The 115,343-nt window shown below is 58.3% G+C and carries 89 protein-coding genes, 5 pseudogenes and 1 riboswitch (2 of these 95 running past the window's edge); of the genes and pseudogenes, 35 read left to right on the plus strand and 59 right to left on the minus strand.

The annotated features are described in order from the left end of the window. From AOC04_RS08215 to AOC04_RS08255, 11 genes and pseudogenes are all read right to left on the minus strand, one after another. Positions 1-1,778: the 5' portion of an RHS repeat domain-containing protein gene (locus AOC04_RS08215; RefSeq protein WP_060692294.1), read on the minus strand. It extends 3,286 nt beyond the left edge of the window; 1,778 of the gene's 5,064 nt are visible here — the first part of the coding sequence; the start codon lies at positions 1,776-1,778; its stop codon lies beyond the left edge, outside the window. A 390-nt stretch (positions 1,779-2,168) separates the two neighbouring features. Continuing rightward, positions 2,169-7,232, minus strand: coding sequence for an RHS repeat domain-containing protein (locus AOC04_RS08220; protein ID WP_060692296.1), 5,064 nt, complete (start codon positions 7,230-7,232; stop codon positions 2,169-2,171). 305 nt (positions 7,233-7,537) lie between these two features. Beyond that, entirely contained in the window at positions 7,538-8,791 is a 1,254-nt protein-coding gene (locus AOC04_RS08225; protein ID WP_073509364.1) for a trans-sulfuration enzyme family protein, read from the minus strand. A 103-nt stretch (positions 8,792-8,894) separates the two neighbouring features. Beyond that, positions 8,895-10,112, minus strand: a complete 1,218-nt coding sequence (locus AOC04_RS08230) for a YcaO-like family protein (RefSeq protein ID WP_060692299.1) — start codon at positions 10,110-10,112, stop codon at positions 8,895-8,897. 63 nt (positions 10,113-10,175) lie between these two features. Beyond that, a complete protein-coding gene (locus AOC04_RS23765) occupies positions 10,176-10,337 on the minus strand; it encodes a hypothetical protein (RefSeq protein ID WP_157883476.1) in 162 nt (53 codons plus the stop codon). Positions 10,338-10,807: 470 nt separating this feature from the next. Next, positions 10,808-11,791 carry a hypothetical protein gene (locus AOC04_RS08235; RefSeq protein WP_060692300.1) on the minus strand — a complete coding sequence of 328 codons (984 nt, stop codon included), beginning with the start codon at positions 11,789-11,791 and terminating at the stop codon, positions 10,808-10,810. A gap of 163 nt (positions 11,792-11,954) precedes the next feature. Then, positions 11,955-13,238 carry a hypothetical protein gene (locus AOC04_RS08240; protein ID WP_073514894.1) on the minus strand — a complete coding sequence of 428 codons (1,284 nt, stop codon included), beginning with the start codon at positions 13,236-13,238 and terminating at the stop codon, positions 11,955-11,957. A gap of 420 nt (positions 13,239-13,658) precedes the next feature. Further along, a pseudogene (locus AOC04_RS08245) lies at positions 13,659-14,167 on the minus strand (helix-turn-helix domain-containing protein); the annotation flags it as partial. A gap of 1 nt (position 14,168) precedes the next feature. After that, positions 14,169-14,360, minus strand: a pseudogene (locus AOC04_RS23400) (GntR family transcriptional regulator); the annotation flags it as partial. Then, positions 14,357-14,776 carry a hypothetical protein gene (locus AOC04_RS08250; RefSeq protein ID WP_060692302.1) on the minus strand — a complete coding sequence of 140 codons (420 nt, stop codon included), beginning with the start codon at positions 14,774-14,776 and terminating at the stop codon, positions 14,357-14,359. The pseudogene AOC04_RS23400 and the gene AOC04_RS08250, both read right to left, overlap by 4 nt. Positions 14,777-15,015: 239 nt before the next feature. Further along, on the minus strand, positions 15,016-16,221 hold the full coding sequence (locus tag AOC04_RS08255; RefSeq protein WP_171970576.1) for an MFS transporter: 1,206 nt from the start codon (positions 16,219-16,221) through the stop codon (positions 15,016-15,018). Positions 16,222-16,397: 176 nt separating this feature from the next. On the opposite strand from AOC04_RS08255, the gene AOC04_RS08260 reads away from it, so the two are divergent. Further along, a complete protein-coding gene (locus AOC04_RS08260) occupies positions 16,398-16,844 on the plus strand; it encodes a winged helix-turn-helix transcriptional regulator (RefSeq protein ID WP_060692306.1) in 447 nt (148 codons plus the stop codon). 33 nt (positions 16,845-16,877) lie between these two features. Here the strand turns inward: AOC04_RS08260 and AOC04_RS08265 are convergent, their stop codons facing one another. Continuing rightward, entirely contained in the window at positions 16,878-17,378 is a 501-nt protein-coding gene (locus tag AOC04_RS08265; RefSeq protein WP_010656597.1) for a GNAT family N-acetyltransferase, read from the minus strand. Between the two features lie 94 nt (positions 17,379-17,472). Next, positions 17,473-18,114, minus strand: a complete 642-nt coding sequence (locus tag AOC04_RS08270) for a TetR/AcrR family transcriptional regulator (RefSeq protein WP_060692307.1) — start codon at positions 18,112-18,114, stop codon at positions 17,473-17,475. Between the two features lie 190 nt (positions 18,115-18,304). Between AOC04_RS08270 and AOC04_RS08275 the strand changes: the two genes are divergently transcribed. From AOC04_RS08275 to AOC04_RS08305, 7 genes are all read left to right on the plus strand, one after another. Beyond that, positions 18,305-20,092, plus strand: coding sequence for an ABC transporter ATP-binding protein (locus AOC04_RS08275; protein ID WP_060692309.1), 1,788 nt, complete (start codon positions 18,305-18,307; stop codon positions 20,090-20,092). Next, on the plus strand, positions 20,086-21,852 hold the full coding sequence (locus AOC04_RS08280; protein ID WP_060692311.1) for an ABC transporter ATP-binding protein: 1,767 nt from the start codon (positions 20,086-20,088) through the stop codon (positions 21,850-21,852). The genes AOC04_RS08275 and AOC04_RS08280 overlap by 7 nt, the downstream gene beginning before the upstream one ends. Continuing rightward, a complete protein-coding gene (locus AOC04_RS08285; protein ID WP_060692313.1) occupies positions 21,852-22,793 on the plus strand; it encodes an ABC transporter permease in 942 nt (313 codons plus the stop codon). Before AOC04_RS08280 ends, AOC04_RS08285 begins: the two co-directional genes overlap by 1 nt. Next, the gene (locus AOC04_RS08290; protein WP_082363756.1) at positions 22,793-23,740 is read left to right on the plus strand and encodes an iron chelate uptake ABC transporter family permease subunit; all 948 of its coding nucleotides are present in this window, start codon (positions 22,793-22,795) and stop codon (positions 23,738-23,740) included. Before AOC04_RS08285 ends, AOC04_RS08290 begins: the two co-directional genes overlap by 1 nt. Further along, entirely contained in the window at positions 23,737-24,498 is a 762-nt protein-coding gene (locus AOC04_RS08295) for an iron ABC transporter ATP-binding protein (protein ID WP_060692317.1), read from the plus strand. The genes AOC04_RS08290 and AOC04_RS08295 overlap by 4 nt, the downstream gene beginning before the upstream one ends. 11 nt (positions 24,499-24,509) lie before the next feature. After that, complete coding sequence (locus AOC04_RS08300) at positions 24,510-25,493, plus strand: siderophore ABC transporter substrate-binding protein (protein WP_060692318.1); 984 nt, start codon at positions 24,510-24,512, stop codon at positions 25,491-25,493. Positions 25,494-25,608: 115 nt separating this feature from the next. After that, positions 25,609-27,825 (plus strand): TonB-dependent receptor, encoded by a 2,217-nt coding sequence (locus AOC04_RS08305; protein ID WP_060692320.1) that lies wholly within the window; start codon positions 25,609-25,611, stop codon positions 27,823-27,825. 108 nt (positions 27,826-27,933) lie between these two features. On the opposite strand, the gene AOC04_RS08310 is transcribed toward AOC04_RS08305, so the two are convergent. Beyond that, the gene (locus AOC04_RS08310) at positions 27,934-28,812 is read right to left on the minus strand and encodes a LysR family transcriptional regulator (RefSeq protein WP_003445252.1); all 879 of its coding nucleotides are present in this window, start codon (positions 28,810-28,812) and stop codon (positions 27,934-27,936) included. Positions 28,813-28,941: 129 nt separating this feature from the next. Between AOC04_RS08310 and AOC04_RS08315 the strand changes: the two genes are divergently transcribed. The 9 genes from AOC04_RS08315 to AOC04_RS08355 all read left to right on the plus strand — a co-directional run bounded on the left by AOC04_RS08315 (position 28,942) and on the right by AOC04_RS08355 (position 40,706). Beyond that, on the plus strand, positions 28,942-29,808 hold the full coding sequence (locus AOC04_RS08315) for a hydrolase (RefSeq protein ID WP_060692323.1): 867 nt from the start codon (positions 28,942-28,944) through the stop codon (positions 29,806-29,808). Positions 29,809-29,934: 126 nt separating this feature from the next. Continuing rightward, a complete protein-coding gene (locus AOC04_RS08320) occupies positions 29,935-31,503 on the plus strand; it encodes an ABC transporter substrate-binding protein (RefSeq protein ID WP_060692324.1) in 1,569 nt (522 codons plus the stop codon). Positions 31,504-31,514: 11 nt separating this feature from the next. After that, on the plus strand, positions 31,515-32,456 hold the full coding sequence (locus AOC04_RS08325) for an ABC transporter permease (protein WP_060692326.1): 942 nt from the start codon (positions 31,515-31,517) through the stop codon (positions 32,454-32,456). Beyond that, positions 32,453-33,322, plus strand: coding sequence for an ABC transporter permease (locus tag AOC04_RS08330; protein ID WP_060692328.1), 870 nt, complete (start codon positions 32,453-32,455; stop codon positions 33,320-33,322). The genes AOC04_RS08325 and AOC04_RS08330 overlap by 4 nt, the downstream gene beginning before the upstream one ends. Before the next feature lie 2 nt (positions 33,323-33,324). Then, on the plus strand, positions 33,325-34,956 hold the full coding sequence (locus tag AOC04_RS08335; RefSeq protein ID WP_060692330.1) for an ABC transporter ATP-binding protein: 1,632 nt from the start codon (positions 33,325-33,327) through the stop codon (positions 34,954-34,956). Positions 34,957-35,086: 130 nt separating this feature from the next. Next, the gene (locus AOC04_RS08340) at positions 35,087-36,367 is read left to right on the plus strand and encodes an OprD family porin (RefSeq protein ID WP_060692332.1); all 1,281 of its coding nucleotides are present in this window, start codon (positions 35,087-35,089) and stop codon (positions 36,365-36,367) included. 66 nt (positions 36,368-36,433) lie between these two features. Next, entirely contained in the window at positions 36,434-37,951 is a 1,518-nt protein-coding gene (locus tag AOC04_RS08345; protein ID WP_060692334.1) for a serine hydrolase domain-containing protein, read from the plus strand. Continuing rightward, a complete protein-coding gene (gene aptA, locus AOC04_RS08350; protein WP_060692336.1) occupies positions 37,948-39,273 on the plus strand; it encodes an omega-aminotransferase AptA in 1,326 nt (441 codons plus the stop codon). The genes AOC04_RS08345 and aptA overlap by 4 nt, the downstream gene beginning before the upstream one ends. 14 nt (positions 39,274-39,287) lie before the next feature. Further along, entirely contained in the window at positions 39,288-40,706 is a 1,419-nt protein-coding gene (locus tag AOC04_RS08355) for an aldehyde dehydrogenase family protein (protein ID WP_060692338.1), read from the plus strand. Positions 40,707-40,718: 12 nt separating this feature from the next. Here the strand turns inward: AOC04_RS08355 and AOC04_RS08360 are convergent, their stop codons facing one another. The 3 genes from AOC04_RS08360 to AOC04_RS08370 all read right to left on the minus strand — a co-directional run bounded on the left by AOC04_RS08360 (position 40,719) and on the right by AOC04_RS08370 (position 44,332). After that, positions 40,719-41,903: an MFS transporter gene (locus AOC04_RS08360; RefSeq protein WP_060692340.1), complete on the minus strand. Its 1,185-nt coding sequence runs from the start codon at positions 41,901-41,903 to the stop codon at positions 40,719-40,721. 459 nt (positions 41,904-42,362) lie between these two features. Then, complete coding sequence (locus AOC04_RS08365; RefSeq protein ID WP_237178898.1) at positions 42,363-43,097, minus strand: LysR family substrate-binding domain-containing protein; 735 nt, start codon at positions 43,095-43,097, stop codon at positions 42,363-42,365. A 320-nt stretch (positions 43,098-43,417) separates the two neighbouring features. Continuing rightward, entirely contained in the window at positions 43,418-44,332 is a 915-nt protein-coding gene (locus AOC04_RS08370) for a LysR family transcriptional regulator (protein WP_003445313.1), read from the minus strand. Positions 44,333-44,574: 242 nt separating this feature from the next. Here AOC04_RS08370 and AOC04_RS08375 point away from each other — a divergent pair, with 242 nt between their 5' ends. The 5 genes from AOC04_RS08375 to AOC04_RS08395 all read left to right on the plus strand — a co-directional run bounded on the left by AOC04_RS08375 (position 44,575) and on the right by AOC04_RS08395 (position 51,481). Continuing rightward, complete coding sequence (locus AOC04_RS08375) at positions 44,575-45,597, plus strand: zinc-dependent alcohol dehydrogenase family protein (protein ID WP_060692342.1); 1,023 nt, start codon at positions 44,575-44,577, stop codon at positions 45,595-45,597. Between the two features lie 254 nt (positions 45,598-45,851). Beyond that, entirely contained in the window at positions 45,852-47,501 is a 1,650-nt protein-coding gene (locus tag AOC04_RS08380) for a VRR-NUC domain-containing protein (RefSeq protein ID WP_060692344.1), read from the plus strand. After that, positions 47,498-49,750, plus strand: coding sequence for an ATP-dependent DNA helicase (locus AOC04_RS08385; RefSeq protein WP_060692346.1), 2,253 nt, complete (start codon positions 47,498-47,500; stop codon positions 49,748-49,750). Before AOC04_RS08380 ends, AOC04_RS08385 begins: the two co-directional genes overlap by 4 nt. Positions 49,751-49,822: 72 nt before the next feature. After that, positions 49,823-50,212, plus strand: a complete 390-nt coding sequence (locus AOC04_RS08390) for a RidA family protein (protein WP_060692348.1) — start codon at positions 49,823-49,825, stop codon at positions 50,210-50,212. Positions 50,213-50,269: 57 nt separating this feature from the next. Then, entirely contained in the window at positions 50,270-51,481 is a 1,212-nt protein-coding gene (locus tag AOC04_RS08395) for an amino acid deaminase (RefSeq protein WP_060692351.1), read from the plus strand. Positions 51,482-51,584: 103 nt separating this feature from the next. Here AOC04_RS08395 and AOC04_RS08400 read toward each other — a convergent pair whose 3' ends face one another. Together AOC04_RS08400 and AOC04_RS08405 are read right to left on the minus strand one after the other, a co-directional pair. After that, positions 51,585-51,860, minus strand: coding sequence for a peptidylprolyl isomerase (locus tag AOC04_RS08400; protein WP_003445327.1), 276 nt, complete (start codon positions 51,858-51,860; stop codon positions 51,585-51,587). Between the two features lie 69 nt (positions 51,861-51,929). After that, positions 51,930-53,228, minus strand: a pseudogene (locus tag AOC04_RS08405) (ATP-binding protein); the annotation flags it as partial. Between the two features lie 242 nt (positions 53,229-53,470). Between AOC04_RS08405 and AOC04_RS08410 the strand changes: the two are divergent. Then, positions 53,471-54,772, plus strand: a complete 1,302-nt coding sequence (locus tag AOC04_RS08410) for an OprD family porin (protein WP_060692356.1) — start codon at positions 53,471-53,473, stop codon at positions 54,770-54,772. An 80-nt stretch (positions 54,773-54,852) separates the two neighbouring features. Here AOC04_RS08410 and AOC04_RS08415 read toward each other — a convergent pair whose 3' ends face one another. The 8 genes from AOC04_RS08415 to AOC04_RS08450 form a co-directional block, all read right to left on the minus strand. Further along, positions 54,853-55,791: a carbohydrate kinase family protein gene (locus AOC04_RS08415; protein ID WP_060692359.1), complete on the minus strand. Its 939-nt coding sequence runs from the start codon at positions 55,789-55,791 to the stop codon at positions 54,853-54,855. A 6-nt stretch (positions 55,792-55,797) separates the two neighbouring features. Continuing rightward, a complete protein-coding gene (gene xylB, locus AOC04_RS08420; RefSeq protein ID WP_060692362.1) occupies positions 55,798-57,279 on the minus strand; it encodes a xylulokinase in 1,482 nt (493 codons plus the stop codon). 197 nt (positions 57,280-57,476) lie between these two features. Then, positions 57,477-58,952, minus strand: a complete 1,476-nt coding sequence (locus AOC04_RS08425; protein WP_060692364.1) for a mannitol dehydrogenase family protein — start codon at positions 58,950-58,952, stop codon at positions 57,477-57,479. Between the two features lie 19 nt (positions 58,953-58,971). After that, positions 58,972-60,075, minus strand: a complete 1,104-nt coding sequence (locus tag AOC04_RS08430; protein WP_060692366.1) for an ABC transporter ATP-binding protein — start codon at positions 60,073-60,075, stop codon at positions 58,972-58,974. A gap of 22 nt (positions 60,076-60,097) precedes the next feature. After that, positions 60,098-60,931: a carbohydrate ABC transporter permease gene (locus AOC04_RS08435; RefSeq protein ID WP_060692369.1), complete on the minus strand. Its 834-nt coding sequence runs from the start codon at positions 60,929-60,931 to the stop codon at positions 60,098-60,100. A 7-nt stretch (positions 60,932-60,938) separates the two neighbouring features. Next, positions 60,939-61,865 carry a carbohydrate ABC transporter permease gene (locus AOC04_RS08440; RefSeq protein WP_060692370.1) on the minus strand — a complete coding sequence of 309 codons (927 nt, stop codon included), beginning with the start codon at positions 61,863-61,865 and terminating at the stop codon, positions 60,939-60,941. A 130-nt stretch (positions 61,866-61,995) separates the two neighbouring features. Further along, complete coding sequence (locus AOC04_RS08445; RefSeq protein WP_060692372.1) at positions 61,996-63,306, minus strand: ABC transporter substrate-binding protein; 1,311 nt, start codon at positions 63,304-63,306, stop codon at positions 61,996-61,998. Between the two features lie 140 nt (positions 63,307-63,446). Beyond that, the gene (locus AOC04_RS08450) at positions 63,447-64,382 is read right to left on the minus strand and encodes an AraC family transcriptional regulator (RefSeq protein ID WP_060692375.1); all 936 of its coding nucleotides are present in this window, start codon (positions 64,380-64,382) and stop codon (positions 63,447-63,449) included. Between the two features lie 103 nt (positions 64,383-64,485). On the opposite strand from AOC04_RS08450, the gene cobF reads away from it, so the two are divergent. Next, the gene (gene cobF / locus AOC04_RS08455) at positions 64,486-65,244 is read left to right on the plus strand and encodes a precorrin-6A synthase (deacetylating) (protein WP_060692377.1); all 759 of its coding nucleotides are present in this window, start codon (positions 64,486-64,488) and stop codon (positions 65,242-65,244) included. Between the two features lie 44 nt (positions 65,245-65,288). Here cobF and AOC04_RS08460 read toward each other — a convergent pair whose 3' ends face one another. Continuing rightward, positions 65,289-66,581, minus strand: a complete 1,293-nt coding sequence (locus AOC04_RS08460; protein WP_060692379.1) for a glycosyltransferase — start codon at positions 66,579-66,581, stop codon at positions 65,289-65,291. A gap of 184 nt (positions 66,582-66,765) precedes the next feature. Next, a riboswitch (cobalamin riboswitch) is annotated at positions 66,766-66,963 on the plus strand. A gap of 93 nt (positions 66,964-67,056) precedes the next feature. On the opposite strand from AOC04_RS08460, the gene cobW reads away from it, so the two are divergent. From cobW to AOC04_RS08480, 4 genes are all read left to right on the plus strand, one after another. Beyond that, positions 67,057-68,127: a cobalamin biosynthesis protein CobW gene (gene cobW / locus AOC04_RS08465; protein WP_060692381.1), complete on the plus strand. Its 1,071-nt coding sequence runs from the start codon at positions 67,057-67,059 to the stop codon at positions 68,125-68,127. A gap of 3 nt (positions 68,128-68,130) precedes the next feature. After that, positions 68,131-71,901 (plus strand): cobaltochelatase subunit CobN, encoded by a 3,771-nt coding sequence (gene cobN / locus AOC04_RS08470; RefSeq protein ID WP_060692383.1) that lies wholly within the window; start codon positions 68,131-68,133, stop codon positions 71,899-71,901. A 92-nt stretch (positions 71,902-71,993) separates the two neighbouring features. Then, positions 71,994-73,001: a magnesium chelatase ATPase subunit I gene (locus AOC04_RS08475; RefSeq protein WP_060692385.1), complete on the plus strand. Its 1,008-nt coding sequence runs from the start codon at positions 71,994-71,996 to the stop codon at positions 72,999-73,001. 110 nt (positions 73,002-73,111) lie between these two features. After that, positions 73,112-73,666, plus strand: a complete 555-nt coding sequence (locus tag AOC04_RS08480) for a vWA domain-containing protein (RefSeq protein ID WP_060692387.1) — start codon at positions 73,112-73,114, stop codon at positions 73,664-73,666. Between the two features lie 43 nt (positions 73,667-73,709). Here the strand turns inward: AOC04_RS08480 and AOC04_RS08485 are convergent, their stop codons facing one another. After that, on the minus strand, positions 73,710-73,976 hold the full coding sequence (locus AOC04_RS08485) for a hypothetical protein (protein WP_003445381.1): 267 nt from the start codon (positions 73,974-73,976) through the stop codon (positions 73,710-73,712). 349 nt (positions 73,977-74,325) lie between these two features. On the opposite strand from AOC04_RS08485, the gene AOC04_RS08490 reads away from it, so the two are divergent. Beyond that, entirely contained in the window at positions 74,326-75,651 is a 1,326-nt protein-coding gene (locus AOC04_RS08490; RefSeq protein ID WP_060692388.1) for a sigma-54 dependent transcriptional regulator, read from the plus strand. 74 nt (positions 75,652-75,725) lie between these two features. Here the strand turns inward: AOC04_RS08490 and AOC04_RS08495 are convergent, their stop codons facing one another. From AOC04_RS08495 to AOC04_RS08600, 22 genes and pseudogenes are all read right to left on the minus strand, one after another. Then, a complete protein-coding gene (locus tag AOC04_RS08495) occupies positions 75,726-77,015 on the minus strand; it encodes a transporter (RefSeq protein ID WP_060692390.1) in 1,290 nt (429 codons plus the stop codon). Positions 77,016-77,063: 48 nt separating this feature from the next. Further along, complete coding sequence (locus AOC04_RS08500; protein WP_060692392.1) at positions 77,064-77,807, minus strand: hypothetical protein; 744 nt, start codon at positions 77,805-77,807, stop codon at positions 77,064-77,066. A gap of 45 nt (positions 77,808-77,852) precedes the next feature. Continuing rightward, positions 77,853-78,533, minus strand: a complete 681-nt coding sequence (locus AOC04_RS08505) for a C39 family peptidase (RefSeq protein ID WP_060692394.1) — start codon at positions 78,531-78,533, stop codon at positions 77,853-77,855. Between the two features lie 61 nt (positions 78,534-78,594). After that, positions 78,595-79,605 (minus strand): hypothetical protein, encoded by a 1,011-nt coding sequence (locus AOC04_RS08510; RefSeq protein ID WP_060692397.1) that lies wholly within the window; start codon positions 79,603-79,605, stop codon positions 78,595-78,597. Positions 79,606-79,674: 69 nt separating this feature from the next. Next, a complete protein-coding gene (locus AOC04_RS08515) occupies positions 79,675-80,247 on the minus strand; it encodes a hypothetical protein (protein WP_060692399.1) in 573 nt (190 codons plus the stop codon). A 4-nt stretch (positions 80,248-80,251) separates the two neighbouring features. Then, positions 80,252-80,692 carry a hypothetical protein gene (locus AOC04_RS08520; protein ID WP_060692401.1) on the minus strand — a complete coding sequence of 147 codons (441 nt, stop codon included), beginning with the start codon at positions 80,690-80,692 and terminating at the stop codon, positions 80,252-80,254. Between the two features lie 597 nt (positions 80,693-81,289). Continuing rightward, entirely contained in the window at positions 81,290-81,748 is a 459-nt protein-coding gene (locus tag AOC04_RS08525; protein ID WP_060692403.1) for a tail fiber domain-containing protein, read from the minus strand. A 125-nt stretch (positions 81,749-81,873) separates the two neighbouring features. Beyond that, on the minus strand, positions 81,874-82,395 hold the full coding sequence (locus AOC04_RS08530) for an AAA family ATPase (RefSeq protein WP_060692406.1): 522 nt from the start codon (positions 82,393-82,395) through the stop codon (positions 81,874-81,876). After that, positions 82,392-82,955: a nicotinamide riboside transporter PnuC gene (gene pnuC / locus AOC04_RS08535; RefSeq protein WP_060692409.1), complete on the minus strand. Its 564-nt coding sequence runs from the start codon at positions 82,953-82,955 to the stop codon at positions 82,392-82,394. Before pnuC ends, AOC04_RS08530 begins: the two co-directional genes overlap by 4 nt. 177 nt (positions 82,956-83,132) lie before the next feature. Continuing rightward, positions 83,133-84,740 (minus strand): ArnT family glycosyltransferase, encoded by a 1,608-nt coding sequence (locus tag AOC04_RS08540; protein WP_060692410.1) that lies wholly within the window; start codon positions 84,738-84,740, stop codon positions 83,133-83,135. A 73-nt stretch (positions 84,741-84,813) separates the two neighbouring features. Next, positions 84,814-86,178 (minus strand): UDP-glucose dehydrogenase family protein, encoded by a 1,365-nt coding sequence (locus tag AOC04_RS08545; RefSeq protein WP_060692413.1) that lies wholly within the window; start codon positions 86,176-86,178, stop codon positions 84,814-84,816. Further along, positions 86,175-86,582 carry a 4-amino-4-deoxy-L-arabinose-phosphoundecaprenol flippase subunit ArnF gene (arnF, locus tag AOC04_RS08550; RefSeq protein WP_060692414.1) on the minus strand — a complete coding sequence of 136 codons (408 nt, stop codon included), beginning with the start codon at positions 86,580-86,582 and terminating at the stop codon, positions 86,175-86,177. The genes AOC04_RS08545 and arnF overlap by 4 nt, the downstream gene beginning before the upstream one ends. Next, positions 86,579-86,923 carry a 4-amino-4-deoxy-L-arabinose-phosphoundecaprenol flippase subunit ArnE gene (gene arnE, locus AOC04_RS08555; RefSeq protein WP_060692415.1) on the minus strand — a complete coding sequence of 115 codons (345 nt, stop codon included), beginning with the start codon at positions 86,921-86,923 and terminating at the stop codon, positions 86,579-86,581. The genes arnF and arnE overlap by 4 nt, the downstream gene beginning before the upstream one ends. Further along, positions 86,920-88,569: a lipid IV(A) 4-amino-4-deoxy-L-arabinosyltransferase gene (gene arnT, locus AOC04_RS08560; protein WP_060692416.1), complete on the minus strand. Its 1,650-nt coding sequence runs from the start codon at positions 88,567-88,569 to the stop codon at positions 86,920-86,922. Before arnT ends, arnE begins: the two co-directional genes overlap by 4 nt. Further along, on the minus strand, positions 88,566-89,450 hold the full coding sequence (gene arnD, locus AOC04_RS08565) for a 4-deoxy-4-formamido-L-arabinose-phosphoundecaprenol deformylase (RefSeq protein WP_060692418.1): 885 nt from the start codon (positions 89,448-89,450) through the stop codon (positions 88,566-88,568). Before arnD ends, arnT begins: the two co-directional genes overlap by 4 nt. After that, positions 89,450-91,441, minus strand: coding sequence for a bifunctional UDP-4-amino-4-deoxy-L-arabinose formyltransferase/UDP-glucuronic acid oxidase ArnA (arnA, locus tag AOC04_RS08570; RefSeq protein WP_060692421.1), 1,992 nt, complete (start codon positions 91,439-91,441; stop codon positions 89,450-89,452). The genes arnD and arnA overlap by 1 nt, the downstream gene beginning before the upstream one ends. Further along, positions 91,438-92,451 carry an undecaprenyl-phosphate 4-deoxy-4-formamido-L-arabinose transferase gene (gene arnC, locus AOC04_RS08575; protein WP_060692423.1) on the minus strand — a complete coding sequence of 338 codons (1,014 nt, stop codon included), beginning with the start codon at positions 92,449-92,451 and terminating at the stop codon, positions 91,438-91,440. The genes arnA and arnC overlap by 4 nt, the downstream gene beginning before the upstream one ends. Positions 92,452-92,914: 463 nt before the next feature. After that, positions 92,915-93,739 carry an iron uptake system protein EfeO gene (gene efeO, locus AOC04_RS08580; protein WP_060692425.1) on the minus strand — a complete coding sequence of 275 codons (825 nt, stop codon included), beginning with the start codon at positions 93,737-93,739 and terminating at the stop codon, positions 92,915-92,917. Positions 93,740-93,767: 28 nt separating this feature from the next. After that, positions 93,768-95,087, minus strand: a complete 1,320-nt coding sequence (gene efeB, locus AOC04_RS08585; protein WP_060696906.1) for an iron uptake transporter deferrochelatase/peroxidase subunit — start codon at positions 95,085-95,087, stop codon at positions 93,768-93,770. A 17-nt stretch (positions 95,088-95,104) separates the two neighbouring features. Continuing rightward, positions 95,105-96,296, minus strand: a pseudogene (gene efeO, locus AOC04_RS08590) (iron uptake system protein EfeO). An 8-nt stretch (positions 96,297-96,304) separates the two neighbouring features. Then, positions 96,305-97,147, minus strand: coding sequence for an iron uptake transporter permease EfeU (efeU, locus tag AOC04_RS08595; protein ID WP_060692427.1), 843 nt, complete (start codon positions 97,145-97,147; stop codon positions 96,305-96,307). A 213-nt stretch (positions 97,148-97,360) separates the two neighbouring features. Next, a complete protein-coding gene (locus AOC04_RS08600; RefSeq protein ID WP_060692429.1) occupies positions 97,361-98,365 on the minus strand; it encodes a DNA-binding protein in 1,005 nt (334 codons plus the stop codon). Positions 98,366-98,543: 178 nt separating this feature from the next. On the opposite strand from AOC04_RS08600, the gene AOC04_RS08605 reads away from it, so the two are divergent. From AOC04_RS08605 to ahpF, 3 genes are all read left to right on the plus strand, one after another. Beyond that, positions 98,544-99,482 carry a site-specific integrase gene (locus AOC04_RS08605; RefSeq protein WP_060692431.1) on the plus strand — a complete coding sequence of 313 codons (939 nt, stop codon included), beginning with the start codon at positions 98,544-98,546 and terminating at the stop codon, positions 99,480-99,482. A 167-nt stretch (positions 99,483-99,649) separates the two neighbouring features. Next, entirely contained in the window at positions 99,650-100,213 is a 564-nt protein-coding gene (ahpC, locus tag AOC04_RS08610) for an alkyl hydroperoxide reductase subunit C (RefSeq protein WP_003445433.1), read from the plus strand. A 128-nt stretch (positions 100,214-100,341) separates the two neighbouring features. Next, positions 100,342-101,895, plus strand: coding sequence for an alkyl hydroperoxide reductase subunit F (gene ahpF, locus AOC04_RS08615; RefSeq protein WP_060692433.1), 1,554 nt, complete (start codon positions 100,342-100,344; stop codon positions 101,893-101,895). Between the two features lie 54 nt (positions 101,896-101,949). Here the strand turns inward: ahpF and gloA are convergent, their stop codons facing one another. The 3 genes from gloA to AOC04_RS08630 all read right to left on the minus strand — a co-directional run bounded on the left by gloA (position 101,950) and on the right by AOC04_RS08630 (position 105,040). Continuing rightward, the gene (gloA, locus tag AOC04_RS08620; RefSeq protein WP_060692435.1) at positions 101,950-102,471 is read right to left on the minus strand and encodes a lactoylglutathione lyase; all 522 of its coding nucleotides are present in this window, start codon (positions 102,469-102,471) and stop codon (positions 101,950-101,952) included. A gap of 414 nt (positions 102,472-102,885) precedes the next feature. Further along, a complete protein-coding gene (locus tag AOC04_RS08625; RefSeq protein ID WP_060696907.1) occupies positions 102,886-103,245 on the minus strand; it encodes a histone-like nucleoid-structuring protein, MvaT/MvaU family in 360 nt (119 codons plus the stop codon). Between the two features lie 244 nt (positions 103,246-103,489). Next, on the minus strand, positions 103,490-105,040 hold the full coding sequence (locus AOC04_RS08630) for an EAL domain-containing protein (protein WP_060692437.1): 1,551 nt from the start codon (positions 105,038-105,040) through the stop codon (positions 103,490-103,492). 314 nt (positions 105,041-105,354) lie between these two features. Between AOC04_RS08630 and hppD the strand changes: the two genes are divergently transcribed. Continuing rightward, positions 105,355-106,431 carry a 4-hydroxyphenylpyruvate dioxygenase gene (gene hppD, locus AOC04_RS08635; protein WP_060692439.1) on the plus strand — a complete coding sequence of 359 codons (1,077 nt, stop codon included), beginning with the start codon at positions 105,355-105,357 and terminating at the stop codon, positions 106,429-106,431. Positions 106,432-106,499: 68 nt separating this feature from the next. On the opposite strand, the gene AOC04_RS08640 is transcribed toward hppD, so the two are convergent. Genes AOC04_RS08640 through AOC04_RS08650 form a run of 3 tightly spaced genes read right to left on the minus strand, consistent with a single transcriptional unit; the run spans position 106,500 to position 111,454 of the window. Next, positions 106,500-107,138: a DUF1345 domain-containing protein gene (locus AOC04_RS08640; protein WP_060692441.1), complete on the minus strand. Its 639-nt coding sequence runs from the start codon at positions 107,136-107,138 to the stop codon at positions 106,500-106,502. A gap of 57 nt (positions 107,139-107,195) precedes the next feature. Beyond that, a complete protein-coding gene (locus AOC04_RS08645; protein WP_060692443.1) occupies positions 107,196-110,297 on the minus strand; it encodes an efflux RND transporter permease subunit in 3,102 nt (1,033 codons plus the stop codon). Between the two features lie 2 nt (positions 110,298-110,299). Then, the gene (locus tag AOC04_RS08650) at positions 110,300-111,454 is read right to left on the minus strand and encodes an efflux RND transporter periplasmic adaptor subunit (protein ID WP_060692445.1); all 1,155 of its coding nucleotides are present in this window, start codon (positions 111,452-111,454) and stop codon (positions 110,300-110,302) included. A 178-nt stretch (positions 111,455-111,632) separates the two neighbouring features. Here AOC04_RS08650 and AOC04_RS08655 point away from each other — a divergent pair, with 178 nt between their 5' ends. After that, entirely contained in the window at positions 111,633-112,334 is a 702-nt protein-coding gene (locus AOC04_RS08655; RefSeq protein ID WP_060692447.1) for a response regulator transcription factor, read from the plus strand. Positions 112,335-112,338: 4 nt separating this feature from the next. Continuing rightward, positions 112,339-113,623, plus strand: a pseudogene (locus tag AOC04_RS08660) (ATP-binding protein). A gap of 21 nt (positions 113,624-113,644) precedes the next feature. Here AOC04_RS08660 and rarD (AOC04_RS08665) read toward each other — a convergent pair. Then, positions 113,645-114,526, minus strand: a complete 882-nt coding sequence (gene rarD / locus AOC04_RS08665) for an EamA family transporter RarD (RefSeq protein WP_060692449.1) — start codon at positions 114,524-114,526, stop codon at positions 113,645-113,647. Between the two features lie 282 nt (positions 114,527-114,808). Continuing rightward, a protein-coding gene (gene rarD, locus AOC04_RS08670; protein ID WP_060696908.1) for an EamA family transporter RarD crosses the window boundary here: on the minus strand, positions 114,809-115,343 show its 3' portion. It continues 350 nt past the right edge of the window; 535 of the gene's 885 nt are visible here — the last part of the coding sequence; its start codon lies off the right edge, out of view — the gene reads right to left on this strand; its stop codon occupies positions 114,809-114,811.

A 115,343-nucleotide genomic window follows, 5' to 3' on the forward strand; every position in this document is an offset into this window, starting at 1 on the left:
CCGGTGACGGTGACGTTTTCCTGCAGCACTGCACGTTGAAGAGAACGGGCATCACGCGCTTGGTTGAGCTGATAACTGTAGGAACGGGTGGTGCTTTTACCCTGCACGGTCTGAATTTCACTGAGCATGCACCCGTGGTGGGGCGAGGCCGGGTCAATGATAAAGGTCTGACTGGAGCGCCCCAGCTCGGTACGTTTTTCGCCCTCCACCAACAACAGTTTCTCCTCGCTGCTCTGGACAAAGGTCGGCAGTGCAAACTCGGGCGCATCCTGACGTACAGGCAATGATTGATAGCGATACTGCGTCTGCTTGACCGGGCCTTCGGTGCCGGGCGGCGGGCTGACGGTGCGACTTTTCAGACGGGTGATTCGACCCAGCGGATCGGCCGGGCAGTTTTCAGCTTCGCCTGTCACCGGGTAATACGCGGACTCTTCAACCGCACCCAATGCATTGCGGTGCCAAATCGGATTGCCCAGCTCGTCGTAACGGGTCTCTTCTTCAGTCACCAGCTCTCGCAACACCCGCTGCCCGTCCAGTTGCGCCTTACGGGTGATGACCTTGTGCGGGAACTGAAAATACGGCAGTTGCCGGGCAATCGGCAGCCAGGGCTCGTCGTAATAGCTGGTCTGGGTTTCCTGCAGCGTCTGGCCCTGCAGCGTGCGTTCGCGGGTCAGCAGGTGGAAACGGTTAAAGGTGCGGCTGATGGTCTGCAGCGGCGTGCCCCGGGCATCCATCAGGGTCTCGGTGGAGCCATACAGAAAATCGCCGGCCCCGGTCAGGTGGTAGAGGTTGTCCTCGCGGTTGCGCCACTGGCGCACCGCCGGCCAGCCGAAATAATTGTTGCTGCTATGCAGGCCATAGTCATAACCCACCAATTGCACCGGCTGGCCGTCACCCGGGTCCTTGCGGGTCTGGATGACCACCGGCATCCGTGCGAACGGCGCTCCCGGCGGCAACGTCAGACCGTTGGCTTCGCTGTAGGTCACCTCCTCGGTGCTGCCGGTAGGCTGGGTGCATTTGCTCAGCAGCAACAGGCCCGAGGTTGAAGTGCTGTAGTCAAACTGCCAGCCATTGTCAGGCAACCCGTCCACCGTTACCCGGCGCAACTGCCCGGAGATACGCAGAAAAGTCATCACCACTTGTGAGGGCGTGCCCGGTTGCAAGGTCAGACGGGTCGGGCCTTCATAGTCCAGCGCGACAACGACTCGCCCTTGGGCATCGCTGACGTGCTGCAAATAAGCCGCGTTGCCAATCGAGCGCCAGTCAAAGTTCAGGGCGCTACCATCAGCGCCGACCAGGGTGCGGACCACCCACAGGCTCGGGTGCCCGGCCAACGGCGTCAGGCGTTCAGAGGTGCCGTCGTTGTGGCGGACCCACATCTCCTGGCGCTGCACCGTGACTGTTACCACCGGCAAGCGCACATCGGGAAAGCGCATGCCCTGGCCGACAATTTCACCGCGAAAACGCTCGCCGGAGTTCAGCTGAAGTTGCTGACTGGCACCGTCCCACGAGGTGGTGCCGAGCCCCCAGCCCAGGCCAAAACCCTGGTCTTCAGTCATCAAAGGGCTGTAACCCAGGCGCAGCTGGCTGATGGGCCCGCGCAGGTCGTTGGCGGCGCCGGTGGGCAGGCTGATCGAGGCCGAGAACGAACCGGTGCGCGGATCAACCCCGGCACTGACGCTGCTCATGAAGTTGTAGGCACCGGAATAGACGTCGCCGCTGTTGAGCAGGCTGGCGGCGGACCGGGTGTCAGGGGTGTGGTCTGAAGGTTCGATCATGATGGCGACTCCTTATCGCGCTATAAAGGAGTCGCAAAATAGAGCCGCCCAGTTGAGGCGAACAATGAGTGAGGACTGTAGGAAGCGTGGCGACAAAAAAGGGTATCAAACTTGTGGCGGGTGTGAATGTGACTGTGGTTCGGCGCTTGACTGAATGAGCGCTTGAATAGCCGCTTTTACGTTCAACCAGATGACAAGATTACCGCCCATCCCATACGCATTGTCACCCCCGCCGCCCGCGGGCTCTCTGCCTCTCACTTCAAGCATTGCACTTGTTTCATGAGTTCAGGATTAATTAAGAAGTGCACAAGTCTGATTGTGAAGGGCCACCGATTTTTTGAGTTCCAAATGGCTGGAATATCAAAAAACGGTGGCGACTTCAGCGTTACCCTATATGCGCCAACTCACGAAACTCTTAAATCTTTCGTGCCACCTAGATCTGTCAATCATCCATAACCCATCGTGGGTCATATATTGATAAGAATCACTCATGGCAGGCAAATCCCAGCGTTGCGATCTAACATATGTCATCTCTGTAAAATCGGGGGCGGTTATCTTTAAAGAGTCGACATTTATATTTAAGTCGCCCAGGATGCTTGCCGGATAGGATGGGTGTTGGTCTATCGCTATCTGCCTGACTTCATTAACATAATCGGGATTATTCTGAAAGATAGGCACTGTGACACTACCGTCCAAATTGGTAGCGGTAGCTGATGGAACATTATTCTGTCGCAAAATGACTTTAGTCGGATTGCGACTGTAAAAACGTCTAACTTCTGTAGATGTTTCCCCGCTGACCATGGCGTACCGCTCTGCAGCAGAGCGCATAATGTCACGCGCGCCTCCTGAAGGGTTCATATTGCGAGTTTCAAGCCACGTACCCCTAGGGTCGCTCTTATTGAAAGCCAAGTCCTTAAGTGATGCGGAGTTATATACCCGCCCGCCCCCCGGTAGTCCCCCCGCATGCTGCAACTTGTGCTGCCAGCCACCGACAAACTTGCCTACTTTTTTCACCCCCTTGGCAGCCGCCCCGGCGATTGACGGCGCCGCCGACGCCAGACCTGTGGCCATACCCACAAAACCCAGAATCCGACCCGCGTTTTCATTGCCCGTGGCCAGCAAGGCTATCGAGGCCACGTCTGCGGCCAGTGACACCACGCTTAAGGTCGCGGTGGTCACGGCGGTGATGTAACTGGCGGTCAACGCCGCAGCCGGAGCCGCCAGGGCACCGAATGAGGCCACCGCGCCCATCACCCCGAACGCAATCCCCACCGCTGGCAGCAACCAGTCCAGCCACGAATGGCCCGAGGGGTCGATGCGGTTGACCGGGTCGCCGGCGCAGTAGGCATAGCCATTGAGGCCGCCTTCACCGAAGGGGCTGAGGCTGTCACGGCTGTGAAAACGCATCAGCGCCGGGTTGTAGATGCGGTAGTCGCCCAAGAAATACCAGCCGGTGACGTCCTCGCGCAGGCTCCCGGCATAGCCCAGACGGCTGGTCCCGGCCACGCTTGAACCATAGGCGCCATAGACCGGGTGGTTGATCCCGTCTTGGGCTTCAGTGGTGACCGAGCCCTGGGCATCGGTGCCCAGCAGCATGACTTCACGCACTGCCGAAGCCAGTCGACTTTCAGCCACCGGCACCGCACCGGCCCGCACCCAGCGGGTTTGAGTGTCTTCACCCGTCTCGCAGCTGAGCTGGCCGCCGGTGTGGTAACGCCAGCGCGGCCCGCGAGCATCCTCGGTCTTGATGATGTTGCCACCGGGGCCGTAGTGCCAACGACGCTCGCCTGTAGGCAGGGTGACCCCGATCAGTCGGCCGAGGGCGTCGTAGTGCAGTGGATTACCTTTCTCGTCGCGTTTGAGATTGCCGAGGGCGTCGTACTCCAGGGTGACCGGTGCCGGGTAATCGCTTCGGCTGTGGCTGATGTTTATCAGCTGGGTGAGGTCAGAGGGGTTGTAGGTAAATGTGGTGACATTGTTTGCGCTGGCGTCGGCCAATACCGTTTCCAGACGGCGCACATTGTCCAGCGCATCGTATTCGAAGTGCTGCTCGCGGTAGGTTTTGCCGTGGGCGTCTTCGGGAAGCGATGGGCCTGTAAGGCGATGGGAAATCATGCGGCCACGGATGTCGTAGTCGAAGGTTTCACGACGTACCAGAACACCGTCACGGGTCAATTCGCGCTGGATCAGCTTGCCGTCCTTGCGCCACTGCTGGGTCTGGATTTCAAGGGACTGTCGGGTGGGCGTACGGGTCGCGGTTTCACGACGGGCCGGACGTCCGAGACTGTCGTAGCCCAGGGTCACGGTCATGTCCCGCGAGCCATCTTTTGCCTGGGTGCGCTGTTGGTGAATCCGCGAGGCCGCATCGTAGGTGACGCTGATGGTGACATCAGGCCCCTGCTGCACGCTCAAGCGCCCCAAGGCATCGTATTGGCAGCGCTGCTCTGCGCCGTCGGCATCGGTCAGCCGTGTGACCTTGCCCGATGGCGTGGTGGTTTGTTGTTGCGAGCGCGGTTGATCGCCTTGCCAGGCGTAATCGGCCTTCATCAATTGGCCTGACGGCGACCAATGATCTTTTTGCAGCCCCAGATTGCCTTGCGACTCCAGCAAACGGCCACTTAACGGATCGTATTTGTTGAACACGCTGATGCCGGGCGCCTGCATCGACAGCAGCGCCCCGCCCAGTTCCGGCTGGCGCTCGGTCTGCACCTGGGTGCCATCGGGCAAGGTCTGGGTATGGGCGTGGATTTGTCCTTCGGCGTATTGCCATTCAGACACACTCTGGCCGACCTTTTCCCACAGCATTCGGCCCAAGCCATCGTATTTGCGTTCGCCCAGGACGACTTCGTTACTGCCCAAAGAGGGGTGAGTGATCGAGACCGTAGCCGGTAGTTCACCGTCATGGCCTTCGGCGTAGGTGCGCTTGATCACACTGCCATCTGGCAGCGTGGTCGACACCAACCGATCGCGCACATCCCATTCTTGCAAGGTCTCGCGGCCCATGGCGTCGGACTGGCTGACACAGCGGCCCAGCCCGTCATAGGCCCAGCTCAGTTCGTGCTGCAGCACGCCGTCGGCGCAAAACACCTGTTCTTTTAAAGGCTGTCCATTAAGACCATGGGTGGTCACGGTTTTGGGCCCGGCCACGCCATTGGCGTCGGTCTGCCAGCGGGTGCCGGTCAGGGCTACCGGGTCGGCAACAGTGTGTTGGGTGACGCCGTCTGCCCCGGTTTCGGTCAGCACATTGCCCCAGTCATCAAAGGTACGTTCGGTGCTCAGGCTCAGGGCCGGAGTGTCTTCGTTACCGGGGTCGTAGCTGGTCTCCCGAAATACCCGGCCCAACACGTCATATTCGCCAGTCCAGGCGGTATAAGTCTCACCGCTGTCGGTCTGTTTTTCTCGACGAATTTCCCGGCCCATACCATCCAGCCAGACGGTTTCCTTACGCCCCGAAGCGCCTATTCGGCTCTGGCAACGCTCGCTTGCTGACAAGGAATAGGTCCAGTTGACCTCGGCCTCGAACGCCGAATCCGGGGCGGCAACTTCCTGCACCACCCGGCCCAATACATCGTGGGCAAAGGCGATGCGCATCTGTTCATCGGTCTGCTCGGTCACCATCAGGCCCGAGTAAATATCCTGCGAGGATTGGGAGCTGGATTCATGCCCGTCGTGGCCGGTGACGGTGACGTTTTCCTGCAGCACCGCATGCTCAAGCGAGCGGGCATTGCGGGCTTGGTTGAGCTGATAGCTGTAGGAACGGGTGGTGCTTTTACCCTGTACGGTCTGCATTTCACTGAGCATGCGCCCGTGATGGGGCGAGGCTGGATCGACGATAAAGGTCTGGCTGGAACGACCCAGCTCGGTACGCTTTTCACCTTCCACCTGTAGTAAACGTTCTTCACTGCTCTGAATAAAAGTCGGCAGCGCAAACGCCGGTGCATCCTGACGTACTGGCAATGATTGATAGCGATATTGAGTCTGCTTCACCGGGCCTTCGGTGCCGGGCGGTGGACTCACTGTGCGACTTTTCAGACGGGTAATCCTGCCCAACGGATCAGCCGGACAGTTATCGGTCTCACCACTGACCGGGTAGTACTCGGACACCTCAACCGCGCCCAGGGAATTGCGGTGCCAAATCGGGTTGCCCAAGTCGTCGTAACGGGTCTCTTCCTCAGTACTCAATTCACGCAAAACCCGCTGCCCGTCCAGCTGCGCCTTGCGGGTAATCACCTTGTGCGGGAACTGGAAATAAGGCAGTTGCCGGGCAATCGGCAGCCAGGGTTCGTCGTAATAGGTGGTCTCGGTTTCCTGCAGGGTTTGCCCCTGAAGGGTGCGCTCGCGGGTCAGTAAATGAAAACGGTTAAAGGTACGGCTGATGGTTTGCAGCGGCGTGCCCCGGGCATCCATCAGGGTTTCGGTAGAGCCATAAAGGAAATCGCCACCCCCTGTCAGGTGATAGAGATTGTCCTCACGGTTGCGCCACTGGCGCACCGCCGGCCAGCCGAAGTAATTGTTGGAACCATAAAGGCCATAGTCATAACGAACCAGCTGCACCGGCTGGCCATCGCCCGGGTCCTTGCGGGTCTGGCTGACCACCGGCATCCGTGCAAAGGGCGCACCTGCAGGCAGGTTCAGGCCGTTGGCCTCGCTGTAGGTCACTTCCTCGGTGCTACCGGTGGGCTGGGTGCATTTGCTCAACAGCAACAACCCCGAGCTCGCAGTGCTGTAGTCGAACTGCCAACCATTGTCGGGAAGCCCGTCCACTGTCACCCGGCGCAACTGCCCGGAGATACGCTGAAAAGTCATCACCATCTGCGAGGGGGTATCCGGCTGCAGGGTCAGATGGGTTTGCAAACCTTCGTAGGAAAGCGCCACCACAGTTCGACCCTGGGCATCGCTGATCTTTTGCAAGTAGGCGGCGTTGCCAATCGAGCGCCAGTCAAAACTCAGGGCACTGCCATCGGCCCCCACCAGGGTGCTGACCACCCACAGGCTCGGGTGCCCGGCCAACGGCGTCAGGCGTTCAGAGGTGCCTTCGTTGTGGCGGACCCACATCTCCTGGCGCTGCACCGTGACTGTTACCACCGGCAAGCGCACATCGGGAAAACGCATGCCCTGGCCGACAATTTCACCGCGAAAACGCTCGCCGGAGTTCAGCTGAAGTTGCTGACTGGCACCGTCCCACGAGGTGGTGCCGAGCCCCCAGCCCAGGCCAAAACCCTGGTCTTCAGTCATCAAAGGGCTGTAACCCAGGCGCAGCTGGCTGATGGGCCCGCGCAGGTCGTTGGCGGCGCCGGTGGGCAGGCTGATCGAGGCCGAGAACGAACCGGTGCGCGGATCAACCCCGGCACTGACGCTGCTCATGAAGTTGTAGGCACCGGAATAGACGTCGCCGCTGCTGAGCAGGCTGGCGGCGGATTGGATTGCGGGGGTGTTGCCAGAAGGCTCGATCATGATGGTGACTCCTTGGCTAGCTAGAAAGAGATCGCAAAATAGAGTCACTGACTTGAGGCTAACAATGAGTAAAAACTGTAAGAGGCGTGGCGACAAAAAACGCTGTCACAATTGTGGATGATGCGAAAGTGGCTTTTGATTATGGGAGGGGGCGTCGGTGATGCGTAAAATCACGGAGAAAGGGGCTATTGAAGAAAAATATTGAATTAAGAAAACCTCAAGGAAGATGATTGCTGGCAGGCCACCGAGTTTTGAGCTCCAGATGGCTGGAGTATCAAAAAATCAGTGGGCACTTTAGCGCCACCCTAAGGGGTTAATTCAGTTGCTGTGGACGTTGTGATTTGTGCGGTAAGGCGCAGTGCACGTCTGATGTCTGTATTAATATCTTCACTGTCTTCCAAGCCTACAGAGATTCGAACCAAACCGTACGGCACACCCATCTTTTCCAGATCTGTACTGCCTTCTCGGGTAAAACTTCCGTAGTGATAGCATAAGGACTCTATATTGCCAAACGTTGTACCTGTGCGTATCAGTTGCAAATGACGAACAAAGGTTGTGCCCGCTTGCTGAGAAGGAAACACAATGGCAATGAGGCCGGTGTGCAGGGATGAAACAATTCCGTTGGCCTGCGCACTTTTAGTCGACCATACTGCGCGCCATTCTAGCTGAGGGAACTCTTCACGTATCATTGCAATGACAGCATGTGCATTATCGGTATGCTTTTTTAACCTCAATGGCAGTGTTCTCAAGCCCCTTATGGTGAGCCATGCCGAAAACGGGTCCAATATAAGGCCTGCACTTTCCCTATGGTATTTCAACGCCTTGAATAGAGTCGGGTCATTGGTGCTGACCATGCCGCCCATTACGTCGCCATGACCATTGATGTGTTTGGTAATGGAATATAAAGTTACGGCAGCCCCCAATGACAGTGGTTTTTGGCAGACAGGCGTCAGGAAAGTATTGTCGACAACAAGAATAATATTTTTTTTAGCGCAAAGCTTTACCAGGCTCGGGATGTTGATGTCCAAAAAAGCCGGATTGGTGGGCGCTTCAATAAAAATCATTTTCGTATTCGGCCGAATGGCAGCCTCAAATGCGACGGCTGCGTATTCGTCGATAATCGATATTTCTATGCCACGTTGGCTGGCTTCATAATTGAGCTGGTCAATGACTTCATAAAATATACTGTGGGGCACAATGATATGATCGCCTGCTTTCAATAGCGCACGAAAAACCAGCAGGCAGGCTGTCATTCCGCTATTGACTGCCAAACTATAGGTGCAGTGTTCAAGGGCGCGGAATTTCGCTTCTAAAATTGAAACCGTAGGGTTGGCGTAACGCTGGTATGCAAAATTTTCCATCTCTGTATTGCCCTGCATTTCTCTGCCTTCTTCAATCGAATTCAGCAGTACTGCAGAATTGCAAACGAGGGCCGGAACTGGAAACTGACCCAGTCCAGCCTCATGTTGTCCTAAGTGGATGGCCTTGGTAGCGGCGCCTAGAGGAGAGGAAAGAAAATAATCACGATCACGTGAGCTTTTGTTTTCTGTTGGACTCATGAAGGGCCGGGTTCCGAAAAATAATGAGAGACAAGTACGTCGCCGGCAGTTCGGTCATGGCTTGTGGCAATGCTTGGCGTGATACTCATGAGTGCTGCACTGTTTATTCGTATGTGTAGCAGGGCACAACTTTGCCACCGAGCGAAACGATAGAGAATCTTTCCATTTTTGGCATGACGGCACAGGCCAGGCTGACCTGGTTAGCGCTGGTATGCAGTTCTTTTGTCCAGAGGGGGTGGCCTGCCTTAAAGCATGCAGTTTTTAAATGGAACAAGTGTTGATGCAGTGGCATTCTTTCTGGATCTTGAGGCAGGGAGCAAAGCGTCATTTTAGCGCGCTGGTGGGTGTCAAACGCCATGCGTAAACACCGTAGCAGCCTGGGCTGTTGTGCCAGATTATCCGTTGATTTTGTCCACTCTTGTGTGACGTGTTCAATACCTTCGGCTACTTTATATTGTTGCACCAATTCCTTGATCGCACGTGCTGCGGCATGGCTTGGATACAATGAGCAGCCGCCGCCAATCACATGGACATCGGCAATCGCCTTGTCCGGACAATAGGCAATAAAAACGGGATAGGGGATTTGGCTAGTGGCATTGAATACCTCAATGCTGGCACCAATGGTAACTTCTGCATCGCGCAGGGTTTGTAATAGGTGATCTGGCATTGATTCAAGAATGATTTTTCTGATGGGTTCTTTTGAGTCGTAAAAGAAATGCTGTGCGATAAAACGCCCGATGCCATGGCGTTCAATCACTTCACTGGCAGCATGTATTGCCGCTTCCGTAAACCCGAACCCTGCTGCCACACCCGTGCCGCAGGAATACCGGCGCGCCGCCCCATAGTCAGTATCATCTCCGGGAATGGGTTCATTGGCATATTGATGATTGATCAGGAATGACGGGTAGAGCAGTTCAACCCCACCTGATGCTTCATCCGCTTCAAAGTTCAGTACCGCTATCTGTGAGGCGCTTGAATGGCGAAGCAGTTGCATCGGCAGTGTGCTCTGCAAGGCCGGTTGAGTAATAACTGAGGCGAAACTTTGCAGTGCACTAAAGGTGCGCAGGCGCAGTGGCCCCATATAGTGCTCATAAGCTTCATATTTTGCGCCGACGCGCGCTTCTGCTTCATACCCTTTGCCGCAACCGACACATTCCTTGCCGGTACTGTCATAGGGGAGGTCAAGTGTCGCAACAGTGCTTGACAGCGGGCTACCGTAACGACAAAGGGTTAAATGTATTCCTTCGCTCAAAAAATGCTGATCGATCGCACTTTCTGCATCTTGCAATGACAGCGTACGTTCCGGGGCAATTGTTTTCATAGGCAAGAAGCTTCCATATAAACCAAAAAAATGAGGCGAATAATTCGCCTCATCTTATGTTTGTTACTCAGCCAGTACCGCAGCTTCTTCTGGTGTGAAGTCTTCTTCTAGCTTGACGACATCTCGCTCTTCGTCAGTGGAGGGTTCAACGTTGAATTCATTAATATACATGCAGCAAAACATACCCATGGAAATATCCTTTTCATATTGGTTTTTAGTGTGCACTTGTTTATTCAGTGCAATAAGAGATTAGTGCGGGTAGTCAGGGGTGTACCTAGGAAAATTCCTAATTCCAGGATTGCTCCTATTAGTTTGGACGCTGTTTAATTTAAGGCAGGCTCATAAAAGCCACCGGCTTAGGTCGAATAACGGTCTGGCCCGGGCACGACAGTTGGGCCGCGCTCATACCAGACATCCTTTACCGATGCTGAGAATGCCGGCAAACCTTGGGAGATGCGTGGCGGGCACTTGCTGATCGATTTGGAGCAAGGGGGCCGCAAGAGCCTGTATTTTGGCGAGCCACTCGCATTAAGGGTTAGCGCCGCAATACACGTCACCACTGCTTAGCAGGCAGAATGTGCAATGGGCCCGGGGTGCGCTCAGTTGGATCGGTCAGATAGCTATTGCTTATTCGCGAATCATGGAAAGGCGCTGAAAAGCCCCATCACTGAAAATAGGGGCTTTTCAGTGTTTCCTCAGGCCAGCGTCAACTCCAGACGCTCACGGTCCTTGGGATCAAAACGCAGTGACAAATCATGTTGATTGCCATAGACATCCACCAGGCTCATAGCGCATGGGCCACGAAAGCCGCCCTGTGCTTGCTTGAGGTCGACCCGACCACACAGCACCAGGCTACCCTTGTCCCGAATGGCGGCCGGTAGGGTCGGTAAAGGGATCACACTTTGCGGGAGCGCAGGGTTCCACTGAATCTGGGTCTTGCCCGGCTCGACATAGCCGACAAAACTGCACAATTGATCATCGGGCAGGTTGCTCTCCCACATGATCATGCCCTTGGGCATCAAACTCATGCTCTTGAGCGCAACGGTCTGGCTCACACCAGTCTGAAGCGTCAAGGTGCAGCGGCGATTAAAAATCCCTGCGTGGAGTTGCGTGGCAGGCAGATCAAAAAACTCCGAGAGGATAAAATTATCCTGTGAATAGCGGGGTGGGCGATGCACCGTAATATTGGCATCCGGTTTATCATGGCTGGTCCCTCGATCCGGGGTGCCGTCCTCGTACCAGCTCGAGCCATTGGAGCAGAAACGCCGGCCATTATCTCCCTTCACCATAAAGGCCAGACCAATAGTCTGTCCGGCTGCACCTAAAGATTCACACGCCACATAAAATTCAAAGTATTCAAAGCCGGCCTTTGGCCCGATCGAAGCCTTGAGATTAGTCGTCGGGAAATATTCATAACCCTTGTACTGATAGGAAGCAGACCAGCCGAGCGAATCAAATTCATCGAAGGGAAGGACTTGATTGGCATTGCGGTACATCACAAGCCGTAGATTATTCTTTTCGTTTTGGGTTAGGCCAACTTCAGTGCCGCGACCGTCGAGCGCCTTGACGCCCAGGGTAATCTTCACTTGTTGCAGACCATTGGCATAAATATGAGGTGTCGTGTCGGTGTGCACCTCCATGTCGTTGATGTACCAGTATGGATCTGATGCTTTAGTCATGATTTTAATTCCTGACAAGGCCCCGTATTAACGGAGCATAGTTAATAAAAACACTTGCTCTCCAGAACAGGTGTTTAAGGCTGTTGTAGTTGACTCTCTAAAGGTATGGAGCAAAGTCATGTACGTGAGGTGAGGGCTTTAAAGAAGGATGCTCCGGGCACGCTTAAACTTTGTTGAGTATCAGGTTGCTATAATCGCCACTTAACGAAAGCGTAAAATTATGCTGAGTGCCGTAGATGTCGATGACACTAAGTGGCATCGACAGTTTGGCATGAATTTGACTTCCCGGATTAGCGTTACGGTACATGTAAAAATAAACGTTTACACTGCTGGTGAAATGCCCAATGACCACCTCGCCGGCGCGAGGGTTAGCAATGCGTGTCTGATAATTTGGAAAGGCTATTGTCAGAAGATCGGAGAACGGCCAAAAACTATCTGACCAGCTATAATAGTTAGGCGGCTGAGACTGTCGCGTGTGCGTTTCACCTGGATATCCCATGTACGTATGGCTTATTCTTGATTGGCCGCTTTTACCATGGCCCCAGATAGTATTCGCCCCTAGGATTGGATGGAGCTCAATGGGGTGGACTACCGACTTAATAGGAACCTTGCGCCCGCTGGGCATACGAATATTAAGATGATTTTCAGTGGCGTGATAATTTTGCTTGTCGAACCTATTTGATGACACGGGTGTGTGTTTAAGGTAGCCGGTGCCATCAGGTTTGCGGTCACCAAAATTTTCGTTCGGCAGATGTGGAAAACTAATAGGCTCCACTTCAAACGAAGAGTTGAATTTCCCCAGCCGGTCACCTTGGCCCGTGTCGTCACCGACTTCAGGGTAATTTGTACGGAACGTTGTACCGTCACCGTTGATGATACGGGCTGCCAGACGACGCGGTGCGCGTGCACCGGTTGACACATAAAACTGTATGCACTGATAACCGTTGGGGCATTCAGCTGTGGTCTCTGTGTTATAGAGGGTCAGACTGTCAGAACCTTGACGTTCAAGTTGATCTTGAACCTGGAGAGGCAGGTTTACTTCCAATGGTTCGGCGATGTCAGCGCGGTGCTGATTGTCGCTGAACAACGCGGGCTGTTCCAGTTTCAGCGTTCTGATTGAATCAAGAAAGCCGCGATCCCAAGTATAACCTTGATGAAGCCGTGAGCTGGTCCACTCGCCGCTAAAGTTATTGGTGAAATCAATAAGAGCCGACGTGTTGTAGTCGATCAGCCGAATATTGGCGAGGTCGCTTTGAGGGATGATGGCAGGATTGCCGGATGCATCCTTGGCCGCCAGGCGAACGGTGACAAGTATCTGTTGGCGTTTGTTGTTGAGAATAGGGTAGCGGGCATTTTGCAAATGAGCATCGTTTTCAACGAAAACCCTGAAATAGGCCAACTGCTTCCAGTTGGAAGCCTGGGGCAATGTTAGATTTACTGTGTTCATGGGCGCCCTTTAATACGAGAAAAGTTGCAGAGATTAGTTTCTAATAAGCGTGCAGCGCTTTTTATCCGCACGGGTTAGAGAGTGACCAGTCCTCTCTGGGATCAGATGTTGTCTGATGCCGCTTTAACATAAGCGTCATGTGTCGAGGTAACAATGTGCAGGGAATGTAAGTCGTGTGTTTACATGTAAAAGAGCAGTGTATGCCTCGCACTAAAAGAGGGTCTGAATCCTCTCGATGAGTTGAGGCTCTGAAGGGGGGCACATGGACGGCGTTGCGTTTTTTAGCCTGAACGGGACCAACAATCGGTGAGTGAAGTTGCATGAGCGAACGTCATCGCTGCTGCAAGGCATGAAATAAATTTCGACATCGATAGATGAAAAGCCTCAGGTCAGAGTGACACCCATAGACGTCCCATGGCGTCACAGTGCGCGGCGGCTATCTCGATACTTGTTGGGCGCTAGGCTGGTCAGGGCGCGGAACTGGCGACTGAACGCGCTGTGGTCCGTATAGCCGCAACGCAAGGCAATTTCAGTGATGGGCAGGTCGGTGTGCAGCAGTAGCCGCGACGATTCTTCAAGTCGCACTTTGTGAATCATCTGCCGTGATTTGAGCTGGAACACCCGTTTGCAATTACGCTCCAGTTGCGCCACCGAAACACCGGCAATCGCAGTCAATTCAGCCAGGCTCAGGGGGCTGGATAAATGTTTACGTATATGTGCATCCACTGCCGCCAGTTTCTGAAAGGCCGGATGGCTAGATTGCGGCAATTGCAGATCACGGGATATGCCCGCCAGGCCAACAATCAGGTTCTACGTGTCGCGCAGGGCCAGCTTATGGGTCAGGCATGGTCGGTCAACTCTCGGCCACTGGCCAGCACCCGGCGGTCCTGCTCGGTGTACTGCGGCCCGAAACGCCGGGAGAAGACCATTGCGTGTGACCATCGCTCCGCGATTGCGCTGGAATATCACCAGGCCTTCGGCTTCGAGACGCTTGAGGGCTTCTCGTACCGGGATTTTGCTGACGTTGAACGGGCGGGCAATATCGTCCTGGCGAATCGGTTCATGTTCATCGAAATGCCCGGCGACGATAGCGTCGCGCAGATGCAGCATTGAGCCTTTCATTCGTCCACCGGGTACAGGGTGATTGATAGATCAATGCCCAAAACCTGCATTCGGGCCAAGGTCCGTAGGGATAGCTGATTAGAAAGCGTGCCGGGTGCAATCGCACTGCGATAACCGATGTCCAGGGTCTTTGTGGAGCATGCCTGCCACAGGGCGTGTAATGGCGGGTCAAGCTGCTCGATGGCACTGAGCAAGGCATTGATACTTTGTTCCGGGGTGTCGTAATTTCCCTCGGGGCCAAAAGCTTCAAACCTGGCGTGATAGCCAAGAGGATCCATGTCGCCCACATGCAAACAGCAGATTGACGCAGCCTTGATGTGCGAAGGGGCCAAGGCTTGTGCGAGTGAAGCCAGATCGGTCGTGGCAATGAGTTCCAGATCGGTATTGAGGTATTGCACTGGGTGTTGATTGTCCATATGCGCAGGGCTCACTGGTTGGTAAGTGACAGGCAGCAAACCGCAAGATACGCGGATTGGTCGACAGGCATCCGGCAAGAATATTTCAAGAAACAACAGTGGCATGTTGAACCGCTGATAACCCCTCGACCACTCTGGGTGGGCCTTGCAGCCATGTTTGTGCGGTGTCTGTCACACAGCCTGATCGCTGTGACCGTGATGCCGGGGGGCGTATTGGCGCAAGCGCCGGAGCTGTGGGCTCAGTGGGAGGAGGTGGCCGATTTACCCGCAACACATGCCGGCGAGTCAGGCATTTGTCGCAGTGTGCCGGCCCAGAATCCCAGGGCCAGCACACTGACTGCGGCGCCCAGCAGGCATACGCCCGACCAGCCGGACGTGGCATACACCGAGGTTGATGCGAGCGCCCCCAGTCCGCTGCCTGTTGCGTAAAACAGCATGTAGCAGCCCACTACCCGGCTATGGGAGTCGGGGTGCGCACTGAAAATCATGCTTTGATTGGTGACATGAATGGCCTGCGCACTAAGATCCAGAAGCACAACGCCGACTATCAGCCACACCATCGAGCTGCGGGTGAACCACAGTGCCAGCCAGGCCAGGATTAACAGCCCCAGTGACAGGCCGCTGGTCCACTGGCCCAGCCCTTTGTCGGCCCAGGCTCCGGCCCGCGCGGCAGCGAGTGCGCCCACCACGCCGACCAGGCCAAAGGTGCCAATAGTCGTGTGTGAATAACCGTAAGGCGGGCTGATCAGGAGAAACACCAGCGCGCTCCAGAAAATGCTCAGTACGGCAAATATCAACAAGGCGATGACGCCGCGGATCTGCAGTACCCGGTCCTGAATGAGCAGGGTAAACATCGACCGCACCAGCCCGGGGTAAGACATCGTCAGCGCCCTTGGCCGCTGCGCGGGAAGAACCCGCCACAGAATCACGCCCAGTGCCAACATTGCCAGCGATGACCCCAGGTAAACCCAGCGCCACCCGGCCAGGTCAGAGATCAGCCCGGCGGCCAGACGGGAGAGCAACAGACCGATGACAACCCCGCCCTGAACGGACCCCACCACCCGGCCCCGTTCCTGCGGCAAGCAGGCGGTGGCGGCATAGGCAATCAAACCCTGGGTCATGGCAGTGCCCAGCAAACCGATGGCCAGCATGGCGCAGAACATCACTGCCGGGGAGCGGGTAAGGCCGACGCACACCAGGCCTGCGATCAGTACCGCCAGTTGGGCCAGCATCAAGCGGCGGCGATCCAGCTGATCGCCCAGTGGCACGATCAGCAGCAATGCCAGCACGCTGCCGATTTGCGTTGCAGTGATCACGCCACCGACCCTGGCATGACTGATCGCAAAGTCGGTGGCCAGTTGATCCAGCAGCGGTTGTGCATAGTAAACATTGGCCACGCTTAGCCCGCTGGCACAGGCAAATAACCGGACCAGCGCCCCCGGCATGCGCTTGCCGGTGGTCTCGAGCGCTGCTGGATCGGGCCGGGGAACTTGATCAAGGGCCAAGAGCGGATCTCCGTTCAATGTAGTTTCAAATAAAGACTTGTTTGATTCTAGGGCAACTAGTCTTAAAATGAAACTTGTTGCACAGAGAAGACCCGAAACTGTATGGAGCAACCTATATGACCAAGCATCAGATGCGCCCGGCCCCCACGTGCCCGGTGGCCCGTTCTGTGGAGGTAATCGCAGATCGCTGGGCGTTGTTGATTGTGCGTGACGCATTTGACGGCGTGCGTCGCTTTGGTGATTTCCAGCAGGGCCTGGGGGTGGCGCGCAGCGTTTTGGCGAACCGGCTCAAGAGCCTGGTAGAGGCTGGTATTTTTCAAGTACAACCGGCTTCTGACGGCACCTCGTATCAGGAATACGTGCTTACCCCGCAAGGTCAAAGCCTGTTCCCGGTGGTGGTGGCGTTAAGGCAATGGGGCGAGCGCTACCTGTTCGGACCGCACGAAGAGCACTCGCAACTGGTGGACACGGCCACCGGGCAGCCCTTGCCTTTGATGCAGCCCCTGGCAGCAGATGGACGGGCGATCGCGCCTGAACAAGCCCGGGTCAATAAAGTTGTGTGAGTCATGGCGGCTGGCGGGTGACCTGTACCGCGCCTAGCCGATATAAGAAAAAACCGCGTACTCAAAACCGTTGAACTCGAATGAGGCGACTTTTTTCATGCCCATTTTCAAATGCGCCCGCAGCGACGGCTGGTTGTCATTGCGGATGAAAAGAATCCCCTCGCGCCCGGGTTCAAGGCGCCGCAGTTCAGCGAACATTATTTGCGCCAGGCCCTTGCCGCGTTCCTCTTCCCCGACACAGACCGGACCATATACATAGGCATCGGGCGTGCCGTGATAGGCGTTGAACATAGCCTTTACAACGGGGATGTCCGCGTTCACCTCCCGGGAGGAGGTTAACAGGAAGCCGGTGACGCGCCCGTCACGGCGGGCAACGATCAGTGGCATGTCCTGCATCATTTTTGCCAGGCGCTCCGCTGACAGACTTGCCGCCAGTGCTCCGCCCCGTGCTGTCTGATTGGCGGCCTGAAGTTCGAGAATGCCGTGCATATCGGCGATGTCGGCTCTGCTTACACCGGTGTCATGTCCGCTCATACCGATATCCCTGTGGGTTGAAGTGGCGGGGCGCTATGTAGTGTTGCGCATCAGGCTAGCAGGTAAAGAAACCGTGCAAGCCCTGGAACCCGGCCTATGACCGGGCCTGGGCGATCAGGCAATCACCGTGAGCGTCTTGCTCAAGCAAAACCAGCGCTCCGACGATGAGTGCGTGCATGCCCTGGGCCAGCTCGGCCTCCATCTCGGCTTCTTCCGCTGCACGTTCAGCCTCTTCGGCCCCCCGGCCGGTAACCGAGTACACGGTGTCGGCCACGGCAATACCGTGGAAGGCCACCGTCGCCAGCAACCAGCGCGCGTGTTGCTTTGAAATGCCATAGACCTGAGCGATATGGCTCTGATGCTCTTCGATCTTGGCGAGCATCGGTTGTGTCGCGGCCAGCCTGCGGATGACGTAAGGCGTCAGCCCGGGGTGGGCCTTGACGAACACCCGCACCGAGGTGGCAAACACAATCATGTATTCCTTCAAGCCGCTACGCCGCTCAGCGTCGGCCCGGGGGAACTGCCAGCGGGTAAAGATCTCCTCTGCGACCATGCTTTTGAGGGCTTCCAGGTTGGCAACGTGCTTGTAGAGCGCCATATGACTGACCCCCAATGCGGCAGCAACGCCGACAAAGGTAATGCTCGGCAAGCCGATCTCGATGCCTGCTTCGACAATACGTTCCCGGGTGATGGTGCGGGGACGGCCTCGGGTAGCGGGTGGTTGTGACGCTGTCATGACGGATCCTTGAACGGTGGTGACAGTCTTGTAGCTGTCTTGCCAGTATTTCGCAAATTAGTTTATAGTCATGCAACTAATTAAGTTTCTGATTCAGGAGCCCGTTTCATGTGAGCCAGCGCGCCTTGTATTGCCCCAAGGGCAGGCGCGAACCATCCCTCTCTTCTGAATTTCCGGACATCTGAATTCTATGGACACTCATGACAAGGCCTCGACCAGACCCAAGGTGCGCGGCCCGATCAGCCAGATACTGCAGCCTGTGCGTGGGCGACTGATCGTTGCCGGCCTGCTCGCGGCAGCGGGCGCGATGCTGACGCTGGTGCCGCTGGCCGGTATCGCCCATATCGGCAAAATGGCGTTGGCTGATAACGGGCTTGACCCGGCACAGGTGTGGTGGGCGCTGATGGCAGGAGTGGCCAGCCTGTGCGCCGGGATGTTGCTGATATCCGGCGCGGAGCTGCTCGCCCACCTGGCGGACAACCGCATTACCCATCACCTGCGCCGGGCGCTTGTGCAGCGACTCAGCAGCGTGCCCCTGGGCTGGTTCACCAGTCGGGCGTCGGGCGAGGTCAAGCAGGCGATGCAGGACGACATCAACACATTGCACAGCCTTACCGCGCATTTCTTCACGACATCGGGGCGTGCGCTCGGCGCAGTTCTGATCTCGCTGATCTACCTGTTCACCATGGACTGGCGCATGGCAATTGTCTCGCTCCTGCCGTTCCCCGGATTCTTCCTGTTTTTTGCCCGGGCGATGAAGGCCAGCCAGACCAACATGCAGGCGTTCACCGCCGGTATGGGGCGCATCGATAACTCGGTGGTCGAGTTCGTCAACGGCATCGCGGTGGTCAAGTCATTCAGTACCGGTACCAGGGCACACAGCAGCTACCGCGAGGCAATTGATGCCTTCGCCCTGGCCTTTATCGGATTCACCCGGCCTCTGGTGGCTCCGATGGCCAATGCTAACGCAATGATTGCCCCGGTGACGGTACTCGGCGTGGTACTGGTTTTCGGCACGTTGTTCGTGGGGCTGGGTTGGATCGCGGCGCCGGATGTGCTGCCGTTTGCCCTGGTGACTCCGGGGCTGTGCGGGCCGCTGCTGTTGCTGCACTACATCACCCATGACCTCAACCACGCCACCGGTGCTGCCCGGCGCGTTCAGGCCCTGCTGGATACCCCCGTGCTGGAGCAACCGGCGCCCGGCATGCCGCAGTCGCCTAAGGGTAACGAGATCCGCTTCGAAGGTGTTGGCTACGGCTATGACACCGGGCGCCGGGTACTCGCGGATGTCAGCTTCACGCTCAAGCCCGGTACCACCACGGCCATTGTCGGGCGCTCCGGTTCCGGTAAGTCGACCCTGGCCCGACTGCTGCTGCGCTTCTTCGACCCCACGCAAGGGCGCGTCACACTCGGAGGTGTGGATCTGCGCGAGATTGAAACCTGCAGCCTCTACCGGCATATCGGTTTTGTTTTGCAGGAGGTGCGCCTGATCCATGCCAGCGTGCGCGACAACATTGCGCTGGGCAGACCATCGGCCAGCCAGCAGCAGATCGAGGACGCAGCGCGCACCGCCAACATCCACCAGCGCATTCTGGAGTTGCCGCGCGGCTATGACTCGGTGGTCGGTGAGGATGCACAGTTCAGCGGCGGCGAGCAGCAGCGCGTGAGCATCGCCCGCGCCGTGCTGCTCGATCCGCCCGTGCTGGTGCTTGACGAAGCCACGGCGGCGGCCGATGCACAAAGCGAAGTCGCGATCCAGGATGCGTTGTCGCGCTTTGCCGCAGGCCGAACCCTGTTGGTCATTGCCCACCGGCTCGACAGCATCATGCACGCCGACCAGATCATCGTGCTCGACAACGGCATTGTTCATGAACAGGGCCGCCATGACGAACTGCTCTTGCGCAAGGGGCTCTATGCGCACCTGTGGGCGCAGGGTGGCTATTCACAATCTGCAGATCTGGCGGTGTCGTCATGCTGAAACCCCTTGTTCAACTATTGGATAAAGATGCGCCGGTCTTGCACCGCTACGTCTGGATGGCAGTGGTGTATGGCCTGTTCAGCGGCTTGACCCTCACCACCCTGGTGCCGGTGCTGGATCACTTGCTGGCCGGCGATGTGCGCGGAGCTGCGTTGTGGCTCGGTCTGATGCTGGCCGGCGTGGCCGTTTGCTGGGCGTGGCGGCGCCAGCTGGACAGGGCAGGGGTGGCAGTCGGCGTGGCCATACTGCAGGGGGCACGCCAGCGCATCGGCGAGCATGTCGCGCGCCTGCCAGTGGGCTGGTTCAGCGCGCAAAATACCAGTCGCCTCGGGCATGTGATTACCCAGGGCATGATGGCGGTGGCTCAGTTGCCGGCGCATGTGTTAACGCCCGTGATCAGTGGCGCCGTGACGCCACTGGTGGTCGTGGCCGCACTATTTTTACTGCACGGGCCGCTGGGCCTGATTGCGTTGCTCGGCCTGCCCGTTCTGTGCGTGGCATTGTGGTTGACCGCTCGCCTGGGACAACGCGCCGACCGTACGTACCAGCACCATTTTGCCGACGCCAGCCAGCGCATGGTCGAGTTTGCCCAGGCCCAGTCGGTACTGCGCGCCTTCAATGGCGAGGGCGCCAGTACGCAACTTCTGGAACAGGCCCTTGACCAGCAGCGCCGGTCCGGCATGCGCCTGATCTATCAGTCCACTCTTTCGGTGGTGCTCAACGCCTGGGTGGTGCAGGCCGTTTTCGCGGCCCTGCTGATCGCCGCATCCCTGTGGCTCAACGCGTATACGGGCGTTGCACAGCCAACCGGTCCGGTGATTGCGGTGGTTGTTGCGTTGTTATTGACCAGCCGCTTCATCGATCCGCTGCTGGAGGTGGCCAGCTATGCCGAGATCCTGCGGGGGGCGTACGGCCAGCTTGCAGAGGTGCAGAGCATTTTCGCGGTCGAGCCCTTGCCGGAGCCGGATCAGCCATTGGCCCCGGCGGACAGTTCTGTCGAGTTTCGCCAGGTGAGCCTGCGTTATGCGCATGATCAGCCGGATGTGCTGAGTGGCATCAGCCTGCGCATCGAGCCCGGCAGCATGACCGCATTGGTGGGCGCTTCGGGCTCGGGCAAGACCACCCTGGTACGTTTGATCGCGCGGTTCTTCGATGCAACCCAGGGCAGCGTACTGATCGGCGGCGTGGACGTGCGACAGATGTCCAGTACACAACTGGCCACCCGGATCAGTCAGATTTTCCAGGACACTTATCTGTTTCAGGGCAGCATTGCCGACAATATCCGCATCGGCAGACCTGCCGCCAGTGCTGGCGAAATCCTCGACACTGCACAGCAGGCCGGTCTGGGTGACCTTATCGAACGTTTGCCCCTGGGCATCGACACACCGGTCGGCGAGGGCGGTGCAAGGGTGTCGGGTGGCGAACGCCAGCGCATCACCATTGCCCGTGCGCTGATCAAGAATGCGCCCATTCTGCTGGTGGACGAGGCCACCGCCGCCCTGGATGCGCAGAATCAGTCAGTAATTGCCCGGACGCTTTGCAGTCTGCGCGGTCGACACACGGTGGTGGTGATTGCCCACCAGCTATCTACGGTGTCGATGGCAGACCAGATTGTGGTGCTCGACAAAGGCCAACTGGTTGAGCAGGGCACGCCTGCGGCATTGCGCGCCAGTGGCGGGCGTTATGCCCGCTTCCTGGAACAGCGCCGGGTTGCCGGAGGCTGGCGTATCGCCGTGCCGCCGAACGGCGAGCAAGCCTGATGCCCGCACGCTGGCTGTGCTTGTTTGCCATGTTGTGCGGGGCGTCGCTGCTGGTCGGGGCTCGTCAGCTGGAGTGGGGGCAGTTGTTGTCGTTGTCGGGCGATGTCTGGCTGACGCTCACGGCCAGTCGCCTGCCACGTCTGGCGGCGCTGGTGCTGACGGGGGTTGGCCTCTCTGTGTGCGGGGTGATCCTGCAGCACATTGTGCGTAACAAGTTCGTCGAGCCGGGGACCACGGGTGGGCTGGATGCGGCCAGGCTCGGCATCTTGGTGTCACTGGTCATTGCGCCCGGCGCCGGGGCCCAGGTCCGAATGCTGCTGGCGTTGCTGTTCTGCTTCGCTGCCGGCCTGATTTTTGTGCTGATCATAAGGCGCATCCAGTTCAAGGGCTCGGTACTGGTTCCGGTTATCGGCCTGATGTATGGCGGCGTGCTGAGCGCCATTGCCGAGTTCTATGCCTATAGCAACAACATCATGCAAAGCATGCAGGGCTGGCTGCTGGGGGACTTTTCCCGGGTCGTGCAGGGCAGTTACGAAATCATCTACCTGATCTTGCCGGTTGTCGGGTTGACCTACCTGTATGCCCGGCGTTTCACCCTGGTGGGCATGGGGGAGGGCATGGCCACGAGTCTGGGTCTCAACTATCTGGCCTGGGTGGCGCTGGGCTTGCTGCTGGTGGCCGTCACCGTATCGGCCACCGTGATCACTGTCGGTTCGATCCCCTTTGTCGGGCTGGTCATTCCCAATCTGGTGGCGCTGCGTTATGGCGACAACCTGAGGCGCACGCTGCCCATCGTTGCGCTGGGCGGCGCGTGCCTGCTACTGGCCTGCGACATCCTCGGGCGGCTGCTGATCTACCCGTTCGAGGTGCCGATCGGCCTGACCGCGGGCAGTGTGGGCGGGGTGCTGTTCCTCGCGTTGATCATCCGGAGGCACAGATGATGCGCCTGCAGCCCCGGCACGCGGTGTGGATTGTGGTTGTGATGCTCGCTCTGGTCTTCGTGTTCCTGCGCTCGGGCCTGGACTTTGACTACGTGATCCCCAAGCGGCTCGCGCGGCTGACGGCCATGCTGATCGGCGGTGGCGCTATTGCCTGGTCGTCGATCACCTTCCAGACCCTTACCGGCAACCGGATACTGACCCCGGCAATCATGGGCTATGAGGCTGTCTACTTGCTGTGGCAGGCCTTGCTGATTCTGTTTCTGGGCAGTGCCAGCGTGGTGCTGCTCGGCTTCAACGCCAACTTCCTGCTGTCTGTGCTGCTGATGCTCGGCTATTCATGGGGCATACATCGCTGGTTGTTCCGGGATGCCAAGAGCAACCTGTATTTGCTGCTGCTGGTCGGGTTGGTACTGACCCTGTTGATCAGCACCTTTACCCAGTTTGTCCAGCTCAAGGTCAGCCCTGGCGAGTTCTCGATCCTGCAGGGCTTCAGCCAGGCCTCTTTCAACCGGGCCCAACCCTTGCAGTTGCTCTTTTCGGGACTGCTGGTGGGGGCGATTTGCCTGCTGGGCCGCAATAGCCTGCCGACCCTCGATGTGCTTTCTCTGGGACGCGACCAGGCCATTTCTCTGGGGGTCGATTATCAGCGCAACGTTCGCCTGCATCTCGCGCTGATTGCGATCCTGGTCGCAGTGTCCACCAGCCTGCTCGGGCCTACGGCTTTTATGGGGGTCTTCGTGGCGAACAGCACCTACGCCCTGGCACGCACCTTCAGACACCGGGTCACGCTGCCACTGGGGTGCGCAATCGCTACCGGCATGTTCATCGCCGCCCAACTGCTGGTCGAGCATGTTTTCAACTACAAAACCACCGTCGGCATTCTGGTCAATCTGGTCTGCGGCGGCTATTTCCTGGCGCTGATGGTTCGTACCCGAGGAGCCCCATGATTTCTGTCCACGATATTCACCAGGCCTATGGCGCCAAGGCCGTACTGAAGGGCGTAGATGCCTGTTTTCCGGCCCGCAGCCTGACATCGCTGATTGGCCCCAATGGCGCGGGCAAGACCACACTGTTGATGATGATCGCGCGGCTGATGGCGCCTGGCTGTGGTGAAGTACGCATCGAGGGCCGCCCGGTTGCAGGCATTGATATCGGTGAATACGCCAGGCGGGTTGCGACCCTGCGCCAAGCGCCTGACTTCAACTTGCGCCTGACGGTGGAGGAGTTGGTCGCGTTCGGGCGTTTTCCCTACAGCCGTGGTGCGTTGACCCGCGAAGACCAGCGGGTGATCGACGAGGCCATTGCGTTCCTGTCCCTGGAACCCCTGCGCCATGCCTACCTCGACGAACTCAGCGGCGGGCAACGGCAAATGGCCTTTCTGGCGATGACCATCGCCCAGCAGACGGACTACCTGTTGCTGGATGAGCCGCTGAACAACCTTGATATCAAGCACGCCGTGCAGATCATGCGTGCGCTGCGCCGCCTGTGCGATGAGCAAGGGCGCACCGTCATCCTGGTGGTGCATGACATCAACTTTGCCGCCTGCTATTCCGACCACATCGTTGCGATGAAGGAGGGTGCGGTGTTTTGCGCCGGCAGCGTCGCCGAGGTGATTACCGAGGCGCGGCTGGGTGAACTGTACGGGCTGGCTTTTGATATCACCGATGGTCAGCGCGGGCGCCTGTGCAACTACTTCAACCCATAAAGAGACCCCCAATGACCTGTCATCAAACACACCGCAGGTGGGCGTCGGCCTTGCTGATCGCCGTGACTGCCGCACTCTGTGCATGTAATGAAAAGTCCGCCCAAACGCCATCCCCACAATCATCAGCAGCGGCTTACACCCCTGTCACAGTGCAACACCAGCTGGGTACCACCCGGATCGGACACGCGCCACAACGGGTGGTCGCACTGGACATGAACGAGGTCGATTTTCTCGACCAGCTGGGGGTGCCAGTGGCGGCCATGCCGAAGGATTTCGTCCCGCATTTTCTTGCCCGCTACAAGGATGCAGTGAGCGTCGAGGACGTGGGCTCGATCGTGCAACCCAATCTGGAGCGCGTTCATGGCGCCCGGCCCGATCTGATACTGATCACATCGCTGCAGGCCAATCACTTTAAGGAATTGAGCGAGATGGCCCCGACCCTGCATTTCGATGTTGACTATCGCGATAGCCAGGCGCGCTACATCGACGTCATCAGGGAACATCTGCTGACGCTGGGGGACGTCTTCGCCAGGCAGGCACTCGCCCGGCAGAAGGTCAGCGAACTGGACACCCGGGTCGAGGAGGTCAGGCGTATCACCGCAGGGCGTTCCGAAAAAGCGCTGGTGGTTCTGCACAACAATGGCGCCTTCAGCTCCTTCGGCGTGCAGTCGCGCTACGGCTTCATTTTCAATGCTCTGGGGGTTAAGCCGGCCGGCCCGAATGCCGAAACCGGCCTGCATGGCCAGCCGGTTTCCAGCGAATTCATCCTGCAGGCCAACCCCGACATCATCTACGTCGTCGACCGCACGGCGGTGATGGAGCGTCGGCCGGTGATGGACGCCCGGAACATGGATAACCTGCTGCTGCGCCAGACCAACGCCTGGAAAAACGGGCGGGTGATCTTTGTCGATGCCCAGGCCTGGTACGTGACCGGGGCCAGTCCGACCTCACTGAAATTGATTATCGACGACGTCGAAAAGGGCTATCAGCGCTAAAGGGTGCCAGGCCGTAGCCGCTTACGCCTTTGATAGTTATCGATTCTCATTAAAACCATTCTTTAGATTCAGATTCAACACAACAAATACCTTCTCAATTGAACGGAGTCATAGCGTGCGTAAACGCCACTTTCAAACCCGCATTGCGCCACCACGCGCAGTCTTTGCCTTGAATCGCACTGCCGCCGCCGTACAGGGTGTACTACTGGGCCTGACCCTGGCCGCAACCGGCTTGCCGGCTTATGCCCAGAGCACGACCAGCGAAGAAGAGGGTGTCTCCACGCTGCCCGCCACCCTGGTGGAGGGCGAAATGCTATTGCCTTCCGGGCTGCCGCCCACCTATGCCGGCGGGCAGGTGGCGTACGGCAGCCGTGTCGGCCTGCTGGGTAACAAGGACTTCATGGAAACGCCGTTCAGCACCGTCAGCTACACGGAGAAGTACATCGCCGACCGTCAGGCGCAAAACATTACTCAGGTGATTGCTGTCACTGATCCTTCAGTGTTCAGCAACGGCCTGACCGGCACCTTCAGTGAGAACTACTCCATCCGTGGCTTCGCCAGTGACATCAGCGACGTGACCATCGGTGGTTTGTATGGCGTCGCGCCGTACTACCGGATTTCGCCGCAAATGTACGAGCGCATCGAGGTGCTCAAAGGCCCGTCTGCACTGCTTAATGGCATGCCGCCCGGCGGCTCGGTAGGCGGCAGCGTCAACCTGGTACCCAAGCGTGCTGGCGATGAACCCTTGACGCGGCTGACCGGCACTTACATGTCGGATGCCCAGTTTGGCGGGCATCTGGATGTGGGCCGGCGGTTTGGCGAGGACCAGCAGTTCGGCATCCGTTTCAACGGTGTTTACCGTGATGGCGACGGAGCGATCAATCACCAGGAGCAGAAGGCCGAACTGACGTCGCTGGGCCTGGACTGGCGCGGCGAGCGTGCTCGCCTCTCCGCCGACCTGTATGAAAGTGAAGACCGTATTCGCGGGCAGAACCGGGGGATCAACCTGGCCTCCGGCGTGGCAGTGCCCAAACCGCCCAAGGCCGACACTCTGCTGAACCCCGACTGGGCGTATGTGCAGACCAAAGACCGGGGGGCGATAGTGCGCGGTGAGTACGACCTGACCGACAGCCTGATGGCTTATGCGGCCTACGGCGCCAGCAGGACCCGCTACACCTACAGCGGCACGATGCTGGCCACTGTGTTTAACGATGCGGGCGACTTCAGGACCAGCATGGGTCAGTTGAAAATGGAACTCGAGAAGACCTCGGGCGAGGTTGGCTTGAAGGGCCACTTCCAGACGGCGGCCATCAAGCATCAATGGTCCTTGAATGCCACGCACTACGGCGATACCCAAAAGGACTTCGGGCGCCGCTCGGTGCCGGGTGCAGACTGGGTGACCAATATCTACAACCCGGTCTGGGGCCCGGCTGCGCCCACCGATTTTCCCTACATTGCCCATAACGAAAGCCGTCTGACCAGCTACGGCGTGGCGGATACGCTGTCGGTCCTGGAGGAACAGGTGCAACTGACCCTTGGCGTGCGCCGTCAGCAAGTGCTCACCGACAGTTTCAGTGTGACTACCGGGGCGCGCACCGGCCGTTATGACGAAGAGGCCACCACGCCTGCGGCGGCGTTGCTGGTCAAACTCAGCGAGCATGTGTCTTTGTATGCCAACTACATCGAAGGCCTGAGCCAGGGGGCGACCGCACCGATGACGGCCGCGAATGCGGGAGATGTATTCGCGCCCTACAAGTCCAAGCAAAAAGAGGTTGGGCTCAAGGTCGATCTCGGTGACTTCACCCACACCCTCAGCCTGTATGAAATCAAGCGTCCCGGCAGCTATCTGGACCCGAACAGCAATATCTTTTCGTTTGGTGGCGAACAGCGTAACCGGGGTGTCGAGTGGGGATTCTTCGGCTCACCGCTGGACAATGTGCGCCTGATGGGGGGCGTGGCTCACGTGGACCCGAAAATCACCAAGACCGAGGGCGGCGTCAACCAGGGCAAGACGGCCACCGGCTTGCCCAAGCTGCAAGGCAAGCTGGGCGTGGAATGGGACACGCCGGTACTCGACGGTTTAACCCTGACCGCCAATGCGACATCAGTGTCAAAGCAGTACATCAGCGACGACAATACGCAGTCGATCCCTGGCTATACCATCTTTGACCTGGGCACACGCTATGCCACCCGCGTAGCCAGTCGCCCGCTGACGTTGCGCGCCAGTGTCACCAACCTGACCGACAAGGCCTACTGGGGCACGCCGTTGTTGTCCAGCCTGGGCCTGGGGGCGCCACGTACCTTTGAGCTCTCCGCGTCGGTGGACTTCTAACTGACAGGCGGAGCAAAACCTCTGGCGGCATCCGCCGCCAGAGTCCGCTTCAACAGCGATCGGACTCGAGCCGATACGCCTGACGCTACCGGCAAAGCTGCAAAAAGCTCACTTCGCCACCGCCTGCATCAGCAACTTGCGAATCTCCCCGGTAATCGCACTTTTGGTGCCTTGCTCCAATATCCCCACCCGGCGTACCGCCAGGTCGCCCGGCAACGGCAGCACCCGCAGGCAAGGGTCTTTGTCCCAGTCAAAGTTCTTCAGCAACGGCACTATTGCCACACCGACTTGCTGGCGAACCAGGTCAGCGATGCCAATGATCGAGTTGAGTTCCAGAATCTCCAACGGCTCGATGGATTCGCTCTTGATGATCGACTGCACTTTGCGGCCCACTGCCGTGGACCTGTCGTAGCGAATAAACGGCTGGGTTCTGAGCAGTTCCACGGCGTCGTTGATGCCGGCGGTTTGTGTAGCGTTGGCAAGCATGACGATGGGTTCGTTGTAGAGCAGGGTCCAGCTCAATCCATCGAAATTCTGCCGCGCGGTTTCGATCAGCAAGGCGGCGTCGAGCTTGGCGGCATGCACCAGGTTGACCACTTCATCGGAGCGGGCGGTCATCAGGTTGACCGATATCCGCGGGTGCAGCTTTTTCAGTTGCACCAGGCAATTGGCGAGCAGGCCCATACCGGAGGTAATGCCGCCAATGGACACTTCGCCCTCCATGGCCAGCCCGTCAGGGGCTTCGGCGATCATCTGCTCGTAGTCCTCCAGCAAGCGCTTGGCTTTGGGCAGCAGCAACACGCCATCGCGGCTCAACTTGATCTGTCGCTGGCTGCGGTCAAACAACGGCCGGCGCATCTCTTCTTCCAGAGCACGCATTTGCTGGCCAACGGCGGCGTTGGTGAGGGCCACGCGGTCGGCGGCGGCAGCGAAGCTGCCGTACTCGGCGACGGCGATAAACGTCTTGAAAAAACGCATGTTGCTCATGGGCAGACCTGTAGCGAGGCAGGGGTTGATAGTAAAGATAATGTTTACTATTGATAAAGTTAAATTAGTTTTTCTTTTTATAGCCGCCGAACAATACTCAGCTCCGAACTGATTCGGCGAACTTTCCACATGAGCAATCTTGATAACAACACCCCTGAAGCGGCCTTGCGAGCTGCCAAAAACATCTATCACCTCGGTGCGACTACGGTTTACTCGCACCAGCAGGACAGCCGCTTTGCCTACACCCTGTATGTGCCAGAGGCCATCGAAGACAGTACCCGGCCAGTTGACCTGGTGGTCTCGCTGCACGGCTCTACCCGTTCGATGGAGATTTATCGCAATGGCTTCGCGGAATTTGGCCGCTGGAACGATTGCGTTATTTTGTCTCCGCTGTTCCCGGTCGGCGTGCTGGGTGACGACAACGGCGACGGTTACAAGCAGATGGTCGAAGGTGATATTCGCTACGACAAGGTCCTGCTCGACATGATCGCCAGCGTCGGCAAACGCTACGGTCGCCGCTTTGATACCTTCGCGCTGTTCGGTTACTCCGGCGGCGGGCAATTCAGCCATCGCTTCTGCTATCTGCACCCCGAAAAACTCTGGGCGGCATCCATAGGTGCGCCGGGTTCTGTCACCTTGCTGGATGCCGACCAGGACTGGTGGGTCGGGGTGCGGGACTTCGCCGCGCGCTTCGGTAAACCGCTCAACCTGCAAGCCTTACAGCAACTGCCGGTGCACATGGTGGTGGGCGATTCCGACCTTGAAACCTGGGAGATCACCCACCGCGAAGGCGGCAAACACTACATGGCCGGCGCCAACTCCGCCGGACGTACTCGTCCGGAACGCCTGGCCGCGCTCAAGGCAAGTTTTGAAGCCGCTGGCGTGCAGGTGCACTTCGACCTGCTCCCCAATGTGGCGCACCAGGGCATCAAGGCCATGCCGGCTGCCCAGGATTTTTTCGCCAGGGTCTTGCGCCATAAACGCAGCCTTGGCTGATACAACGCTGGTAGATGCACTCAGAACAGACCGTATAACAATAACCAAGGATTCACTCATTCTGATGCCGGTCCTGCCTTGGCTCTCGCCACCGACCGGAATATTTCTTCAAGGAGTCTTTCTCCCGTGAACAGTTACGTAAAGACGGCGCTGGCCGTCGTAATGTCGGCGTGCACAGTGTCGGTGGCAGTCGCGCAAGACAAGGTCATCAGAGTTGGCCTCAATGGTGACATCCGCAGCACCGACCCGGGCGTCAACCGCGACGACAACACCGATGCGGTGATGATGCATATCGTCGAAGGGCTGGTGGCGTATCGCGAAGACACCAGCATCGCGCCACTGCTTGCCAGTGCGGTCGACATATCGCCGGACGGCCTGCGCTACACCTTTACCCTGCGTGACGGGGTGCGCTTTCAAAATGGTCAGTCATTGACGGCCAGGGATGTGCAATGGACCTGGCAACGTTACCTGGACCCCAAGACCCAGTGGCGCTGTCTGGCGGAGTTCGATGGCCGCGGGGCGGCGAAAATTGTCGATGTGACCACCCCCGACCCGAAAACCGTGGTGTTCCAGCTAGACCAGGCCAACGGCTTGTTTCTGGCTGCAATGGCCCGCCCGGATTGCGCCGGCAGCGGCATAGTGCACCCGGACTCCCTGGCCGCCGATGGCAGTTGGCGCGCACCGATTGGCACCGGGCCGTTCAGCCTGGGCAAATGGCAGAAAGGCCAGTACATCGAGCTGGATCGCTTCAAGGACTACACCCCGCGCGCCGAGGCCGAGGCGGACGGTTACACCGGCAACAAGCAGGCGTTTGTCGACAAGGTGCGGTTCGAGGTGATCCCCGATTCGGCGTCGGCCAAGGCCGCGTTACTGTCAGGTGGCGTGGACCTGCTGCCGGACGTGACGGCGATGGATGCTGCACAGCTCAAGCAGGTCAAGAACCTGCAGATACAGGTCAGCCCGATCATGACCATCAGCGGCCTGCTGTTCCAGACCACTGACCCGCTGCTCAAGGACGTGCGTATTCGCCGTGCGGTGGCGCTGTCCCTGGATTACGCGCAGATGGTGGCGGCGTTGTCCGATGGCTTGTCGGTGGTCAACAACTCGGTGATTCCTACTGCCAGTCCCTATTACGACGCCACCGCCCACCAGGGCTACACCTACAACCTCGACGAGGCCCGACGCCTGTTGAAAGAGGCGGGTTATGGCGGCGAAAAAATCCGCATGCTGGTCAACAAGCGCTACCCGCAGATGTTCGATATGGGCTTGCTCAGCCAGGCCATGGCCCAGGCGGCCGGGCTCAATATCGAGATGGAAACCCTGGAGTGGGGCACGCAACTGGAGCGCTACCAGACCGGCAGTTACCAGATGATGTCGTTTTCATATTCGGGGCGCTTTGATGCGGCGCAAAGCTATGAGTCTGTCATCGGCGACAAGCAAAAGGAGCCGCGCAAAGTCTGGGACAACCCCCAGGCCCTGGCGATATTGCGCGAGGCCCAGCGTGAGGTAGACCCCGCCAAACGCCAGCCACTGTTCGACAAGCTTCACACCCTGATGCTCACGGATGTGCCGATGGTGGTCATCTACAACGGTACAGCCATCGGCGCCATGGGCCAGCGCGTTGAAGGTTACCGCTCCTGGCCCGTTGCCAAGCCGCGCCTGTGGGGCGTGAAGCTGGCCGACACTTCCAAGTAAGGCGTACAGCTATGTTTCGATTCATATTGCACAGGCTCGGCATGGCGGTGCCGACCCTGCTGCTGATCTCGGTGATTGTATTTGCCTTGATCCGCCTGATACCCGGCGACCCGGCGTTGCTGATGCTCGGTGACATGGCCGACCCGCAAAGCCTGGCCGACATGCGCAGCAGCCTGGGGCTGGATCACTCGGTGGTGAGCCAGTACCTGATCTGGATCAAGTCGGTGCTCAGTGGCGACCTGGGGGTGTCCATCAGCAGTCGCCAGCCAGTGCTGGAGTTGCTGGTTGAGCGCTTCAGCGTCAGCGCCACGGTGGTGCTGGTTTCGGTATTGCTGGCGACCCTGCTCGCAGTGCCGGTGGGCCTGCTCGCGGCCTGGAAGCAAAACAGCGCGATGGACCTGGGCCTGGTGGCAACGGCGACCTTGCTGTTGTCGGTGCCCAGTTTCTGGCTGGGATTGTTGCTGCTGTATGTCTTCGGCATTCAGTTGGGCTGGTTGCCGGTGATTGGCTACGTCGGCTTCGCCAGCGACCCGCTGAAAGCCGTGACCTATGTGGTGCTGCCGATCATCACCCTGACCCTGGTGGAGTTCGGCGCCATTGCGCGGATGGCCCGGGCCAGCACCATTGAAGTGCTGCGCCTGGAGTACATCGCCCATGCACGGGCCAAGGGTTTGTCCGAGAGTGCGGTGTTGTGGAGGCACGCCTTGCGCAACGCCTTTGCGCCGACCTGGACGCTGATCGGTCTGATCCTCGGCAATTTGCTCGGCGGCATTGCGGTACTGGAGACCGTGTTCACCTTGCCGGGTATCGGGCGGCTGATGGTGGATGCGATCTTCTCCCGCGACTACCCGGTGCTGCAGGGCTGCCTGCTGCTGATCACCTGCATCTACGTGTTGGTCAACCTGTTGGTGGATCTGCTGTATCCGTTGTTTGATCCAAGGGTGAAGCTATGAACCTCAAGACTCTTTCCTTGCCGGCCGGGCCGGCTTGTCAGCCCCGGCGGCCCTGGCGTTACCCGCCACTCAATGCATTGATTGGCGGCACCTTGCTCGCGGCACTGGTTTCTCTGGCGCTGCTGGGCGTGGTGTGGACCCCGTACGACCCGCTGAAGCTGGATCTGTTGTCGCGCCTGCAGCCGCCGAGCGCAGCGCATTGGCTGGGCACCGACGAATTCGGCCGTGATGTGTTCAGCCGCTTGATCATTGGTGCGCGTACAAGCCTGTGGATCAGCTTGCTGTCGGTCGCTGTCGCGGTGATCTGCGGCACGGTGATCGGCATGCTCGCCGGTTATCTGCGGGGCTGGACTGACCGGGTACTGATGATGCTCAACGATGCGTTGCTGGCGTTCCCCGGCATTCTGATGGCCCTGGGCATCATGGCGATCATCGGTGCCAGCCAGTACGGCATCGTGCTTGCGCTGGGCATTGCCTACACCCCCTCCGTGGTGCGGGTGGTGCGTGGCAGCGTGCTGTCGTTGCGCGAACTGGAGTTTATCGAGGCGTCGCGGGTGATTGGCAACTCGGAGCTGTACACCATGTTCCGGCACATCACCCCCAACTGTCTGGCGCCGTTGTGTGTGCTGGCCACCAGCATGTTCGGCTGGGCCTTGCTCTCGGAGAGTGCGCTGAGCTTCCTCGGCCTCGGGGTGCCACCCCCCGCGGCCACCTGGGGCAGCATGCTGTCGGCAAGCCGCACCTATATATCCAGTGCGCCGTGGCTGGGGATCTTCCCGGGCATCTTTATCAGCCTGACGTTGTTGGCTATCAATCTGTTCGGCGATGCCTTGCGTGATCGTCTCGACCCGCGCATGAGGACATGAGCATGAGCGCTCCAGTTACGTTACTGGCTGTTGAAAATCTACAGATTCGCGTCGGTACAGAGGGTCCGCTGGCTGTCGATGACTTCAGCTTCAACATGGCCCCCGGCGAGATCGTTGCGCTGGTGGGCGAGTCGGGCAGCGGCAAGACCATGGCCGCCCGCGCTGTCATTGGCTTGCTGCCGACGCCGATGCAGGTGTGCGGCGGTCGCATCACCTTTCAGGGCAAACCGCTCAATACCGCTGATACCAAGGGCATGCGCGAGGTACGGGGGGCGCGGATCGGCATGGTATTCCAGGAGCCGATGGTGTCGCTCAACCCGGCCCTGACGATTGGTCGGCAGATGAGTGAGGCGCTCAAGCTGCACACCACGCTGGACGCCGCAACGATCCGCGAGCGTTGTATCGCAATGCTGCAGCGCATTGGCATCAAGGACGCCGAGAAATGCCTGGCGTCCTACCCGCACCAGTTCTCTGGCGGCATGCGCCAACGCATCATGCTCGCCTCGGTGATGTTGCTGCGCCCGGCACTGCTGATCGCCGACGAGCCGACCACAGCGCTCGATTGCCTGGCACAGCTGGAAGTGATCGAGCTGATGCTGGAACTGACCCGCGAGCAGGGCACCGCGATCCTGTTTATCAGCCACGACCTGTCCCTGGTGGCGCGTTATGCCCACAAGGTGGTGGTGATGCGCTCGGGCAAAGCCGTGGAGCAGGGCCGTATCGAAGATATCCTGTTGGCGCCAAAGGCTGACTACACCCGCCAACTGCTCGAGGCACTGCCACGCCGCGGGGAACTGGTGCCAGTGCCGGCCTGCGACAACGCGTTGTTGCAGGTTCAGGATGTGTGTATCGAGCATCCTGGCCCCCGCAGTTTCTGGGGGCGCAGCGTGCCAAAGCGCGTGGTGCATTCGGTGAACCTGAGCATCGCCCCGGGGGAGACCCTGGCCCTGGTCGGTGGCAGCGGTTCGGGCAAAACCACCCTGGGACGTGCGGTGGTCGGGCTGGTCACGCCATGCGCCGGGGCGATCGTGTTTCAAGGGGTGGACATCCTCAAGGCCGCCAACCGTGCGCACCGCCTGCAATGCCAGATGATTTTCCAGGACCCGTATTCATCCCTGGACCCGCGCATGACCGTCGGCCAGATCATCGCCGAACCGTTGCGCCACGAACCGGGGCTGACGCCTGCGCAAAAACGTCAGCGGGTTACCGACACCCTGCTGGACGTGGGCTTGCCAGAGCAGTTCCGCGAGCGCTTTGCCCATCAACTCTCCGGCGGTCAACGCCAGCGCGTGGCAATTGGCCGGGCGCTGGTCAGGCGGCCCAGGCTGGTGATCGCCGACGAGCCGATTTCGGCGCTGGACATGACCATCCAGAAGCAGATCCTCGAACTGTTCGAGCGCTTGCAACGCCAGTACGGGTTTGCCTGCCTGTTTATTTCCCACGACCTCTCGGCGGTGGAGCGCATCGCCCATCGTGTGGCGGTGATGAACCAGGGCGAGGTGGTTGAAATTGGCTCGCGCGACAGTATTTTCGACACCCCGCAACACCCCTATACCCGTCGGCTACTCGCGGCGGCCAGCCCCTTGGAGAAGCGTGCGGATGGCAGTTACCGGCTCCGTGCCAGCGTGATTTAGCGACTGCTGCACCCCAGGCCATGGCGTTCAAACCCCACCCTTCGCAAATCGGTGATTGGCGAAGCGGGCGAAGCCATGGCCGAAGAAAACAAAAATAACCCTACTCAACCTGTCTGCCAGGAACGTACACATGAACAACCGCATCAACAAAGTCGTCACCAGTGCCGCAGTCATGGGCGCCAGTTTCATGCCCGTGTTTGCCCAGGCCGACTTCGTCTCCGACAGCAAAGCTGCACTTGAATTGAAGAACTATTACTTCAACCGCGACTACCGCGAATCCAGCGGGCAGAACAAGCGCGAGGAGTGGGCACAGGGCTTTATCCTCAACGTTGAGTCGGGCTTCACCGAGGGGACAGTCGGATTTGGTCTCGACGTGGTCGGCATGCTGGGTCTAAAGCTCGATTCCAGCCCCGACAATTCAGGCACCGGGCTGCTGGCGCGCTCAAGCGTGGCCGAGCCGGGCGCCCCCAGCTATGCCCGCCGCGCCCATGACAACTACTCCAAGCTCGGTATCACCGGCAAGGCGCGCCTGGCCCAAAGCGAGCTGCGGGTGGGTTACATGGTGCCCGACCTGCCGACCCTGCAACCGAACCTCAGCCGTCTGTTCCCACAGAGTTTCAGTGGTACGGCGCTGACCTCCAAAGACATCGACAACCTGACGTTGAGCGTGGGGCAACTGGACCAGGTCAAGCAGCGTGACTCGACTCACTACGAGGACATGGGGCTTACCAGCCAGTACGGCGCCTACAAAAGCAGCGCCAAGAGCGATGAATTCCGCTACGCCGGCGGCGATTACAAGCTGACGCCGACCACCGTGGTCACCTACCAGTTCGCGCAACTGGAGAGCCTGTACCAACAGCATTATCTGGGGTTGAAAAACAGCTTCAAGTGGGGCCCCGGTACGTTCAAGACCGACATCCGTTACTTCAGTGCCAGCGAAGACGGCGCGGCGCTTGCCGGCAAAGTGGATAACCGTGCGTTGAGTACCCGGGTGGGCTACGGCCTCAATGGCCACAACCTGAGCGGCGGATACCAGCAACAGTACGGCGCGACACCGTTCACCTATGTCGACGGCACCAACACTTACCTGTTCACCGAGTACCAACTGGCCAACTTCTCCCAGACCAACGAACGGGTGTGGCATGCCCGCTATGACTATGACTTTGCCGTACTGGGCGTACCGGGCCTGCTGTTTTCGACGCGTTATGCCAAGGGCGATAACGCCAAGGTCATCGGCTTCAACGGGGAAGGGCGTGAATGGGAGCGTGATTTAAGCCTGGGCTATGTGGTGCAGAGCGGCACCTTCAAGAACGTGTCGCTGCGTTGGCAGAACGCCAGCGCCACCAGCAACTTTGCCCGCGACACCAATGAGAATCGAGTGATCCTGGGTTACAGCCTGGCGCTCTGGTAGTGGTAACGGCGTGCGACAGGGTGAGCCTGTCGCGCGCCCAAGCAGTGGAATGAGGGGATAGATCAGATGACGAGTTTGCCGTTGCGGCGGGCATCGCCCAGTCAACAACGCGTATCGGCGCGTGGCGTGAGTGATTTCATCGATGGGGTGAACGCTGCGGGCCTGGAATTGCACAGCTTCATGCTGTATCGCGACGGCGCGGTGGTGGCCGAAGCGTTTTGGGCACCTTACCGTGCCGACCGGCTGCACGTTCAGCACTCGGCCACCAAGAGCTGGGTATCGATGGCCATCGGGCTGCTGGTGGATGACGGCTTGCTGTCGCTAGACGCCAGGGTTGTCGGCTTTTTCGCCGCCGACTGCCCGGCACACATCAGCGAGCACATGGCGGCCATGACCGTGCGCGATTTGCTGACCATGCGCACCGGCCATCGCCAGGGGATTTCTGGCGGGGCCTGGCGTGGGCGCAGTGAAAGCTGGGTCAGATTGTTCCTCAACGAGCCGGTCGAAGACCCGCCAGGACAGCGCTTCATCTACAGCAGCGCGTCGAGTTTCATGCTCTCGGCGATCGTCAGCGTGGTCAGCGGCCAGACCGCCTTTGAACTGTGCAACGCACGCATCTTCCAGCCCATGGGCATGGGCCGCATTGACTGGGACCTGGCGCCTGGCGGCTACAACACCGGCGGTAACGGCTTGAGTTGCAGCACCGAAGATTTGCTCAAGTTCGGCGTGCTGCACTTGCAGCAAGGCAACTGGCAAGGGCAGCAACTGCTGTCCAGTGAGTGGGTGGCCGAGGCCACGCGCGGGCATGTCGAGGATGTGTGGATGGGCGCCTTCGATGGCAAGCGCTACCTGGGCCGCGACGAGTCCGGCGACGCCGGTATCACCCGCCGCGAGGGCTACGGCTACCAGTGGTGGATGACCCTGCACGGTGGCTATTACGCCTCCGGGGTGTTTGGCCAGCAGTGCATTGTGCTGCCGGAGCAGAACGCGGTGATTGCCTTTACTGCCGGGCTGCCATTGGGCGAACGGCGCTTGCACAGCCTGCTGTGGGAACACCTGTTGCCTGCGCTGGACGGGCCGGCCGACAGCGCGGCAGACCCGGGGCTGGCGGCGCTGTTGGCCCGCCAGCAGCGGCCGTCTCTGTCTGGCGCATCGACCTCATCGCGCCAGGCCGGGTTCAGCGGCACGTTCGTGATGCAGGCCAATGAAGATCAGGTCAGCCAGGTGCGTCTGGTGTTTGGTGCCGGCTTCTGCGACTTCTACCTCACCGACCCGCGAGGCACCCACTGCATCCGCGCCGGGTTCGCCGACGCCATCGAAAGCCGGACCAGCATGACCGGCCACTATCTGCATCACCAATACCAGCCGGACATGACCCCGGTAGTGGCGCAAGCGGTCTGGACCGAAGACGGGGCGCTGAGCATGAGCTGGCAATTTGTCGAAACGGCCTTTTGTGACCGCGTCATCTGCCGGCTTGAGCACGGCACCTTGTCTGTGGACCGCAGCGTCAACGTTAACGCAGGTCCGTTGCAGCGCCCGACGCTGAGCGGACATCCCGCAACCGCTTTTCAGGAGTCACCATGAACGATCTTTCCCACCCGGCAGGTACCGCGAGCAGCGCGTTCTGGGCGCCGTTTACCCCGATGCGCCAGTTCCAGCAACAACCGATGATGTTCACCAGCGCCGACGGGATGTACTACACCACCAGCGATGGCCGTCGCGTGCTGGATGCGATGGCCGGGTTGTGGTGTGTCAACGCCGGGCATGGCCAGGCAAAAATTGTCGAAGCCATTCGCGAGGCCGCGGGGCGCCTGGACTTTGTTTCGTCATTCAAGATGAGTCACCCCCAGGCCCTGGAGATGGCCGAGCGCCTGATCGAAATCAGCCCGGCGGGTATGGAGCAAGTGTTCTTCACCAATTCGGGTTCCGAAGCGGTGGACACCGCCCTGAAGATCGCCCGGGCGTATCACCAGGCCCGAGGCGACAGCCGCCGCACCAAGTTTATCGGGCGTGCCAAGGGCTACCACGGCATGGGTTTCGGTGGCCTGTCGGTGTCGGGTATCGGCCGCCAGAAGCGTGACTTTGGTCCGCTGCTGGGGGAGGTCTCACACCTGCCGCTGCCGTACGACGCGGGCATGCGTTTCAGCGCGGGGCAGCCGCAGCAGGGCGAGAGTTATGCCGATGCGTTGACGCAACTGCTGGATATCCAGGACCCGGGCACCGTGGCCGCCGTCATCGTCGAGCCGGTGACGGGCTCGGGTGGGGTGTATCCGCCGCCTCTGGGGTATTTGCAACGCTTGCGCGAGATCTGCACCCACCACGGCGTGCTGTTGATATTCGATGAAGTAATTACCGGCTTTGGCCGCGTTGGCGCCAGCTTCGCCGCCCAGGCTTTCGGCGTGACGCCGGACCTGATCACCACAGCCAAAGGCTTGACCAACGGCGCCGTACCGATGGGGGGCGTGCTGGTCAGTGGCGCGGTATACGAAGCGTTCATGGCCGGGCCGCCGAACGTCATCGAGCTCATGCACGGTTATACCTATTCGGCGCACCCGCTGGCGTGTGCGGCCGGGCTGGCGACCATCGAGGTGCACCGCGAACTGGGCATCAATGAGCACGTCAACGCGGTCAGCGGCCTCTGGCAGTCTACCGCGCTGGCACTGCAGGGCGTTGGGCCGGTACTGGATGTGCGCGCCATCGGCTTGCTCTGCGCCGTCGAACTTGAGCCGCGCCCCGGTGCTGGCGGCGCCCGTGGCAGCGAAGTGGCGCAGTGGTGCTTTGAGCATGGCGTGCTGGTACGCGGCTCGGGCGACACCATCGTGATCTCGCCGCCGCTGGTGATCAGCCCGCAGGAGATTGCCCAGGTGTTTGACACCTTGGCAGGTGCTTTGAATCAGGTGGCCTGAGGGGAGTCGACGGCATGTCCGATCTGTTTGAGTTCTATATTGACGGCGCCTGGGTCAAACCCCACGGCGAAACCGTCGAAACGGTGGTGAACCCGTCCACCGAACAGGTGGTCGCGCGCATCATCCTGGGTGACGCGCAGGATGCGGACCGTGCAGTCAGCGCGGCCCGCCAGGCTTTCCCGGCGTACGCCGGCAGTTCACTTGAGGCACGCATTGACCTGCTGCACAGCATCATCGAGGTCTACAAAGGCTACAGCGAAGCGTTGATCGAAGCGGTGCACCTGGAGATGGGCGCGCCGCTGTCCCTGGCGCGCAGCGCCCATGTACCGGCGGGCCTTGGCCACCTGGTGCAGGCGCTGGAGGTGTTGCGCGAGTACCGTTTCGAACGTCGCCTGGGCAATACGCTGGTGGTGCGTGAGCCCATTGGCGTGAGTGCCCTGATCACCCCGTGGAACTGGCCGCTCAACCAGCTCACCTGCAAGCTCGCGCCAGCCCTGGCGGTGGGCTGCACCCTGGTACTCAAGCCGAGTGAGCGTGCGCCTTTGTCGGCGCATATCCTCGCTCAGATATTGCATGAAGCCGGCGTGCCCAAAGGGGTATTCAACCTGGTCCACGGCGACGGCCCTGGGGTGGGAGCCGCACTGGCCCGTCATGCTGACGTGGATATGGTGTCCTTTACCGGCTCGACCCGGGCCGGTATCGCCGTGGCCAGGATGGCCGCCGATACGGTCAAGCGTGTATCCCAGGAGCTGGGCGGCAAATCCGCGAATATCCTGCTCGACGATGCCGACCTGCCGAGTGCGGTGCGCCACGGCGTGCTGGGCTGTATTCGCAACAGCGGCCAGTCGTGCAATGCACCGACGCGCTTGCTGGTGCCTCGTGTGCAGCAACAGGCGGTGATTGATATCGCCCGGCAAGTGCTGGACCAGGTGTGCTTCGACGACAGTGAGCCGACCTCAGCCATAGGCCCGGTGGCTAACGCCATGCAGTTCGAACGGGTACAGGCCATGATCGCGCAGGCCATTGCCGAGGGGTCGCGGTTGGTCGCCGGAGGACCGGGACGACCCCATGGGATTGAGCGTGGCTACTACGTGCAACCGACGATATTTGCCGATGTCACCCCGGACATGCTGGTGGCGCGAGAAGAAATCTTCGGCCCGGTGCTGGCGATCATGCCGTACGACAGCGAAGCCGAGGCCATCGCCATTGCCAACGACAGCCCTTACGGCTTGTCGGGGTACGTCACCTCGGCAAGCCTGGAGCGCAGCCGCCAAGTTGCACGCCAACTGCGCACCGGCATGGTCCACCTCAACGGTGCACGGGCCGACCAGGCCGCGCCGTTTGGCGGCTATAAGCAGTCGGGTAACGGGCGTGAGTGGGGTGAGTCGGGGTTTGACGAATACCTGGAGAGCAAGTCGCTGTTCGGGTATTAGCTGCACGTCAGGTCAGACCGTGTGTCCATCGGCAGTGGGAGGCCTGCTTTTCATTTGCAGGGCAAGTGCGCCGATGGCCACACCTGCTGCAGCGGCGCCTGCTATGGGGATATAGGCGAGCCCGAAATGGGTAATCACCCAGCCTGCACCTATGCCTCCCAACGCCGTTCCGAGGTTGAACGACGCAATATTAAGCCCTGAAGCCACTGCACTGGACTGCGGAGTGTAGTGGTGTGCCAGGCGCAGCATGCGCAGGGTCGACAGGGTCACTATGGCAAAGAACACCACTCCCAATAGCCCCACCAGCGTTAACGTGGCAATCATCGAATCGCCCCAGAGGTACAACCCCAACAGATTAAGCATCAATGCCGTCAACCCGCCGAGCAAACATCGATCGGCGTCGAAGGCATCCACGAGATAGCCGCCCAGCAAATTGCCGAGAATGGAGCAGATTCCGAACACCAGCATCGCCAGGCTCAGAACCTGCGGCGGGACACGGGTGATGTCCAGCAGGAACGGCGATACGAAGGTAAAGAATGAAAAAGTCGCCACGCTCACCAGCATCGCGATCGTGGCAGCCCCCAACAGTTCAGGGTGCAACAGGGCCGCGAGGCTTTGTTTCAGGTCTGTGGTGCGGGGACTCGCGCAACGGGGTTGCTGGCGCATCAGCAGCACCAGGCCCAGGGTGCTGATCAGGCCCAGGCCGCCGATGGCCAGGAACACCATGCGCCATGACCAGTAGCTGGCGAAGAAGGTGCCCAGAGGCACGCCAAAGGCGATTGAAAGGGTCAGGCCCATCCATACCAGCGATAGCGCTCGCCCTGCGCGCACCGGGTCGACCCGTTTGACCGCCGCGTTGGAGGCCACGGCCATGAATACCCCATGCGCGAGGCCGATGATGAAACGCACGCCATGCAAGGTCAGTACATCGGGCGCCAGACTGATGGCCACGCTGCCGGCGGCAAGCACGCCGAGGGTCAGCAACAAGACGGTTTTGTCGCGCCAGTTGGCCAACAGGGCGGTGATGATCGGGGCGCCGATGGCGGCGCCCAAGGCATAGGCGGCGATGGCTGAGCCAACTTGCGAGATGGACTCATGCAAGTCCATCGAGATCGCCGACACCAGGCCGGCAACAACGAATTCGGACAAGCCGAAGGTAAAAGTACAAAGCGAAAAAATGTAGATGACGGCTGGCATAAAAACTCGGTTGTGGGGGAAGGGCGCAACCCGTGCTTGCAAAGGTAGGGGGATAGTGCGGCGCCAAAAGTCAGATGAGAAATACTTTAAAAGTCTCTGTTTAATACTATTGGCGGGGCTTAGTTGTTTTTTGATGGCGCGAGTATTAATCCGCGGTGAATGGCTGGTTTAGTTGTGATGTTCGGCAGGTTGGCGTATCACGGGGCGGCACGATCCTGAATAAATAACAGGTCGATTACTCAAGTATCGGTTTTTCTCGCTGACAGCTGCAGGCGCTTGCCAATAGACGTGAAAGTAGTTTGCTTTATCGGTCGGCTCGCCAATGTTCGCTGGGGCTTTTTAACGGGGAGCAAGTGCATGTCCGTTCATAACCATTATCTGCACCGTTGATGACGGCCGGGCCGCCAGGTTATTGATCCCGCGCACTGGCGTCGCGAGCTTGAACAGCCTGCTGGCACTCTAACTGACCTGGGTGGCCAGCATCCCCTCGACACGGGGACCGGCGTTGAAGTCGAGCATTGAAATGAAGCTGTCCATCAACGGTGATTCGTTGTCGATGTTCCAGCTCATATACAGGCCGATGGCCGGGTTGGGGGAGGCGGTCACGGGGTTGATCCGGCGGAACAGGACCTTGTCGCGCATGATGGAGCCGGCAATCGACTCAGGCACCAGTGCAACGCCGAAACCGCAGGCCACCAAGCCGATCAAGGTCTGGATCTGCGCAGCCTCCTGCACCACCCTGGGGTAAAAACCGGCGGCTTCACACAAGGCGATCAACTGACTGTGATAGCCGATGCCCAGGGCTTGGGGGGTGAATACGAAGTCTTCCCCGGCGAAATCCCTCAAGTCAATCCGACCTTCCTTCGCCTTCGGGTGATCGGCGGGCAGCGCCATCACGATCTCTTCGTCCAGCAGCAGGCGTGACTGGACGTTTTGCGCCGAGATCGGCAACTTGCGCATGAAGGCAATATCCGCTTCACCCGACAGAATGGCCCTGGCCTGGCTGGAAGAGGGCATCTCCTTGATGATCAACTGGACGTTGGGGTAGGACTCGCGGAACTGGCGCAAGGTACTGAGCAGTGACTCGTAGTAGGCGATCGACAACGCAGTCACCGTGAGTTTGCCGGCAATGCCCTGGGACACCTGGCGGGCGTGAACATCGCCACGTTGTACGTTTGATCCAAAAACTTGCAAGTGCTGTGGAGCAGGCCAGTATGCCGCGGGGATGTTTGCGGATGAGCCTTGCGATAAATAATCGTCAGGGGATCATTTGGATTGAACATCAGCTTGATATGAAGCATGTATCAATTTGCGTCGCCGTTAGTATTAAACAATGTGCATATACATTGTCAGGCTGAGGCAGCACCCAAGAACAAACCGATATCTTGATTAACAACGTCGGTCGGGTCGGTTATCAAGCAACTGAAGAGGCCGACCCAACAACTGGAAGTGAATGGAGCTTCATGGTAGGTGGAAGGGCAGAAATGATCAGATAACAGCCTGTCCGACGACACCTACAGACTCTCCGGGTCACCAAAGAACATCTGAATTCTCGAGCGCAACCAGCGCTCTCCGGGGTCGTTGTCCTGGGCGCCGCGCCATGCCATGTGCAGTTCAAAGGCCGGGGTGTCCAGCGGCGGGTCTTCAGCGCGAACGCCGCCGGCGGCGGTCAGGGCTTCGGCGGTGTAGTCGGGCACGGTGGCGATGATGTCGGTCCCGGCGAGCAGGGTGCTCAGGCCATTGAACTGCGGCACGGCCAGCACCACGTGGCGCTTGCGGCCCATTTTTTCCAGCTCGGTGTCCATGAAGCCGCTCAGGTCGCCGGCAAAGGAAACCAGGGCATGGGGGCGGGCGCAGAAGTCGTCCAGGCTTAACGGGCCGGGTACGGTGTCTGCACGCAACAGCTTGGGTTTGCTGCGGCGCAATACCTTGCGCTTGGCATTGGCCGGCAGGTCGCTGGTATAGCTCACGCCCACTGAAATTTCGCCGGAAGCCAGCAGCGGCGGCATCAGGATGTAATTGACCCGGCGTACTACCAGTACGATGCCGGGCGCTTCTGCGCGCAAGCGCTTGAGCAACATGGGCAGCAGCGCAAATTCCACATCATCTGACAGGCCAATCCGGAATACCGAGGTGCTGGTGGCCGGGTTGAACTCCGAGGCGCGGCTCACGGCCGTGGAAATTGAGTCCAGGGCCGGAGACAGCAGGGCGAAAATTTCGATCGCCCGGGCCGTCGGTTCCATGCTGCGCCCGGTACGCACGAACAGCGGGTCGTCGAACAGGTTGCGCAGGCGTGAAAGTGCCGCACTGATGGCCGGCTGCCCTAGAAACAGTTTCTCGGCAGCGCGGGTCACACTGCGCTCATGCATCAGGGTTTCGAAGACGATCAGCAAATTCAGATCGACGCGACGCAAGTCGTTACGGTTCATCTGGCAGGCTTCACAGGCGGTTCAACACAGGGGTAGGTAACGGATCTTACTGGCAAAACTTGTAAATCGACACTCGGTAGATTGGCTTTCTGCGTTTTTACTGGGCGCAGTGCGGTTTGCGGACGGACAAAATGGCTGCCGATCAATGTCAGGCATGTCGACTATTAATGCTGTCTGTTAGTCTTGTGCACAAAGCCCGGATAAAGTCCGTGGCATTAGCGATTAATTAGGCGAGGTTTGTAATGTCGCGCACGATCCGTTTTCACAAGTTTGGCCCGGCCGAGGTACTCACGTGCGAAGAGCACGAGGTCGCTGCGCCTGCGGCTGGCGAAGTGCAGGTCCGTGTCCAGGCCATTGGTATCAGCTGGTATGACGTGCTCTGGCGGCAGAACCTGGCCCCGAGCCACGCCCGTTTGCCTGCGGGTATCGGCCATGAAATGGCTGGTGTGGTGACTGCGGTCGGCCCCGGTGTTACGGATTTGTCGGTAGGTGACAAGGTCGCGAGCTTTCCCGGCCAGAGTCCCAACGACTATCCCACCTATGGCGAACTGATCGTGATGCCGCGTTCGGTCCTCACGCGCTATCCGGATGTGCTGACCCCGGTTGAGGCCAGTGTGCATTACACGCCTTTGCTGATTGCCTACTTTGCCTATGTCGATCTGGCGCGGGTCAAGCCCGGGCAGACCGTGCTGATCACCGATGCCAGCCACTGTGCCGGCCCTTCGTTCGTGCAGTTGGGCAAGGCCCTGGGGGTCAAGGTCATTGCGGCGACCCGTGATGGCGCTGAGCGTGAAGGTTTGCTGGCCCTGGGTGCAGACAATGTCATTGTCACCGAGGAGCAGGACTTGCTGATGCAAATCAACAAGATCACTGACAACAAAGGTGTCGACGTGGTACTTGATGGCCTTGGCGGCCCGCAAATGTCGTTGCTTGGAGACGTGCTGGCACCCCGAGGCAGTCTGGTTCTGTATGGCCTGCAAGGTGGCAATAACACGCCGTTCCCGGCGTGTGCGGCGTTCCAGAAAAACATCCAGTTCTTTGTGCACTGTATTGGTAACTTCACTGGCAAGCCGGAACTGGGTATTGCCCAGGACGAAGAGGCGATGCAACGGGCGCTGCGTGAAATCAACCAGTTGACCGCCGACCGGGTGCTGTTGCCACTGGAGGTACGGGTATTCCCCTTTGAAGACTTCGTCGAGGCGCATCGCTACATGGACGATTGCCCTTGCCGCGGGCGGGTTGCATTACAACTGGCCAGCGACTGAAACAGCAACGGCCCTGAGTGCAAGGCTCAGGGGCGTTGATTTTGCTGGAGCAAGCTTGGCCGCGATGCTGGGTCAGACGCAACACCGCGTGGCCTGGATCGCTGGCAAGCCAGGCTCCCACAGGTCATTGCGCCAACCCCCCCCATTTTGCATTCACAACCCGAACCACTCATCCAATAGGATTTGCCAGAGCACCGGGCAAACTGCTATCTGTACGCATATCCAGTACTCAACATCAGTGGTTTGTTCTGCCCGTGATTTCCGACCCTCTTGAAGACCCGCTCTATTACCTTAAAAACTTCCAGCACGTGCTCGACTGGATCGCGAGCCGGTACAGCGATGTATTAAGTACCGAGGAGCAGCAGTTCATTGCCGGCTTTGCCTTGTTGCCCAACGCCTCCCGGGCGCTGTGGGTGCGCATGGTGATGCGAAAGGGGCAACATTTTCGCGCAAGCAAACTCGCCTATCCGGAAATCGGCGATCCCTGCCAGGCGGCAGCCCCCCTGATCGCGCTGGGCTGGGTGGATGATCAGGCGCCGCTGGCCCTGACGGATCTGTTTGACGTGCTGACCAAGCCGGAAATTCACGCCCGGTTCGGCGCCCATCTCACCCGGCCCAAGGGTAAAAAAACCGATTGGCTGGAGGACCTGGCGGGCGACTTCCCGCACATGCAGAGCCTGTGCGCATGGCACCCCACGCTGCAAGAACCGCTTTACAGCCTTGGTAACCGGGCGCTGGGCGATCGCTTGCGGCTGATGTTCTTTGGCAACCTCAGCCAGGGCTGGTCAGACCTGGTGTTGGCCGATCTGGGGCTGTTCACCTACGAAAAGGTTGATATCAGCCCCGAGTCACGGGCCTTGCGCTGCCGGGCCGATATTGACGGTTATCTGCATCTCTATGCCTGTCGCGAACAGTTTGAAAGTGCTGGCGATGTGAATGCCGTGCTGCCAGCGGTGCTGGACTACGTGGCAGACAATCCCTGGCTACAACGGCGCCGGGCCCGCTTGCTGTTCCAGTTCGGCCAGCACCACGAACGGGCAGGGGAGCTGGCGCGGGCACTGGAGGTTTACCAGCACTGCGGGCACCCCGAGGGGCGCCTGCGCATGATCCGGGTACTTGAATTGCTGGAGCAATACCCACAGGCCATGACCCTGGCAGACGCTGCGCAAGGTGCGCCGTTCAACGACGCCGAGCATCAGCAATTGCAACGCATGCTCCCGCGGCTGCGACGCAAGCTCGGCATGCCGGCGCTGGTGCGAACCAAACCCAGGCCCCCTGAACGGTTGGACCTGAGCCTGGAGCGCATTGAGGCAACCTCGGTCGAGTTCAGGGTGGTGGCACATCTGCACACGCCGCACGAGCCAGTGCATTACGTTGAAAACACCTTGATCAACGGGTTGTTCGGGCTGCTGTGCTGGCCGGCCATTTTTGCACCGCTGCCCGGGGCATTTTTTCATCCGTACCAAAGCGGCCCGGCCGATTTGCTGGAACAAGACTTCTACCTGCGCCGCGCCGCCTTGTTCGAAGCCTGTCTGGCGCAGCTCGATAACGGCCAGTACCTGAAGACTGTCCGCGATGTGTATAGCGCCAAGTTCGGCGTGCAATCACCCTTTGTGGCCTGGAACTATCTGAGCGAGGCGCTGCTGGAAGACGCACTGACGTGCCTGCCGCCCGCGCATTTGAAGGTCTGGTTCCTGCGCCTGCTGCAGGACATCAAGGCCAACCGCTCGGGCATGCCGGACTTGATCCAGTTTTGCCCGGCGCAAAAAACCTACCGCATGATCGAAGTCAAAGGCCCGGGTGACCGCTTGCAGGACAACCAGCTGCGCTGGCTGGACCTTTGCGAGCAACATCAAATGCCAGTGACCGTTTGTTACGTGCAATGGCAGGAACCGGGCACTTGAGCTATCGCGTTGCAGTCCGTGCCTTGTGCGAGTTCACGGCCAAGGCCGGCGACCTGGATTTGCGCTTCACCCCGTCGCCTACGGCCCAGCAGGGGATTGCCGGGCACCGCACCGTAGCTTCCCGGCGCAGTGCCGGGTATCAGGCCGAGTTGAGCCTGGAAGGTGAGTTCGGTGCCTTGACCGTGCGGGGCAGGGCGGACGGCTATGACCCGGCGGCCAATGTTCTGGAGGAAGTCAAAACCTATCGCGGCGATTTCACGGCGATACCGGCCAATCACCGCCACTTGCACTGGGCTCAGGCCCGGGTCTACGGCTGGCTGTTGTGTCAAAGCCTGCAGTTGCCCGAGGTCAACCTGGCGCTGGTGTATTTCGATATCGTCAGCGAGCAGGAAACCCGGCTGCAGGAAACCTGGAGCGCTGCCCGGCTGCAGGCGTTCTTCAATCAGCAATGCACGTTGTTTTTGACCTGGGCCGATCAGGAAATGGCCCATCGTCAGGCGCGGGATGCGGCTGCACGCACCATGGCGTTCCCCCACGCGCAGTTCCGTACCGGGCAAAGGGCCCTGGCCGAAGCGGTATACAAGACGGCCAGCGGCGGTCGCTGCCTGATGGCCCAGGCGCCCACCGGGATTGGTAAAACCATCGGCACCCTGTTCCCCTTGCTCAAGGCCATGCCTGCTCGGCAACTCGACAAATTGCTGTTTTTGACGGCCAAGACCCCTGGGCGAAAGTTGGCTCTGGATGCGGCCCGGGTGCTCTATCCGCAAGCAGCCAACACACCTTTGCGGGTTCTGGAACTGGTGGCCCGCGACAAGGCCTGCGAATACCCGCAGAACGCCTGCAATGGCGACTCCTGCCCGCTGGCCAAGGGCTTTTATGATCGCCTGCCCGCCGCGCGGCTGGCGGCGGTCGCACATTCGCCACTGGACCAGCAGACGTTGCGCGATGTCGCACTGGCGCATCAGGTCTGCCCTTACTACCTGAGCCAGGAGATGGCGCGTTGGGCAGACCTGGTCATTGCCGATTACAACTATTACTTCGATTTCACCGCCTTGCTGTATGGCCTGGCCCAGGCCAACCAGTGGCGGGTCGCGACGCTGGTGGATGAAGCGCACAACCTGGTGGAGCGCGCCCGCCAGATGTACAGCGCCAGCCTTGACCAGCAAACCCTCAACAGCGTGCGTCAGGACGCCCCGGCCGCGCTGGACAAGGTGTTCAAGCGCCTCAATCGGGAATGGAATGCCCTGCACAAGGAGCAGGTCGGGCCTTATCAGGTACACGGGCAATTGCCGGCCAAATGGCTCAATGCCTTGGCGGGCTGTATCACCGCCATTGGCGACTACCTCAACGATCACCCCCAGGGCCTGGCCGGCAATCTGCAAGGCTTCTACTTTGACGCACTGCAATTCAACCGCGTGGCGGAGTTGTTTGATCCGCACTTTCTGTTCGACGTCAGCCTCACTGAAAGCGGCAAAAAACGCCTGTCACAACTCAACCTGCGCAATATTGTGCCGGCCCCTTTTATCGGGCCACGACTGGCCAGCGCGCAAAGCAATGTGTTGTTTTCCGCCACCCTGAGCCCGCGCACGTATTACACCCACTTGCTGGGGTTGCCCACCGATGCTGTGTGGATCGATGTCGAGTCACCGTTCCATGCCCGGCAACTGGCGGTGCATGTGGTGAGCCGGATATCCACCCGGTTTGTGCATCGCCAGGCCTCGCTGGAACCCATAGTGGAGCTGATCGCCACACAGTTTGCGCAGCGCCCCGGCAACTATCTGGCCTTTTTCAGCAGCTTTGATTACCTGCAACAGGTGGCCGGGCTGCTTGCCGAACGCTACCCGCACCTACCGCAGTGGGCGCAGTCGCGGCGTATGGATGAAGCGGCGCGCCAGGGGTTTCTCGATCAATTCACGCTCACGGGCCAGGGCATAGGTTTTGCGGTGCTGGGCGGGGCGTTTGGTGAAGGTATCGACTTGCCCGGAGCACGGCTGATCGGCGCCTTTGTCGCGACCCTGGGGCTGGCACAGCTGAATCCGGTCAATGAGCAGATCAAACAGCGCATGGCCGCGCTGTTTGGCGCCGGCTATGACTACACCTACCTGTATCCGGGGCTGCAAAAAGTGGTTCAGGCTGCCGGGCGGGTGATTCGCACCCAGGACGATCAAGGCACGCTGTTTCTGATTGACGACCGTTTTGCAGAGGCCAAGGTGCAACAGCTGTTCCCGCGTTGGTGGCAGTTGGGTTGAGAGCACAACCTTATGGCACACTGCTGCGCCAGGGTGCATGAGGCGCCTTGTTCAAGCAGTGGAGTTTTTTCGATGAGCATCAAACGTTTCGGTACCGGCGCAGTTGGCGCAGGTGGTCAGCCTTTACCTTTCGCCCGTGCTGTTGAAGCCGATGGCTGGCTGCATGTATCTGGCCAGGTGGCCATGGAAAACGGTGAAATCATCAACGGCGGGATTGTTGAGCAAACCCACAAGACCATGCAAAACCTGATCGCGATTCTTGAAGAAGCCGGTTATGGCCTTGAAGACGTGGTGCGTGCAGGCGTGTGGTTGCAGGATCCGCGTGACTTCTGGAGTTTCAACAAGGTGTTTGCCTCGTACTTCAAAAGCGAACATGCCCCGGCCCGTGCTTGTGTCCAGGCGATGATGATGGTGGATTGCCGGGTCGAAATCGACTGCGTCGCCTACAAGGCCAAGCGCTAAGCGCTAAGCGCTAAGCAGCTCGCAATAAAAACAAAACGTGAGGAATTGAGTGTGTCGATGAAGTTGAACAAAGCCCTGGTACTCAAAGGCGCTGCCGACCCCGCCGACCATCTAGTCCGAGATGTCAGTTTGCCGGCGCTGGTGATTCACCGTGATCCCCTGGAGCACAATATTCGCTGGATGCAGGACTTCGTCTCCCGCAGCGGCGCGCAACTGGCCCCCCATGGCAAAACCAGCATGTGCCCGGCGTTGTTTCGCCGCCAGTTGGAGCAGGGCGCCTGGGGCATGACCCTGGCCAGTGCGGTGCAGACCTGCACGGCCTATGCCGGGGGCGTGCGCCGGGTGTTGATGGCCAACCAATTGGTCGGCCGCGCCAATATGGCGCTGATCGCCGATTTGCAGCAAGACGTGACCTTCGAATTTCACTGCATGGTCGACCATCCGGATAACGTGCAAGCGCTGGGCGCATTTTTTGCCGAGCGTGGTCAGCGCCTGAACGTCATGATCGAATACGGCGTGGTCGGCGGACGTTGTGGCTGTCGCACCGAGCAACAGGTACTCGACCTGGCCGCTGCGATCAGGGCACAACCGGCGCTGGCCCTGACCGGGATCGAAGGTTACGAGGGGGTGATTCACGGCGATCAGGCGGTCAGCGGCATTCGTGCGTTTGCCGCGTCCCTGGTACGCCTGGCCCTTGAGCTGCAACAGGATGGCGCGTTTGCGCTGGACAAGCCGATCATCACGGCGTCGGGTTCGGCCTGGTATGACCTGATCGCCGAAGGTTTTGAAGCCGAAGCGGCCAGCGGGCGTTTCCTGAGCATCCTGCGCCCCGGCAGTTATGTGGTGCACGACCACGGGATCTACAAGGACGCCCAGTGCTGCGTACTGGATCGACGCAGCGACTTGCATGAAGGCCTGCGCCCGGCGCTGGAAGTCTGGGCCCATGTCCAGTCGTTGCCGGAACCGGGCTTTGCCGTGATAGCGCTGGGCAAACGCGATGTGGCCTACGATGCGGGCTTGCCAATGCCGTTAAAACGTTACCGCGAAGGTGTACTGCCGGCGGTCGGTGATGATGTCAGTGCCTGCACGGTCACGGCGGTGATGGATCAGCACGCTTTCATGACCATTGCTGCGGGCACTGAACTGAAGGTAGGCGACATCATCAGTTTTGGTACCTCGCATCCTTGCCTGACGTTCGACAAATGGCGTACGGGCTGCCTTGTGGATGAGCAACTGAATGTCGTTGAGAGCCTAGAAATAGTGTTCTGAAACCTGCGCACCAGGCTTCTGTAGGAGCGAGCTTGTCTCGCGAGCTGTTAGCGGCAGAAAAGCTCGCGAGCAAGCTCGCTCCTACAGGGGGGCTAGCGGTGTTTCAGTCGCGGTAGAACACTTGCACCAGGTGATAGCCGAACTTGCTTTTGATCGGTCCGTGCACCACCCGCAACGGCTTTTTGAAGATGATCTGGTCGATAACGCCCACCATCTGCCCCGGCCGAACCTCCCCCAAATCACCCCCACGCTTGCCCGACGGGCAGGTGGAGAATTTTTTCGCCAAAACGTCAAAGGCTTCGCCCTTGGCGATGCGTTGCTTGAGCGACTCGGCTTCTTCGGCGGTTTTCACCAGGATATGGCGGGCTTGAGCTTTCATGGGGCGTATACCTTGAAACTGTGGGGCAAATTGCGCGGTCGCGGATTATGCCTGAGTTTTGCTGTCGTAGCGCGGCAGGTACAGGCGCACGCAGGTGCCGTTGTCGATTTCGCTGCTGATCGTCACATGACCGCCAGACTGGCGGGCAAAGCCGTAAATCATTGATAGCCCCAGACCGGTACCCTGACCCACAGGCTTGGTGGTGAAAAAGGGGTCAAATGCCTTGGCCAGGATGTCCGGCGACATACCGCTGCCGTTATCGCAGACCTCAAGCAACACATACTCACCGGACTTGACCGCTTCGAGGGTGCTCAGATGACTGGCATCCAGGTAGCTGTTAGCGGTTTTGACCACCAGTGTCCCACCCTCGGGCATGGCATCGCAGGCATTGATAATCAGGTTGAGCAGGGCGCTTTCAAGCTGGCCGGTATCGGTGTTGACCGCCCAGATGTCTTTGCCCAGTTCAACCTTCAGGTCGATGTGTGAACCCTTGGTACGGCTGAACAGCTCCTGCAGTGAAATCACCAGAGCATTAGGGTCCAGAGGTTTACGGTCCAGAGCCTGGCGGCGTGAAAACGCCAGCAGGCGATGGGTCAGGGCGGCTGCCCGTTGCGCTGAAGCGACGGCGGCATCGGTAAAGCGGCCTATCTCGTCACTGCGTCCGGCCGCGATATAACGCTTGGCCAGGTCCAGGCTGGCAATGATGCCGGTCAGCATGTTGTTGAAGTCGTGGGCGATACCGCCGGTCAACTGGCCAACCGCCTCCATTTTCTGCGCATGCCGGAGGGTGTCTTCAATCCTTTCGCGTTCGATCATCTCGCGCTGCAGTTGATCGTTGGCTTCGGCCAGGGCTTGGGTACGCTCCGTGACACGCTCTTCAAGGGTGTCATTAAGTTCACGCAAGGCTTGTGCGGTGCGCTTGATTGCCGTTCGGCGCCGGGATGTCTGGACCGCAATCATCAAAATACCGGCCACCTTGTCCGCTTCATCGAAAACGGGACTGAAGGTCAGGTCCAGCCACAGCTCGGTTGCCAGATGCTGGTCCGGGAGCACGTAGTACTGGTCTGTATACGAACGGTTTTCACCTGCCAGTACGGCGTCGATGATCGGCTGGCTGTATTCACGGAACTCCGGCCAGCAGCGCTGCATGGGCTGGCCAAAGACGCCCGGGTGCTTGTTGCCCGCCAGCGCTGCAAAACTGTCGTTGTAAATCTGGGTCAGTTGCTCGCCCCAAAGCAGCAACATCGGCAGCGGGGAATTGAGTACAAGCTGCGCGCTGGTGCGCAAGCTCTGAGGCCAGTTTGCGACTTCACCCAAGGGGCTGCGGGCTAATGCCCCACGTTGGCTGACAGTAAATACGGCGCTCATGGATAAGTCCCGAGGTTGAAACTGAAAATGTGCCCATTAGAGGCTGAATGAAGGCGAAAGGCTATCATTGGTGCTGAGAAGCCCGGCTTTGACAGTACGACTAAGGTCGAGTGAGGCTCAGGCTTAGCCTTTCGTACAATTGCGCCCTCTTTTTTGATCGAAGAATCCCGTTTGGGTGGTTAACCCCGAGCGCGTCTTCGATTGTTTCTGTTTTGCGCGTCATTCGCTGCTGGAGCTTGTCCATGGTTGTCCCTTTTTCATTGTTGACGCATTGCCGGGTTGCACGTGTCGGCGCACTGGCGGTGTGTACCGGTCTTGCAACACAGGCCCAGGCTGGCGGGTTCATTGAAGACAGCAGCGCCAGGCTGGAAGCGCGAACGGTGTATTTCAACCGCGACTTCCGTGATGGCAGCACTTCAAACCCCCAGGGCGCCTCCAAGCGTGATGAGACGGCTCAAGGCTTTATTCTCAATCTGCAATCGGGCTACACCGAAGGCACGGTGGGCTTCGGGCTCGATGCCTTGGGCATGTTGGGGCTGAAAATCGACTCCAGCCCCGCTGACAGCAACAGTGGATTGCTACCTTCGACCGGAAGTGATCCCCGTCGTTCCAAGGATCAGTACGCCAAATTCGGCCTGACCGCCAAAATGCGTGTCTCACACAGCGTTCTCAAGTACGGCGCGCTGTTGCCCGACCTGCCTTTGCTCAAATACAACGACGGCCGTTTGCTGCCAAACATGTTCAATGGCGCGATGCTGGTCTCTGAGGAATTCAAGGACCTGAAGTTCATGGCCTCGCGGCTTGACCGCTACACCGCGCGCGACTCCACCGACGCTCAGGACCTGCGCCTGAACTGCAAGAACAAGCGTTTTACCTGCAATGTCACCGCCGACCATTTCAATATGTATGGCCTGGACTACAAGGTTAACGAGCGGCTGACAGCGCAATACCACTATGGCGAACTGGAAGACATTTACCGCCAGCAGTTTGTCGGTGTGCTGGCCAGTCAGCCTGTCGGCCCGGGCGTGCTGTCGGCAGATGTGCGCTTGATCAAGAGTGATGACGCAGGCTCGGCCAAGGCCTCGACCATCGATAACCGGGCGCTTGGCGCTATGTTCGGCTACGCAGTGGCCGGCCATAAAATCAGCGCCGGCTGGCAGCGCATGAACGGCGACACCTCGATGCCGTACCTGGATGGCAGCAACCCGTATCTGGTCAACTATTTGCAGGTCAACGACTTCGCCAACGCCCAGGAGCGTTCGTGGCAGCTGCGTTATGACTATGACTTCAAGGCGGTAGGCATTAACGGTTTGTCGTTCCTGACCCGTTATGTCAATGGCGACCACATCAAAGTGGTGGGTCGCAGCGAAGAAGGCAAAGAGTGGGAACGCGACAGCGAACTCAAGTACATCGTGCAAGGCGGTACGTTCAAGGACGTCAGCTTGCGCTTGCGCAACGCCACGTATCGCACCAACTACGCGCAGTTCGCCCGTGATGTGGATGAGACCCGCCTGATCGTCAGCTATAACGTGTCGATCTGGTGATACCCCGCCCCTGACCTGTAGGAGCGAGCTTGTAGAAGAGCTCGCGAGGCAAGCTCGCTCCTACAGAGGGCGGGGGGTGATCAATCCAACTGGTGGCGGTAGGGCAGGTCCGGTCCGGTTTTGCTGCAGGTCAGCGCCGCCGCGCGGCTGGCGAAGTCGAGCAGGGCGCCGATCTGGGGTTTGCTCAGTTGTTGCAAGCCTTCGATCGAGTCCAGTTCATGCTCGGTCAGCCAGGCGATCACCGCCGCCTGAAAGGTATCGCCGGCACCCACGGTGTCGGCAACTTTTACCGTACTGGCAGTGACGCTGTGTTGACCGTGCTCGCGACTGAACACGCTGGCGCCTTCGGCCCCGCGGGTCAAAAACACCAGCTGGCAGCGTTGCCCCAGCCATGATTGGGCAATGTGTTGCGGGTCTTGCCCCGGGTACAGCAGTTCAAGATCTTCATCGCTGACTTTGATCAGGTCGGCATAGGGGATCAGTTGCTTGATCCGTTGGCGCCACACTTCAATATCCGGCTCAGGATTGAGCCGCACATTCGGGTCGAGACTGATCAGGCGGCGTCCGCTTTCACGCTTTACCAGGGCCAGCAGGGTGTCGGCAATCGGTTGTACCACCAGGGAAAACGACCCGACATGGACGCCGCGTACCTGCGGTCCCAATTGCGGCAGGTGGTGGACATGCAGTTGCCGGTCGGCACAGCCTTCGCCGCGAAAGCTGTAGGCGGGCGATCCATTGGCGTCCAGTGCGACCATGGCCAGCGTGGTGGGAGCGTCCATATCCAGTAAAAACTCATGGCTGACGCCTTCTTCGGTCAAGACCTGTTTTAACCGTCGCCCCAGATAATCGGTCGAAATCCCGGCAAACATGCCGGCTTCGATGCCCAGGCGACGCAGGCCTACGGCAACGTTGAACGGTGACCCTCCGGCAATCGCCTTGAAGTCCACTTTGCCTGCCTGCCCACCGCTGTCCGACCGGGCAAAAAAATCAAATAACGCTTCACCACACACCAGATACATAAACTTTTACTCGGATAAGGCCGCGACCTGTAGACGGTAGCGCACATAGGATTGTTCGTAGGCCGCAACGTTGTTGGCATCGGGCCGGGTTTCGCTGGCGTGATCAAGGCGCACGCAACGTTGACACAGTTGCTCAAGGGTACCTTCACCTGTACACCATGCTGCCTGAATGGCCGCGCCCAGTGCAGCGGCCTCGCTTTGTTCGGCGCAGATGACCCTGGTGTCCATGATATCGGCCACGATCTGGCGCCACAGCGAACTTTTTGAGCCTCCCCCCACCAACAGGATGGTGTGGCTTTGCAGGCCGTCGCGGCGCAGCAGGTCCAGACCATAACGCAAACCGAAGGTGGTGCCTTCAATGGCCGCCCGGCACAGGTTGGCCTGGTTAAAATTGGTCAGGGTCAGGCCTTGAATACTGCCAGTGGCGCCGGGCAGTGCGGGCACCCGTTCGCCGTTGAGAAACGGCAGCATGCTGATGCCTTCAGCGCCAATCGGCGCCTGGCGGGCCAATTGATTGAAATCATCCAGGGACAGACCCAGCACCTCGCGTATGGCGCCGGTGACATTGGTCAGGTTGAGGGTGCAAATCAACGGCAGCCAGCCGCCGCTGGACGAACAAAAGTTGGCAACCGCAGCGTCCGGGCGGGCCTGTGGCTGCGGGTCAAAGGCATAGACGGTGCCAGAAGAACCGAGGCTCATGGTGATGATGCCGGGTTCGATATTGCCGGTGCCAATGGCGCCGAGCATATTGTCACCGCCGCCGCTGGAGACCACCGCCTCGGGATTGAGGCCCAGCAACCGGGCAATTTCAGGCCGCAGCTTGCCTGCGGGCGCGCGGGAGTCGATCAGTTCGGGCAACGCGTGTTCCAGCCGCCCCTCGGGGTCGATATAACGCAGTATTTCGAGGTCCCACTGGCGGGTTCGTACGTTGAAATAGCCGGTACCGGAGGCATCGCCATATTCACTGCACAAGCGGCCCGTGAGCCAGTAGTTGAGATAGTCATGGGGCAGCAGGATATGCGCGATGCGTTCAAAGACCTGGCGATGGTGATGGCGGGTCCAGAGTAGCTTGGACACCGTATAACCCGGAGCGATGACCAGCCCCAGGCGTTGCAGTGAACCGGCTTCACCGCCCATCCATTCCAGCAGTTGGCGGTTTTCGGGGGCAGATTCGGTGTCGCACCAGAGTTTGGCCGGGCGCAGCACTTGACCCTGGGCATCCAGCAGTACCAGCCCGTGTTGCTGGCCGCTGACCCCGATCCCGCGGATTTGCTGACCGCTGACTCCGGCTGCCGCCAGCGCCTGTTGTGTGGCGGTCGTCAGGGCCTGCAACCATTGGGCGGCGTCCTGCTCGCGGCGACCGTGCTCACCCTGAATCAGCGTGTGCGGCGCCGAACCCTGGCCCAGTACCTGGCCGGACTGGCTGTCGAGGATCAACGCCTTGGTCCCCTGGGTGCCGCAATCGATGCCGAGAAATAAGTGATTCATGGGGCGTTAACCTAATCAGAATCCGGAGAAATACCGTAACCCCTAAAACCACTGCTATCTCAATTGCAGGAGCGAGCTTGTCTCGCGATGGCCTCGAGAGCGTCGTGTTCAACTTGTAAAAACGTGCTTTCGTTAACAATCATCGCGAGACAAGCTCGCTCCTACAGGAGGGCAGAACGGGATTGCGGCAGAACAGTTCAGTGCTGTACCAGGTGTTCCAGGGTGGCAGTTACCCCGACGTCACGCAAACTGTTGAGGCACCACTCAAATGCAGCAACAAACTCGGCAGACTGGGCAATGGCACCGCCAAATATCTCCTCCACACCCAGCAACCGCTGCACGATCAGTGCGTCATCTTTGACCAGTGCCTGACAAAATTCAGCCCTGGGGTCCGGTATTGCATAGGTCTGGCCATTCTCGTCAACGCCCTTGAGATACAGCGCCCAGGCCGCTACGACCAGCGCCGCACGTTTCAGCTCGCGGCCATCGGCAATCAAGCGGTTGAGGGTGGGTACCGTGAACTTGGGGAATTTTGACGAGCCATCGGAGCACACGCGCTCCAGTTGGTCGGCGATGGCCTGATTGGAGAACCGCTCGACCAGGGTGTCTTTGTACGCCGTGAGGTCTATGCCGGGCACCGGTGCCAGTTGCGGGGTCACGTCCAGGTCCATGTAGGCGCGCATGTAGGCCACGAACAGCGGGTCATTCATGGTCTCGTGGACGAAACGATAGCCCTTGAGAAATCCCAGGTAGGTCAGCGCCAGGTGACTGCCGTTGAGCAGCTTGATTTTCATCTCTTCGTAGGGCGTGACGTCATCGGTCATTTGCACGCCGACGGTTTCCCAGGCCGGACGGCCGTCGCTGAACTTGTCTTCAAGCACCCACTGGATGAACGGCTCGCAAACCACCGGCCAGTCATCGTCGATACCCAATTGATCATGCAGTTGCAGACGATGGGCGTTGCTGGTCATGGGGGTAATGCGGTCAACCATGGCGTTGGGAAAGCTGACATGGATGGCAATCCAGTCATGCAGGTCGGCATCGCTCAGGGCTGCATAGGCCAGCAGGGCTTTGCGCGCCACACCGCCGTTGTGCGGCAGGTTATCGCAGGACATCACGGTAAAGGCCGCGGTGCCCGCTGCCCGGCGCCGGGCGAGGGCGGCAAACAACACGCCGAATACGGTCCGCGGTTTTTTCGGGTGAGCCAGATCCTGCTGGATCTGGGGCAGGGTGGCCATGAATTCGCCGCTGCTGTCGTCTATGCAATAACCGCCTTCGGTGATGGTCAGCGAGACGATGCGGATATCCGGGCTGGCGAGCTTGTCGAGTACCGCCTCGATACTGTCCTCGGCCAGTAGCATGTCACTGATCGAGCCGATGATGCGGCTTTGGGTATCGTCGCGGTCGCCCAGTTCGAACAGGGTGTAGAGATAGTCCTGACCGGCCAGGTCATCGCGCATTTTGCGGTCCTCTGCCCGCAGGCCGATGCCGCAAATGCCCCAATCCAGGTCGCGACCCTGGTTCATCAGCGCATCGGTATAAAAGGCCTGGTGTGCGCGGTGAAATCCACCGACCCCGATATGGGCTATGCCGTGCCGTGTGTCGCTCGCAAGATAGGTCGGCTTTTCAACTTTATGGGTCAGGTTATCGAGGTTTCGGCGATTGAGTTTCATGGATGCGATCTCAAAAACGTTAGGCAGCAGCGCGCAGCGGGCGGGTGATGGCCAGCCCCTGTGCGTCGAAGAGGTGGCAGTGTTCACTGTCCAGGTGCAAGTGCAGCTGCTCGCCATACTGGCTCGCCATGTCTCCGCGAATGCGCATGGTCAGGGGCTCGCCGCAGGCAGTAATCACATGGCAATAGGTGTCGCTGCCCAGTCGCTCGCCGACATCGGCGGTAACGGTCAGGGTGCAGTCGCCGGGCTTGGCCAGATTCAGGTGTTCCGGGCGGATCCCCAGGGTGACCTCACCGCCCACGCTCAATGAGGCACCGCTCAATGGCAATTGGATGCGGGTGCCGGCGTCCAGTTCAACTTCGCAGCTTTGGGCCTCAACCCGGCTGACCTTGCCTTTGAGGAAACCCATTTTCGGGGTGCCCAGAAAACCGGCGACGAACAGGTTGACCGGCTGGTGATACAAATCCAGCGGTGAGCCGACCTGCTCGACTTTCCCGGCATTGAGTACCACCACCTTGTCGGCCAGGGTCATGGCTTCGACCTGGTCGTGGGTCACGTAAATCATGGTTGCTTGCAGCTCCTGATGCAGGCGCGCCAGTTCCAGACGCATTTGTACCCGCAGGGCCGCATCGAGGTTGGACAGGGGTTCGTCAAACAGGAATATCTTCGGGTTGCGTACGATTGCCCGGCCAATCGCCACGCGCTGGCGTTGCCCTCCGGACAAGTGCTTGGGCTTGCGTTCGAGCAACGGCGCAAGCTCAAGAATGCGCGCCGCTTCGTTGACCTTTTTCTCGACCTCGGCTTTGGGCACGCCTGCCAGGTCGAGGGCAAATGACATGTTCTTGCGCACGGTCATGTGCGGGTACAGGGCGTAGGTCTGGAACACCATGGCCAGGTCGCGCTTGGCCGGGCTGACTTCGGTGATGTCGCGACCGTCCAGCTCGATGGTGCCGTCAGTCACTTCTTCAAGACCGGCAATCAGGCGCAACAAGGTGGACTTGCCGCACCCCGACGGGCCGACAAAGACCACGAATTCACGGTCGTTCACTTCAAGATCAATGCCCTTGATGATCGAGAAACCTTCAAAGCCTTTTTGCAAATTCTTGATTTTCAGGTTGGCCATGACGGGCCTCCAATCGTGATTTTTATTTAACTGCGCCGAAGGACAAGCCGCGTACCAGCTGTTTCTGGCTGATCCAGCCAAAAATCAGGATCGGGGCACAGGCCAGGGTCGAGACGGCAGACAATTTGGCCCAGAACAAACCTTCGGGGCTGGAGTACGAAGCGATCAGTGCGGTCAGTGGTGCTGCGCTGGATGAGGTCAGGTTCAGCGACCAGAAGGCCTCGTTCCAGCACAGAATCAGCGACAGCAACAGGGTCGAGGCCAGCCCGCCCTTGCTGATGGGCAGCAGCACGCGAACCATCTCCTGCCACAGGGTGGCCCCGTCCAGGCGGGCCGCTTCAAGGATGTCCTTGGGGATGTCCTTGAAGTAGGTGTAAATCATCCAGACCACGATCGGCAGGTTGATCAGGGTGTAGATGATGATCAGCGCGGTACGGGTGTCCAGCAGGCCAAAGGATTTGGCCAGCAGGTAAATCGGCATCAGCACCCCCACCGGCGGCAGCATCTTGGTGGAGAGCATCCACAACAGCGTGCCCTTGGTGCGTTTGGTCTCGTAAAAGGCCATGGAATACGCGGCCGGGATGGCGATCAGCATGCACAGGGCGGTTGCGGTAAACGAGATCACCACCGAGTTCCAGGCAAAGTGGAAATACCCGCTGCGCTCTTCAATGTGCAGGTAGTTTTCCAGGGTCGGGGTGAAAATGAACTGTGGCGGCGTGGCAAACGCGTCGAGCTCGGTTTTGAAGCTGGTCAGCACCATCCAGAAGATCGGGAAGAAAATCAGGATGGCGATGGCCCAGGCCAGGGTGCCGAGCAACAGGCTTTGCAGGCGCCGCGATTGTTGGAGTGTCATCACTTGGCCCTCACGGCTTGTCAGTCAGGTTTTTGCCCAGCATGCGCACCAGGATGATGGCCGCGATATTGGCGATCACGACGGCGATCAGCCCGCCGGCCGAGGCCATGCCCACATCGAACTGCACCAGCGCCTGGTTGTAGATCAGGTAGGCCAGGTTGGTCGAGGCGTAGCCCGGGCCGCCATTGGTGGTGGTGAAGATTTCGGCAAATACCGAGAGCAGGAAGATGGTTTCGATCATCACCACCACGGCGATCGGGCGCGCCAGGTGCGGCAGTGTCAGGTGCCAGAAAATCGCGATGGGGCCGGCGCCATCCAGGCGTGCGGCTTCTTTCTGGTCCTGGTCGAGGGACTGCATGGCGGTCATCAGGATCAGGATCGCGAAGGGCAGCCATTGCCACGACACAATGATGATGATCGACAACAGCGGGTAGTGCGCCAGCCAGTCAATCGGCTGGGCACCAAACAGTTTCCAGACCGCGGCGAGCACCCCGGACACGGGATGGAAAATCAGGTTTTTCCAGATCAGCGCACCTACGGTGGGCATGATGAAAAACGGTGAAATCAGCAGCACCCGCACGATGCCGCGGCCCATGAATTCACTGGCCTCCAGCAGGGCACTGATCAACACCCCGAGCACCACACTGATCAGCAATACACTGCCCACCAGCAGCAGGGTATTGGTCGCCCCGGGCAAGAACCCCGAGTCGGTCAGGAAGTAGGTGAAGTTTTCCAGCCCCACAAACTGGTTTTCACCGGGATACAGCAGGTTGTAGCGAATCAGCGAGAAGTACAGGGTCATGCCCAGAGGCACGATCATCCACAGCAGCAATAACGCCACTGAAGGCGTGACCAGAAACCAGCCGGGGTTGAACAGCCGTGATTTACGCACCGGTAACGGGGCGTCAATCGCTGTCGTAACAGTCGAAGTCGTCATGGTGAATGGCACCTGTGCTTTTGTAGGCGCTGGCTTGCCTGCGATGGCATCTACTCAATCTGAAAGTCAGATCGGGTTGTTAGCATCGCTGGCAAGCCAGCTCCCACAAATTTGGGAGGCTATCCCGTTTTTATTTTGGGTAACCCGCGCGTTTCATTTCGCGCTCGGTGGTCTGTTGTGCCGCGGCCAGGGCCTGATCAACCGTCATCTGGCCAATCAGCGCGGCAGAGAACAACTTGCCGACCTGGGTGCCCACGGCCTGGAACTCCGGAATGGTGACCAGCTGTATACCGACGTAAGGGACAGGCTTGAGCGTAGGGTCATTGGGCTTGGCGGCCTTGAGCGATTCCAGGGTCACTTTGGCAAAGGGTGCCGCCTTGAGGTAGGCGTCGCTGTAGGTCGAGGCACGAGTGCCCGGCGGCACATTGGCAATGCCGTCTTTCTCGGCCACCAGGGCCCCGTACTCTTTGGAGGTGGCCCAGGTGCTGAAGGTCCTGGCGGCGTCCTTGGCTTTGGAGGTGGTGGGAATGGCCAGCGCCCAGGAGTACAGCCAGGCGCTGCCTTTGTCGGTCACTGCATGGGGGGCGAAGGTAAAGCCGACATGATCGGCCACCTTGCTCTGGGTCGGGTCGGTGACAAATGAACCGGCAACGCTGGCGTCGACCCAGATCGCACATTTGCCGCTGTTGAACAGGGCCAGGTTCTCGTTGAAGCCGTTGCTGGTGGCGCCCGGGGGGCCTGCGGCTTTCATGGTGTTGACGTAAAAGTTGAGGGCGTTCTTCCACTCCGGGCCGGTGAACTCGGGCTGCCACTTCTCATCGAACCAGCGCGCGCCGTAGGCATTGGCGATGGTGCTGATCAGCGCCATGTTTTCACCCCAGCCCGCTTTGCCACGCAGGCAAATACCGTATTGCTCTTTTTCGGGTTTGTTCAGGGTTTTGGCGAATTCTGCAATCTGTTCCCAGGTCGGGTGCTCGGGCATGGTCAGCCCGGCTTCCTTGAACAAGTCAGTACGGTAGTAGGTCATCGAGCTTTCGGCATAAAACGGCAGGGCGTAGAGCGTGCCCTTGACTGACAGGCCATCGCGTACCGAGGGAAATACATCTTCAATGGCGTAGGACGCTGGCAGATCGTTCATCGGCTCCAGCCAGCCCTTGGCACCCCAAAGTGCGGCTTCGTACATGCCGATGGTCAGCACATCGAACTGGCCGCCCTGGGTGGCAATGTCTGTGGTGAGGCGTTGGCGCAGCACGTTTTCTTCCAGCACCACCCAGTTGAGCTTGATATCCGGGTGTTCGCTCTCGAAAGTTTTCGACAGCTTTTGCATGCGGATCATGTCGCTGTTGTTGACCGTCGCAATGGTCAGGGTTTGCGCGCCCAGGCTGATACCGCTGAGGGTCATGCACATGGCCACACATAACGCTTTGACAGGAATATTCATTGAGCACTCCACTTCATCGACCAAGGCGGCCGTGAAGGACGGTTATTGTTTTTATGGCTGCCCGCTCAAGCGAGCGCATAGGGCGGATTACAGCCCTCAATCACCGGCGTGACAAATCACTGGTAGCACTCGTACCGATACTATTTTGCACTGCGCAGGCGTTCGCTCAGCACCGGCAGGTTTTGCTCGGTCAAACGCTGCACGGCCAGGCGGCGGTAGTGGGACGGGGTCATGCCTTTAAGTTGCTGAAAGCGACGGTTGAAGTTGGAAATATTGCTGAAACCCGACTCAAAACACACGTCAGTCACCGCTTTTCGCCCATCGGCCAGTAGTTCGCAGGACTTGCTGATACGCAGGCGATTGACGAACTCGATAAAACAGCGCCCCGTGGCTTGCTTGAATACCCTGGAAAAGTAGGTGGGTTTCATGCCCATGTAGTCGGCGACTTCTTCAAGGGTCAGCTCCCGGGCATAGTGGCTGAAGATGTAATCCACGGCGCGGTTGGTACGGTCAATGGTGTGTTCGTCGGCCAGATTGCCTGAGGTGACGCCGGACAACAGTTGATAGTCGTCACAGTCCGCCAGCAGCTGCATCAGAATCAAAAAATGCCCGAGGCGGGTCACTCCGGTGGCACTGGCGATGGTCTGCATCAGCGCCATGGCTCTGCGGATGGTGGCTTTGCAGTGAAATTCAATGCCGTACTGTGCCCGTTCCAGCATCGGCGTGAGGCCCTTGAGCTCGGTAAAGACCGAGGCGGCGCTGCCCAGCAGCTCATCGGTGAAGTTGACCAGCATGTCGCGGGTCGGCACCACTTCATCTTCGGCCACCTGGCTGATCCAGTTGTGGGGCAGGTTGGGGCCGGTGAGGAACAGCGTCTCGGGGTAGAAGTTGCCGATATAGTCGCCTACAAATACTTTGCCGCTGCTGGCCACAATCAGGTGCAGTTCGTACTCCTTGTGGAAATGCCAGCGCACCAGCGGGCAGGGGAAACCATGCTGGCGGTAGATAATCGACAGGCCATTGTGGTCGTCCATCAATTCGTATGAAGGGTCTGTAGCTCTGGCGGGACGTGTCATGGGCTTGGCCGCTGGTAGTCTTGTTATGGGGCTGATCATGCTGCCTTTTGAATATTCCTGCCAGCCGCGGCTCTATTTCCTGCCTGTTCAAGGATAAGACACGATGAAAACACTGTTATTGATCGGCATGGGCTCCGGAGACCCGCAGCAGATCACCGTACAGGCGATTCAGGCCCTGAACCGAACCTCGGTGTTCTTTGTGCTGGACAAGGGTAAAACCACTGACGACCTGGTGCGGCTGCGCCTTGAGATTTGCGAGCGTTATATCCGTGAGCCGGGTTATCGGGTGGTTCAGGTCCGCGATCCGAAGCGCGACAGCACAACCCTGTCTTACACCCAGGGAGTTGAAGACTGGCATGAACAGCGGGCCGAATTGTTTGCGCGGCTGATCGAGGACGAATTGGGGGAGGGCGAGTGCGGGGCTTTTTTGCTCTGGGGCGAGCCGGCCCTGTATGACAGCACCTTGCGCATTCTGGACCGGGTGCGGGCCAATGGCTGCACCGCGTTCGACTATGAGGTGATTCCCGGTATCAGCAGCGTGCAGGCGTTGGTGGCCCGCCATCGAGTGGCGCTCAATGACATTGGTCAGCCGATCCGTATTACGACGGGGCGGCGACTGGTGGCCGAGGACCTGGACAATGTAGTGGTGATGCTCGATGCCCATTGCGCGTTCCAGGCGTTTGTCCATGAGGACCTGGATATTTACTGGGGCGCCTATATCGGTACTGCGGACGAGATCCTGATTGCCGGCAAGCTGGCAGATGTCTGCGAGCAGATCCGGCAAACCCGTGAGCAAGCCAGGTTGCGCAAGGGCTGGATCATGGATACGTATTTGCTGCGCCGGTCAGCGAAACCGCACTGATGCCATCGCGAGCAAGCTCGCTCCTACAGGGGCCGGGTAGGCAGTTAGTGTGTGCGGTTCTTGGCTTCGATCCACTGCGACATGTACTGGGTACTTTTGTGCTGGTGATGACGCAACATTGCCCCGGTGAAGTTGTTGCGCCGGTGCTGTTCAAGCTCCGCGCGGCAGGCTTCGATGCGTTGCACCAGTGCCGGGCCATGGAGGGTGTTCAGGTACCGCGCCTGCAGCAGTGCCCGGCCGTTCTGTTGCGCTTGCTGCCACGCCTGGGGGTTGCGGTACAGCTCGACGGCCGCCTGCGCAATGGCGCTGGCACTCTGTTCTACGGCACCGGCCCACGGCAAGTCGCCGTGCATCCCTTCGGCGCCCACCGGGGTGGTGACGTTAGGCGTGCCGCAGAGCATGGCGTCGGCGATCTTGCCTTTGATTCCGGCGCCAAAGCGCAAAGGTGCCAGGCAGATGCGTGCACTGCTCATCACGGCGAGGGCATCCTCGGCCCAGTTGAGTACGTGAAAACCCTGGGCCGGGTTGTGCAGTGCCGTGGCTTTGGGCGGGGTGTAAGCACCGTAGACATGCAGCTGGGCGGCCGGCAGTTGCTGACGGATCAAGGGCCAGATATGGGTCTTCATCCATAGCACGGCATCCCAGTTCGGCGCATGGCGGAAGTTACCGATGCTCAAGAAATGCTGGCGTTGCTCGTAAGGCACGAACTGTTCGGGGACGCGGTCAACCATCAGCGGGCACCAGTGCAGCAGCGCCTCGGGCACCTGGAATTGCTCCACCAGCAGATCGATTTCGTATTCGGAAATCATCAGGTTCAGGTCGCTGCGATAGATCGCGGCGATTTCCCGTTGGGCCAGATCGGCATCGGCCATGTGCTCAAAGGTGGCACGCTGCGCCGGGGCGAACAGGCTGCTGAAGTCATCCTGCTCCGGGTCTTGCTTGAGCCGTGCCTTCAGTTGCAGATGACGGGCGTCACGCAGGCTTTGCAAGTCGGAGGTTTCCAGGACGCGCAAGGCATTCGGGCAATGTTTCTCGACCCGCCAGCCGAACTGTTCCTCCATCATGAAGCGGTCGAACAGCACTATGTCCGGGGCCAGCTCACTGATGAAGGTGTCGAAACTGCTGTTATTAAGCTCGATTGCGACTTCATCGATGCCCAGCACTGCCAGGTCAGCCTTGTGCTCGCCAACCCCGGCCGGGCTGCTGAAGGTGATCTGCCAGCCTTGCTGCAAAAAACTCTCGATGATTTGCATCATGTGCCCGCCTGCCGCAGAAGAGCGAGGCTCGGGCCACACGTAGCCAATGATCAGGACGTGGGTTGGGCGAGGGGACGACATGGACGGTTCCGTCTGAGGCTGAAAAAAGGCGGCAATTAGAACACAACACTGCACTGCATTGATCATGTGCCGGAGCTGGCTTACCTGCGATCAGGTCGCCATGATTGGTCCTGCACGCCGGGTTGAATCTAGCGCTGACATGCCAGCGCCCACAGGATGACATTGACCTGTTACAAAGCACTGCGTAGCCTTGCGCGTTCGAGGTTCTTCGCTACGCGAAGCTAAGAAGGGAACGCGGTATGCCGCGGCTGCCCCCGCAACTGTAAACGGTCAATGACCTTGCAATGCCACTGCTGGACAAGCGGGAAGGCGCAGGGTCGGCGTCAGCTCAGGCTGGCACCCCGCCGTAAGCCAGGAGACCTGCCTCGTGACAGATTCTTACTTCAACCGGGCGGGGTGATCCGGTGGCGAAGACTGACCGCGCACAGCCTGCGGTCGTCGTCCCGTATGCCCGCCGCTTGCCAAAGGGCATCCGATGAAAACACTGGCCAAAATCCCTGTCACTATCGTTACCGGCTTTCTCGGTTCGGGCAAAACCACGCTGCTGCGGCACATGCTGGATAACGCCCAGGGCCGCCGTATTGCGGTGATCGTCAATGAGTTCGGCGAACTGGGTATCGACGGCGAAATCCTCAAGCAGTGCACCATCGGGTGTACCGAAGAAGAAGCCAACGGCCGCGTTTATGAACTGGCCAATGGCTGCCTGTGCTGCACCGTGCAGGAAGAGTTCTTCCCGGTGATGCGCGAACTGGTCGCCCGTCGCGGCGATATCGACCATATCCTGATTGAAACCTCTGGCCTGGCCCTGCCAAAACCTCTGGTGCAAGCATTCCAGTGGCCGGAAATCCGCAGCGCCTGCACGGTTGATGCAGTGATTACCGTAGTCGACAGCCCGGCTGTGGCTGCCGGTACCTTTGCTGCGTTCCCGGATCAGGTCGACGCCCAGCGCAAACTCGACCCGAATCTGGACCACGAGTCGCCTCTGCACGAGCTGTTTGCTGACCAGTTGGCCAGCGCCGATCTGGTGATCCTCAACAAGGCCGACCTGATCAGCCCTGAAGATCTGGCCCGGGTGCGTGCCGAAGTCGCTGAAGAGTTGCCACCTGCGGTGAAAGTCATCGAAGCCAGCAGCGGCCGCTTGCCTCTGGATGTGTTGCTGGGCCTGGGTGCCGGCTCCGAGGATCATATCGATGGCCGTCACAGCCACCACGATCACCACCACGACGGTGATGATGACCACGATGATCATGACCACGATGCCTTCGATTCGATTTCCATCGAGCTGCCTGAAGGCGAAGAACGCGTATTGATGGAGGCCCTGACTCAACTGGTGGTCCAGCACGGCATTCTGCGGGTCAAAGGCTTTGCGGCTATCCCGGGCAAGCCGATGCGTTTGCTGATTCAGGGCGTGGGTACACGTTTTGACAAGCACTTCGACCGTGCCTGGGGCCGCGACGAAACTCGCAGCACCCGGCTGGTGCTGATTGGCCAGGATCTGGACGCGGCACTGCTCGAGTCCACTCTGCGTACAGCGTTGAGCGCTTAAACCATGCATTTGCTCAGGACCCAGCCTGGTGGCTTTGTATCGGACGACAACATTGCCGACCTTGGCCAGACCCCCGCCGAGCTGGTGATCCTGTGCAGCGGTGATTCAAGCCTGGCACTGCTGGCGCAAGCCGCGCAGCAGCTGCCTGAAAATTATCCTGGCCTGCGTCTGGCAAACCCGATGCAGGTACAGAACCACGGCTCGGTCGACCTGTATTTCGATCAAGTGCTGCAACACGCCAAAGTGATCCTGCTGTCATTGCACGGCGGGATCGGTTACTGGCGCTACGGCATTGAACGCTTGATGCAACTGGCCGAACGTGGCGTCACCCTGATTCTGGTGCCGGGCGATGATCGCCCCGACCCTGAACTCAGCGCGCTGAGCACAGTGGCTGCCAGTGAGGGTGAGCGTCTGTGGCATTTTCTGCGCCAGGGCGGTTTGCATAATGCCTTGCAGCTCTATCGTTGCCTGGCCGCCCAGTGGCTGGGCCGCGATTACACGTGGGAGCCGCCGCGAACCTTGCCCCGCACCGCCATCTATCACCCGGCGCACGCCAGCCCTGAACTCAAGGACTGGCAGGCCGACTGGCAACCCGGATATCCGGTGGCGGCGCTGCTGTTCTACCGCTCGCACTTGCAGGCAGCCAATACCGCGTTCGTCGATGTGTTTTGCCAGCGTATGCAGGCCGCGGGCCTCAATCCCTTGCCGATTGCCGTGGCCAGCCTCAAGGAGCCGGGGTGCCTGGCGAACGTTGAGGACTGGCTGGATGAGGTCGACGCCGCCGTCATTCTCAACACCACCGGTTTTGCTCAGTCGAGCCCCGAAGCGCCGCACCTGCGACCGTTTCGGCGCAATATCCCGGTCATTCAGGCCATTTGCGCCCAGGACAACGAGCCCGGCTGGCGCGACAGCGAACAGGGCCTTGGCCCGCGAGATCTGGCGATGCACATTGCCCTGCCGGAACTGGACGGGCGGATTATCAGTCGACCGATCAGTTTTAAAGACCTGGCCTGGCGCAGTGAGCGCAGCCAGTCGGACGTGGTGTGTTATCGGGCGCAACCGCAACGGATGGACTTTGTCGCAGAACTGGCGCGGCGCTGGGTCGAACTGGCCCGGGTGCCGAACCCGCAAAAGCGTATAGCGCTGATTCTGGCTAACTATCCGACTCGCGACGGTCGCATCGGCAATGGCGTGGGGCTGGATACGCCGGCCGCCGCGCTGAATATCCTGCGGGCTTTGCAGGCCCGGAGTTACCCGCTGGATTGCCGGTTGCCCGAGAGCGGCACTGCGCTGATTCAGGACTTGCTCGGCGGGGTCAGCAATGACCTCGACAGTCGGGACCTGCGCCCCTGCATGCAAAGCCTGGCGCTGGATGAGTACTGGACGATGTTCAATCGCTTGCCCGAGGCCAATCGCCAGGCCGTGATTGAGCGTTGGGGCATGCCAGAGACCGATCCAATGTTCCGTAGCGGGCGGCTGATGGTCGCGGGTCTGCGTTTTGGTCTGACGTTTGTCGGGATTCAACCAGCCCGCGGCTATCAGGTGGATGCCAGCGCGGTGTATCACGACCCCGATCTGGTACCGCCCCACGGCTATCTGGCGTTCTACTTCTGGCTGCGTAACGCCTATGGCGCCCATGCGGTGGTGCATGTGGGCAAGCATGGCAACCTGGAGTGGTTGCCGGGCAAAGGCGTGGGCCTGTCGGAGCAATGCTGGCCGGACGCAATTCTTGGCCCGATGCCCAACGTCTACCCGTTTATCGTCAATGATCCGGGCGAGGGCGCCCAGGCCAAGCGCCGGACTCAGGCGGTGATCATCGATCACTTGATGCCGCCGCTGACCCGGGCTGAAACCTATGGTCCTTTGCGCGACCTGGAGCTGCTGGCCGACGAGTACTACGAAGCGCAGCTGCTTGACCCGCGTCGGGCCCGTGAATTACAGCGCGACATTCTCAAGCTGGTACGCGATACCCGGATCGACCGCGAGTTGCAGCTGGACGAAAAGCTCGACAGCGATGCCGATGCGGCTATCTGGCTGCCACGCCTGGATACCTATCTGTGCGATCTCAAGGAATCACAGATCCGCGACGGTTTGCATATCTTCGGTGAGTCGCCCGCTGGCCGTTTGCGTATCGACACGCTGCTGGCCTTGCTGCGCATCCCCCGTGGCGACGGTCGCGGGGCGCAATCCAGTGTGCTGCGGGCGCTGGCCAAAGCCTTTGAGTTGGCATTTGACCCGCTGGACTGCGCGCTGGCCGAACCCTGGACCGCACGCCAGCCAGCAGCTTTGCAGGCAGTCAGTGATGCTCTGTGGCGAACCGCGGGGGATACCCGTGAGCGCCTTGAGTTGTACGCAGCGCAGCTGATTGAGCAGGCATTGGCGGGCACTGTGCAATTGCCCGAAACCGCGCAATGGCAGGAAGTACGCGATATTTTCCAGGCCTTGCTGGAAGTGGTGGCGCCGCGGCTGGATGCCTGCGGCCCGGCCGAGATGCAAGGGTTGCTGGATGCCCTCAGTGGCCGTTTTGTACCGGCTGGGCCCAGCGGCGCACCGAGCCGGGGGCGGCTTGATGTCTTGCCCACCGGGCGCAATTTCTTTTCCGTGGATGTGCGTAATCTGCCGACCACCACGGCCTGGCGGATTGGTTTTCAGTCGGCCAGCCTGATTCTTGAGCGTCACTTGCAGGACCACGGCGATCACTTGCGCCAGTTGGGGCTGTCCGTCTGGGGGACCGCAACCATGCGTACCGGCGGTGACGATATCGCCCAGGCCATGGCCCTGATGGGCGTGCGGCCGGTGTGGGCCACCGGCAGTCAGCGGGTGGATGATTTCGAAATCCTGCCGGTCAGCCTGCTGGACCGGCCGCGGGTCGACGTGACCTTGCGCGTGTCAGGGTTCTTTCGCGATGCCTTTGCCAATCTGATTCGCCTGTTCGATGCGGCCGTGCAAGCCGTGGCCGCACTGGACGAGCCGGATGATCTCAACCCGCTGGCCGCCAGAGTCCGCACTGAACGCCAACAGCTGGAGCAGCAAGGGCTGGCCCCTGAACTGGCGGCGCGGCAAGCGGGCTGGCGGATCTTCGGCGCCAAGCCGGGGGCTTATGGCGCCGGTGTGCAAAACGCCATTGACGGTCGTTTGTGGCAGAGCCGCGATGATCTGGCTCAGGTGTACCTGAACTGGGGCGGTTACGCCTATGGTGCCGGTGATGAAGGCACACAGGCCCGGGACCAGTTCGCCCGGCGCTTGAGCCAGGTGCAGGCTGTAGTGCAAAACCAGGACAACCGTGAACACGATTTGCTCGACTCCAACGACTACTACCAGTTCCAGGGCGGCATGCTCGCAGCCGCAGAAACGCTGAGCGGTGAGAAGACCGCCAGTTATCACGGCGACCACAGTCAGCCGGACCTGCCGAAAATCCGCACTCTCAAGGAAGAGCTGAACCGGGTGATCCGTTCCCGTGCCGCCAATCCAAAATGGATCGACGGGGTCAAGCGTCATGGCTACAAAGGCGCGTTCGAAATGGCCGCGACCCTGGATAACCTGTTTGCCTTTGACGCAACCACGCATCTGATCGATGACCACCAGTACGCGTTGCTGGCAGATGCCTATTTGCTCGACCCCGATACCCGTGAATTTGTTCAACAGCACAACCCCCATGCCTTGCGCGATATGACCGAGCGCCTGCTCGAAGCCCAGCAGCGCGGGTTGTGGGAGGCGCCGGGGGAATACCGCGAGGCGCTGGAAAACCTGTTGCTGGATATCGAAGAAGATTGAGCTTGTCTCGATTGCAGTGTTCCAGGCACGACCCCGTCGCCTGCATTGCGAGCAAGCTCGTTCCTACAGACTTTACGCAAGGATTTGGATACATGACTGACACCCCGCATTTCCCGTTATCGGCGGTGGTCGGCGCGGACTCGCTGAAGCTTGCGCTGTGTTTGACGGCTATCGACCCGAAAATTGGCGGGGTGCTGATCGAAGGCCCGCGTGGCATGGCCAAATCCACCCTGGCCCGGGGCCTTGCCGATTTGCTGGCAAGCGGCCAGTTCGTCACCTTGCCATTGGGCGCGACCGAAGAGCGGCTGGTGGGCACTCTCGACCTGGACGCTGCGCTGGGGCAGGGCAAGGCGCAATTCTCGCCAGGCGTCCTGGCCAGGGCCGATGGTGGCGTGCTGTATGTCGATGAGGTGAACCTGCTGGCCGATCATCTGGTGGATGTGCTGCTGGATGTGGCTGCCAGTGGCACCAATGTGGTCGAGCGCGACGGCATTTCCCATCGGCACGCCGCGCGCTTTGTCCTGATCGGCACCATGAATCCGGAAGAGGGTGAGCTGCGCCCGCAATTGCTTGACCGCTTTGGCCTTAATGTCGCCATGAACAGTCAGCCGCAGCCTGCCGAGCGCGGCGAAATCATTCGGCGGCGCTTAAGGTTCGACCTCGATCCCCAAGGGTTTTGTGAGCAGTGGGCTGCTGAACAGGATGCGTTGCGTGAGCGTTGCCAGCAGGCTCGCGAACGACTGCACGGCATTGAGCTGGACGACCAGTCACTGGCCGTGATCACCGAGCGTTGTTATGCGGCCGCGGTCGACGGCATGCGCGCTGATCTTGTATGGCTGCGCGCAGCACGGGCCCATGCCGCCTGGCGCGGGGCACAAGCGATCAGTGCGCAGGATATTGATGCGGTGGCCGAGTTTGCCTTGCGTCATCGGCGTCGTGAGCAAGCCGGCAAGGCACCGACGCCAGACCAGTCGCAAGCACAACCTCAATCCGCCAGTACCTCGACCAGTTCGGGACAGGGGCAATGGGGTGAACTGCCCGCGCAACCTCAGGCCATGGGTGTGCGGCGCGAAGTGCCGAGCTGGCCAAAAAAGCCTTAGGCATTCGCCCTCGATCCAGTGCGGGGGCGGATGCCAAACCGGGGGCAGGTCAACTCAGCCAGGGCCGCCAGGGCGCCAGTCGCAGTGCCGCCAGCGGCAAGGTCGACTGGGTGCAGACCTTGCTGGGCGGGCGGCCCCGACAGCCTGAAGATTTGGTCTACAAGAGCCGACACAGTGCAGTGCAAGAGCTGTGGCTGGTGGTGGTGGATGCCTCGGCTTCGACGCGTCGACACCAGGCGCTGGGTGATGCCAAGGGTTTATTGGCCCAGGTGTTTGAGGATGCGTATCGGCAACGGGTGCGGGTGGCAGTGATGACAGCCAGTGGCAACGCAGCGCAGTGGCAGGTTTGCGGTTCCAAGGCATCGGCGGCTTTGAATCAGTGGCTGGTCACGCTGGGGGCGGGAGGGGGGACGCCTTTGCTCGAGGCCTTGGCGCAAGTCGCGAAGTGGCTGAAAACCCGTCGCAAGCAGTTTCCAGAAGAACAGCAGCGTTTTTTATTGCTCACTGACGGTCGTCTCAAAGACGGTCCGGCTCTACCCGCCATTGAATGTCCGGGTCTGTTGATTGATGTTGAGCGCGGCCCGATTCGACTTGGAAAGTCACGCCGGATGGCGGCTGATCTGGCGCTTGAATACACACATATCGATGATTTGAAGCAACTGTAGGAGCGAGTTGCTCGCGAGCAAGCTCGCTCCTACAGGTTTAGGATCAGGCCGGCATTACCCAGGGTTGCAAGGTGTAGCCTTCGCTGCTCAGTTCGGCACGGGCTTGTGCCAGCAGGCTTGCGAGTTGGGCGGCGTCAGCGCAAGCGCTGCGCGGGATTTGTTTGCGACCGATGCGGGTGTTGGTGCGGTCAATGACTGTCAGGCTCAATTCGCCGTGACCGTCTTGTGCAGCCCAGGCAACGCATTGAAAAGGTTCAAAGGCGTGGCCGGCAATCAAAAGGGCTTCGTTGAAACGGAGCGGGGCGTTCATAGGGTTGTCTCTCTAGTGTGCCCATCAAGTGATTAACCGTCGGCTGGGCGTACCGTTCGGTTGGTTACATGTACTGATGACCTCAGCCCCAGCTCAGGTCACATCGTTTTTTTGATTTTTTAAAGTATTTTTTTCAAACCTGATCCACATCAATTTTTAACCGCCTCACTTCCCCCCCTGCAGAGATTTTATCTCTACGAGCGCATCCGTGACTTGATGTGAGTATTTGGCTATGTGGCTTATAGAGAATTGATCCAAGTAGCCGTCTCGGTTTTGTCCTACGTTACACGTAGCTTTAATTACGGCCTGTTCTAATCCCCATTTATGTTTTTGGCGCCAAGGAACAGTCATGCTTGCGATGTCCACCCCGCGACGTCTTCTAGTGGTTGATCCCTGTGATGATTGTCACAGGATATTTCCGGGCTTGCGCACCATTGGTTGGGCGGTCGATAGCTGCAGCCTGGAGTCCGTCAGCAACCACACATGTGATGTCGGGTTGTTCAGGCTCCAGCCTTTTCACCTTGAGCACCCTGAAGCCGTCAAAGACATGATCAGTCGCAGCGGCACCGAATGGATTGCGGTACTCAGTGCAGACGTTTTGAAGCTCAGAAACGTGGGCGATTTTGTTTGCGAGTGGTTTTTTGACTTTCATACGCTTCCCTTTGATGTTTCCCGGGTCCAGGTCACGCTTGGCCGTGCATTCGGCATGGCCCGTTTACGTGGTCATGCCACCACCGCGGACAAAAATACCGGGCATGAGTTGCTGGGCCAAAGCCGGGTCATTCATGACTTGCGTAAATTGCTGGGAAAATTGGCGCCTACCGAATCGCCCATATTGATCCGTGGCGAGAGCGGCACGGGAAAGGAACTGGTAGCCCGTACCTTGCATCGTGAATCCCAGCGCAACGGTAAACCCTTTGTGGCAATCAATTGCGGCGCGATCCCTGAACACTTGATTCAGTCAGAACTCTTTGGCCACGAGAAGGGCGCTTTTACCGGTGCGCATCAGCGCAAGATCGGGCGTATCGAAACGGCCAATGGAGGCACCCTGTTTCTGGATGAAATCGGTGACCTGCCATTGGAGTTGCAAGCCAACCTGTTACGTTTTTTGCAGGAAAAACACATCGAGCGGGTAGGGGGAAGCCAGCCGATCCCCGTTGATGTTCGGGTACTTGCAGCAACCCACGTCGATCTGGAAGCAGCCATTGTCGACGGCAGGTTTCGTGAAGATCTGTACTACAGGCTTAACGTATTACAGGTCGTCACCGCCCCTTTACGGGATCGCCCGGGTGATCTGGCATTGCTGGCCAATCACTTTTCCCATCTTTATAGCCTGGAGACCGGGCGTCGCCCGCGAACCTTCAGTGAGGATGCATTGTTTGCCATGAGCATTCATTCCTGGCCTGGCAATATTCGCGAGCTGGCCAACCGTGTGCGACGTGGCCTGGTATTGGCTGAAGGGCGTCAGATCGGGGCGCCTGATCTTGGGTTGGAGTCGTGTTTGCCGGTCATAGAAGTATCGGGCACGCTGGAGGACTACATAAGCCGTGCCGAATGTCAGGCATTGCGCGACGTCTTGCACCGGCACAGTGACAACTTGAGCATTGCAGCCAAGGTGCTGGGCGTTTCGCGTCCCACGTTCTACCGGTTACTGCACAAGCATCAAATCCGTTAAGGCAGTTTAAAAAGAAAAGGCCCGCAGCATTTATCCGCTGCGGGCCTTTTTTTGCGGGCTGGCCCGCAGGATGCCTAGAAGTAATACGGGAATTTCAGGCTGAAGGTGAAGTCAGGTGCATCCTCTGTCAGACCTATGGACAGATTGGGCACTATCGTCAATTTGTCGGTGGCTGCAATAGTCATACCGACGTTGAAGTAACCTGCGTTGGCATCGCTGGTGGTGACGGTTTGCCAGTCGCCGCCATCTTGCTTGAGTTTGCTCTTTTTCTGGATCAGGTCAGAGACGGAGAACGACATACTCATTTTCTCGTTCAAGGCAAATGCCACGCCGGCACCCAGCTGGAAGCTGTCGCCCAGTTTGACCTTGCCTGGTTGAGTCAGACCCACTGTTGAGCTGATGTCGTCAAACGAGCCTTCCAGGTTATGGGTGTACGACAGCGTTCCGAACAGCACGGCAGGGTCGAAGGTTTTAACCAGGGAGATGCCGGGGCTGATCGACCACACACCATTGCCAGTGGGCAAGTCTTCGGGGGTGAAAATGTTGGTGTTGGACCCGGACTGGATCAGTTTGATGCCGAATGGATCTTTGCCTGTAGGCGCTTTGACACGCATGGTAAAGACGGCATCCGGGGTGTTTTCCGACTCGTCGAGGAACTTGTAAGCCACACCAAAGTTGACGTCCCCAATCGTCGGGTCGCGGGTCACAGTTTGCTCCGAGGCGGCTTGTGCATCGCCACCATTGGCACCTCCGGACTGGTAAGCCGACTCGCGATAAATCACAGGAACGTTTACGTCGAACTGCCAGCGGTTATCCAGGTTGTAGCGGCCGGTCAGGTCCATTGTCCATGTATCAGCCTTGATGCGATCCAGGTTGAGGTTGCCGAGAAAGATAGAGTCAAGAGCCAGAAAACCGTTAAGAATCAACTGGCGCGTGTCGTAATGGGAGTAGGTGAGTCCGGATTCGAAACTGAACTTGCCACCGCCGAAAAAACCACTGGCCTCGTCGTACAGGTTGACCACACTTTTGGCCGGGGCGGAGTCATCTTTGAGTGACTCCCCGTAAGAACTGCTGCCTGTACCTCCTGCAGCGCCGCCACTGGCTGTGGCGACATTCTTGTTGGCAACCATGTCGGCCGGTGATTTCGCCAGACGCCTGGGGACAGGAGATGCCGGTTGCTCTTCTACTTGGTGTACACGCTGTTCCAGTACTGCCAGTGCTTTTTGCTGTTGGTCATAACGTTGACGCAATTCCAACAGTTCTTGTTTTAATTGCTCTATATCCTCAGGGGCTGCATAAAGCAGGGCTGATGGAAAAAGAGTGCTCATACAGATAACGGCGCGAATGGTAATCAATCGATGCATGAAATAAACCGTCCAGTTTTATATCTATATGAAGCGCTGGATACTAGTTCAATAACCCAAGTTGCGGAGACCTTTTAATTGAGTAAGATTGCAGTCCAATGCACCCGTAGTTGGCAGGTTGTTGCGTAAGACCACATTTAATTGGGTCATGTTGTTAACCATGTTACCTGCGCCCAATAAGGTGGTGTTTTGTAACACTCCGCCCTGAGCTATTTGCTGCAATGAACTGCCTTGATTATTATTGGCCTGAACCGCCAATTGAATGCCGCCACCGGACGCTGAAACTGTTAAATTCCCTGCGCCGCTGGAAATGGATACCGGATTATTGGCGCTTAATACCACGCCTTGCTGATTTACCGCTGGCGCTTGATTGGCCTCACTCATATTAATATCGACATTATTATATGCGCTGTTGTTATCACCCGCCGCGCGCACGCTTTGAGTCACGCCTTGTCCAGTGGTCAAGCCTGCGCCTCCTGTGACGGTGCCTGAACCTTGGGTGACGGGTGCACCGTTGCCGGCTGAACTGTAGGTCGATACATAAAACTGCGGTTTAACGGTGTTGCTTTGTATTTGCATGGAGGTGCTTGCGCCCACCAAATCACCATTGCGGCTGGTCCAGGAACTGCTCATTACAATACCAAAGCTGATGATTCGACCCGGCATGACAAAGCGTCCACGCAAATCAGCCATTTCATTGTCTTTGAGTTCGACCGGTTTGAAGGTTGATGCTGCCTGGGCCGGCAGGCTGACTGCAATACACGCGGCAATCAGCCAATAGGGAATGTTCATGGGCTGCTCCAGGAGCCAGGGGCTCCGCGGTCATCATTGGCACGCCTAAAAGAAATCGCTCTGGATAAATCCGAAATCCATCAGCTCTGCATCCTTGACCGGGCTGAACATGTCGAGCTTGTTCTTGACTGTCAGCGGAGCAGAGGGGTTCAGCAGCGTATTGGTCTTGTCATAACCGGGGCCGATGATCGCAAAGACGATGCCATTCCAGCCTTTGGCAAAGTCTTCATGGGAGAATCGTTTATGCCCAAGTACCGGGTCGGCGATATACACCCAGTCTTTTTGCGCACGCTGCATGACGACAAAGTGCTTGTAACCCCGTATATCCAGAAGGACAACCACGGGAATACTGACACTTTCCAGGCTTTCGGTCGGAATCCTGTATCCCCGTGCCCGCATGCCGATGCTTTCCAGATAACGCTTCATGTCGAGCATTGAAAACCCCTGGGTACGAACCAGGTTCTGGTCTGCGTTGATCAGCATGCCTTTGATGATTTGATCTTCATTGACGTCCAGCCAATAGGCCTGACGCAGCACGGTAGCCAGAGCCGCCGCACCACAACTGAAATCGGTTTTTTGTTCCACAATGTTCGCAAAGCGCCGCTCACGAATACTTTGTACGTGCTTGTAAACCAGAATGCCGCCAGGCATGGCGGCGACTGGCATCTGTGCGGCTTGAGTGACACCGGCCATACAGAACAACAAGCAGAGCGCAAGCGTACGCATGATGGTCACACCTTGAATGAAGAAAAAGGGCCCCGTAATCGAGGCCCTTGTGACGGTCAGACTACAGACAGGCGCGGCAGCCAGCTGCGATCGACAGTGAGTTGCTTTGTTGGTTGCCTGAGCCCGAGGACACGTTGGCACCACCGTTACCCGAGAAGCCGTTCATCGAGTTGGTCATGTTTGCAGTGTTGGTAGTCGGGTTTTTCCAACCGCTTGGTGTGAGTACTTGATAAGTCGCTACGCCACTAAGGGAGAAGCTGCCTTCTTCATGGAAGTTGAGCGGTTGAGTACCGTTGTTGCCACCGCCGTTGCCGTTGCCGTTGCCGTTGCCGTTGTTGCTGGAGTAGTTGTTGCCACCGCCGCCACCACCGCTGTTGCCACCCACAGTGCCTTGGCCATTGCCTTGATAGCTGCCATGGAGGTTGATAGAGCTTGTGAGGTCTTTGGTGTCGTAAGTGCGGTCAGCTTTGTTGGTGACGTTCAAGCTGGTTGAGGTTTGATCCGCAGCCGCGGCTGCTACAGCAACACGACCGCCGGAGACTGCGATGGCCAGGTTGTTTTTCTGTTGGTTGAAATCACCGGACGTTACGTTGACCCCCACATTACCGGAGCCATTGTTGGCGGAGTTATTGAGGGTCGCGGTGTTAATTGTCGAGTGGTTCTTGACCGTATTGCCGTAATTGCCTTGATCGGCCGAAGTTACGGCGAGTGCGCTGCCAAAGATAAAGCTTTGGTCGGCAGTTGCCAGAGCAGCGGCATTATCTTGTTGGTTGCCGTCACCGGAGGCCACGTTAGCGCCCATGTTGCCGCTGGAGTTGTTGATCGAACCGTCAACCTTGGCGCTGTTGCGTGTGCCCTGGTTGAGTACATTGTTGTGAGCACTGGTCTGGCCATCCTGAACCGAAGCCGCAGCGCCTGCGCTCAATTGCAGTTGAGTCAGCAACTGATCGTTGTTACCACCGTTTCCGCCACCACCACCGCCGCCGTTATTGCCACCGCCCGCCTGGGCAGCAACAGCCATGAGTGCGGCAAGAGCAAAGACCAGCGGTTTAAGAGCCATTACAGGTTTCATGGTGATTCTCCGTGCATTATTAGTGAGTTAAGTGTTGGGACTTTCTAATTGCACTGCTTGGTAGTCGAGTCAGTCAGCAACCCGGATATTCAGGGTGTTAGCCATGCGGTTCCCCACCCCTGCACTCTGGTTTAACTGCACGACCCCGCGGCTGCCGGTGAAGGCCTGATCGCTGGTAACGACCTGGCGGCTGCCGCTTACGGGGGCTACAGTTCCCGAGCCTGGTAACAGCGCCACGTTTTGCTGTGACAAGGCGCTGTCATCGATGCCTTGTGGCTGGGCACTAATGCCGATCCGCACTGCATTGATCATTTGATTGTTGGCTCCGGCAGATTGGTTGACACCTATCACGCCGTTGCCATTGCTGAATGAGTTGCCCTGAATCGCTGCCTTGGCATTGAGCGAAGGGTCGGCCGCTGTGTCGAGTTTCTGGCTGATCCGGGTGGAAGCACTGCCTTGTGTACCAATAGCGATTGCCCGACTGTTGACCTGCTGCTGTTGGTCGCCCGCAGCCTGGTTGACCGTAATGTTGCCGCGGTAGTTGACGCCGGAATTGTTGATCTCGGCGTTGTTATCGGATGCTGCAAGTACCTGGGTACTGGCGAGCAGCGCAACGGCCAATAAGGGCAGGGCGAAAGTCATGATGTTATTTCCCCTGACTCAGCGCAGTGAGTGGGCTCATACCCTGTTCAATGCTGCGACTGATGGTGTTGCTGACCGTACCGCCGCTCCCGCCGCCATGACCGCCGGTCATACCTGGCAGGCCATTGGTTGTATTCAGGCCTGGTAGAGAGTTGCCGTTAGGGATGATTGAACGGGCAATCGAAGTACCGCTGCTGACACTGGCAAAGTCGCCATCACTGAGCTCACGCGAAGCACTGGTGATACGCACTGCGGGGTTGGCGTTTACAGTTGTGGGGTTAGGGTCCGGATGCATGGGCGGGTTGCCGACTGCAAAAGGTTGAACATCGCGGGTCAGTACAATCACGCCATCACCACCCGCTTGCGCAGTGCTGCAGATACTGAACAGAACAGTCAGGCTGCAGGCTGTGAGCAGAAGATGTTTGCCGCGATATAAATACCCCATGACCGTGTTCCTTCTTTATTGGCGCTGGCCCTAGTCAGCGCTATGAAGGAAGGAGCAGTACTTGTGCCACTTTAAATTAAGTGTTTAAAAACAAGCGGCCACAGCATTTTATTAATTCGCGCGAGGCGTTGCTGTTTCAAACCTGAGACGGCACGGGGCGAATATTGAGAGAAATAACGGGGCGGTAGACGTTGTACTTGATAACAGAGGGGGCTGTTTCAAAAACGTTACACTTATTAAAGATTTCAGGGAGTATCGTTAATCAGCGGCTTGCAGGCATGGTCACTGTTTCATGAATGGACATATTGACTGCTTAACGCGCTAACTTTGCCAGCGTGCAGTGAAAACTTCATGCCTGCTGATTAACAGACTGAAGATTGCTGAGTAAGTTGCCTTGGCTTAGAGAATTTTTAATCGAGGAAAAAGCAGGCAGGCAATCAACAGGTGCCCGAACAAGCCGATATCGTGTGCTGCGCATCTTTAATTTGATTCAGACGCAAGGTCGCTCTTTATGAACTTTCGTATACATGAAAGCCATGTCAGGGTGCAGACCGCCGACCAGAAGGGGGGGGAGGCAACGGTCATGCACCCAGGTATTTACTTGGCCTGGGCCTTTTCAAGGGTTTGAATACGCTGGTTCAACTCGCGGATCGATTCGATCAGCGGAGCCACCAGTTTGTCGTAGTCGACCTGCATCAGACCATCCTTGGTGCGCGTCAGCTCGGGGTAAACCTGGGCAACTTCCTGGGCGACAACACCGATATCCTTGCGACCGCCATTTTTCCACTCGAACGAGACGCCCTGGATTTTCAACAAATTCTCGGTCGCCGATTTCAGCGGTACTACTTTGGTTTTCAGGCTTTCATCGCTGAACGGGCAGCATTCGCCACCAATATCACCAAAACCCGGGCAGCCAGGGCCCAGCGGATTGCTCGGTGAACATTTGCTGCTGTTCGCCAACGGTGCGGTGGGGATGTCTGCTTGAGCAAAGGCGCTGGCCGCGAAGACCAGCGAGATAGCACTGAGGGTGCCAGAGGCAAAGGATATTGATTTCATTGTTTTACCTTGAGGTTGTAATGCCTTTCTCGCCAAATATTTGACGAGCGGCTCAAGGTAAAGCTTCAAAATTCTGTTTGATTTAGGAAAGCTCTGATTTTGCTAGGATTTTTCCTAAATTATTTTTACTTAAGTAATCGCTCAACTGCCAAACAAGCCTGATGCTGACGTGCTTGCCAGTCGCCGGTAATGATTTGCAGAGGTTGCCGGTGTTGTTCCAGCCACTGGCGGCTTGCTGTGAAGAACGCCTGACGTTCAGCCAGAGAAGGCTGGCAACGCTGGCCGTCGGGTATCCACTCCACATCATCGGGTGACAGCAGCAAGTGCAGGTCGTAATGCCGGCTCAGGAGTTCGGGTTCAAGCCAGGCCGGGCAGTCGCCAAACAGGGTCTGGCTCCACAGGATGTTGCTCAACAAATGGGTGTCCAGAATCAGCAGTTCAGGCTGTTGAACTCGGGCTTGATCTTCCCATTGCAGTTGACCTGCGGCAATGGCCGGAATATCTGCCAGGCAGGTGTCACGCGGGTTTTGCTCGATAAAGTAACGTACGTATTCGCCCACCAGGACGCCGCCAAAACGCTGTTGCAAGAGTGCCGACAGCCAGCTTTTACCACTCGATTCCGGCCCGGCCAGTACCACCACCTTCATGTGCGCAGCGCCGGATCGCGGCGCCAGTCACGCCAGCCTTGAATGGCAATGACCGTGAACAGTGCATACAGGCCAGCCGTCAGGTACAGCTCCTGCCAGGCAAAAAACGCGATGTAGAGCACATCGATCACAAACCACAGGGCCCAGCATTGCAGGCGTTTTTGCGCCATCCAGAGTTGTGCGACCAGGCTGAAAGCGGTCAGCGCTGCGTCTTGCCAGGGCACACTGGAGTCAGTCCAGTGCGCCATTGCCGCACCCAGGGCCAGACTGCCCACGGCACCGGCGACCAGACCACCGAGTACTTGCAGGGTGCTTAATCGAGTCACGACACGGCCTTCGTGCTGCGTCCCGGCGCGGGTCCACTGCCACCAGCCATACACTTGTAGCACGGCAAAGAAGACCTGCAGGAGCATGCCGGAATACAGCTTCATCCCGAAGAAGATCCAGCTATACAGCAGCACCATGACCAGGCCGATCGGCCAGCACCAGGGGTTTTGTTTGACTGTTAACCATACGGAGATGACACCAAGCGCGGCGGCAAACAGTTCGAGCCCTGACATTGGCATTCCTGGGGGAGAGAGGAGGGCGGGGATTGTACCTGCAGGCAGGTGGCAGCTCTAGCAGGATTCACGTAGTCGCTGACGAGGCACGCAGGCTGCGATAGGGTTTCGCTTATTAAAAAGCGCGAGCCCTCCGGGCTTGATCGCAGCCTGCGTGCCTCGACAGCGACTACAGGTTCAAGGGATATGCAGCAGCACGTAGTCATTCTTGTCGAAGCGACCACTCATCGCCGGCACTACATTGCCCAAGGCTGTGCCTTGCAGCCCCTGATAATCCTTGCGGTCCATGACGATCCATACCGGAGCGGGAAGCGCCTGCAGTTCGACTGCGGACTGGGTGAACAGTGGCAACAAGTCACGATTCAGATTGACCATGAATTTGATTGCCTTGGCATCTTTGCCCATGCCGTGAAGTACCAAGGGGGCAGGTTCGCGGTCGATCATGTGCATGGCGTTTTCAGTAAAGCTGCGGGTGTCATAGAGGTCGCGCTCTACCGGCTCGAACACCATGATGAAGCTCGCCCACAGCGCCAGTACGGCACATGCAGCCAGCCCGCCGGTTCGCCACCGGGCTTTGAACAGCAGGCCCAGGGCCGCTGCTTGCAGCACACTCAAGACAATAAAAATCGTAGTCAGCGACGGCAGTTGTTCGTCAAAGCGTTTGCGCGCAATGATCAGGCCGACGATCAACAAGCCGGGCAATAACAGGAATATCCCCTGGATAACGCCACGCAAACCGGTATAGACCCGGCCGCGCAACCCTTGAAACGGGTAGCCGGCAATGATTGCCGCCATTGGCAGCATGGGTAGCAAGTAACGGGCTTTTTTAGCCTGCGGGATCGACAGGCCGATCATTACGATCAAACCCGCCCCTACGCAATATTTGACTAACTGCAGGCCCGGGCCCGATTGCTTGCGCCCGGCAATCAGGGTCGCTGCCAGCACAAGTACCGCCAGCGGGTACGCCAGTGCGTAGTTGCCCATGGAACTGGTGAAGTAATACAGCGTGCTGCTGGCACCTTCTGTCCCGTCCATGCGGCCGGTGACTTGCATGCGGATCACTTCGTGGACGAAAGCTTCGCCGCCGCTGATCCAGGCCAGCAATAGCAGGGTACCAATGCACAGAACCAGCAGTACCAGCGCTTGCAGGCCAACGCTGATCAGCCGGCGCCATTGACCGCTGAGCAGGTAGTAACTGCAGAGCATGCCGGTGGGGATAACCAGGCCAATCGGGCCGCGTATGGCAAACCCCAGTACCAGCAGAAGCAGTAGCCAGTAATGCCGGCGCGGTGCGCAAAAATGATCGTGGGCATAGGCCAGGTAAAACGCTGCCAGGCTGACGGCTGCTAGCATTTGATCCAGGGATACGGCACGGGTTTCGGTGACAAAGGTCATGCTCAGGAGCAACAGCGCCACGCTGACCAGCGCCCAGGTCCTGGACTGTGGCGCGACCAGGCGATACACCAGGCTGACAATTGCCGCCCCGGCAAAGGCCGTGGGCAGCCATGCGGTGAAACTGGTGACCTCACCAAACGGCAAGGACAGCAACCAGGTAAACAGGGTCGAGGTTGCGCTGTAATCAGCATAGGGTTCGCCATAGGTGGTCGGGAAAAAACCCGGGCCATGGCGCAGCATTTCCTTGGCAAACATTACAAAGCGCGAGTCAAAACCGATCGCAGCCAGTTGAGGTTCACCCACGATGAACAAAATCAGTGCCACTGCCCCCAGGATCAGGGACTGCCTGTGCAGTGCACGTACACTGCTGGAAGAATAATTGGCCTGCATCTCGAGTTTCCTCGCCTCAAACAGTACAAAAAAAAGCGCCGCCATTGTTACCAATGGCGGCGCTGTCATCCCATCAAACGGCCGTTGAACCTTGGGATACTGGCAAGTTGCAGGACTCGCCACGGCCCATCGGGTAGTACTGCAGACCTGTACGGGCCAGACGCTCGCCGTCATACAGGTTGCGTCCGTCGAAGATCACCGGGGTTTTGAGGCGTGCCTTGATCAGGTCAAAGTCCGGCGCCTTGAATTGCTGCCACTCGGTGCACACGATCAACGCGTCGGCCCCATTGAGCGTCGATTCCGGAGTGCCCATCAGGCTCAGGCGCGGTTCGTCACCGTACAAGCGCTGGGTTTCCTGCATGGCTTCAGGGTCGAATGCGCGAACGTCGGCGCCTGCATCCCACAGTGCCTGCATCAGTACACGGCTCGGTGCGTCGCGCATGTCGTCGGTATTGGGTTTGAACGCCAGGCCCCACAGTGCAAAGGTTTTACCTTTCAGATCACCTTTGAAGAACGCATTGATGCGATCGAACAGCTTGTGCTTCTGGCGTTCATTGATGGCTTCAACCGCCTGCAACAGGTCGCTGGAACAATTGACTTGCTGGGCGCTGTGGATCAACGCTCGCATGTCTTTGGGGAAGCACGAACCGCCATAGCCGCAGCCCGGGTAAATAAAGTGGTAGCCAATACGGGTATCGGCACCGATACCAAGGCGTACCGCTTCGATGTCGGCTCCCAGGTGTTCTGCCAGCTCGGCAATCTGGTTGATAAAGCTGATCTTGGTCGCAAGCATGCAGTTGGCGGCGTACTTGGTCAGCTCGGCGCTGCGCAGGTCCATGAAAATAATTCGGTCATGGTTGCGGTTGAACGGGGCGTACAGATCGCGCATCACTTCGCGCACTTCTTCACGGGCGCAGCCAATAATGATGCGATCCGGACGACGGCAGTCGGTTACCGCCGAACCTTCCTTGAGGAATTCAGGGTTGGACACGACATCGAACGTCAACGAACGGCCGGTTTGGCCCAGGGCTTTATTGATGTGCTCGGTCAGTGCATCCCCGGTGCCTACTGGAACGGTAGATTTTTCGACAAGAATCAATGGCTCGGTGCGATGGCGGGCGACCGCGTCACCTACGGAGAACACCGCGCTCAGGTCTGCAGAACCGTCTTCGCTGGGCGGAGTGCCAACGGCGATAAACAGGACCTGACCGTGTTCAACAGCAAGCTTTTCATCGCTGGTAAAGCGCAGGCGCTTACTTTCGAGGTTTTCTCGCACCAAGCTGGAGAGCCCCGGTTCAAAAATGCTGACATGACCTTGTTGCAGCAATTGGACCTTATTCTGGTCGATATCCATGCAGATCACATCGTGGCCGACTTCCGCCAATACCGTCGCCTGCACCAGGCCTACATAACCACTACCAAATACACTGATTTTCATGCGCAGTTCCTGGAACTTGGGGTACGTCGAGAGTTGATCGTTAGCACCCCCAGGATGACCAAGGTCACACCAAGGGTTTTCGAAAGAGTGAAGCTTTCATGGAATACCGGCAGGCTGGCGGCCAGCAGGTACACCAATGCGTAACTGATGCTTAACAGCGAATAGGCCCGGCCCAGCGGCAAGTCCCGCAGAGCCAGCAGCCAGCACAGCATGGACAGGGCGTAGGCCATGATTGCAGTAGACACTACGCCCAACGCTGGCAATGACACCTCGCCCTGGTTGATTGCGCTCAGCCATTGAGCCGGTTCCGGCAGGCGGGTCATGCTCCAGCGCATGCCCAGCTGGGCCGTACTGACCAGCAACACGCTGGCACTAGCGAAGACAAATCCACGGCGCAGGCTCATGCGTGCTGCCCCAACAGGACTACGCCGGCAATCACCAGTCCCACACCCAACCAGTGACGTCGATCGATGTGTTCTTTAAACAAATAGCGGGCTACCAGTGTGATCAGGACAAAATTGAGACTGAGCATCGGGTAGGCGACCCCGACTTCAAGCCGTTGCAGTACCAGCAGCCATACCAGCAAACCGAAACCCAGGCACAACAACGCCAGCCACAGCCAGGGCGAACGCAGCTTATGCGCGAGCCCCGACTCGGGGCCGCGCCAGCTTTCAACGGCGTATTTCTGGGCAATCTGGCCTGCGCAGGTCAGCAGGCAGGCCAGTAACAGAAGTGCAAATGTCATTGGGGACTCTGCGGGAAGATCAGAATTACCATGTTGCCATCGTCATAACGCTGGCCATCTTTGGGCAGCATGTCCATTTCATGGCTTTCATCGCTGTTCTTGACCCGCATCACCACACCTACCGGGCCTTGGCGGCGCGCTTCAGTCATCCACTGGGCAATGTCGGCCAGAGGGATGCTTTTGCCTTTGGCATCGTCATAGGTCAGGCCGTATTTGACTTCGCCCTGAGTGTTGTAAAGCGTCACATCAGGGCGGCGCAGGCGCCAGGACAGGGCAGAAGCCGCACCCAGATCGTTGCTGAGCAAGGTTTTGGCCTGGGACAGCTCCTGAATATGCTCAAGAATGAACTGATCGGGCATTTTGTTGTGCACTACGCTGCTGGGCATGCTGGCTGGCAACGCAAGCACCAGAACCCCCATTGCAACGGCAGGCGCCGCCCACATCTTCAGTGGTCGGGAGAGTGTCAGCAGGCCGGTGACGATCCACGTCAGCAACACGCCAACCAGCAGCGCCATATGTTGTGGCTCATTGTCATAAAACGGTTTTTTGATCTGAAAATAGATCAGGGCTGCCAACGCCACGGCGCCAACCAGCAAGTTGACCAGGCCGTTAACGCGCAAGGCGCCGGTTTTGGCCTGCTCTACACGCTGAATCATCGCGTGGCCCAGCAACAGGGCCAGCGGCAACATGCACGGCATGATGTAGGTCGGTAATTTACCTTTGCTCAGACTGAACAAGCCCAGTGGCAGCAGCATCCACAGCAACACGAAAACCACACTGGCATGGCGCTTGTTTTGCCATGCGTCCTTGAAGGTGGCTGGCAACAGGGCTGCCCAGGGCAGGCTGGAAACTACCAGCAGCGGCAGATAGAACCACCACGGGCGCCCGTGCTGTGCATCGTCACCGGCAAAGCGGCGGATATGTTCGTGCCAAAAGAAGAAGCGCCAGTAGTCAGGCTCCTGGGCGTGAACGGCCAGCACCCATGGCAGCGATACGATGGCGGCGACCAGCATGGCCACCAGTCCATACTTGACCAGCTCAACAAAGCGTTTTTGCCAGATCATGTAGGGCAGGGCGATCAGCACCGGCAGCAGCAAGGCCAGAAAGCCTTTGGTCATAAACCCCATGCCGCATGCAAAACCCAGTACTGCCCAGCTGATCAGGCGATCGCGCCGGCTGCTGCTGTCTACTGCAAACCACAAGGCAGCCAGGCTCAAGTTGACCCAAAGAGTGAACTGGGGATCGAGGTTTGAGTAGCCCGCCTGACCAGCGATAAGGCCAAACGTCATGTAGACCAGGGCACAGGCAAAGCTCTTGCGCGGGTCATTCCACAGGCGTCGGGCTACGGCATAGGCCAGAAACACGCTGAGGCCGGTGGCGATTGCTGACGCAATACGCACACCAAACAAGTTTTCGCCAAAAATGGCCTGGCCGATGGCTATCATCCAGTAACCGGCAATCGGCTTCTCGAAGTAGCGCAAATCCATGAAGTGCGGGGTGATCCAGTTACCGTCGACCAGTATTTGCTGGCCGATTTGCGCGTAGCGTGTTTCGTCCGGAATCCACAAACCGTGTGTGCCCAGCGGCAACAGATAAAACGCGATAAAAGCCAGAACCAGCAGCGGTATTGTCCAGCGTTGAGTCATGGCTTCTGCACTCCCAGCCAGCCTTCACGTCCGTCCAGCTGGCCACGGCTCAATTGTCCGGCCGGGACGCTGTTCAGATCAGTGGGGAGCAAGTCCCGCAAAGGGTGGAAGTTAATATCGCGAGCACGGGCCTGCGCCAGCAATTGACGAAAGTCGTTAGCCATTAGAATCCCTTCTACTTCTGCATGGATGGTGTACGCATTCAGCTTTTGCGGGCTGAAACGATCAAGAATGTATGAGTTGAAGTCGGCGGCATTCAGCTCGGGCCCGACTACCTCATCGAAAGTGGGTAGATCCACAGGGATTTGCGGCGCGCCCAGGCTACCGTCGGCCAACCTTGGCCGAAATAGACTGTGCCCGCGGCAATCACTGTTGTAACGAAAGCCAAAGGTTTCTTTGGCCTGGACTACGCGTTCATCTGCGCGCCAGCCGGCGGCCGCCGAACACTCAACCGCCTGCCCAGTAATGTCGCTCAAGGTGTCGACGCCACGCCGGATTTGCTCGATCAGTTGCGCCTCGCTCCAGCGCCCTGTGTTGGCTTGCCAGCCATGGTGATCCCATGCATGCAAGCCGACTTCATGGCCCGCAGCAAGGGTCTGGCGCATTAAATGCCCCAGATCCTTGCCGATCGGTTTGCCTGGCCAGGCAGTGCCGGCCAGCAAAATATCCCAGCCATAGAGGCTGGCGGCCTTGGAACGCATCATCTTCCAGAAAAACTGGGGCTTGATCAGACGCCATAAATGGCGGCCCATGTTGTCAGGCCCCACGCTGAAGAAAAACGTGGCTTTGATCTGAGCTTCATCGAGCAGTTCGAGCAACCGCGGAACCCCCTCACGGGTTCCACGGTAGGTGTCGACATCTATGCGTAGTCCAGCTTGCATCAGCGTTTTTCCGCGATTTCAACCATGGCTTCGCGCAGGAAGAAATCCAGGGTCTTGCCGATGGTTTCGCTCAGTTCGGTCGTCGGGGTCCAGTCGATCAGGCGACGGGCGTTCTCAACGCTTGGCTTGCGGTGGCTCACATCCTGATAGCCGGTGCCGTAGAACGACTGGCTTTCAACATCGCGGAAACCGGCAAACGGCGGGAAGTTGTCACGCAGGGGATGCGCTTCGAACTGACGTAGCAATTCTTCGCCCAGCTCACGAATACTGGCTTCGTTTTCCGGATTGCCAATGTTGATTATCTGGCCGTCGCACTTGCCACCTTTGTTATCAATGATGCGGGCCAGAGCTTCGATACCATCGGCAACATCAGTGAAGCAGCGTTTTTGTTCGCCGCCGTCTACCAGACGAATCGGAGTACCTTCCACCAGGTGCAGGATCAGCTGAGTAATGGCGCGCGAGCTGCCAACACGTGCCGAGTCCAGACGGTCGAGACGTGGCCCCATCCAGTTAAATGGACGGAACAGGGTGAATTTCAGGCCTTTCTGGCCATAGGCCCAAATCACGCGGTCCAGCAATTGCTTGGAAACCGAGTAGATCCAGCGCTGTTTGTTGATCGGGCCAACAACCAGGTTGGAAGTGTCTTCGTCGAAGTTCTTGTCCTGGCACATGCCATACACTTCGGAGGTGGACGGGAAGATCACACGCTTGTTGTATTTGACGCAGTAGCGCACCAGCTTGAGGTTTTCCTCGAAGTCCAGTTCGAACACGCGCAACGGATTACGGGTGTATTCGATAGGTGTGGCAATGGCCACCAGCGGCAGGACCACGTCGCACTTCTTGATGTGGTACTCGATCCACTCGGTGTGGATGCTGATATCACCTTCAACAAAGTGGAAGTTCGGATGGCTGCGCAGACGCTCAATAGCGTCGGAGCCGATGTCCAGGCCATACACTTCATACTGATCGTCCTGCAGCAGGCGCTCGGACAAGTGGTTACCGATAAAGCCGTTAACGCCCAGGATCAGGACGCGGGTGCGACGGGCCTTGCGACCGGATTCGCTACCACGCAGACGTGAGCCTTCAACCAGACCCAGTTCGCGGGCCAGTTGCGGGCCGCTCAGGTAGAGGCCATTTTCGTTGCGCTGACCGGCAGTCACTACCAACGAGTCCTGACCGCAGGCGATACGCAGCGGATCGCAGCTGATCACTTGGCCCGGTGCGTGGCCCTGGTTACCGGCAACCACTTCAGCGCCCCAGACAATCAGCTTGTGCTCGCCCACAGCGCAGAAGGCGCCCGGGTAAGGTTGAGTAACAGCGCGCACCAGATTGAACAGCTCTTCTGCCGGACGCGTCCACTGCAACAAGCCATCAGCCGGTGTGCGACGGACGAAGTAGGTGGCTTTGGATTCGTCTTGTGCCGTTTCCTGGAGCTTGCCTTGCGGCAGCAGCGGCAGGGCTTCAGCCAGCAGCTGGGCAGCAGCTTCGCGCAACTTGCCGTGCAGGGTCAGAGCGGTATCGGTGCGCTCGATGCTGATGCGCTGTTGCGCCAGAATGTTGCCCGCGTCAGCACGTTTGACCATGCGGTGCAGGGTTACGCCTGTCTCGGTTTCGCCATTGACTAGTACCCAGTTCGCCGGAGCGCGACCACGGTAGCGTGGCAGCAATGAACCGTGCAGGTTGAACCCGCCTTTACTGACACTGGACAGCAATTCTTCGCCCAGCAGGTTGCGGTAGTAGAACGAGAAGATGTAATCGGCATTCAGCTTGCGAATGCGCTCGATCCACAGCGGATGGTTGGCGTCTTCCGGTGCGTGCACAGGGATGCCTTTACGGGCACACAGCTGGGCAACCGAGCCATAGAAATTATTTTCTTTCGGGTCATCGGCATGGGTGAATACAGCAGCAATTTCGTAGCCTGCATTGAGCAAGGCTTCGATGCCTGTGCAGCCAATATCGTGATAGGCGAAAACAACGGCTTTCAAACTCATGATTGAACCTGTGTCGAAGTAGAAGAAGTCGGGGTGCTAGTTGAAACGGTGGAAGTTACAGGTTCGGCACGAACAATTTTTTCAATGAAAAATCGCGGCCTGGCCCGTACATCGCTGTACATGCGGCCCAGGTATTCACCCAGAAGCCCCATGCCGATAAATTGGCCGCCGGTAAACACGAACAACACTGCAAACAGCACAAAAGTGCCGTGTCCGGCCCAGGATGCGCCGAAGATCAGGCGCAGCATGATCAACGCAACGGCGAAGAGCACGCCCAGGACCGCCATGCTGAAGCCGATGATGCTTAACAGGCGCAATGGGGTAGTTGTCATGCAGGTGATCAGGTCGAACATCAGGTTGATCAGGCGCATGGGGCTGTATTTGGAGTCACCGTGTTCGCGCTCTGCGTGCTCGACCAGCACTTCAGTGGTGTGGCGGGCAAAGCTGTTGGCGAGAATAGGGATGAACGTGCTGCGTTCGCGGCAGGCGAGCATGGCGTCGACGATCGAACGGCGATAGGCGCGCAGCATGCAGCCGTAATCGCTCATGGCAACGCCGGTGGAGCGTTGTACTGCCATGTTGATCAGGCGTGACGGCCAGCGGCGCCATGCAGAATCCTGGCGATTGTTACGCACTGTGCCGACCACGTCGTAACCCAGTGCAGCCTGGGCGACCAGGCGCGGAATTTCTTCAGGAGGGTTTTGCAGGTCGGCGTCCAGCGTAATGACTACATCGCCTTTGGAATGCTCGAAGCCGGCCATGATCGCAGCATGTTGGCCATAGTTACGATTGAGGATCACCGCAACTACCGGGCTGCCTTCGCGCTCGGCGGCATCTTGCAGGATTTGCGCCGATTGATCCCGGCTGCCGTCATCGACCAGAACGATCTCATAAGCTTGTGTCAGCTGCGCGCAAGCGGCTTCAGTGCGGCGCAATAGCTCGGGCAGACTCTGTTCTTCGTTGTAGACCGGAATGACGATCGACACACACTGGATAGGGTAGGGTTTCAAATTATTCGTTCCAGTCAGTTTCAATGGCACAAGATGACTCGTGTAAAAGTCGACCTGCTCACGGGCAAGCCAAGACCTGTTTGCACGTGGAGTAAAGACTATTACTTATAAAGGTAAAGTCATCGGACTACCTTATCTACATGATTTTCTTGCAGACTCTTCGGTGCTTCCCCCGGAAGAAGGGGCATACGTTAAACGCACAGTTGTGAAAAACCTATGAAAGTTCGATCAACATGGCATGCTTTCTAAACACTAGACAGGTGCTATTCAGGAAAGCATTTGCCGGGCAGAAACAGCCTGCGTTTCGACGATAACAGGTTTAAAACAAGCGATAGTTTTAGCGTTTATTACCGAAACTGAACAGTGATGCAGGTCGGTAAAAAGTGCAAAAAACACGTTCAAAACTGCGCCAGTCTGCGGGTATGTGATGCCCATCACATCGACTGGCGCTGTTACACAGGCTTTAGTTCAGGCCGAGCTTGCCACGCAGGGTCGACAAGTCTTCGGCCAGGGTATTGACGGGGCCGATCAAAGCCTTGCGATCGCTGTCTTTGACCTTGTCGTAGGTTTCAAAACCACCGTCTTTAGTACGGTATTTGGCCAGGATTTTGTTAACCGTCGCGAAGTTCTTGTCCACTTTGCTTGCAAAAGACTTGTCACTCTGTTCGATCTGGGTGCGAAACAGATCAAAGATTTTTTTCGCGCCGTCAACGTTACCCTGGAAGTCGTAGAGATCGGTGTGGCTGTAGCGGTCCTCTTCACCGGAAATCTTGGTAGCGGCGACTTCTTCCATCAGTGCGGCTGCGCCACCGACTACTTTCTCGGGCGGGAAGGTCAGCCCGGCGACGCGGTTTTGCAGATCTTTGACGTCTTTGTTCAGGCCATCTGCCAGGTCGTTAAGGCCCTGGGTGCTGTTTTCAGAAAACAGGCTGTATTCGATGCGATGAAAACCTGTGAAGTCCGGGGCTTTAACGCCCTGCTCATGATCGTCGACCCGGGAGTCGATCGATGCATCAAGGTCACTGAACAGCTCGGCAATCGGCTCAATTGACTCGTAGTACACCCGTGTAGGGGCATAAAGTTTTTTGGCGGTGGCCAAATCCCCTTTTTTTACTGCGTCGGTGAATTGCTGCGTATTGCTGGCCAGTTCATCCAGCTGCTCGGTGACGTAAATCTTGTAGTCCGAGATCGGCCCCACCAGGTCCAGTGGCGCAGTCGCAGCCAGTGCCGAGAGCGGAGTGTGGAGCAAGCCAAGCGTGAGCAGGAGTGCGAGCGGCGTCTTCTTCATGGGACTTTTCCGATTGGAGTCAGGGGGGTTAGGCGTTGGTTAAAGGTGCTGCGGCATTGAGCAGGGATCGCCCAACGTAATCCTGAGCGTCTCGCACACCCGGCAAGGTGAAAAAGTAACCGCCGCCAACCGGCTTGAGGTATTCCTCCAGCGGCTCGCCATTGAGCCGGGTTTGCACGGCGATAAAGCCTTTTTCCAGATCGCACTGGTAACAGATGAACAGAAGCCCCATGTCCAGCTGGCCGTTTTTGTTAACCCCGTTGGAGTAGTTGAACGGTCGACGCAGGATCAGGCTGTCGCGGGTTTGTGCTGTGCGCGGGTTGGCCAGGCGGATGTGTGCATCAAGCCTGGTGACTTTGCCGTCGGGGTCATTGCTGTAATCCGGGGTATCGGTTTCATGGGTGCCGTCCATGGGCGCGCCGCTGGATTTGTGGCGCCCGAAAATACTTTGTTGTTCTTGCAGTGGCGTACGGTCCCAGCGCTCTACGAAGTTGCGGATGATGCGCACCGCTTGATAGCTGCCGTGGGTCGCCCAGTCTGGCTCGTCAGTTCCGGGCTGAACCCAGACGATGTCGTTCATCAGGTTATTGTCATTGGAGTCCGGATTGGCGGAGCCATCGCGAAAGCCCAAAAAGTTTCGCGCGCTTTGAGCGGGCTCACCCGGTTTGGTCGGCGCTTGCGGCGGCACGGTACCTTCTTGCTTCCAGCGCACCAACAACAGGTCTGGCAGGTTTTTTACGATGTCACGCAGGGCGTGGATATTGGTGTCAGCGGTGTTGGCACAAAACTGCAGGCTCAAGTCGCCGTGGCATTGCGCAGGTTCCAGTGCGTCGTTGGGGAAACCTTGCATGCGGCTCAGGCGTTTAGGCTTGGCGCCGGCCAGCCCAAAGCGCTCATCGAACAATGATTCGCCCACCGAAACCGTTACTGTCAGGTTGTCCGGCGTTACCACCGGGCCAAGAATTCCGGAGTCCGGCGGCGGAAGCCTGGGGTCAATCTGAGGCACCGCGCCGCCCTTCATCAGGAACGCGATGCGCTCATTCAGGGTACGGAACAGGCGCTCCAGGTCTTGCCTGTCGCTGGCCAGCACATCAAAAGCCACCAGCATGCCGGCGGCCGGGCGCGGGGTAATAATGCCGTTCTGGTGCTGACCGTAAAACGGGTGATGGTCCCGGGTTTTATCGCTGCTCGGTGCTTGAGTAACCTGTGCGCTTGCTCCGCCACTGGCGGCCAGTGCCGGGCAACTCAGTGCGCCACCTGCCAGGACCGCTCCGGCGACCCCCATGCCCAGCAGCACGCGACGGCGCTGCAGGTTGAATGGGTCAAGACTGTTTTCTGAGTCGCTCATGTGCATCTCGTCTGCATTTACAGGCCGGAAAGGCCGAGGGCGGGATCGATTCCATCGAGTGCATCGGCCACAGCCTTGGCCTTGTTACTGATTGCTTGACGCTGGGCGGCGCTTACCGTGTCGTAAGTGATGTAGCCCTGAGGTGTTTTCAGACCATTGAGTTCGGACTCGAGCGCGGTGCTGGCGGTATCGATACGTTGCAGGAGCCCGGCACTGTTCTTGGCCAGCAAAGGGCGCAGCAGGTCGACTACCTTGCGTGTGGTCTGCAGGTTCGCGGCAAACCCATTTGCATCGATATGGCTGTAACGCTCTTCTTCACCGCTAGCAGCACGGGTATCGGCCAGGTTGTGCAAGGTGCGAGCGACAGTGCTGATCAATTGTTCGGGGGCAGCGACTGGGCAAGCAGTTGTTGCTTGAGCAGCACGGCATTGGCTTGCAGTTGCTGGGCAAACACAGTCAGGCCCTGAGTGCTGCGCTGGTCAAAAGACCGTATTCAAGGCGGTGAAACCCAATGAAACCAGGGTCCCGCTCGCGCTTTTCAAAGTAGTCGGCGCGGGCATTGATAGTGTTGTCCAGTTCGGCCAGACGCTGTGCGGCAGGGGCCAGCCGCTGATAAGCCTCACGTGCAGGCACATAAAGCGCCTGGGCCTGTTCGAGATCACCTGCGGCAATGGCTTGCGACAAGGCATCCACTGCTTTGATCAGCGCATTGCCTTGACTGCTCAAATAGACGCGAAACTCAGACAATGGCCCGATAAACGCCACCATGGACGGTCTTGCCTTGGCGCTGGCTTCGGATTCTGCGGTCGGCGTGACGTGCAGTGTGCCGCGAGGATTGCTGAGCAAGCCGCAGGTAATGGCGTAATCGCCTGGTGCCAGCGTGGCATTGATTACCTGGCTGAGGCCGGGGGCAATGTTTTCACGCTCTTCGACCACCAGAACGCCGTCCAGAATCTCCCATTCCACAGCCCGTTCAGAGGCATTGACGATGCGAAAGCTATTGAAGCCTGCAGGCACAGACAGTGCATTGGGCTCGCAACTGCGGGGGTGGATGGTCACAGTGATTTCGTTGCTGTGAACCTTGCGCTTGGCCGCGGCCAGTTGCGAGGCGTAATAAAACAGCCCGCCGGCCGCGATCATCACGATCACCGAGCCGGCCACCGCCCAGCGCAAGGCGCCTGGGGGTGTACCGCTTGCAGGGGTAGACATGCAGGACCTTATGGGTTCGTCACTGAGGGAATAGACACGCTTTTTGGGGGCGCAGGAGGTCGAAAGAACATCGCCAGCGTGACCAGCAGGTAAATCACATAGGCGCCGAGCACGCTCATGGTGGGCGCATCCTGATAGCCAAACATGCCGGCCAGTACAGAGCCTGCCGGTCCGTCCATTGGCAGTGCGCTGCTGATATCAAACACCACGCCCTGCAGGTGATTCCACAGCCCGGCCTCGTGCAGAGCCTGTAACGAGTTGGCCAAAATACCTGCGGCGACCACCAGAATGAACAGGCCGGTCCAGCGGAAGAACAGGCTCAGATTCAGGCGCATGCTGCCGCTGTAAATCGCAAAGCCTACAAAAATGGCGAGGATCAGGCCCAGCAGGGCGCCCAGTGGCGCGGCCGGCCCTTCGCTCTGCTGAAACACCGCCAGCAAAAAGAACACGGTTTCAAGCCCTTCGCGTGCAACCGCAAAGAACACCATGGCAATCAATGCCATGACTTGATGGTTTGAGGCGCTGAGGGCGTGATCAAGGGAGGTGTGCAGGGAGTGTTTGATAGAGCGCGCCACTTTGCGCATCCAGAACACCATCGAGCTGAGAATGCCGACGGCGATCAGGCCGACGATACCTTCGAAGAGTTCCTGCTGCTTTTGCGGAAACTCTGCACTCATCAGCTCCAGGCCGCCGCCGACCAGCAGTGACAGAGCAGCAGCCAGGAAGACGCCGATCCATACGGCGGGCATCCATTGTCCGCGTCCGGTTTGCTTGAGGTAACTGGCAATGATGCCGACGATAAGAGCGGCCTCGATGCCTTCGCGCAGCATGATCAGAAATGGAACCAGCATGGGCAAGCACCGCATCGCAAATTAGTCAGAGTGCTAATTTGTAACATATTGATACGCATTGCCAAACAAGAATTGATTGCATTTGCTGAACGTTAGCTGAACGAAGGCTTGTCCTGTAATCGCTGGCGAGGAGAGGCGCTGCGAGGGCCTGTGTACGGCTATCGGGCGTCACGCAAGGTCCTGCAGACCTCAAACCGCGTTCCTCGTCAGCGACTACGGGGCGTCGGCTGCTTGCTCGGGGGTGTCGTCTTTCTGTGCTTTCAGGTTCTCAAGCGCCGCTTCGGCTTTTAGTGCGCGCAGTGTCAGTGCTGCGCTTGACTCTTGCAGCTGGCCTTGCATCTGTTTCAGCTCATCGCTCTCGAGGGTCGCCACTCGCAAGCGCTCCTCAAGCAAGGTGCGCTCGTTTTGCAGCTGGCCCAGCTGGCTGCTGAGCTGAGCATTGAGATTGCTCAGCTTGTGTTGCTGGTCGCTGGACTGATTCAGTTCCTTGCTCAATGCGCGGCTCTCGCTCAATACGCGCTCGTTGTCGCGATGCAGCTGGGTGATCTCATCCTGACGTACCAGTGCACTTTGTTGTGCCTGGCGCAGTTCCATCTGAATCTGCTGAACCTGACCTTCGTGGCGGCGCTGATCCTGCTCGCGCTGCTCTTTGACGGCGCTGCGATAGTGCTCAAGGGCGTCTCGGGCATGCAGGTGTTTTTCTTCCAGTGAGCGAATTTGCTCATCGCGGTCTTTGAGGCGCAGCTCAAAGTCGCTGCACGCCTGGTTGAGAGCGGCATTGCGGGTTTGCTCGGTCTGCAGCATGGAGCGTGTGGACTCCAGGTTTGCCGTTTCCTGGCTCAATGCATTGCTCTGGATTTCAAGTTGCTGCTGGAGCTGGGCCTGGGACTGCTGCGCTTCATTGAGTTGCTCCTGCAGTGCGACCTGGAGTTGCTCATAGTGCGCCCGGGCTCGATAGATCGGTTCCTGGGCCTGCTCTTGCAAGCGCTGGGCGAGGCGGGCGACCAGCTCCGTCAACTCGTCACCGATCTGTTCTTGCGGTGCGCCGCGACGTGAATCGACCTCGTCCAGCTCTTTCAAGTACCGGTGAATTGTAGTTTTCGACCCGGTATTCCCCATCTCGATACGTACCGCATCAATGCTCGGGTGTTCACCGCGGGCCAGGATTGCCGTGCGTGCAATTTGCACCACTGCCTTGTTTACGCCGCCACGGGCCATGGTCTTCTCCTACGATTATGTACTGTGGTATGTATCATGTAATTACATACTACATTGTCAGATTATTTCTGTCTTTAATTAAGATATAACAAGCGGGATATACTGGTATTATCCCGTGCTAGAGCCTCAAAACTGCTTTTAAGGCCCGTTTTCAGTACGCCAGACAAGAGAACTGCCCATGAGCGAGCTGGATCGCTATCTCAACGCCGCGACCCGCGATAACACCCGTCGCAGTTATCGGGCTGCCATCGAACACTTTGAAGCCACTTGGGGCGGGTTCTTGCCTGCAACCAGCGACAGCGTCGCCCGCTATCTGGTGGCGCACGCCGGCCAGCTCTCGATTAACACCCTCAAGTTGCGCCTGTCTGCCATTGCCCAGTGGCACAACAGCCAGGGGTTTGCCGACCCGACCAAGGCGCCAGTAGTGCGCAAAGTGTTCAAGGGCATCAGGGCGCTGCACCCCGCTCAAGAAAAGCAGGCCGAGCCCCTGCATTTGCAACACCTGGAAAAAGTGGTCGATTGGCTGGAAAGCGAGGCGCAGGCTGCGCAAGCGAATGCCGATCACCCCGGGCTGCTGCGTGCGCGTCGGGATGCGGCCTTGATACTGCTGGGGTTCTGGCGCGGATTTCGCAGCGACGAGCTGTGCCGCTTGCAGATCGAACATGTGCAAGCGGCTGCAGGCTCTGGCATTACCCTGTATCTGCCGCGCAGCAAGAGTGACCGCGATAACCTGGGCAAGACCTTTCAGACTCCGGCATTGCTGAGGCTATGCCCGGTGCGTGCCTACATTGAGTGGCTCAATGCCTCGGCACTGGTTCGGGGCCCGGTGTTCCGGGGAATTGATCGCTGGGGCAATCTGGGGGAGGAGGGGCTGCATGCCAATAGCGTGATTCCATTGCTGCGCCAGGCGCTGGAGCGTGCCGGCATTGCTGCAGAGCACTACACCAGTCACTCGCTACGTCGCGGTTTTGCAACATGGGCGCATCAAAGTGGCTGGGATCTGAAGTCGCTGATGAATTACGTCGGCTGGAAGGACGTAAAGTCCGCCATGCGCTATGTTGAAGCGACCCCGTTTACGGGGATGAGCATTACCGCGCAAAAAGTAATAGATGTCTGACGGAGGTTGAAAACGCGCACACCGATCCCTATTTGGTTTTTAGCTATCTATAGGCTCACCTGATAGCTAAAACCAATCGTCAGCATCAGCTTTACCAATGAGCCAGATACGAAATGAGTTGTTAGGATTCACCCCATCAACTTTTCAACCCTGACGGAGAGACAACGATGCCTATCATCAACAGCCATGTAAAACCGTTCAAAGCTACTGCATACAAAAACGGCAGCTTCGTGGAAGTGTCGGACGCTGACCTGAAAGGCAAGTGGTCTGTCGTGTTCTTCTACCCTGCAGATTTCACTTTCGTTTGCCCAACCGAACTGGAAGACCTGGCTGACAACTACGAAGAGTTCAAAAAACTCGGCGTGGAAATCTACAGCGTATCGACTGATACCCACTTTGCTCACGCTGCCTGGCACAACACTTCGCCAGCCATCGGCAAAATCCAGTACACCATGATCGGCGACCCTACGCTGACCATCTCCCGCAACTTCGACGTACTGATCGAAGAAGCAGGGCTGGCTGACCGCGGTACTTTCGTGATCAACCCTGAAGGTCAGATCAAAATCGTCGAGCTGAACGATGGCGGTGTTGGCCGTGACGCTTCCGAGTTGCTGCGAAAAATCAAGGCAGCCCAGTACGTAGCTGCTCACCCGGGTGAAGTTTGCCCTGCCAAATGGAAAGAAGGTGAATCCACCCTCGCTCCATCGCTTGACCTGGTCGGCAAGATCTAAGCCTGTGAGCCAGCCTATGGCGGTGACCCGCACCTGAGTTGCACGCAGCATCGCCCTCAAAACGCCCGGGCGACATTCGCTCGGGCGTTTTTTTTACACAGTCTTAAACGTTAAAGGAGATCGCCCGTATGTTGGACGCCAATCTAAAAGCACAGTTGAAGTCATACCTGGAGCGGGTTACCCAGCCGATCGAGATCGTTGCTTCCCTCGACGACGGTGCGAAATCCCGTGAAATGCATGACTTGTTAAAAGAAATCACCAGCCTCTCCAGCATGATTACTTTGCTGGACAACGGTACTGATGCGCGCAAGCCATCGTTTTCGTTGAACCGCCCGGGCGGCGATATCAGCCTGCGTTTTGCAGGTATCCCGATGGGCCACGAATTTACTTCGCTGGTGCTGGCCTTGCTGCAAGTCGGTGGCCACCCATCGAAAGCCAGTGCCGAAGTGATTGAACAGATTCGCTCGCTCAAGGGTGAGTTCAACTTCGAGACTTATTTCTCGCTGTCATGCCAGAACTGCCCGGATGTAGTGCAGGCGCTGAACCTGATGGCTGTATTGAACCCGAACATTCGCCACGTGGCGATTGACGGTGCGCTGTTCCAGGACGAAGTCACCGAGCGTCAGGTGATGGCAGTTCCCAGCGTTTACTTGAACGGCGTCAACTTCGGCCAGGGCCGAATGGGGCTGGAAGAAATTCTCGGCAAGCTGGACACCGGCGCCATTGAGCGTCAGGCCGAAAAAATCAGCGCCAAAGATGCATTTGATGTGTTGGTCATTGGCGGCGGTCCTGCCGGCGCAGCCGCTGCTATTTATGCGGCACGTAAAGGCATTCGTACCGGTGTCGCGGCTGAACGCTTTGGCGGCCAGGTGCTGGACACCATGGCGATCGAGAACTTCATCTCGGTACAGGAAACTGAAGGTCCAAAACTGGCCACCGCGCTTGAAGAGCACGTCAAGCAATACGACGTCGACATCATGAACCTGCAGCGTGCCGACCAGCTGCTGCCGGGCAAGGCGGGCGAGTTGCATGAAGTGAAGTTCGCCAGCGGCGCCTCGCTTAAAGCCAAGACCGTGATTCTGGCTACCGGTGCGCGCTGGAGAGAGATGAATGTGCCTGGCGAGCAGGAATACCGCAGCCGTGGCGTAGCTTACTGCCCTCACTGCGATGGCCCGCTGTTCAAAGGCAAGCGCGTTGCAGTTATCGGCGGTGGCAACTCGGGCGTTGAGGCGGCAATCGACCTGGCGGGTATCGTCTCTCACGTGACCCTGCTTGAGTTCGATACCAAGCTGCGGGCCGATGCTGTATTGCAGCGCAAGCTCAACAGCTTGTCGAACGTGACTGTGATTACCAATGCCCAGACCACCGAGGTCACAGGTGACGGTCAGAAGGTAAATGGCCTGCGTTACAAGGATCGCGCTACAGACGAGCTGCACCACGTCGAACTGGAAGGGATTTTTGTGCAGATTGGTTTGCTGCCAAACACTGACTGGCTCAAAGGAACCATCGAGCTTTCGCCTCGTGGCGAGATCGTGGTTGATGCACGCGGCGAAACATCCATTCCCGGGATTTTTGCTGCCGGCGACGTGACCACCGTGCCTTACAAACAGATCGTGATTGCAGTAGGCGAGGGTGCCAAAGCTTCACTGAGCGCGTTCGATCACCTGATCCGCTCCGAATAACAGCCCCGAATAAAAAAACCCATGAGCGATCATGGGTTTTTTTTGCGTCGGTTTTTACATCGGTTGCGGCTGGATGATTTCTACCCAGTAGCCGTCCGGGTCTTTAATGAATGCCAGAGACTTCATGCGGCCATCAGTCAGGCGCTTCTGGAAGTCGACACCCAGTGCCTCGAAGCGCTCGCAGGCGGCAACGATGTCAGGCACCGATATGCAAATGTGGCCAAAACCACGCGGGTCAGTGTTGCCATTGTGATAGACAACGCTGTCGTCGGTTTCCGAGCCGTGGTTGTGGGTCAGCTCAAGGATGCCAGGGATCGACTTCATCCACAAAGTGCGGGCAGCATCGTCAGCCGGGATTTGTGCCTTATCAACCAGCGCCAGGAAGTACAGGCTGAATTCAGCCTCCGGGAAGTCGCGTTTTTCCACCAGCGAAAAACCCAGGACCCGGGTATAGAAATCCAGAGACTTCTGAATGTCTTTTACGCGGAGCATGGTGTGGTTGAATACGAAATTCTGGGTAGCGCTATCCGGCTCGCCAGTTACGCCAGGGATATTGTTCAGGTCTTGCAGGCTCATGAACCCTCCGAAAGTGATACGTGATGATCGGTCGCTACGGTGAGCGTGATGGGTGAATGATACGGAATGTGACGCCATGCGCCAAACCCGTTTTGCGCATGTATGGCCATGAACGCAGTGGGTTTTGACAAATCGCAGGCAAAAAGAAGCCCGCCGAAGCGGGCATGGGGCGCTAGTCCTTTAGCAGCCTCCATCCTGTGACCATTCGTGTGAAAAATCTGTGAAAGAACCAATGATTTGCATGCTGTCTGTCTGCGCCGAAGCATTTACTTCTTGAGGGCATGCACACTACCCCCGATGGCTCTGGCTGCAGCTATAAAGAAGGCCCGAGCACTGGTAGGCGCAGTGCCTTGAATGGATACAACGACCAATAAAAAAGCCCTGCACAGACAGGGCTTTTGAAGTGAGAAAGCCTTAGTGGCGTAACCAGGAATCCACGGTGCTGGCACCGTATTGTTCTTTCCACGCCTTCAAACCGCGATGATTGCCCCCCTTGGTTTCGATCAGTTCGCCGGTGTGCGGGTTCTGATAAACCTTGAGTACTCGCGCCTTGCGCTGTTTGGGCGCACTGCCGGCTCTTGGGGCAGCCGGGCCGGGATCAAGGATGGTAATGATATCTCGAAGGTTCTTGCCATAGAACTTCATCAAGTCATGCAGTTTTTTTTCGAACTCGATTTCCTTTTTAAGTCCGGCATTGTTCTTCAATGCTTCGAGCTGAGCCATTTGCTCTTTAAGTGCTTTCTCGGCAGCACGGAATTCAGCGAGTCTGGACAAAGTCATTACTCCATTCACAGGTCCGGCAATCGTGAACCGGCCATATTTATGATGATTGAAGTGCAAGGGACAGGGCTGGCCTCAAACGTCAGCACCCCGAACGGCCATGTCCTTTTAAACTAATTTAAAAACGTTAAACAATCGAAAAAATTGTAGTTGTTAATTGTCATGTTGCCAAGTCGCTAGCTCATCCAATTAAAAAAAGAGTGTGCCTCCCATGAAGCGGGGCACACCCCTCTACTATTTATTGTGGCGGGGTGTGGCGCGCCACTAACGTCTTGATGAAGTCCGTCGCGGGCAACGGTCGGGCAAAGAGATAACCTTGTAAAAAAACGACGCCTTTAGATGCCAGATACTCGCTTTGCTCTTCTGTTTCAATGCCTTCGGCAACAATCCCCAGATCGAGTTTTACACTGAGCTCAATAATGCTGTCGAGAATGTGCCTGGACAGCGCATCTACCCCGATCATTGCAACAAAACTCTTGTCGATTTTCAGGTAGTCGATGTTGAACTCATGCAAATAGCTCAAGCTTGAATGCCCGGTACCAAAGTCATCAAGGGCTATCATCACGCCCAGACCGTGAAGCGCAGCGAACAACTCATGGGTTATTGCACTTGGCACAATCAACTCACGTTCGGTGAGCTCCAGAACAAGCGCAATCCGACCAGCAGGGAACGCGCTTAGAAACTCGCGGCAGTCATCTATTAGTTCAAGGGTTTGACAATGACGAGCGGTGATATTGAACCCCAAGTGGAAGCCGGGTTCCATGCTGCTGGCGTGGGGGGCGAGCAAGCGGGCGGTTTGCTGCATCAAGGAACGCGTCATCGGCACAATCAGGCCCGAGTGCTCGGCAAACGGGATAAACAGGTCAGGTCGTACCAGTCCTTCTCTTGGGTGCTGCCAGCGCATCAGCACCTCAGCACCTGCCCATTGTTTGGTATCGCTGCGCACGACCGCCTGGAAGTAAGGAATAAACTCTGCTGCGTCCAGCCCCCGCTGCAGTTCGTGGGTCGGCGATGATGAGCGTTTTTTAAGCCAGCGCACAGTGAGCGCCGAAACCACCCCCAGAAAAACAAACAACCCCATTAATCCGGGGTATTGCGCCCGAATAAAACGCCATACCGTTCCGGCCCGGAATCCGGCAACCACTTGGTAGGGGTATTGACTGGAGGAAACTGTTACTTGTGCCACGGGATAAGGTACAGGCGGTGTATTGCGCACCTGTCCATACTTGTCGATGGAATTACCCCCTACTTGTATCAACAATTGCGTGTATTGATTGATCAAGCCCAGCACATTGACCAGATGAGAGCCATACAGGCTGACGAGCACGCCGGCCTGGCCTTTGGCGCGCCTGTAGACCAGTAGCGGCTCATTGGGAGTTACCGGGTTGCCGGCCATCAATCGGAGTTCACCGCTGGCATAGTCTGCAGGGTCTACGGCCTCCTTGAAGGGGCCAAATAAAGAACTGCAATAAATCTGGTTATTCCACATCAGGTTCACGGAGCGTACGAAAGGGCGACGTGTGACCTGTTCTCGCAGTGGCAGTTCTACCTGAACGCAATCCTGGCCAGCCAGTGGCAACACCACATCCGCTGCCAGTGCGGCATTGTCGAGCATCAAATCAAATTGTCGAACAGCTTCTGCTGCAGTTTGGGTCGCTTCAAACTGCAGTGACCGATTGGCCTGCCAGAAAATAATAAACAGGCCCAATACCACTGGCAGTAATCCACTGAGCATGACCAACGCGTAGCGATCAGTCCATTTGCGGGTCGACTTCAGCGTTAATGGCATTCCATATCCTGTGCTCAGGAGGGTTGATGTGGGGCGAAGCCTAGCATTGCCCACGGCTATTTAATATGACGTAGGACAAACCGGATTACGCCATGTAGAATCGGCTTACGCATACAAGAATAATGACTTCTGCCAGCAGAAGCCCCTCCGCGTAAGAGATGGGTCGAAATGAAGATATTCGGGTTCCAATTGATCTACGGTGATTTCCTGGCGCGCAGTGTACGCGGGATCTCCTGTGCGCCTCCTGCCTGCCTCAGCATTCTTAGCAAATAACCTTCTGTTAATTCTAAAAATGACCATGATGAGGCGCCAAAATGGCCGATCTATACGAAAACCCAATGGGCCTGATGGGCTTTGAATTCATCGAATTCGCGTCCCCGGTACCCAACACCCTCGAACCCATTTTTCAAATCATGGGCTTCACCAAGGTGGCCAGCCACCGCTCCAAAGATGTGCACCTGTATCGTCAGGGCGAAATCAATCTGATCCTCAACAATGAGCCCCACAGCGTAGCTTCTTATTTCGCAGCAGAGCATGGGCCTTCGGTCTGCGGCATGGCCTTTCGCGTGCGTAATGCGCAACAGGCATACTCCCGGGCGCTGGAGCTGGGTGCACAGCCGATCGAAATCCCGACCGGCCCCATGGAGCTGAACCTGCCTGCGATCAAGGGCATCGGCGGCGCTCCGTTGTATTTGATTGATCGTTACGGCGAAGGCAGCTCGATCTACGACATCGACTTCGTGTTCATTGAAGGTGTTGACCGCCACCCGGTGGGCGCCGGTCTGAAAATCATCGACCACCTTACCCATAACGTCTATCGCGGCCGCATGGCGTATTGGGCCAACTTCTACGAGAAGCTGTTCAACTTCCGTGAAATACGCTACTTCGACATCAAGGGTGAATACACCGGCCTTACCTCCAAGGCGATGACCGCTCCCGATGGCATGATCCGCATTCCGCTGAACGAAGAGTCCTCCAAAGGCGCAGGGCAGATCGAAGAGTTCCTGATGCAGTTCAACGGGGAAGGCATCCAGCATGTGGCCTTCCTGTGTGATGACCTGATCAAGACCTGGGATGCACTGAAGGGCATAGGCATGCGCTTCATGACCGCGCCGCCCGACACCTACTATGAAATGCTCGAAGGCCGTCTGCCTGATCACGGCGAACCGGTGGATCAGCTGCAGTCGCGGGGCATTCTGCTGGATGGTTCTTCCGAGCCGGGTGACAAGCGCCTGCTGCTACAAATCTTCTCGCAAACCCTGATGGGCCCGGTGTTCTTCGAGTTTATCCAGCGCAAGGGTGATGACGGGTTCGGCGAAGGCAACTTCAAGGCGTTGTTTGAGTCCATCGAACGCGATCAAGTGCGCCGTGGTGTATTGACCGCTGATTAAACCTGAATGGAACTTGCGAGAGCCGGCAAACCGGCTCCCGCAGTTGTTCCAGCATCTGTTGCGGCAACTTAAAACAATCCGGCCGCAATATTGATCGAGAAGCCCAGCACCGCGGTATTGAATAAAAACCCTAACAGCGAATGCCCCAGCACGGCCTTGCGCATCTCGCGGGTAGCGATGCACACATCCGAAGTTTGTACCGCCACACTAAGGGTGAAAGAGAAATACATAAAATCCCAGTAGTCGGGATTAAGTTCCCCCTCCGGAAAGCGCAAAGCAGGTTCCGGCCCCTCGTTGTTATAAAACAGTCGCGCATAGTGCAGGCTGAAAATCACCCCGATCATCAACCACGAGCCCACCACCGTCAGCCCGGTAAATCCGTAATGCATCAGTTGCGCGGTTTGACTGAGCTTGCTGTTGCCTGAGAGCTCAAGGGTTATGGCGGCCAGACTGGCGATTGCGGCGAAGCATACGGTGAACAACACCATGCTGGCATTTTCATCTTCGATTTCAGCCGTACTTTTCACGTCGCAGGCCTTAGAGCGAATCACCAGCCACAAGGTCAGCGCCAGATACAGCCAGACTCCGGCATTCCAGCCCAACAGGAACTTGGTTGTCAGCGTTGCAGCGGGAGCAAAGATGCCAACCGCTACCCCAAGCAAGGTGGCAACGGTCAGGCGAGGATGAGTGCGGGCAAGGTGCGGCATCGACAGTACAATCCCTGTTACAGAGTGATGCTGCACCTTACCACGGGCGGTACTTGCTTAAAGCTGGCGCGGCTTGCTTCGCACCAGTTTCATCACCACCACAAAGAACACCGGCACAAACACCACGGCCAGGGTGGCGACGATCATGCCGCCAATGACCCCTGTACCGATGGCCTGCTGACTGGCCGAACTGGCCCCGGTAGCAATCGCCAGAGGCACCACCCCTAGAATGAATGCCAGTGACGTCATCACAATCGGGCGCAGACGCAGGCGTGCGGCCTGCACCGTAGCGGCCACCAGGTCGTGCCCTTCGTCATAGAGGGTTTTGGCAAACTCGATAATCAGAATGGCATTTTTCGCGGACAGGCCGATGATAGTGATCAGGCCAACCTTGAAGAACACGTCATTGGGCATGCCGCGCAACGTCACCGCCAGTACGGCCCCGAGTACGCCCAAAGGCACGACCAGCAATACTGCCGTCGGTATCGACCAGCTTTCGTACAGTGCCGCCAGACACAAAAACACGAACAGCAGCGACAGGCCCAGCAAAATGGGTGCCTGGGCACCGGACAATTGCTCTTGCAGGGACAAGCCTGTCCACTCAAGCCCAAGCCCGGCAGGCAACTGATCAACCAGGCGCTGAATTTCAATCATCGCCTCGCCAGTACTGCGCCCGGGGGCAGACTCGCCCGAGATACTGATGGCCGGGTAGCCGTTGTATCGCGTCAGTTGCGCAGGGCCCTGGATCCAGCGGGCCTCGACAAAGGCCGAGAGCGGAACCATTTTGCCGAGGTTGTTGCGCACATTGATCTTCAACAAATCCTCAACCTGGCTGCGCTGATCGCCCTCTGCCTGCACCACAACCCGCTGCATGCGCCCCTGGTTCGGGAAGTCATTGACGTAGGCCGAACCCACGGCGGTTGACAGCACGTTGCCAATGTCGGCGAATGAGACCCCCAGGGCATTGGCCCGTTTACGGTCGACCTCAAGTTGCACTTGCGGGCTTTCAGCCAGTGCACTTTCGCGCACGTTGGCCAGTACCGGGCTCTTTTCAGCCAGCTCCAGCAACTCGGTCCGGGCTTGCATCAGCGCGTCATAACCGACGCTGCCACGGTCCTGCAGGCGGAATTCAAAACCGCTGGAGGTGCCCAGGCCACTGACTGGCGGCGGCAGGATGGCGAAGGCTATCGCATCTTTTAGTTCGCCAAAGACAGCATTGGCACGCCCGGCGATGGCAGAAGCCGTGTCCTTGGCGCCGCGTTCAGACCAGTCCTTGAGGGTAGTAAAGGCCAGTGCCGCGTTCTGCCCGTTACCGGAAAAACTGAAACCCAGAATCATCGTGGTATTGCCTATGCCGGGCTCGCTGGCGTTGTGCGCCTCGATCTGCTCGGCCACCTTGATCGTGCGGTTCTGGCTGGCACCTGGCGGGAGCTGGATATCAGTGATGATGTAGCCCTGGTCCTCAACCGGTAAAAAAGAGGAGGGCAGGCGTGCGAAAAACACCACCAGCACTACCAGCAATGCGCCGTACAGCAATAGATAGCGGCCACTGCGCTTGATCAGATGGACAACCCAGTGCTCATAGCCCTCTGAGAGGTGCTCGAACTTGTGGTTGAACCAGCCAAAAAAACCGCCCTTGGCATGATGCTCGCCTTTGGCGATCGGCTTGAGCAGGGTTGCGCACAGTGCCGGGGTCAGTGACAGGGCCAAAAATGCCGAGAACAAAATCGATGTGGCCATCGACACCGAGAACTGCTGGTAAATGATACCCACTGAACCCGGCATAAAGGCCATCGGAATAAACACCGCTACCAGCACCAGGGTGATGCCGATAATGGCGCCACTGATCTGGGTCATGGCCTTGCGGGTTGCATCGCGTGGCGAAAGGCCCTCACTGACCATGATCCGTTCGACGTTTTCGACCACTACAATCGCATCGTCCACCAGAATCCCGATGGCCAGTACCATGCCGAACATGGTCAGTACGTTGATCGAGAACCCCATCACCAGCATGGTGGCAAAGGTGCCCATCAAGGCCACCGGCACCACCAGGGTCGGAATCAGGGTGTAGCGCATGTTCTGCAAAAACAGATACATCACCGCAAACACCAGGATCATGGCCTCAACCAGGGTGTAGATCACTTTGGTAATCGAGACTTTTACAAAGGGTGTTGTGTCATACGGGATGGAGTATTCAACGCCTGTCGGGAAGTATCGGCTCAACTCGTCCATCTTGGCGCGGATCAGGTTGCCCGTACTCAAGGCGTTCGCCTCGGGTGCCAGCTTCACACTGAAAGCACTGGCCGACTTACCGTTGAGGCGGGTGCCGTACTGATACTCCTGGCTACCGATTTCGACCCGTGCCACATCTCCGATCCGCACGGTAGAACCGTCCGGATTGGCGCGCAGGACAATGTCAGCAAATTCTTGCGGGGTCGATAACTGACCTTTGACCAGCACCGTGGCGGTGATCTCCTGGGTCGGGCTGCCCGGCAAATCGCCGATACTGCCTGCGGCAACCTGGGCATTCTGGCTGGCAATGGCCTCGTTGACGTCGGCGGTAGTGAGATTGAAACCGATCAGCTTTTGCGGGTTGATCCAGATCCGCATCGCTCGCTCGGCCCCGTAGAGCTGAGCCTTGCCGACACCCTCGACGCGTTTGATTTCGTTCATGACGTTGCGCGCCAGGTAATCGCTGAGCGCTACTTCGTCGAGGTTGCTGTCCTTGTCTGCCGTCAAAGTCACCAGCATCAGAAAGCCAGAGGAGATTTTCTCGACCTGCAATCCTTGCTGAATCACGGCCTGGGGCAAGCGCGACTCGACCGTCTTGAGACGGTTCTGCACATTGACCTGCGCCATCTCCGGATCGGTCCCGGGCTTGAAGGTGGCGGTAATACTGGCGCTGCCAAGACTGCTCTGGGATTCGAAATACAGCAGCCCGTCAGTGCCGTTGAGCTCTTGCTCGATCAGGCTGACGACGCTTTCGTCCAGGGTTTGTGCCGAAGCGCCGGGGTACACCGCATATACTTCCACCTGCGGCGGGGCTACCACCGGGTATTTGGCAACCGGCAACTGCGGTATGGCCAAAGCCCCCGCCAGCACGATAAACAACGCAACGACCCAGGCAAAGACCGGGCGGTCGATAAAGAACTGCGGCATGCTCACTGATCCGTCGAGTGTGCGAGAGGGAGTTTCGGATCGTCGATCTGCACTTGATCACCCGCTCTGGCGTGCTGCAAACCTTCAATCACAATACGGTCGCCAGGCTTGAGGCCGGCATTGACGATCCAGCGATCGTTTTGAACGCTGCCCAGTTGCACGGGCTGCTGCCTGACGCGGTTTTCACCATCGAGCAACAACACCTGGGCAACCCCGGCGCCGTCACGCAAGATCGCGCGCTGCGGCACGCTGATGGCTTCTTTATTGACCGCCTGCTCCAGACGTACGCGCACAAAGCTGCCTGGCAACAAGTCGTAGTCCGGATTAGGGAACTCGCTGCGCAGAATGATCTGGCCGGTACTTGGATCAACACTCACGTCAGTGAACAGCAGCTTGCCAGGCAGCGGATAAAGGCTGCCGTTGTCACGAATCAGCGTGGCCCGGGCCTGGTTCTTGCCCACCTGCTGCAGCTCGCCGGCACGGAATGACTCACGCAGATTGTCGAGGTCGCGGGTGGACTGCGTCAGATCGACATGGATCGGGTTTAATTGCTGAATACGGGCCATTGCCGTGACTTCACCCTGACCGACCAAAGCGCCTTCGGTCACCAGCGCCCGACCGATGCGCCCGGAGATGGGCGCGGTAACCGTGGCGTAACCCAGGTTCAGCTCGGCGCGCCGCACGGTGGCCTGATTGGCGGCGACATCGGCATCGGCCTGCAAAGCCAGGGCGCGGGCATTGTCATAGTCCTGACGACTGATGGCGTTACTTTCAACCAGCTCGGTGTACCGCTGATCCTGAAGCTTTGCCTGCATCGAAAGTGCCCTGGATTTGCGCAGTGCTGCCTGCGCGCTGTCCAGATCGGCCTTGAACGGGGCCGGGTCAATCAGGAACAACACGTCTCCCTGTTTGACTTCACTGCCTTCGGTATACACCCGTTTCAACACCACGCCCGCGACCCTGGCACTGACTTGCGCCACGCGCGGGGCGACCACCCGGCCACTGAGTTCGTTATTGATCGACAGGGGCACAGTGGCAATGACTTCGGTGCGTACTTTGGCCAAAGGGGCCTTGGTCTCGGCTGCCGGGCTTTTATCACAGGCACTGAGGGCCAGGGCCAGTGCCGAGAGGCAGAGCGGGGCGAAGAGCTTTTTCAACGATCGTGCCTTCTTATATATGCGGGATATTTCTGTAAATGCTCTGGCATGCTAAGGGCAGCACGCAAAGGGCGTTGTGAAGCTGTGTAGGTGGTGTGTGAAAAAGTGTGAAGGTAATGCTCCTATCCATCTGAGGTTGTATATCCTTCGGGTTTCCCCCTGGTTGTAAGCATTTATTATGCCCACTATTTTGCTGGTTGAAGACGACGCTGCCCTTTCGGAGCTGATTGCCAGCTACCTGGAGCGCAACGGCTACCAGGTCAGTGTGATTGCACGAGGTGATCAGGTCCGTGAGCGCGCAAGAAGCAACCCGCCAGACCTGGTTATTCTTGACTTGATGTTGCCCGGGCTTGATGGCCTGCAAGTCTGCCGTTTATTGCGAGCCGACTCGGCGAGCCTGCCGATTCTGATGTTGACAGCGCGCGACGATAGCCACGATCAGGTTCTGGGGCTAGAGATGGGTGCCGATGATTATGTGACAAAACCTTGCGATCCCCGTGTGCTGCTGGCCCGGGTTCGCACTTTGTTGCGGCGCAGCAGCCTGACCGAACCCCACGTGGCCAGTGACCGGATCCTTATCGGCAACCTGTGCATCGACCTGTCGGAGCGCACCGTTACATGGCGCGAGCAAGTCGTTGAACTGTCCAGCGGTGAATACAACCTGCTGGTGGTGCTGGCCCGTCATGCCGGTGAAGTGTTGAGTCGTGATCAAATCCTCCAGCGTTTGCGCGGTATCGAATTCAATGGCACCGACCGCTCGGTGGATGTAGCCATTTCCAAGTTGCGGCGCAAGTTCGACGATTGCGCCGGCGAAGCGCGCAAGATCAAGACCGTATGGGGCAAGGGCTACTTGTTCAGCCGCTCAGAATGGGAATGCTGAACCCATGTTCAAGCTCCTGCTTCGTTTGTATCTGGTGACGATGGTTACCTTTGCGGCTGCCATCTATGCCGTTCCTGAACTGGTGGTGACGCTGTTCCATGAGCGTTTCGTCAATTACAACGCCGACATGTCGCGGGGCATGCAGACCCTGCTGGTCAAACAGTTTCAACAACTGCCCGCCGAACAATGGCCGGACCTTGCCCGGGATCTCGACGCCCAGTTCAAACCCATGCGGGTCAACCTGCGACCCCAAGTTCACGCCTCAGGAGCAACACCAGCTGCAGCAAGGGCAGGGTGTGCTGCGCATTGGCGACTGGGGCTGGCGGACGCTGGTGGTCTCGCCGTTGAACCGCGAGCAGGCCATTGAGTGGGTCATGCCCCCCGATCCGCTCGAAATGAATCTGTTGTACTGGAGCATCAACGTCTTGATCGGTGCGGCCTTGCTCGGCGCTTTGCTGCTCTGGATGCGCCCGCACTGGCGCGACCTGGAACGCCTCAAACACACAGCTGCGCGCATTGGCCAAGGGCAACTGAGCGAGCGCACGCAGATTTCACCGCGCTCAAACATTCATGCCCTGGCCACGGTGTTCGACACCATGGCCCAGGACGTCGAAACCCTGCTCAATCAACAGCGCGACCTGCTCAATGCAGTCTCACACGAGTTGCGCACCCCCCTGACGCGACTGGATTTCGGTTTGGCCCTGGTGCTGTGCGACGACTTGCCCGAGGCCAGTCGCGAACGCCTGCAATTACTGGTCGGGCATATTCGGGAGCTGGATGAACTGGTGCTGGAACTGCTGTCCTTCAGTCGCCTGCAGAATCCAAGGCTGGCTCCGGAGCGGGTAGAAGTCTCGCTGGACGAGTTCATCGACAGCATCCTCGGCAGTTTTGATGAAGAGCTGGAAACCCCCGACATCGTGCTCGATGTGCGCTTGCACGGGGCACAGCAGCGCTTTGCCCTTGACCCGCGCCTGACGGCCCGTGCCCTGCAGAACCTATTGCGCAATGCCATGCGTTATTGCGAGCGGCGGATACAAGTGGGGGTCAACGTGAGTGCGCTGGGTTGCGAGTTGTGGGTAGACGACGATGGCATCGGCATACCGGAGCCCGAGCGCGAACGGATTTTTGAACCGTTCTATCGTCTGGATCGCAGTCGGGATCGTGCAACGGGAGGCTTTGGACTGGGGCTGGCAATCAGTCGACGCGCCCTGGAAGCCCAGGGCGGCAGTTTGAGCGTGGAGCAATCACCCTTGGGCGGTGCCCGCTTCAAATTGTGGTTACCCACTTGAAGCGGGACTGTAAGGCGCGGCTCAGATAGAGCGGCGCTGGCGGCTCACATGCTTGAGGCCTTCGATGATCAGCACCACGACCGCAAGCCAGATCGGACCATAGGTCAACCATTGGCCGTCTTCAAGGCTGTCACCGAGTAACAGGGCGACCGCTACCAGCAACACCGGCTCGACATAGCTGAGCAGGCCAAACAGGCTGAAAGGCAACAGGCGACTGGCCAAGATGTAAGCAAAGCCTGCGGCAGCACTGATGATGCCCATCAGCGGTACGAGTGCATACAAGGCCTGGCGCTGGGCGCCGAGATCAACGTGTGTGCCGGCCATCACAAACCACAGCGCAACCGGGACCATCAACAGCATGTCCAGCCACAGACCGCCGAGGTTATCGATACCGATTTTCTTGCGCAGTACGAAGTACATCGGGTAGCCGATGGCGACCACCAGTGTCGTCCAGGAGAAACCGCCAGTGCGGTACAGCTCGTTGGCAACGCCGATCACGGCCAGGGCCGTGGCGATTTTTTGCAGGTGTGACAGGTGTTCGCCGTAGACGATGCGACCGGTGAGAATCATCGTCAGGGGCAGCAGGAAATATCCCAGTGACACATCCAGCCCGTGCCCGTTGAGCGGACCCCACATGAACATCCACAGCTGCAAGCCGACCAGGAAACTGGTGAGCAATACGCAAGGAATCAGTAGAGGTTTATCGCTTAAGCGCTTGAAAATGATGGGGACCCATTTCCAGTCGCCGGACAGGCAGATAAAGAGTGTCATGAATGGCAGCGATATGAGTATTCGCCAGCCGAAGATTTCCTGGCCATCCAGGGGCCAAAGAAGGGAAGTGAAGTAGTACAGGACGCCGAACAAGCAGGAAGCCAAAATCGATAAAACAATGCCTTTAGACACAACAACCTCAATGGATCTACAACGTTACTCGTTTGAGTGGGCATGTAGATTGAGGCTGTTGGGTGTCATTAGCAAATGTCTTTTAAACCAGATACTTGGGACTGATTCTTGTTAGAAGCACTCAAGAGATTAAACACCAAGCAAATACTGGGCCAAAGTCGTTTTAAACGAGCGTTCGTGTTTTTGAAAAAAAAGATAAGCGGTAGCCGCAATCCCCCCGGACCCCGTAGTCGCTGACGAGGCACGAGGCTGCGAGCTCTTTCTCAGCATCCCGCCCAGACCTCATACCGAACGACGATGGCGCACCAGATGTTTGAATCCTTCAAACATCAGCACCAGTACTGCCAGCCAGATAGGCAGATAGGTCAGCCATTGACCGGCACTGATGCTTTCCCCCAGCAGCAGCGCAACAATCACCAGCAATACCGGCTCCACATAGCTGAGCAAGCCGAACAGACTGAATGCCAGCATCCGACTGGCCAGAATGTAGCTGATCAATGCCAGAGCGCTGATCCCCCCCAGCAGCGGAATCAGCACGTACAGCGCCTGACGCTGGTTCACCACATCAAACCCTTGCTCACCGCTTTGTACAAACCACCAGGCAATCGGCAGCAGCAACAGCATGTCGACCCACAGGCCGCCAAGGTTGTCAGTCGCTGCGCGCTTGCGAAGTACAAAATACAAGGGGTAGCCGATAGCAACCACCAGGGTGGTCCAGGAAAATCCTCCAACCCGGTACACCTCGTTGGCGACCCCGAGCGTGGCCAGAACCGCAGCGATTTTTTGTAAATGCGAGAGCTGCTCGCCATAGACCACA

Origin of the sequence: Pseudomonas versuta (assembly GCF_001294575.1) — a bacterium.
Classification (GTDB): domain Bacteria; phylum Pseudomonadota; class Gammaproteobacteria; order Pseudomonadales; family Pseudomonadaceae; genus Aquipseudomonas; species Aquipseudomonas versuta.

Excerpts from the sequence above, each read along its gene's own strand:
- AOC04_RS08285 (WP_060692313.1), top strand. The coding sequence starts at position 21,852 with ATGCCCGCACGCTGGCTGTGCTTGTTTGCCATGTTGTGCGGGGCGTCG.
- AOC04_RS08505 (WP_060692394.1), bottom strand. The coding sequence starts at position 78,533 with ATGCGTACGCTTGCGCTCTGCTTGTTGTTCTGTATGGCCGGTGTCACT.
- AOC04_RS08335 (WP_060692330.1), top strand. The coding sequence starts at position 33,325 with ATGAGCGCTCCAGTTACGTTACTGGCTGTTGAAAATCTACAGATTCGC.
- hppD (WP_060692439.1), top strand. The coding sequence starts at position 105,355 with ATGGCCGATCTATACGAAAACCCAATGGGCCTGATGGGCTTTGAATTC.
- AOC04_RS08430 (WP_060692366.1), bottom strand. The coding sequence starts at position 60,075 with ATGGCCAACCTGAAAATCAAGAATTTGCAAAAAGGCTTTGAAGGTTTC.
- cobF (WP_060692377.1), top strand. The coding sequence starts at position 64,486 with ATGAAAACACTGTTATTGATCGGCATGGGCTCCGGAGACCCGCAGCAG.
- AOC04_RS08275 (WP_060692309.1), top strand. The coding sequence starts at position 18,305 with ATGGACACTCATGACAAGGCCTCGACCAGACCCAAGGTGCGCGGCCCG.
- AOC04_RS08345 (WP_060692334.1), top strand. The coding sequence starts at position 36,434 with ATGACGAGTTTGCCGTTGCGGCGGGCATCGCCCAGTCAACAACGCGTA.
- AOC04_RS08545 (WP_060692413.1), bottom strand. The coding sequence starts at position 86,178 with ATGAAAATCAGTGTATTTGGTAGTGGTTATGTAGGCCTGGTGCAGGCG.
- AOC04_RS08440 (WP_060692370.1), bottom strand. The coding sequence starts at position 61,865 with ATGACGACTTCGACTGTTACGACAGCGATTGACGCCCCGTTACCGGTG.
- AOC04_RS08255 (WP_171970576.1), bottom strand. The coding sequence starts at position 16,221 with ATGCCGGGGGCGCTGGTCCGGTTATTTGCCTGTGCCAGCGGGCTAAGC.
- AOC04_RS08525 (WP_060692403.1), bottom strand. The coding sequence starts at position 81,748 with ATGAAATCAATATCCTTTGCCTCTGGCACCCTCAGTGCTATCTCGCTG.
- cobW (WP_060692381.1), top strand. The coding sequence starts at position 67,057 with ATGAAAACACTGGCCAAAATCCCTGTCACTATCGTTACCGGCTTTCTC.
- AOC04_RS08475 (WP_060692385.1), top strand. The coding sequence starts at position 71,994 with ATGACTGACACCCCGCATTTCCCGTTATCGGCGGTGGTCGGCGCGGAC.
- arnT (WP_060692416.1), bottom strand. The coding sequence starts at position 88,569 with ATGACTCAACGCTGGACAATACCGCTGCTGGTTCTGGCTTTTATCGCG.
- efeU (WP_060692427.1), bottom strand. The coding sequence starts at position 97,147 with ATGCTGGTTCCATTTCTGATCATGCTGCGCGAAGGCATCGAGGCCGCT.
- AOC04_RS08400 (WP_003445327.1), bottom strand. The coding sequence starts at position 51,860 with ATGAAAGCTCAAGCCCGCCATATCCTGGTGAAAACCGCCGAAGAAGCC.
- AOC04_RS08490 (WP_060692388.1), top strand. The coding sequence starts at position 74,326 with ATGCTTGCGATGTCCACCCCGCGACGTCTTCTAGTGGTTGATCCCTGT.
- AOC04_RS08645 (WP_060692443.1), bottom strand. The coding sequence starts at position 110,297 with ATGCCGCAGTTCTTTATCGACCGCCCGGTCTTTGCCTGGGTCGTTGCG.
- AOC04_RS08495 (WP_060692390.1), bottom strand. The coding sequence starts at position 77,015 with ATGCATCGATTGATTACCATTCGCGCCGTTATCTGTATGAGCACTCTT.
- pnuC (WP_060692409.1), bottom strand. The coding sequence starts at position 82,955 with ATGTCAGGGCTCGAACTGTTTGCCGCCGCGCTTGGTGTCATCTCCGTA.
- AOC04_RS08295 (WP_060692317.1), top strand. The coding sequence starts at position 23,737 with ATGATTTCTGTCCACGATATTCACCAGGCCTATGGCGCCAAGGCCGTA.
- AOC04_RS08240 (WP_073514894.1), bottom strand. The coding sequence starts at position 13,238 with ATGAACACAGTAAATCTAACATTGCCCCAGGCTTCCAACTGGAAGCAG.
- AOC04_RS08375 (WP_060692342.1), top strand. The coding sequence starts at position 44,575 with ATGTCGCGCACGATCCGTTTTCACAAGTTTGGCCCGGCCGAGGTACTC.
- AOC04_RS08600 (WP_060692429.1), bottom strand. The coding sequence starts at position 98,365 with ATGGCCCGTGGCGGCGTAAACAAGGCAGTGGTGCAAATTGCACGCACG.
- arnE (WP_060692415.1), bottom strand. The coding sequence starts at position 86,923 with ATGACATTTGCACTTCTGTTACTGGCCTGCCTGCTGACCTGCGCAGGC.
- arnA (WP_060692421.1), bottom strand. The coding sequence starts at position 91,441 with ATGAGTTTGAAAGCCGTTGTTTTCGCCTATCACGATATTGGCTGCACA.
- AOC04_RS08415 (WP_060692359.1), bottom strand. The coding sequence starts at position 55,791 with ATGTATCTGGTGTGTGGTGAAGCGTTATTTGATTTTTTTGCCCGGTCG.
- AOC04_RS08410 (WP_060692356.1), top strand. The coding sequence starts at position 53,471 with ATGGTTGTCCCTTTTTCATTGTTGACGCATTGCCGGGTTGCACGTGTC.
- AOC04_RS08250 (WP_060692302.1), bottom strand. The coding sequence starts at position 14,776 with ATGGACAATCAACACCCAGTGCAATACCTCAATACCGATCTGGAACTC.
- AOC04_RS08270 (WP_060692307.1), bottom strand. The coding sequence starts at position 18,114 with ATGACAGCGTCACAACCACCCGCTACCCGAGGCCGTCCCCGCACCATC.
- efeO (WP_060692425.1), bottom strand. The coding sequence starts at position 93,739 with ATGAAGAAGACGCCGCTCGCACTCCTGCTCACGCTTGGCTTGCTCCAC.
- AOC04_RS08315 (WP_060692323.1), top strand. The coding sequence starts at position 28,942 with ATGAGCAATCTTGATAACAACACCCCTGAAGCGGCCTTGCGAGCTGCC.
- AOC04_RS08630 (WP_060692437.1), bottom strand. The coding sequence starts at position 105,040 with ATGCCATTAACGCTGAAGTCGACCCGCAAATGGACTGATCGCTACGCG.
- gloA (WP_060692435.1), bottom strand. The coding sequence starts at position 102,471 with ATGAGCCTGCAAGACCTGAACAATATCCCTGGCGTAACTGGCGAGCCG.
- efeB (WP_060696906.1), bottom strand. The coding sequence starts at position 95,087 with ATGAGCGACTCAGAAAACAGTCTTGACCCATTCAACCTGCAGCGCCGT.
- AOC04_RS08460 (WP_060692379.1), bottom strand. The coding sequence starts at position 66,581 with ATGTCGTCCCCTCGCCCAACCCACGTCCTGATCATTGGCTACGTGTGG.
- AOC04_RS08390 (WP_060692348.1), top strand. The coding sequence starts at position 49,823 with ATGAGCATCAAACGTTTCGGTACCGGCGCAGTTGGCGCAGGTGGTCAG.
- AOC04_RS08260 (WP_060692306.1), top strand. The coding sequence starts at position 16,398 with ATGACCAAGCATCAGATGCGCCCGGCCCCCACGTGCCCGGTGGCCCGT.
- ahpF (WP_060692433.1), top strand. The coding sequence starts at position 100,342 with ATGTTGGACGCCAATCTAAAAGCACAGTTGAAGTCATACCTGGAGCGG.
- AOC04_RS08655 (WP_060692447.1), top strand. The coding sequence starts at position 111,633 with ATGCCCACTATTTTGCTGGTTGAAGACGACGCTGCCCTTTCGGAGCTG.
- AOC04_RS08530 (WP_060692406.1), bottom strand. The coding sequence starts at position 82,395 with ATGAAGGTGGTGGTACTGGCCGGGCCGGAATCGAGTGGTAAAAGCTGG.
- AOC04_RS08280 (WP_060692311.1), top strand. The coding sequence starts at position 20,086 with ATGCTGAAACCCCTTGTTCAACTATTGGATAAAGATGCGCCGGTCTTG.
- AOC04_RS08300 (WP_060692318.1), top strand. The coding sequence starts at position 24,510 with ATGACCTGTCATCAAACACACCGCAGGTGGGCGTCGGCCTTGCTGATC.
- ahpC (WP_003445433.1), top strand. The coding sequence starts at position 99,650 with ATGCCTATCATCAACAGCCATGTAAAACCGTTCAAAGCTACTGCATAC.
- arnF (WP_060692414.1), bottom strand. The coding sequence starts at position 86,582 with ATGAGCCTGCGCCGTGGATTTGTCTTCGCTAGTGCCAGCGTGTTGCTG.
- AOC04_RS08225 (WP_073509364.1), bottom strand. The coding sequence starts at position 8,791 with ATGAGTCCAACAGAAAACAAAAGCTCACGTGATCGTGATTATTTTCTT.
- AOC04_RS08510 (WP_060692397.1), bottom strand. The coding sequence starts at position 79,605 with ATGAAACCTGTAATGGCTCTTAAACCGCTGGTCTTTGCTCTTGCCGCA.
- AOC04_RS08520 (WP_060692401.1), bottom strand. The coding sequence starts at position 80,692 with ATGGGGTATTTATATCGCGGCAAACATCTTCTGCTCACAGCCTGCAGC.
- AOC04_RS08360 (WP_060692340.1), bottom strand. The coding sequence starts at position 41,903 with ATGCCAGCCGTCATCTACATTTTTTCGCTTTGTACTTTTACCTTCGGC.
- AOC04_RS08445 (WP_060692372.1), bottom strand. The coding sequence starts at position 63,306 with ATGAATATTCCTGTCAAAGCGTTATGTGTGGCCATGTGCATGACCCTC.
- AOC04_RS08640 (WP_060692441.1), bottom strand. The coding sequence starts at position 107,138 with ATGCCGCACCTTGCCCGCACTCATCCTCGCCTGACCGTTGCCACCTTG.
- AOC04_RS08310 (WP_003445252.1), bottom strand. The coding sequence starts at position 28,812 with ATGAGCAACATGCGTTTTTTCAAGACGTTTATCGCCGTCGCCGAGTAC.
- AOC04_RS08230 (WP_060692299.1), bottom strand. The coding sequence starts at position 10,112 with ATGAAAACAATTGCCCCGGAACGTACGCTGTCATTGCAAGATGCAGAA.
- xylB (WP_060692362.1), bottom strand. The coding sequence starts at position 57,279 with ATGAATCACTTATTTCTCGGCATCGATTGCGGCACCCAGGGGACCAAG.
- AOC04_RS08290 (WP_082363756.1), top strand. The coding sequence starts at position 22,793 with ATGCGCCTGCAGCCCCGGCACGCGGTGTGGATTGTGGTTGTGATGCTC.
- arnD (WP_060692418.1), bottom strand. The coding sequence starts at position 89,450 with ATGCAAGCTGGACTACGCATAGATGTCGACACCTACCGTGGAACCCGT.
- AOC04_RS08500 (WP_060692392.1), bottom strand. The coding sequence starts at position 77,807 with ATGAACATTCCCTATTGGCTGATTGCCGCGTGTATTGCAGTCAGCCTG.
- AOC04_RS08235 (WP_060692300.1), bottom strand. The coding sequence starts at position 11,791 with ATGACTAAAGCATCAGATCCATACTGGTACATCAACGACATGGAGGTG.
- aptA (WP_060692336.1), top strand. The coding sequence starts at position 37,948 with ATGAACGATCTTTCCCACCCGGCAGGTACCGCGAGCAGCGCGTTCTGG.
- AOC04_RS08330 (WP_060692328.1), top strand. The coding sequence starts at position 32,453 with ATGAACCTCAAGACTCTTTCCTTGCCGGCCGGGCCGGCTTGTCAGCCC.
- AOC04_RS08540 (WP_060692410.1), bottom strand. The coding sequence starts at position 84,740 with ATGCAGGCCAATTATTCTTCCAGCAGTGTACGTGCACTGCACAGGCAG.
- AOC04_RS08395 (WP_060692351.1), top strand. The coding sequence starts at position 50,270 with ATGAAGTTGAACAAAGCCCTGGTACTCAAAGGCGCTGCCGACCCCGCC.
- AOC04_RS08515 (WP_060692399.1), bottom strand. The coding sequence starts at position 80,247 with ATGACTTTCGCCCTGCCCTTATTGGCCGTTGCGCTGCTCGCCAGTACC.
- AOC04_RS08325 (WP_060692326.1), top strand. The coding sequence starts at position 31,515 with ATGTTTCGATTCATATTGCACAGGCTCGGCATGGCGGTGCCGACCCTG.
- cobN (WP_060692383.1), top strand. The coding sequence starts at position 68,131 with ATGCATTTGCTCAGGACCCAGCCTGGTGGCTTTGTATCGGACGACAAC.
- AOC04_RS08340 (WP_060692332.1), top strand. The coding sequence starts at position 35,087 with ATGAACAACCGCATCAACAAAGTCGTCACCAGTGCCGCAGTCATGGGC.
- AOC04_RS08485 (WP_003445381.1), bottom strand. The coding sequence starts at position 73,976 with ATGAACGCCCCGCTCCGTTTCAACGAAGCCCTTTTGATTGCCGGCCAC.
- AOC04_RS08450 (WP_060692375.1), bottom strand. The coding sequence starts at position 64,382 with ATGACACGTCCCGCCAGAGCTACAGACCCTTCATACGAATTGATGGAC.
- AOC04_RS08355 (WP_060692338.1), top strand. The coding sequence starts at position 39,288 with ATGTCCGATCTGTTTGAGTTCTATATTGACGGCGCCTGGGTCAAACCC.
- AOC04_RS08370 (WP_003445313.1), bottom strand. The coding sequence starts at position 44,332 with ATGAACCGTAACGACTTGCGTCGCGTCGATCTGAATTTGCTGATCGTC.
- AOC04_RS08425 (WP_060692364.1), bottom strand. The coding sequence starts at position 58,952 with ATGAAACTCAATCGCCGAAACCTCGATAACCTGACCCATAAAGTTGAA.
- AOC04_RS08265 (WP_010656597.1), bottom strand. The coding sequence starts at position 17,378 with ATGAGCGGACATGACACCGGTGTAAGCAGAGCCGACATCGCCGATATG.
- AOC04_RS08605 (WP_060692431.1), top strand. The coding sequence starts at position 98,544 with ATGAGCGAGCTGGATCGCTATCTCAACGCCGCGACCCGCGATAACACC.
- AOC04_RS08220 (WP_060692296.1), bottom strand. The coding sequence starts at position 7,232 with ATGATCGAGCCTTCTGGCAACACCCCCGCAATCCAATCCGCCGCCAGC.